Genomic DNA, 115,343 nt, shown 5'->3' with positions numbered 1-115,343 from the left:
CGGAAGGCTGTGAAGCTGAGGCCCGGAGATTCTTCAATGGGTTGTTAGGCTGGATGGAGATACCCAAACCAGAATTGCTGCAAAAGCGTGGCGGGGTTTGGTTCCAATGCGGGACGCATCAAGTACATATCGGGGTGCAGCGAGATTTTGTTCCTGCGATCAAAGCTCACCCGGCATTTCATGTACAACACTTGATTGAATTACGTGAGCATCTGTTGCAGAATGACATTCAAGTAATGGATGATGAAGCGAGGGCGGATGAAGGCGTTAAGCGCTTCTATGTAAATGACCCTTTTGGTAATCGTCTTGAGTTCTTGGAATATCACTAAAAATAAAGCCAGACTGCTTATCAGCGGTCTGGCTTTATTTTGTGCTCCCTGTACTGGGTGGGCGTCTGGCCCAACTGCTGCTTGAACTGGCGCATGAAGTGGATCTCGCTGGCGTAGCCGCTCATTTCTGCGATTTTTTTGACGGAGATGTCTGTGGTGGTGAGCAGGTATTTGGCATGTTCGATCCGGCTGGCAATAACGTCGGCCATCGGGCTTACGCCGAAGTAATCTTTATACAGGTGCTGGAAGCAGGAGCGGCTCATGGTCAACTCGTGGGACAGCCCATCGATGGTCCAGTTCAGGAAGGGCTGGTTGTAGATTTTGGTGCGGATAATGGACATCTTGTTGTAGTGGGTGTTGCCGACTTCCTTCTGGGACGAATGAATCCGGTTGCTGAGCTTAATGAAGAATAGCCGCAGATATAATTCAATCGTCTCGTCCTTATGCGGATTCTCGGAATACACCTCATAGCACAAATGGTTAATGATGATCGACAGCTCGTTCAGATCGCCAATCGGGATCACTTCATCCCTGGGGATCGCCAGCCGGTCCAGCAGCGCTTCATCGTCCGGGTTGTCCAGCCGGAAATGGAACCAGTCATTGGTGAACTGTGAACTGTAAGCCCGGTAGAGCTGAGGGGTGTGCTCGCTGTATAGAATGAAGGAGTCCGGCCCTGTCACCCGGCTCTCTCCCTCCAAAGTGAAGATGGCCGGGGTCTTCAGCAGCAATAGCATATTGTCGCCCGAGCCCTGGGGCCGGTTAATGATGAAGTCCGCGTCATGGCTGTGGTTGTAGCCGATATTGTGTATGTTCATATGAACCTCCTGCGCAGCAGATAGGTCTATTGTAGAAGCTAAGGGTGCCTTTTGTAAATGAGGATTGCACAATATGTTAGTACTTACGCACGATGTGTAATTGTTCTGCGGCCAGGGTTTATCTATGCTTAAGACAGGTAGAAGTAAGAGCTTACAATGAAGGCTGAGGCCGGAGAGGATGATCGTGATGAAAGAATGGACGGGTTATACCAGAGGTGTGAATCTAGGAGGCTGGCTGTCCCAGTGTCCTTATCAGCATGCCCATTATGATAGCTTCATTACGGAGAAGGATATCGAGACGATTGCTTCGTGGGGCCTGGACCATGTCCGGCTGCCGGTGGATTATGAAGTGATAGAGGATACGGGGAATGCAGAGACTTACGCCGGGTTCAAGCATATCGACAACTGTATCCGCTGGTGTGCTGCCCATGGGCTGAATCTCATTATTGATCTGCATAAAACGCCCGGGTTCTCCTTCAACAGCGTGGCCGAGAATTCCCTGTTCGATGACCCGGCGCTCCAGGAGCGGTTCCTGAATCTGTGGAAGGCGATTGCCAGCCGGTATGCCAGCTATAAGGATACTGTGGCTTTTGAATTATTGAATGAGATTGTGGAGCAGGACAGCAGCCGCTGGAATGCACTGGCTCACCGGACGATTGCCGAGATCCGCAAGCACGCCCCGGAGACCAAAATCGTTATCGGCGGCATCCAGTGGAACAGCGTGCATACGCTGGAGCTGCTGGATCAGCCTTTTGATGAGAATATCGTCTACACCTTCCACTTCTATGAGCCGTTCCTGTTCACACACCAGCGTGCGGCTTGGGTAGAGCAGATGCCTAAGAGCAGCATGGACTATCCGGGTGACCTGGAGAACTACCGCAGCACTTCGGCGGCTATCGGCGCTTTTGGCTCGGGGCTGCATTCAGAAGGTATCCACGAGATGGGTCCGGCGTACATGACCAGTCTGATTCAGAACGCGATTGATGTTGCAGCAGAGCGAAACGTATATCTGTACTGCGGCGAATATGGAGTCATTGAGCAAGCCCCATCGCAGAGCGTGGTGAACTGGTACAAGGATGTGCATGGCGTGTTCGAACAATACAAGATCGGCCGGGCCGCCTGGACGTATAAAAAGATGGACTTCGGCATCTCTGACCGCTACGACAGCAGCATTACGTCTGAGATAATTACTTATTTATGAGCTGGTAAATAGAGAACTGGAAAATATACAGACAAGGAAAAGTGGCGGAGGGGAAATAAATGAAACTACAAATTACAGATAAGCCTGGAGTATCGATATCCAAGGGGATGATTGGGCTCTTCTTCGAGGATATCAATTACGGTCTGGACGGCGGGCTGCATGCTGAGATGATTGAGAACCGGTCCTTCGAGTTCATGAAAGCGCAGGGCGACCGGGGAAGCTATAGTGAGAGCTATGATGGTCTCTATGGCTGGACGGCATATCCTGCAGAGGCCAGCGGGGCCACGCTGAAGATTGAGACGGAGCATCCGCAGAATGAGGTCAATCCCCATTACCTGGCGTTTACCGTCGGGGAGATGCAGAACGCTTTTACCAATAAGGCCTATGATGGAGTCTCTCTGAAGCAGGGACTATCGTATGAGGTATCCTTCTATGCCAGAGCGGAGGGTTATGCAGGCGGCATTGAAGTTTCGGTTGAGCAAAATAGTACGGTTATGGCGCAGGCTGTCATCGCGACAGCGGTAGGGGAAGAGTGGACACGCTATACAGCGCAGCTTAGCTGCAATGAGCCTGTGTCGTATGGGGATTTCGTCATCCGGCTGGATGCTCCGGGTACGGTCTGCTTCGACTTCGTCTCCATGATTCCCTCCGACGCGGTGCTGGGTCTGTTCCGCCGGGATCTGGTCGGGCTGCTGGAGGAGATGAAGCCAGGCTTCCTGCGGTTCCCCGGAGGGTGTATTGTTGAGGGCTATACCCTGGAGAACCGCTACCAATGGAAGCGGAGTGTGGGCGCTGCCGAGCAGCGCAAGAATAACAGCAGCCGCTGGGCGCTGCACGGCAATCATGAAGAGAATCAGTACACGAGCGAGTACAGCCACTATAATCAGAGTCTGGGGATCGGGTTTTATGAGTATTTTCTGCTGTGTGAATATCTGGGAGCGCGGCCGATTCCGGTGCTGAATGTCGGGCTGGCTTGCCAGTTCCAGTCTACTGAGCATGTGGGCGTACACGATGAAGATTTCCAGGAGTATATCCAGGATGCGCTGGACCTGCTGGAATTCGCCAACGGACCGGTGGATTCACCGTGGGGCCACTTGCGGAGTGAGATGGGTCACCCAGAGCCGTTCGGTCTGGAGATGATTGGAATCGGCAATGAGCAGTGGGAGACGGAGCATGCAGACTTTTTCACCCGGTACGATCTGTTCGAGCAGGCGATTCATGCCAAGTATCCATCTGTGCAGCTAATCGGGTCTGCGGGGCCGGATGTCAGCTCGGACAACTATACCCGGGCGTGGGAGTATTACCGTAAGCGGGCTGCGGGTAATCCGAACTTCGTCTACGCTATCGATGAGCATTATTATGTGAAGCCGGAATGGCTGTGCGAGAATGTGCATTTCTATGATGAGTATCCGAGGGAGATCAAGGTGTTCGCTGGAGAATATGCGGGTCACTATGGCAACGGGATGAATTCGCCGCACTTCAACAGCTGGGGCGCTGCGCTGGCAGAAGCCGCATTCCTGACAGGACTTGAGCGCAATGCCGACATCGTCGTGCTGGCCTCTTATGCTCCGTTGTTCGCCAGACTTGGCTACGCCCAGTGGTCGCCGGATATGATCTGGTTCGATGGCGAGAACAGCTACGGTACACCAAGCTACTATGTCCAGCAGATGTACAGTACGCTGATGGGAACAAAGGTGCTGCAGACCGTACATGACCAGGAGGAGATTCCTTACACTGTTTCTTATGATGAGGGGCAGCAAGTCCTGTACGTGAAGCTGGTGAACACGCAGGACCGTACCGTTCAGGTGGAGCTGGAGACAGCATTGTCCTTGACCGGAAGCGGAGTGGCTTATGTCATGCAGGGACAGGAAGCGGAAGTGAACTCTATTGAGGCTCCGCGCAACATCGCTCCTTCTAGTGTGCCGCTTGAGACCGCGAACTCGATGGTGTATGAGCTTGAGCCCAAGTCGTTCCATGTGCTGCGGATGGAGTGCCAAGAGAAGTAACCTGTGTGGTACAATCAAACCTCTTAAGAAGATTAATGAGCTTTTTAAGGGGTTTTTAAATATGATTAAGGCTTATATTCATCCATTGACACGTGCTTTCATACGTATTATCCTTGATGAAGGAGGATGGTTATACTATGAAGGGTTATTCTTCAAGAGAAATGATAAAAATGATCGAAGCAGACGGGTGGTATTATATCCGGGCGACTGGCGACCACTATCAATACAAACATCCAGTCAAGTCGGGCAAGGTTACCATTCCACATCCCAACAAAGATCTGCCGAAGAAAACCATCATAAGTATCCTCAAGCAGGCAGGACTTCAATAGTTCCAGCGAAAGGAGATCATTCAAATGAAGGATAAAGTAAAATTTTACCGTTATTTTGCGACCTTTGAACAAGACGAAGATGGAATTACTGTAGAATTCCCTGATCTTCCTGGTGCAATTACTTGCGGTCAAAATATAGACGAAGCGTTCCAAATGGCCAAAGATTGTCTCGCGCTGCACCTATTTGGGATGGAGGAAGACGGCGACTTGATTCCTGCTCCCTCTGGTATTGATGCGCTCAATAAACTCACAGCAGGAACGGGGAAAATGGCTGCTCTAATCGAGGTGTTCATGCCACCTTACCGGAGTTCCATATCAGAACGTTCCGTGAAAAAGACACTAACTATTCCCAAATGGCTGGATGACCTCGCAGCAACAAATAACGTGAATTACTCACGGATTCTGCAGGATGCATTGAAGGAACAGCTCGGTGTGAATGAAAGAAGATAATCCATAGATAACAAACCTCCCCTGTGGAGGAAAAAGTCACCTCCTTACGAAGCGTTCAGCTTTTCTTGAGGGGGTTTTTACTTTGGCCTTGAACAATTTGACACCACCCACCTCCCGGTATAAAATAAACTTAAATGATAGATAAACATCTCATTATAATAATTAAAGTATCATTATGTTAACTGAAATATCACTCATCCTACAGCAGAGGCAGGCCTATATTCATGAAAACCAGTGTTAAAGATACCAAACGGAAGGCCATTCTGGATGCATCGACGGAGCTGCTGGCGATGAAGCCGACGGCTACGCTGCAGGAGATCGCGGATCACGCAGGGATCGGTATTGCGACGCTGCACCGGTATTTCTCTACCAGGGAGCTGCTGCTGGATGCGCTGGCGCTGAATGCGATCGGGCTGGTGGAAGAAGCGCTCGGGGGAGTTACCGCAGAGGAGCATGATATGCTCCCGTTCCTGACGGAAGTGTTCGAGGTGCTGATTCCTTTGGGCGGCAAGGTGTCTTTTCTCAGCTCTGCAGCCTCAGTGGACGAGAATCCGCATATTGTAGCCGAGGAAGCACGGATCAAGCAGCCGCTGCGTGAAGCGGTGGAGGGCTGGCAGGCACGCGGTCTGCTGAATACCGGAATGCCCGCCCACTGGATCATCACGGTCATGTATAATCTGTTGTTCGTTGCCTGGCAGGAGATCCAGAAGGGGAATCTGGCGAAGAATGACGCTCCGAAGCTTCTGGTAAATACAGTCCTCCAAGGCTTTGGCAGAACAGGGCAAGGGGACAGCAGGTAACCGTGAAGCGGGCTGGTTCCCTAAGGTGGATAGAATCTGGAGTGGAACAATAAGGAGGAACCTGTATGTCAACACTGCAAGTAGAGATCGTAGACCGCTTGGATGAAGAACAGAAACGTGAGGTCGCCAGGCTATACTATCAGGCTTTCACCTTGAAATTCAGTGGAATATGGATCTTCTCCCGTGAAGAGCAGGATATTGTGGAGGTGCTGAGCCGCTGCCTGCGTTATGACAACGCCCTGTACGCGGTGTATGAGGGAAGGGTCGTAGGCTTTGCCGGTCTGGAGACAGGCGATGGCTTCTTCATGATGCTGAGCTACCGTTCGCTCAGACAGACCTTCGGTGTGCTCGGCGGCGCTTGGCGTTACGCAGCTTATGGCTTCTACCGCCTGCTCAATGGCAATACCCCCTCTAATGCAGTGCATATCGATCCGCTTGTAGTGTCCGAGCAGGCCAGAGGGCTGGGCGTCGGAACCCGGCTGCTGGAGGCCGTCTTCGCGTGGTCCCGGGAGGCGGACCGCAGTAAGGTGATGCTGGAGGTTGTCGATACGAATCCGCTGGCGAAGAAGCTGTATGAGCGGGTGGGCTTCCGGACCTTCAAGGTACAGAATACCCGCTTGTTCTCCGCTCAGGCCGGCTTCCACAAAGTGCTGCATATGGAGAAAATGCTGAATTAGCCCGGCACTCATTCCCGATCCGCAGGAGGATCGGGAATTTTCGTGTTTTGGGAGAGGGGGAGATGAGGAAAGAGGGGCTGGATAAATCGCCCGAAAGACTGTATATTAGACTATACATTAAGTTAGTAAACTTAATTAACTATATATAGAACGGAGTATGAATCGTGAGAATTCAAACGGCCGGGACCCCCAAGGTCATGCGCAATCTGAATGAATTTCTGATTCTGGACCGGATCATCGGTGGCGGACCGCAATCCAGAGCGGATCTTAGCCGGTATACCGGCTTAAGCAAGCCTACGGTATCCTCGGCCATTGCTCATCTTATAGAACGGGGACTGGTCAGAGAGACCGGCAGAGCGGAGAACACCCAGGGCCGCAAAGCGACTCTGGTGGAATTCAACCCGAAATGCTTCTATACCCTAGGGGCAGAGGTGGGGGGGAGCAGCCTGCGGATAGCACTTGCGGATATGAGTGGAGAGATCTGCTATTACAAGCAGCTGTCTATGCCGGATAGCGGGCTGACAGTGGCGGTGTGTCAAGACTTCCTGGTTCAGAGTATAGAGGGACTGCTTGCGGATTCCGGGATCTCCCGGGAGAAGCTGCGGGCGGCGGCCTTCGGCATTCCAGGCGTGGTGGACCCGGCAGATGGTAGCGTGTCTGACCTGGTTGCCCCGCTGCACGGGTGTGAAGCGGTGCTCGCGAGGGCTAATCTGGCCCGGCTGATCCCCGTGCCTGTCGTGACGGAGAATGATGTCAACCTCGCCGCTCTGGCAGAGTATACCTCTTCGGGGATGGCGGCAAGCGGCTCTCTGCTGTACTTCTCCATCGGCGCAGGAACCGGGGGCGGCCTCATTATTCATGGGGAGATCTACCGGGGGCTTGGCGGCGGTGCAGGCGAACTAGCCAATCTGATGCTGAGCGCAGGCAGGCTGGAGGATGTGTTGTCTACAGACGGATTAAGGCAACTGGCCAACCAGATGGCAAAAGAATATACAGGCGCAGGTGATACAGCGTATCTGCTGTCTACACCTGGAGGAACGGCAGCACAGATATGGGATGCAGTGCGCAGAGGCGACCCTCTTGCACTGGCTATTATCGAGGCCTACTGCAATCTGCTTGCAGAGGCGGTGGGCAGTATTTGTACCGTGATGGCTCCAACGACTGTGGTCCTTGGAGGCGAACTGGGCAGCCATGGGGATATCCTGCTGGAGAGACTGGAATCCCGGCTCGGGGGGCTTCACCGGAAGCCCGGGCTGGCTGCTTCCAGCCACGGGGACAAGGATGTGGTACTTGGAGCGGTCCAGACCGCGGTCCAATTGGCTTTTCGTGAGATGCGGGCATAAGGAGCATAAGCTTATATTTTATAGAATGACGGGGGAATCCTAGATGAATATGTTAACTGCCGGAATTGATGTTGGCGGCACCAAGACACTGCTATGCCTCACAGATGAAGTAGGAACGGTGCTTGAACAGTACAAGGTGGAAACGCAGCTGAGCCGGGAGCCGGAGGTGTTCTTCCGCTGGTTATTCGCCGAACTGGAGCAGCTCTGCAAGCGTAACGGAACTACGCTCGCTTCTCTGAAGGGAGTGGGCATCGGGTTCCCTGGAGTCATGAATGAGCGTACCGGAACACTGACCAGCGCACCGGCGCTCAATTGGCCTGCAACCATGGATATTCGTCCGGTAATTGCCGCTTATTATCCCGGACTGGTGGTGCTGGACAATGATGTGAATATGGCAGCTATGGGCGAGTATGCAGCGGGCTCGGCTGCTGGGTCCGAGCATTTCATTATGATCACGGTCGGTACTGGTGTGGGCAGCGCCTTGTTCCTGAACGGCCAGCTCTACCGGGGAGCCAGCTTCGCTGCGGGTGAGATTGGCTATCTCATCGTTGAGCCGGGAGCGGTTCATGCTGCTGCCGATCCGGAGTATAGTGAGTTCGGCCCGTTTGAGATGGAGGTATCCGGCACGGGAATCGGGGCGAAGGCGGCGGCCAGGCTGCACGGGAATAACAGCAGTTCATTGATACGGGAGCTGGCGCAGGGCGATGCGGTCCGGGCGGAGCATGTATTTGCAGCCGCGCAGCAGCAGGATGAGACGGCACTGGCGCTGCTGGATCATGCGTATGAACAGATGGCGGCGGCGGTCAAGAATATAGCGATTACGCTGGATCTGGAGCTGGTCATTCTCGGCGGCGGTGTCGTGGAGAAGAACCCGGGCTATGTGCAGGAGGTTGCAGCGCGGGTCAGCCGGTATACTCCTGAGCAATCCTTAACCATCCGGCAGGCGGTGCTCGGCAATCAGGCGGGAGCGATAGGTGCTGCTGCGGCGGCCCGAAGCAGGCTGAGCGCAGGAACCGGGCAGAATTGAGGGTATGAAAATGAGACGCGGAACAAGTATAATGAGATTCTCTGTAGGCAGCAAGGAGAGCGAGGTCCTGCTGAAGATGCGCGGTCTGTATCTGTTCACAGGTCTGGCCGGGGGCAGCTTCAACCCGTATGTCACCTCTCTTCTGGTTCATCAGGGCATGACGAGCCAGAGGATTGGAATTATGATGGCATTCGGCACCTTGCTGGCGATTCTGTTTCAGCCGTTATGGGGAATTCTGGTGGACCGCTATCAACGAACAAGACTGGTACTAATGCTTACCCTGATTGTTCCCGGCACCATAGTCTATCTCTACAATGTAAAATGGCTTGTCATCATTGTGCTGGTATACAGCTTGTATACGATTTTTCAGAGCACCCAGACGCCGATTGCCGATGCTTATGCAGTGAATGCAGCTTCAGCCGCAGGCACCTCGTTCGGGACCATCCGGCTGTTCGGCAGTATCGGCACGGCGCTGGGAGGGTACTTCGGCGGACTGTATCTGAACTGGATGGGGGTCACCGAGCTGTGGATTCCCTTCCTGCTATTCAACCTGCTTGCTCTTATCCTCGTGATGACCATTCCCGTGAATGTGCAGCGGCGGGCGCAGCATGTAACGTTCACCAGCGGAATCAGGCAACTGCTGGGTAACCGGGTCTTCCTGCTATTTCTCGCCGGTTGTTTTCTGGTGAACCAGACGCTTACGGCCTTCAACTCCTTCTTTGTGCTGACCTTTCAGATGGCGGGCGGGAGCTTCGCGTGGTCAGGCATCGCCCTGATGATTGCTTCCATTACCAGTGTTCCGGCAATGCTCGTGGCCGCAAGAGTCCTGAAGAAGTACGGCTATGAGAAAACATTGATGCTGGCCTCCGTTGTCTACATGCTCCGCTGGGCGATCCAATGGCTCATTCCTGTTCCCGGTGTTATGATAGGTGTCCAGACGCTGCACGGCATGTCTTTTGGTTTCTTCTACATTGCAGCCGTAGAATATGTGGCCTCCATTACGGGTAAAGAGCTGCAAGCCACAGGACAAAGTCTGTTCAATATGGTGTTTGTCGGTCTTGGTGGCATTGCCGGGAATCTGCTGAACGGGTATCTGCTGGAGACCGGCGGACCGGGACTGATGTATTTCTCCTGTACGGTCAGCGCCGCGCTCGGCGCATTGCTGCTGTACAAGGTAAGCTCAATTTCACGTAAGCAGCAGTCTGAATAAGAAGAAGGGGGAAGCTCTATGAAGCGCAGTTGGTATAGTCGGATGCTATTCTCATACTTCCCTGTCTTCCTGCTTGTAGTCACTGTTCTAATCTTCCTGGCCTTCATGGTCATTACAGAGCTGTCCCGCAGCGAGACGGAGAAGGCTAACTACGTATCCACCAGCTATGTGGCGGATACGGTGGAGCGGACCTTGAATGATATAGAGCTGGGGGTGCTGCAGGAGATCGGAAATAACTATTCCTATAATGACTTCCTGGATGCGCCCTCCGGCACGGACTCACCGGCAGGCAGCTCGTATGAAATTGTGCAAAGTATGAACCGTCTATCCGAACGCTTCAGCATGATTGATTCAATCTATGTCTACCGTAACAAGGACAAGCTGATGCTGGGCCAGAGCGGATACGTGAATCCGGGGCAGGGCCAAGGGCTGGAGGCAGAATATTTGCAGCAGCTCTCTGCGAATAAGAATAAGCAGCAACAGGGGTGGAGCGCTGTACGGATGGTTCAGCCCAGGAACTCTAAGGACTTGCGGCCGGTGATCAGCCTGGCCAGCAGGCTGCCGATTCCTTGGGGCTCCGACGGTTATATTGTTATTAATGTCAGTGTGTACCGCGTAGAGCGTCTAGTGGACAGCTTGACGAGTGGAGAACTGTCCTTCCTGCGGATCAAGGATGTCTCGGGGACACCGATCTATGATTCTGCTCCGGCCGCAGACGGCGAGAATAACAGAACGCTCTCGAAGGTCGAGGCGAAGAATCTGGGCTGGACCTTCGAGAGCGGACTCCGGGCCGGGCGCTTATTCGATTGGATCTCGGTGATCTCCTACGTCTGGTTCATTCTCGGGCTGCTGACGATTGCGCTGGGCGTAGTGTATATCATCTACATCACCCGGCGGAATTACCGGCCCATCCATCAGCTGATGGTGCGGATTCAAGGACTTCAGCCTGCGGCCCAGAATGCCGCACCTGGCGTAGCTTCCGATGAGCTGGCCCTGATGCATAATGCGCTGGACCGGCTGGTGCAGATCACTACCGACTATGAGCGGGAACGTTATGAGAATCTGGTCATTCAGCGACGGGAGCTGTTCCAGGATTTCCTCAGCGGGCAGCGGCTGGAGGATGTGGTAGAGCGGCTGGAGACGCTGGACCCCTTCGAGGGCACCAGGGAGTTCGAAGCGTTCGTTGTATTCACAGCCGAGCTGAACCGGGAGAAGGACTGGCATGCGCTGCCTGCTCAGGATCAGAACCTGCTGAAATTCGCCTTAACCAATGTACTGGGTGACCTGATGGCAGATAAGCAGCTTCAGGCCTGGGCCGAATGGATCAGCGGGGAGCGGCTGGGGATGATTATTGGTTTCCGGTTCCAGCCGGTGAAGGATGACAGTGATACGATGCTGGAGCTGGCAAGAGACTGCCACCGCTGGATTATGGATAATCTGCGGGTATCCCTGACCTTCGGAGTGGGTACGGTCGTCCGGGACTGGCGGGAGATCCGGGATTCTTACGCGGCAGCGGCTGAGGTGCTCAGTCACAGGCTGGCCTTGGGAACAGATATTGCGGCAGTCCAAATGGATCAGCAAGACGATTCCGGATTGCAGAGCTATAAATACTTCGGAAGCTTCACCCAGCTGGTCCGTGAATTCCGCCTGTCGGGCGAGAACTGGCGAATCCGGCTGGACGAAATCTTCAATTCCTTCCGCACGGACCGCCTGAAGGACGAAGAGATCTATATGCTGCTGGAAGTGCTGCTCCAGGCGCTGGAGCAGGAGCTTAAGGGGATAGCGGAGACGCTGGACCGTCAGCTCGCGGCAGCATGGAGCGGCGGTCTGCGGGAACGCATCCGGGGCAGCACCAATCTTGAAGAGATCCGGGAGCTGCTGACCGGCTGGCTGAATGAAACCTACCATGTCTATGTGTCGGTCAATGAACTGAAGAGCCACCGGGTGATGATTACCGAGGTTAAGCATTATATAGAAGAGCATTATGCGAATCCTGATCTGTCCTTGAATCATCTGAGCGAGCGGTTCCAGATCTCTGCGAAATACGCCAGCTACCTGTTCAAGGAAGAATTCAATATGAAGTTCGTGGACTTTCTCGCAGAGCTGCGGCTGATGAAGGCCAAGGAACTGCTGGAGACGACTTCAGAGAGCATACAGGATATTGCCCTGCAGATTGGATATGCTAATTCCATTACCTTCGGACGGGTCTTCAAGCGTATTACGGGCATGACCCCGGGGGATTACCGCAAATTGAAGCTCCATAAAGATGAATAAGCAATGCGTAAATCCGGCTTCAGCTGATTCCGGGTTTGCGCTTTTTTTGATTATTGTGGGAGGTCTGGTGCAATGGGTAGTAAATACATAACATGACTAGTTATATATGAGTTAGATATTTAGGTTTATGGATACGATTTTCGTGAAGCATTCCTGCGATAATTGTATATTCAGAATGAAAAATGCTGTAATTTCATTGGGTTTTTCATGAAAATTCAATAAGAAACATGTATATTGTCGAATTCCGCAAACGATGTAATAATTCATCACATGGTCAAGCCGTAAGCATCATACAGAGACAACAGGCTGATTGAAATCAGAAATCGAAAGGGATAGGTGATAGGAAATATGACAAATGATAACGGTAAAAGAAAGTTGGCTCTCGGTCTCTCAGCGGTTCTTATGTCATCCATGGTATTGTCTGCATGCTCGTCTAAAGATTCCAGTGAAGCAAGCGGCAACGGTGCAGCGCCAGCCGGCAGCTTGAAGATCGAAATTTTTGACCGTGGCAATGCGCCGGCCGGTGTTACGGCATCCGATAATTTCCTCACCAATTATGTTAAAGAGAATTTCGGAAAGGCTAACAATATTAATGTGGAATTCGTTCCTATCCCCCGCTCGGAAGAAGTGACTAAGCTTAATGTCCTGATGGCCAGCGGAACCGATGTTCCTGATATCGTCTTCACCTATGATTCCGGGACCTTCAACAAATATGCCGAGCAAGGCGGGCTGACGGATCTGACTCCGCTGCTGCAAGAACACGGACAGAACCTGACCAAGTTCCTTGGCGAGGATACTTTGCGCTACGGTCAATACGATGGCGTCCAGTATAGCATTCCCGCCAAACGCTCTACGATAGGTAAATATGCTTCCTTCATCCGTCAGGATTGGCTGGATAAGCTGGGGCTTCCCGTTCCGGCTACCTCAGAGGAGCTATATAATACACTGACCGCCTTCAAGACCAAAGATCCGGGTGAAACCGGCGGCAAAGTGATTCCTCTGGGCATGACGATTGCAGCGGCGCAGTATGATTCGCTGGTCTGGTCCTTCATCAAGCCGGTTACTGAGCAGGAGCGCTTCGAGCTTACGCAGAATCTCAGCTCCCGGGACTACCCGATTCTGCTGCCCGGATTCAAGGATGCCATTCAATATATGAACAAGCTGTATAACGAAGGGCTGATCAGCAAGGACTTTGCCCTGGATGAGAATAAAGAGACCCTTACGCAGAATATCGGGAACGGGCTTGTGGGCGCATTCAGCGATGATAACGATGCGATCTTCTACCCTGACGGTACTTATGATGTTCTGACGAAGAATAACCCGAAGGCTGTGCTGAGCGCCATTGATCCGTTCACGAACAGCGAGGGGAAGACGGCCAAGCCGGTATCTGCTCCGAACGGGATGTACATTATGATTCCGAAGTCCAGCAAGCATGCGGTGGAAGCTATCAAGTATCTGGACTGGATGTCTACAGATGGTCATCTGCAATATATCCAGAACGGGATTGAAGGCGAGCATTATACGCTGGAAGACGGCGTGCCGGTCTCCATTCCGGATCTGTCTGTCGAATCCTCGAACAAGCTGTCTGGCGGCGGGGATATTGGGATTATTGCGAACGGACGGATTTTTGAGAGCCAGGAGAAGAATAATGAGGCCTTCGTGAAGAGCTTCCGCACCCAGTATCAGGACATCATCGCGAAATCACTGACGATTTCCACCACTAACCCGATTGAGCCGGTATTCACCAGCCGTCCGATTGAGGCCGAGAGCAAATACGGCACGACACTTAGCGATAAAATCAAGCAGCTAATGGTGAAAGCTACAATGGTCTCCCCTGGTGAATTCGAAGTCACCTATGAGAGTATGCTGAAGGACTACATGTCGAGCGGCGGACAGGCCATTCTGGATGAACGCAAGGCTGCCTACAGCGAGCAGAAATAATTGAATTCGAGGTCCGTGAGGGAGGGGAGCGGCAGGGCTGCCGGTCTTGGCTGCTTCCCCTTACAGCCTCAGGGGCACAGTGGAGGAGGAATCGTTGTGGGATACACCCGTTATTTCCGCAGAAATTGGCAGATGTACGCATTGCTGGTCTTACCCATGCTGTTCTTTATTATTTTCAAATACGGTCCAATGTATGGTGTACAGATTGCGTTCAAGGACTTCAACTTCTTCAAAGGCATTGGTGGCAGTGAATGGATTGGTCTTGACGGATTCCGCGAGGTATTTGCGAATCAGGACTTTTATATAACCTTACGCAACACGTTGATGCTGAACTTTCTGGATCTGATCGTTTCTTTTCCCGCCCCCTTGATTATTGCCATTATGCTATTTGAGCTGAAGGTGGTCTGGTTCAAGAAGCTGTCTCAGACGATTCTGTATATTCCGCATTTTATTTCCTGGGTAATCATCGGCGGGATTGTGTACCAGCTCTTTGGCCAGCAGTCCGGGATGATTAACAACCTGTTAACGAGCCTGGGGCTGGATGCCATTCCTTTTCTCTCTGACAAAAATTATTGGCTGATCACGTACCTGCTGACTGGTGTCTGGCAGAGCGCAGGCTGGGGGACGATTCTCTATCTGGCGGCACTCGCGGGCATTAATAAAGAGCTGTTCGAAGCGGCGGAGGTCGATGGGGCCGGAAGAATCAAGCGCATTCTGCATATTACGATTCCGGGGATCAAGCCGACGATTGTTACGCTGCTGATCATTAATCTGGGCAACATGATCTCGATTGGCTTCGAGCGGCCGTTCGTGATCGGTAACCTTGCGGTTATGGAATACTCGGATGTGCTGAGTACCTTTGTCTACCGGATCGGTCTGGAATCGGGGCAGTATACGCTGGCTACGGTGGTAGGATTGTTCCAGGCGGTGGTCGGACTTCTGTTCCTGCTGGTGGCGAACTATATTTCCAAGAAGCTTACAGACGAGAGCATCCTCTAATCAACCTTTGGATCGGGAGTGTACATTATGAATGAAAGAGCAGCTAACAAGGCGTTTGATACATGGATTGTGATCTGCTTAACCTTATCGGTGCTGGCATGTCTGATTCCGTTCGTGCATATTCTCGCGGTCTCCTTCAGCGGAACCGTCCCGATTGCTTCGGGCAGAGTCACTCTGTTCCCTATGGACTTCAATATTGAGGCGTATAAAAAAGTGTTCAGTGATGCCGCGATGATCCGCTCGCTGGGCTTCACGATATTCCTGACGGTGCTGTTCACAGCGCTGTGCATGATGATGACGGTTGCGGCGGGCTATGCCCTGTCGAAGAAGGATCTGAAAGGCCGTAAAATCTTCATGTTCCTCATTGTCGTCACCATGTTCTTCAGCGGCGGTATTATTCCAGAGTATATTCTGACACGGGAGCTGCATTTGCTCAATACGATCTGGGCGCTGGTTCTCCCTGGACTTATTAGCCCCTTCTACATGATTATCCTGATTTCTTTTCTGGCAGGTATTCCTGACGCGCTCAAGGAATCTGCTGAGATTGACGGCAGCAGCCAGTTCGGGACGCTGATCCGTATCATTCTGCCGTTATCCATGCCGGTGCTTGCTACCCTAAGCCTGTTCTATGCCGTCGGCAGATGGAACGGATTTCAGGATACGCTGATGTATATCACGAAGCCGGAGCTGTATCCGCTCCAGCTTAAGCTCTATCATATGATCCAGAACAGCCAGGTATCCGATCTGATGAGAATGGAGGGGAACGCGGTCAGCACGGTTGTGCCGGAGAGTCTGAAGGCGGCTACTGTAATGTTCGCCACAGTGCCTATTCTGCTCGTCTATCCATGGCTGCAAAGATACTTCGTCTCAGGTGTGATGACCGGAGCTGTGAAGGGTTGAGGCTATTGACTGGTACTGTATTGGCTGGTGCAAGTGCAGGTTCAGTATAAATCATGCCCTAACAGGGCTGGCAGATAGGGGAGTCGAGCAGATGTTCAAGAAGATAACGGACATTAATGACAAATGGACAGAGGAATCTATGGAGCTGCAGATCCGTGACCGGGAGAGCCGGTACTTCGGGGGCGTGCGTGATCCGCTGAGCGGTGTAGCCTGGCCGAATCATACCGGCACGGCCCAGTATCTGGCGGCATGGGCGGCAGCCCTGGTGAATCCGCAGTCCCGGTATTACCGGGATCTGGAGCTGCTGGAGCAGCTGCATGAGGGGATGGCATTCATGCTGCGCTTCCAGCATGAGGACGGCACGATCTCGCCGGGCTGGACGAATTATCATTCCCCGCCGGATACGGCGTTCGTCGTGGTCGGATTAGCCAATATCCTCACGCTGCTGGAGCGGCAGAGCTGGCCGCCGCTGCAGCCGGTGACGGATCAGATTCGAGCCTTCCTTGTGCGGACGATTCCGGCGATGCTGACCGGGGGTGTACATACCCCCAATCACCGCTGGGTGCTGACTGCCGCGCTGGGGTCTTTGTACCGGATATTTGCCCTGGAGGAGTTACAGGCAAGAGCCGGGGAATGGCTTCAGGAGGGGATGGACATTACGCCGGACGGCGAATGGACGGAGCGGAGTAACGGAATTTACAATACGGTCAGCGACATCATGCTCTATTACGCCGCGCAGGATCTGAACCGTCCAGAGCTGCTGGAGCCGGTCCGCCAGAATCTGCGGATGATGAAATACCTGGTTCACCCGGATGGTGAGGTGGTCACCGATTACTCAGGGCGGCAGGATTTCGGCAGCGTCTACTCGCTGGCTGACTATTATTTGTGCTACCAGCTGATGGCTGAGCATGACCGAGACCCGGAATTCGCTGCTCTTGCGGAGCTGGCAGGCCGCTCGGTTATCCATCCGGGTTCGCTGCCCAATCAGATTATGCTGGGGTTCCTGCTCTATCCGCAGATGCAGGCGGCTTCAGTCTCGCCGGGAGAATTGCCGGACAGCTACCGCAAGGTGATCAATGGCACGTTTAATCGTCAGGAGCTGATGGGCCGAATCGGTCAGGACGGCTACGGCGGGCCTGTCCGCCACAGCAAGCAGCATACGGAATTCGGTGCTCCGGTTGCCCGTGTGCGCAGCAGAGAGACCAGTGTAAGCGTGATGACCGAAGCTTCCTCACTGTTCTCGCTGCGGCATGGCCGGGCAAGGCTGCTGGGGGTTCAGCTGGCTTCAAGCTTCGAGCCTGGACTGATTACGATGGATACGCTGACGGAGATTTCGGGCGGCTATCGTCTGGAGTCTGTAGCTGGGAAGGGGTATTACGGCACTATTCCCGCAGATAAGCTGCCTCCGCGCACCGGCTTGCCTACCAGCCCGTGGTATCTGCTGCCTCATGGAGAGCGGCCGCTTACTCATAACCAGACGAGCAGTGTCTGCGTGAAGATAAGCGAGTGGGAAGCAGGCTGGGAGTTGCATTTCTCAGCGCCGTCTCCGGCAGATGTGCTGACCCAGATCGTCCTGCTCTTCGGCAGCGAGGGCAGACTTGAAGGCTCCGCGCTGACGCCGGTGCCGGGGATGAGCGAGGCTTCCTTCTGGACCGCCGGAACACTCCGCTATAGCGCAGGGGAGGACTGGATGGAGCTTGAGCAGGGCTGTCATGAGCATCACCTGGCCGATATCCGCGGGATGAGCTATCCCGAAGGCTGCCAGAAAGTCATCGTAACACTCATCACTCCTCTGGAATATAGCCTGCGGATTCGTCTTTCCTGACTGATGCCTATATAATGAAAGGGTTATCAGGATTTATCAGGACTTAAGGGTTCAGCCAGATTAGAAATTACGGTGTATGGAGGTAAGCTGCGCAATGAATATTTCATTTAATACCCCCGCCACTTATTGGGTGGAGGCGCTTCCAGTCGGGAACGGACGGCTGGGGGCTATGATTTTTGGCGGCATCGAGAAGGAACGTCTGGCGCTGAATGAGGACACGCTGTGGTCCGGGTACAAGACAGACTGGAATAATCCGGGAGCCCGTGAGGTTCTTCCTAGGGTTAGGGCGCTGATTGCAGAAGGCAGGAACGAAGAAGCGGATGAACTATGCAAAAAAATGATGGGCCCCTACGCCCAATCCTATCTGCCGTTCGGGGATCTGCTGCTTACGATGGAGCACGGGCAGACCATAGACGGGGAATATAGCCGGAAGCTGGACTTGTCCACGGGTGTTGGTACCGTCTCCTATGTAATCGGCGGTGTCCGGTATACCCGGGAGGTCTTCGCCTCTCACCCGGACCAGGCGATCATTGTCCGCTTAACGGCCAGCGAGGAGCACCGGCTCAGCTTCCGGGCGAAGCTGGACAGTCTGCTTCGTCACCGTTCGGAAGCAGACGGAGAGCAATACACGATTACCGGACATGCTCCTGAATATGTGGCGCCGAATTATTACGAAGTCGATCAGCCGGTCCGTTACGGTGGAGAGTCTCCGCAGAGTCTGAAGTTCCACGGCCGTCTGGCTGCGGTCCAGACTGGAGGCCGCCTGGAAGCTAGTGCAGACGGCATAGAGGTTACTGGCGCAACGGAAGCGGTTTTATACTTCAGTGCGGCAACCTCCTTCGATGCGGAATCCGGCACAGTGAAGGCGGATTATGATGTAAGGCAGCAGACTGCGCAAGCGGTACAGCGGATCATCAATGAGCCTTATGCCGAGCTGCTGGGCCGTCATGTTGACGACCACCGGGAGCTGTTTGACCGGGTAGAGCTGCATCTGGGAGAGAGTCTGGCCCCAGAGGGAATGCCGACGGATCAGAGAATTGCCGCCTACGGCAGCAATGATCCGGGGCTGGTAGAGCTGCTGTTCCATTACGGCCGTTATCTGCTGATTGCCAGCTCCCGTCCGGGTACACAGCCGGCGAACCTCCAGGGCATCTGGAATCAGGATACCCGGGCACCGTGGAGCAGCAATTACACGCTGAATATCAATGCGGAAATGAATTATTGGCCGGCAGAGGTCTGCAATCTGTCCGAGCTGCACCAGCCGCTGATTGACTATACCCGGAGGCTGGCGGCCAACGGCAGTGAGACGGCCCGGATTAACTATGGCGCACGCGGCTGGGTAGCCCATCATAACGCCGATCTCTGGGCGCAGTCGGCTCCCGTTGGCGGCTACGGCGACGGAGATCCGGTCTGGGCATCCTGGGCGATGGGCGGGGTATGGCTTACCCAGCATCTGTGGGAGCACTATGCCTTCAGCGGTGATCTGTCCTATCTGCGGGAGACCGCCTATCCGGTAATGAAGGAAGCGGCCTTGTTCTGCCTGGATTGGCTGATTGAGAACCCGGAAGGGTACCTGATTACCTCACCATCCACTTCTCCTGAGCACAAAATCGTAGACGGCGGCAAGAAGTATGCCGTCAGCGAAGCGGCAACCATGGATCTGTCGCTGATCGCGGAGCTGTTCACGAACTGCAGCCTTGCTGCCGGATTGCTTGGGCTGGACGGCGAGTTCGCGGCCGAGCTGGAGGCCGCCCGCGCGCGGCTGCTGCCATTGCAGATTGGTGCAGGCGGCCGGCTTCAGGAATGGTCGGCAGATGTGGAGGATGAGGATGTGCATCACCGCCATGTCTCCCATCTGGTCGGGGTCTACCCGGGCAGATCGATCACGGAGAAGTTAGTTCCCGAGCTGTATGAAGCAGCCAGAACCTCGCTTGAGATTCGCGGAGACGGCGGAACCGGCTGGAGCCTGGGCTGGAAAATCGGACTATGGGCCAGATTCAGACAGGGTGACCGCGCCAAGCAGCTGATCACTAACCTGCTGACGCTGGTTCAGCCGGAGGCTGTTAACAATGAACGCGGCGGTGTCTATCCGAACCTGTTCGATGCGCATCCGCCGTTCCAGATTGACGGGAACTTCGCAGCTACAGCCGGAATTGCCGAGATGCTGCTGCAATCCCACCAGGGTTATTTGGAGCTTCTGCCCGCCCTGCCTTCAAGCTGGAGCGAAGGAAGAGTGAAGGGGCTGCGGGCACGCGGCGGCTATGAGGTGAACCTGACCTGGAGCGCTGGCGTTCTCGGACAAGCGGAGGTTACCGCTCATCTTGGTGGAGTCTGCCGGGTTCTGGCAGAAAGTCCTCTGGAGATTACGCGCGGAGAAGACCGCCTATTGGTGAAGCCGGATTCGGACGGTCTGGTGAGTATTGAGCTGCAGGCGGGGGAACGTGTCGTGGTGAGGTATGCGGAGTGAAGTGGGTAGAGTAAATAAAGAATCGTAGATAGGTAAATAAGCAGTAGTAATAAGATAGAGTAAATAGATAAGAGTATACAAAGTAAAAGTAAATGATAGACTGTATAATTTGCAGCGCACTTCGGAGGGATGGAGTGTGCTGCTTTTTTGCGTAGAAATAGGAAATCGGCCGGGTTCCGCCGGGGCATAGACCAGGCGAGGTGCGCATGTAATCGAAAAACCGATTACATTCGGCTGGGTGGTAGTGTGCGGGCCGAATGTAATCGAAAAACCGATTACATTGCGCCGGATGGTGATGTGCGGACCGAATGTAATCGGAAAACCGACCACATTGCGCTGGGTGGTAGTGTGCGGGCCAAATGTAATCGAAAAATCGATTACATTGCGCTGGGTGGTAGTGTGCGGGCCGAATGTAATCGAAAAACTGACCACATTGCGCTGGGTGGTAGTGTGCGGGCCAAATGTAATCGAAAAACCGACCACATTGCGCTGGGGGGTAGTGTGCGGGGCAAATATAATCGAAAAATCGATTACATTGCGCTGGGTGGTAGTGTGCGGGCCAAATATAATCGAAAAATCGATTACATTGCGCTGGGTGGTAGTGTGCGGGCCGAATGTAATCGAAAAACCGATTACATTGCGCCGGATGGTGCCGTGCGGGCCGAATGTAATCGAAAAACCGATTACATTGCGCTGGGTGGTAGTGTGCGGGCCAAATGTAATCAAAAAACCGATTACATTGTGCTGGCGCGAGGGGGGGCCGGGTGTATGCGGAAAACCGCTAATTTCCCCAGCCCCGCTTATCATTTTGTTATCAATCCTATCAAATTGTTATTTGTAAACGATTTCCAATCGGCTATAATCCATTATGTAAACGCTTTATTATGATGAATCTAAGGAGGGTACAGATGCTCAAGCCTAAACGAATAATGAGCCTCACGCTGGCGCTGGTCGTCCTGGCAGCTTCGGTGCTGCCTATGCGCACACCGGCTCATGCGGCGGCCGAGGGAGGCCCGGCGGTTGTTCTCGCTTCGGACTATGAGGACGGCACCGCGCAGGGCTGGACCAAGAAAGGCGACGAACAGCTTACGGTAACGAAGGAAGTCTATCATGGAGGCTCCTACAGTCTGTATGTGGATGGACGGACCAAGGATTGGGAAGGGCCCAATCAGTTGCTAACGGACCAGATGACTCCGAATACAGCCTACACCGTGGGAGCATGGGTGAAATCTCCGGCGCCGGTCAAATTCACGGTACATACCAAAATCGGCGAAGCCGAGGATTGGAAGCCTGTAGCAGAATTTAACGGAACGCAGTGGTCGGATGAATGGACTTATCTGGAAGGTACTTTTATTACAGGCGATAAGGTAGGCTTCACAGAGATTTATGCAGAAGCCGCAGCAGGAACCGCATTCTACGTGGACGATATCAAGATCACTGCCGCTGCGGTTGACGTCCCGGAGGGGGAGGAAGGGCTGCGTACGGATTTTGAAGACGGAACGCTTCAGGGCTGGAAGAACCGGATTGGCCCGGAATCGTTGTCGGTGAGTCAGGATACGGCTAATACCGGAACTCACAGTATGCTGGTAGAGGGAAGGGAGCGCAGCTTCTACGGGCCAAGCCTGAGTGTGAAGGAGCATCTGCGGCCGGGTAAGAGCTACCAGTTCTCGCTGTATGTCCGCCTGAAGGAGAAGCCGGAGGCCGACAAAAGCCTGCAGATGACCGTGTATAAGAAGGCCGGCTCCGAGAGCTGGAATGCGATCGATAAGGTTAGCATTAAGGCTGATGAGTGGGATCAATGGCATCTGCTGAAGGGGAATTTCCAGTACAGCGACCAGCCGTCCGAGCTGAACCTGTTCGTGGAGACGCCTTATATTACAGAGGATACCGTCGATACCTTATCCTTCTATGTGGATGATGTAACCGCCCAGCCTGCTACAGAGCTGAGCATTGAACAGGATATTCCGTCGTTAAAAGACATCTACGCTGGTAGCTTCGCCATCGGAGCCGCAGCGTATTCCTGGCAAATGGAAGGGGTCTACGGGGAGCTGCTGAAGAAGCATTTCAACAGCGTCACAGCCACCTATGAAATGAAGCCCAAGTTCCTTGCGCCTTCCGAGGGCACTTATGTGTTCGACGGTGCGGATAAATATGTGAATTTTGCCCAGGCAAACGGGATGGGACTTCGCGGACACGCACTGCTCTGGCACGTCGATGCTGCGGAGTGGATGTTCACGGGTCCTGACGGCCAGCCGGCCAGCAGAGAACTGCTGCTTACGCGCCTACAGAGTTATATCGAGACGGTTATGCACCGCTATAAGGGAAAAATCTATGCCTGGGATGTAGTGAACGAAGCGATTGCCGACAATGGGGGCGGTCCGGACGGCATGAGACTGTCCCCCTGGTATACCCTGATCGGCCCGGATTATATCGAGAAGGCGTTCGAATTCGCACGTGCCGCCGATCCGGAAGCGAAGCTCTATTACAATGACTATTACACCGAGGTTCCCGAAAAGCGTGAGCATATCTACAAGCTGCTGAAGACGCTCAAGGCGAAGAATCTGATTGACGGCGTGGGCCTCCAGTCTCACCATGGCCTGTACTCACCGTCCATTCCGGAGATCGAGAAGACCATTCAGCAGTTCTCCCAGCTGGGGCTGGATATTCAGATCACCGAGCTGGATGTCGATTCGGGCATTAGCCCGTCCTCCCCGCTGCCAGCGGATATCGCTGCACGGCAGGGCAAGCGCTATAATGATCTGTTCGAGCTATACAAGAGATACAAGGACACGATCTCCTCAGTCTCCATCTGGGGCGTGCAGGATGAGAAAAGCTACAATAACCATGCCATGTTATTCGATGAGCAGCTGAAGGCGAAGCCTGCTTTCTGGGGAGCGGCTGATCCCTCCAAGCTGCCGGACATCCATAATGTAGCTGTATCGCTTGAGGGTACGCCTCAGACAGGCGCAGCCGGGAAAGCCCTGTGGAGCAAAACAGCAGGGATTCCGCTGGAACAGGGCAGTACAGTAACTGCCAAGGTTCATACGCTGTGGGATACGAACAATCTGTATGTGAAGGCAGACGTTACCGATGCTAGTCGGAACGCGGAAGACAAGGTTGAGCTTTTCCTGGATGAGAACAATGGGAAGACTACGGCTTATCAGCCGGATGACCGCAAGATCAGCTTACCGCGTTCGGGCTCCGGGACCGAAGGAGTCAGCTTCACCAGTACAGAACGTGAGGGCGGTTATATCATTGAAGCGAAAATTCCGCTTATAACCGTCAAAGGTTCCGCAGGCGCGGAGTTGGGTCTTGATATCCGTGTCAGTGACGCCAGTGTTCCGGGTTCTGTTCCTGCCTACTGGAATGATAGAAGCCAATCCCAGGATACGGATACCAGCCGTTACGGAGTCCTCCAGCTCTCTGCAATGCCTAATTCAGCGGAGTCAGTGAAGGGTCAGGTGCAGATTGACGGGCAGATGGATGCGGTATGGGAGCTGGCGAAGCCTTTTGAAGTTAAATTGGCTTCCTCGCCTTACAGCACCACCGCAGAAGCCAGATCAATGTGGTCGGAGGACAGCCTCTACCTGATCGTAGACGTGAAGGATGCCGTTCTGAAGGCAGATGCTGTAAATCCATGGGATCAGGACTCCGTGGAAATCTTCATCGATGAGAATTTCAACAGAACCCCTTATTACGAGGGGGATGATGGCCAATACCGGATTAATATTAATAATGTGGCTTCCTTCGGCGGAGGCGCCTCGGATAGCAGATTGACCAGCGCGGTAGTCCATACGGACACCGGGTACCGCGTGGAAGCGCAGATCGACTTCGGCACGATTAAGGCAAAGGCGGGAAGCTCCATCGGGCTTGATCTGCAGATCAATGATGATCGGGGCGACGGCACCCGCAGTACGAGTAAGTGGAATGACAGGGGAGAGGATACGTGGCGGGATACCTCGAATTTCGGGATCTTGACCTTTGTGGCACCAGCAGAGGTACCGCAAGCGGGAACTGACGGTACATCCCCGTCCCCATCGTCTGGCTCTGCTCCATCGTCCCAGGCACCTGCTCCGGCAGCGGTCTTCGCAGACGGTAAGCTGACCGTTCAGGCTTCCCCGGATAAGGAAGGAATCCTGCATGTGAATCTCACGCCTGAGTCCGTCCGCCAGGCCGTGCTTCAGTCGCTGGACAGCGGCATTCTGAAGATCGCCGTCAAGCCTGCCTCTGGAGCCGAAGCGCTGCGGCTGGGGCTTCCGCTTCAGAGTCTCGCCGCACAGCCGAAGATTAAGGAGATTCAGATTGAAAGCGGCTTCGGTGCGGTTCTAAGCCTGAATACAGAGCTGCTGAAATTGCAGGATACACAGGCAGGAGATGTTCTACAGCTTCAAGTGAAGCGTGTGGCCCAGGACGGATGGCCGGCAGCGGTGAAGGCCCGCCTGGATGGGGCCGCTGTACTGGACTTCTCGCTTGCGATAAATGGAGCCAAGATTACAGCGGTTGACGCAACGGCGCTTACCTTGCTGCTGCCTTATGAACTTAAGTCAGGCGAGAGGGCGCACCAGCTTGCGGTATATGGGGTGCTGGAGAATGGCAAGCTTACAGTTGTGAAGGATTGTCAATATGATCCGGCTACAGGCTATGTTTCCTTCAAGACCAAGGAGCTTGGACAATATGCGGTTGCCACGGTGAAGCTAACCGATCACAAGGGCAGCAAATGGGCTGCCGAGAGTGTTGAAGCTCTGGCTGCAAAAGGAATACTTCCTCTGGGAGCAGAGGCTTCCTATGAGATCGGGGTATTGATAAACCGGGCGGAGTTTGCCCAGCTGCTGGTCGATGCTTTTGACCTTCAGGCTGAAGCAGCCGCTCCAGGCTTCAAGGATGTCAGTACGGATTCCCCATATGCCGAGGCTATTAACATTGCAGGAGCCTTAGGTATTGTAAAAGGTAGAGCAGATGGGCTCTACAGTCCTAACGCTACACTCAGCCGTCAGGAAATGGCGGTCATGCTGAACCGGCTCGTCCAGCTAGAGCAAATCATACTGAAGGGCGATTCTGCCGCTGTTCATAGCTTCAAGGATCTGAACCAGTTGAGCGCGGAAGCTTCAGGCGCAATAGAGAAGATGCGGGCTGCCGGAGTCATCCAAGGCGCACAGAACGGCAACTTCCTGCCGAAGGCCCAGATGACCAAGGAGCAGGCTGCCGTGGTAGTCTACCGGATAATCAGTCTCAATTAGTAGAGTAGTGTCCGCAAGTCTATAGCATTGATTCGAGCAGCGGTTCTCCCGATAAGGGGAACCGCTGCTTTTTGTGATGGGAGTAACATGTCTGCAATGTCTGCATTGGGCGACTGTTTTATCTGCATTGCCCGCGTAGTCCGGCTTTCACGTCAGGAAATAGTTGGATTTTGGGCACTTGTTCGCGCGCGGAAGAGACCCGGCCAGACAATAGGTGGAAAAAAGGCACTTGTTACGCCGGGATCAGAACAAAAAGAAGATTTTCTAGAAAATAAATAGCATAAATCCACCTAATTTCCTCAAATGCTCCAAATCGGCTAAATTAAGATATATTTGTCCAACTAATTCTGTAGTAGGCTGTGCAACCATCGTTTGGACGGCGGCACAACTGGAAGGTACTCGATGTTGCCGGGGTACCTCAGAGTTGCCGAAGTTTCTCATTGCTGTTTGAAGTTGTTTGAACCTATTCTAAGCTACAATCCACGATGTCATGTCCGTAACGGATTGTCCTTTTGTAGTAACCTTGCCCCCGCTTAAACAGCGGAGAGGATGGAACGATAGTGGAAAAGCGGCAGCGGTCGCCTTGGTCTCCGGATTTTCACCGCTAAGGGAAATAAATAAAATCTGGAGACCACAGCGATTGTAACAACGGTCCGTTCGCGGAGCGTCCACCCAAGTGCTACCGTAATGCTACGTCCAAAACTGTTGTGGTTATCATTTTGTTATCAATGCTTTGTATTTATCATGTATCTGTCATGTCCGGCTAGGTATGATTAATTTATAAACAAAGTAAACGGATACACGTTGACCAGCAAAGGGGAGCAGAAGCATGAAAAACATGGTTACGCCAGCCAGCGTAAAAGGCGAGAAACTGGATGTCAATGCGGGGAGTCCCCGAAAAAAATCGAAATGGACCAAGAACCTTAGTCTCGATCTGATGGTTCTGCCGGCTTTGATCCTAACCGTGATCTTCGCCTATATTCCAATGACGGGCCTTGCGATTGCCTTCAAGAATTACAAGCCGGGCTTAGGCTTTAGCGCCTCCAAGTGGGTGGGGCTGGAGCATTTTGAATATCTGTTCAGTATTCCCGAGAACGTTCAGATCATCTGGAACACACTGATTATTGCCGGTCTGAAAATGATCGCCAACCTGATCGTTCCTTTCTTGTTCGCACTGCTGCTGAATGAGATCCGCAAGATGGCATTCAAAAAAATGGTACAAACCATTGTCTATATGCCCCACTTCCTGTCATGGGTGATCCTGGGCGGTATTCTCTCCGACCTGCTGGCCAGAGACGGCGGCCTGATCAACCAGGTACTGGTCAGTGTATTCGGCATCCAGCCGATTTTCTTCCTGGGTGACGGGAATTGGTTCCGGTTTGTCGTAGTAGTGAGTGATGTCTGGAAAGAGTTCGGCTTCAACACCATCGTCTTCCTGGCCTCCCTGGCGGGAATTAACCCGGCACTCTATGAAGCGGCTGAGGTAGACGGAGCAGGACGCTGGCAGCAGACCTGGTCGATTACGATGCCGGCCATGCTGCCGATTACCATCGTGGTAGGAACACTGGCGCTGGGTAACGTGCTTAACGGAGGCTTTGACCAGATCTTTAACCTGTATAACGCGCTTGTCTTCGATAAAGGGGACATCATCGATACATTTGTCTACAGACTAGGAATTGTTGACGGTAAGTTCAGCTTCTCCACAGCGGTCGGATTGTTCAAATCCGTTGTCAGCTTTGTCTTGATCGTAACAGCTTACCGCCTTTCGTATAAATTTGCTAACTACCGTATTTTCTAGAATGGAGGCTAATAGGGCATGTATCATAAAACAAAACCTTACCGCATTTTCACCGTGTTCAACTATATCCTGATGATCGCAGTTTCAATTATGTGTGTTGTCCCTCTGATTCACGTTCTTGCTGTATCATTCAGCGGGAAATCGGCAGCCAATGCCAATCTGGTGGGTCTGTGGCCGGTAGATTTCACGGTGGACGCCTACACCAAGACCGTAGCCAATGAGAATTTCACCCGGTCCATCTGGGTGACGCTGCAGCGCACGGTGCTGGGAACACTGTTCAGCATGGGGGTAGTCATTCTGGCTGCCTATGCGCTGTCCAAAGAGAACGCCCGGTTCAGACGCCGGAACATGTATATCTGGCTGCTGGTCTTCACCATGCTGTTCAGCGGCGGTCTGGTGCCGATGTACATTCTGATTCAGAAGCTGCACCTGATGAACTCCTTATGGGTGCTGATTCTGCCGGGAGCCGTCTCGGTATGGAATATCATTCTGCTGCTTAACTTCTTCCGGGCCGTACCCAAAGAAATGGAAGAAGCCGCCTTCATCGACGGCGCAGGTCATTTCAGAACACTGTTCAGCGTGTATCTCCCGGTATCCATGCCGGCTATTGCTACACTGTCGCTGTTCACGATTGTCGGTCACTGGAACTCCTGGTTCGACGGACTGCTGTATATGACGGATCACCGCAACTATCCGCTGGCGACCTTCCTGCAGTCGGTCATTGTCCAGCAGGACTTCAGTAAGGTGACTGTACGGCCGGAGGATCTGGAGAATATCTCGCAAAGAACGGTCAAAGCCGCTCAGATCTTCATCGGGATGGCACCGATCCTCATCGTGTACCCATTCCTGCAGCGTTTCTTCGTGAAGGGAATTGTCCTCGGGGCGGTTAAGGAATAGCCGTCCTTCCTATTAAAGGGGGTGATGCACGCGCTGAAAGCTGAAAAAGATTGACTCATATAATTAATATGATTAAATTTTAATTAAAGGGGTGCAAGATTAAATGATAAAGAAAATGAAATTCTCTGCGGCGGCAGTGTTATCCACAGTCATGCTGGGCAGCTTGCTGGCCGGATGCGGCGGAAATGCTGACAACAAGAAGGCGGAAGGGGACAACAAGCCGGCGGCAAGCGAAGACGCTATGTATTCGGCTCCCTTTGAGAATGGCAAATATATAGAACCGGTAACCATCTCAACCGTATTTCCCATCGCAAGCAGCCTGAAATTCAAGAATGGCGAAAATATTGAAAATAACGTGCACACCAAATGGGCCAAGGATACGCTGGGTATTGACATCAAGTATCTCTGGACCGTAAGTGACCAGAACAACGCCTATGAAACCAAGCTGCGCCTGATGCTGACCTCAGGTGAAAAAATGCCGGACATCATCTCGTTCCGTGGAAGCCCTTCCCTGATCTCTGATCTGATTGACAGCGGCCAGTTCACCGATGCAGGCGAATTGTTCGACAAATATGCTTCCGATATCTACAAAAAAGCGATGGCCGAAGAGCCAACCGTATGGAATCCCTACATGAGAGACGGCAAGCGGATGGGGATCCCGATTCTGGAAAACGCTTATAATAATGACCCGGTTATGTATATCCGTGAGGATTGGCTGAAGAAGCTGAACCTTAAGGCTCCGACGAATCTGGCTGAGCTGGAAACCGTGCTCGATGCGTTCACGAACCAGGACCCTGACGGCAACGGCAAGAAGGATACAACGGGACTGGCTGTGGGCTTCAAAAACAACCTGAACACATGGATGTCGGAAGCCGGATGGGTCTTCGGGATGTTCGGCGCCATGCCTAACCAGTGGAACAAGACGGCGGACAACCAGCTCGCTTACGGCTCTGTCCAGCCGGAGATGAAGGAAGGCCTGGCAACGATGCAGAAATGGATGAAAGAAGGCTATATCTCCTCCGAATCCGGTCTGTATGATGAGAACAAAGCAACAGAAGCTTTTACAGCAGGCAAAGCCGGTATCATTGTCGGCCCTTACTGGATGACAGGCTGGCCGCTGCCGGATCTGCAGAAGAACGTTCCAGGTGCAGTGCATAAGGCTTATCCGCTTCCGGCAGGCCCGGATGGCAAGGTAGGCAGACACGGCACGAAGATCGCCTCAGGTGCTGTATTGATCAACAAGGATATGGAGCATAAAGACGCATTCTTCGTCTACCAGAACTATCTGTTTGATAACTGGGCTAACCCGGACAGTACAACCTTCGTGAACGGCTTCGCCAAAGGCTACGATTATGATATCGCTGAAGACGGAACCGTCCTGAAAGAACAGGATACGGATAAGATTCCAGGCGGCTGGGTGGATGCGATCCGTTATACCCTGACTTACGATGGAGCCATCATTCCTAACCTGATGATGAATACACTGGCCAAGCTGGCTGGCGGCGCTGAGCCTGCTAACCAGTATGAGAAGAATCTGTCCGAGCGTATCCCTGAGCAGATCTTAGCAGCCAAAATCATCGTCGATCAGAAGGACAGTGTAATGCCTGAGATGTTCACAGGTACGCCTACTGAAACTCAGCTCTCCCGTGGAGATATGCTGGAGAAGCTGGAGAAGGAAATTCTGAACAAAATTATTTATGACAAAGCGCCGGTAGACGAATTCGATACCTTTGTAGAGAAATGGAAAACTACAGGCGGTGATAAAGTGACCACAGAGGTCAATGAATGGTATCAATCTCTATCGAAGTAAAGATACGGAGAATCAGGGCGGCCCCCAGGCCGTCCTTTCATTTGGAGGAGGGCAATGTGAAATATCGTCTGTCTATCTTTCAGTGGCTGTCGTTTGTTCTGATGCTGATGCTGCTGATTATCGTAGGTGCGTTTTGGCTCATCTACCGGCTGAACGTGAAGGACATTCAGAATGAGCTGAGAAAAAATAAAATGTACGAGGTTGAATTCATGACCTCCCAGCTATCCACGCAATTTGAACAGGTGCTGACAAATACCATTACTTTGTCACAGGACCAGTCTGTGCGTGGATATCCTTATATTCTGAAGTTCGGGGATCAATATTCCAAATATGAGATGAAGCTGACCATCATCGATAAGCTCGCCCTGAACACCGCCTCTACCTCCTGGAAGAATACGGTTATTCTGTACTATGAGGATGAGAAAGAGACGGTATCCTCTGATTCCTCCTTCTCCTTCAGCACCTTCAGCCCCCCGGAGCAGGCGCGGAACCGCTGGGTGCTGCACATGGATAAGGAAGGCAAGGGATATTACTCCAATATCATGCGCAGTCATATCAGCTCGCTGTTAATTGAAGTCAGGATTTCGCTGGATAATCTGGTGAAAATGATGGATCAGTATGTCTCCGGTATGCCGCTGCTGTACGATGCCTCTGAGCGGGCCTTTATTCAGCCGGGGGCAGCATTTCCGCAGGAGCTGTTACAGTCGATCAGTCCTGGGATTAACGGGAACCGGGGAACCATCTCCGCTACAGAGAATCGTGCAGAGTATCTGATTAACTATATGAAGTCGGACATGCTGGATTTGTATTTCATAGACGCCTATCCCAAGCGCCAGTATATCGAACCGATTAACCGCAATAACCGGCTGTTCCTCTATGCGGTACTGGTGGTGCTGGTGGGTATTATGTTCTACACGCTGCTTCTTCGCCGTCAGGTGCAGAAGCCGGTGATTATGCTGCGCAAGGCGATCGACCGGTTCGACCGGGGCGACTTTTCCAGCCGTGCCGTCGATCTGCAGGTCAATGAGTTCAAGGTGCTGGGCAATTCCTTTAACCGGATGGCGGAGAATACCCAGACACTGATCGAGCAGGTTCTGCTGGGCGAGCTTGAAGTGAAGGAAGCGAAGCTGAAGCAGTATCAGGCGCAGATTAATCCGCATTTTCTCTATAACTGCCTGAATTTCATTCAGAGCAAAGCAAGCATCGAAGATTATCATGCGGTCACCGCGATGACGCTGCATCTGGCTTCCTACTGCCGGTACATTCATAAGATTGAACAGCTGGATTCTACGCTCCAGGATGAACTGGATTTCGTCGAGCATTATCTGCACATGGTCCACCTGCGCAAAAGAGAGATAACCTTCGAATTCGGTGTCACAGCGGAGGCGGGCAGATACCGGTTGCCAAGGATGATTCTGCAGCCGCTCGTGGAGAACTGCATTAAGCATGGCATTGAACCGGGCCTGAGGCCCGGCATCATCTCGGTTGCCGCCGAGGAAGATGATTCGTATCTTCTGATTACCGTGAAGGATAACGGAATCGGCATGACGGAAGAACGGCTCGGCGCGGTCCGCCGCCATATCGAGGATAATATTATCAGCAATGAACAGCTCGGAACGGGGCTAAGGAATGTAAATCAGCGGCTGCGATTGTATTTTGGCAAGGACTCCGGGTTATCCGTAGACTCCGTGCTGTCCGAAGGCACCTGTTACCGGATTCGGATTGAAAAGGAGGGAGAAGCTCATTCTGCAAATTCTGCTGGTAGATGATGAACAATATGTCGTAGATGATCTGGAGCTTGCTTTTCCATGGCAGGACTTCGGGATTGAAAAAGTATATAAAGCCTACTCCGGCGCCCAGGCCATACAGATGATCGGGCAATACCCGGTTGATATAGTCATTACGGATATCGCCATGCCCGGGATGAGCGGGCTGGAGCTGGTGAAGCAGGTGCGGAAGACCCACCGGAGGATCAAGTGTATTCTGCTAACCGGCTACGCCGAGTTCGAATATGCCAGGGAAGCCCTTCAGTATGGGGTGGCAGAGTATCTTGTTAAGCCGCTGGATCACCAGAAGCTGCGTGCTGCTCTGGAGAGCACGATTAAGACGATTAAGAAAGAAATCGACCGGACGGCATCTTATGAGCAGGCGATGCTGGCCTTCCGGGAGCATCTCCCGGCGCTGAAGGATAAGCTGCTGGCCGAGCTGATTCAGGGCAAATCCTATCCGCAGGAACGGCTGAAGGACAAGCTTAGCGGATATCAGATTGATTTTCAGCTGAACGACCGGGTCTTCCTGATTCTGATCCGTCTGGAGGAGCATTTCACGAACTTCGGGCCGGACAGCCAATTGCTCTTTGAATACGCGGTGACGAACATTGCCTGCGAGCTGCTGGGCCCGGGCTTCGAGCTGTGGCATGGCCGGGATGCTTACGAGAACCTGGTGTTTATTGTGAAGAGCAGTGAAACGGGGGCGGTTGACCCGGACAAGATTCTCAAGCAGCTAACCCATAATACCCATCAGCTGCACAGCAGTGTGAATGAATATCTGAATGGCGGAATCTCGGTTATTCTGTCCTACCCGGGGGAATTCCCGCTGGATATCCGCGCCATGTATGAGGATTCCCAGTCGGCGTTAAGACAGCAAGTGGGCAATGACCAGGGCTATTTCATCTCCTTGACGGACAAGCAGAAGAGCTCGCCGGTCCAGCCGCTCAAGGACTTATATGCTTCCCCGACACTGATGCATCTGCTGGAGACCGGCCAGTGGCAGGGGTATAAGGAACGGTTGCAGCAGTTGAGAGAATTCAGCAACAACCTGCCGTCGTATAACGAAGAATATATTGAGGAGATCCGTACTATGATTCTCGGCTCCTTTCACTATATTGCCCATAAGAATCATAGCCTGCTCTCCGATCTGGTCGGGCGGGAGCTGCTGGATAAGACCCTCTTCCGTTCCGTGTCCCAACTGGTCAGCTGGGGTGAGGCGCTGGTGGATACCCTGCAGGGCAAGCTCGAACGGGATACACAGAATAACCGGATGGGCATCGTCAAGGAGATGCAGAGCTGTATCGCGTCTAATCTGGCAGAGGCCAGCCAGCAGTTCGTTGCGGACGCGGTCTCACTTCATCCGGCATATGTCTCCAGACTGTTCAAGCAGGTCAGCGGGATCAGCATCAGCGAGTATATCCTGAATAGGAAGATGGAGCAGGCCGTAGCCAGCCTCCGCAACTCCGAGCTGAAGATCTATGAGATCTCTGAGCAGCTAGGCTACGCCAACAGCCAATATTTCATCAAAGTGTTCAAGGAGCAGTTCGGCATGACGCCCCAGGATTACCGGGGGAAATTGTAGGGGGAAAGGCTTCGGCTCATTTGGGCTGGGGCCTTTTTTGCTGCTGGCCTGCTAGAACCAAACACAATAGGCAGCGGCGAGCGCTGGGGGGGCGGAATGTAATCGAAAAACCGATTACAAATGGAGCGGGGGAGGTGCGTGGGCCGGATGTGGTCGAAAAACCGACCACATTGGGCGCGGCGGAGGTGCGTGGGCGGAATGTGGTCGAAAAACCGATTACATTGGGCGCGGCGGAGACGCGTGGGCGGAATGTGGTCGAAAAACCGATTACAATTGGACTGGAAGCGGCGTGGGGACTAAATGTAATCGAAAAACCGACCACAATTGGACCGGAAGCGGTGCGCGGGCCGGATGTATACCAAAAACCGAATACAATCGGCGGCTGCGGGGGCTGAGGGCGAAATGTATGCGAAAAACCGAATACAATCAGCAGCCATGTGGGCGTATAGGCCCGATGCTTTTTTCCCGCTGCAAGAGCCATATTGACTCCTCTTGATTAGCTAAAATTTAAATATGATAACCGATTGACATAAATATGTTAACCGGTTATCATAAAATTGCATCCGAAATGTATGCGCATTCAAAACAATTATAAGTATGGGGGGAATTCAGTTGAAATTGAGAAAAGCTGCAAGCTTCGCTATCGCTCTGACGGTGGTCACCGGGTTACTGGCAGGCTGCTCCAAAGGGAATTCAGCAACCAATGCTGGCAAGGAAGACAAGGGGAATGAGGGAAAACAAACAGAGCAAGCCTCCAAGGACGTTAAGCTCACGTTCTTCAATACCTCCGCAGAAGTGAACACAGTGTTCGAGGAGCTGTTCAAGAAGTATCATGAGCAGAATCCGCAGGTGACGATTGAACTGATTCCTACACCGATCGGCGGCGCGCAGCTTGAGAAGTTCCAATCCCTGCTGGCCTCCGGCAATCCGGCGACAATCGTGAACTTGGATGCAGGCACCATACTTCAATATAAGGATGATTTTCTGGATTTAGAGCCGGAGAAGGCGAAGTATGAAGCGCTGACCAATCCGGGAGCCATCGATGGCGCATTGCTGGACGGACAATTCCTGGGTATTCCTTGGACTGCCCAAGGCTACGGTCTGCTGTACAACAAGCGTGCGGTAGAAGAGGGTATCGGCGGTGCTTTTGATCCTGCATCGGTGAAGACCCGTGATGATCTCGAAGCGATTTTCAAGAAGATCGAAGCCTCCGGCAAAGCACCGGTCATGCTTCACGGAGCAGACTGGTCGCTTGGCGCCCACTATCTGGGACTGACGTATTCCCTGCGGTCGCAGAAGGTGGAGGACAACCGGAAGTTCGTGGAGGAGCTGAAGAACGGGCAGGTTCAACTGACGGAGAATCCGCAGTTCACCGGACTGATGGATACCTTCGATCTGCTGAAAAAATACAACGCGCGTAAGAGTGACCCGCTCGTTGCCGATTATAACCGCGACAGCGCGGATTTCGCCAAGGGAGCTGCCGCCTTCTACTTCATGGGAGACTGGAGCTGGGCGGTCATCGGAACACTGGAAGGCCGCGATGCCGACTTCGGTATCCTGCCGCTGCCTATTAGCAATAATCCAGAGGATTTCGGCAACGCGCAAGTCGCCTACAGCGAGCCTAAGCTGTTCGCCATCGATGATTCGAAGTCAACGCCTGAGCAGCAGGAAGCCGCTAAAGCGTTCATCGAATGGATGGTCAGCAGCGAGGACGGGCAAAAGGCCATTATTACCGATATGGGGCTGTCCATGCCGTACAAGGATCTTAAGGCGAAGAGCACGAACGTCATGTCTAACGCTGTCAGCGAATACGTGAAGCAAGGGAAGATTATCAACATCGGTGTCATCAATTACCTGCCGCAGGATTATTGGGCCAAGACCGGCGCTGCGATGCAGAAGTATCTGGTAGGCAATATCGACCGCCAGGGGCTGGCGCAGGAGGTTCAGGATTACTGGAAATCGTATGCAGGGAAATAGAGAATCTCTATTTATTGAACTTGAAGACTTAAGTTAAGGGAAAAGTGGCGGAGGGGAATTTTGGAACTGAAGGAGCGATAGCGACCGCCTGAAAGCTTTCCGTAGGAAAGCTCGCATCGGAAGCATATGCTTGGTGCGGATTTCAACCATTAACAACGGTTTAAAATCAAGAAATCTGCAGAAGGGCAGCGGCCGGAAGTCCAAAACTTCTCTGGAGTCGCGGCTAATCCCAAAACATAAAAAATTCTCCAGTTCAGCCTGTTAAGAGGAAAGGGGGCAGCACTATGAACAAAAAGCTATCACTGAAGAATGCGGGGACGTTTCTGGTCTTCGGAGGTCCCTCTATCTTCGCTTTTGCCGCCGTTGTGATTATACCGTTCATCGTCGGCTTATATTTGACCTTCACGAACTGGGATGTCCGGACAGGCGACAGCAGCCTGATCGGCTTCACGAATTATCTGGAGGTGTTCCGGGATAAGGTGTTCCTTCAGCAGCTGTGGTTCACACTGAAGTATGTCTTCTTCACCGTGGTGATTGCCAATGTGTTCGCTTTCTTCATCGCACTCGCCCTGACGAGAGGCGGGAGAGGGGAACAATGGCTGCGGACAGGGTTCTTCACACCCAATCTGGTCGGCGGGATCGTACTCGGCTACCTGTGGCAGACGCTTTTCTCACAGGTGCTGCCTTACCTTGGCGCTAAATACGGCTGGGAGCTGTTTCAGACCTCATGGCTGACGAATACGGGGACGGCATTCTGGGCGCTGATCATTGCGACCGCCTGGCAGCTGGTCGGGTATCTGATGATCATTTATATCGCGGGCTTCACAGGCGTTCCGAATGATGTACTGGAGGCGGCGAGCATTGACGGAGCGGGGCGGACTTCAGTGATCCGTAGAATCATCCTGCCGCTGACGGTTCCTGCGATCGTCATCTGTATTTTCATCTCCCTGTCCCGATCCTTCTTAACGTATGACATCAACCTGGCGTTAACCAAGGGCGGACCGTTCAATTCAACGGAGCTGGCCACCTACCATATCGTGCAAAAAGCCTTCCTGTCCAATCAATACGGTGTCGGCCAGGCAGAGGCAGTCGTTCTGTTCGCTGTCGTCGCGATTATCGCCCTGACGCAATCCTATCTGCTGAAGAAGCTGGAGGTGGAATCTTAATGAATGCTAACCGGCGTATCCTCCCGGGCCTGCGGACAGGATTCCTGTACCTGCTGCTGTTGGCCTTTTTAACACCGTTCCTGCTGATTATTATGAACTCCTTCAAGACCACCCAGCAATTCTTCGAGAGCCCGCTGTCGCTGCCGACAACGATTAATTTCAAGAACTATGCCAGCGCTTTTGACAATATGGACTTTATGCAGGGGTTCATGAACTCGCTGATCATTACGGGGATTTCCGTTACTATCATTATTATTTTCTCGGCGATGACCGGGTACTTATTCGTCCGTTACAAATGGAAGGTGAATTCCATCCTCTTCTTCCTCATGCTGGCCTCCATGGCTCTGCCCTTCCAGGTGCTGATGATTCCAATGGTCATGCTGTACGGAAATATGGGGCTGCTGAATACCAAGCTAACGCTTTTGTTCATGTATCTCGGCTTCGGAGTGCCGTTTGGCGTCTTCACGTTCCACGGCTTTATCAAAGGGATTCCTTATGAGCTGGAAGAATCGGCGTTTATCGAAGGGAGCAGTACGCTGCGGACGTTTTTCAGTATTGTGCTGCCCTTGCTGAAGCCGGTGTTCGTCACCCTGCTGGTACTCGATGTGCTCTGGATCTGGAATGACTATCTTCTGCCCAGCCTGGTGCTGCTGTCACCGGATCAGAAGACACTGCCGCTGTCCACGTATACCTTCTTCTCCTCCTATTCTGTGGACTATGCGCCGCTGATGGCCGGGCTGATTATGACGATCATTCCCGTGCTGATCATCTACCTGTTCCTGCAAAAACAGATCATCAAAGGGATCACAGAAGGGGCGCTGAAGTAAGGGGGAGCGGGGAAGTCCCAATGTACACCGCAGTGACGATTACGCTTCAATAGCTGAAATCCATGCGAAATTCATCTATAATTGGAACTAAAAAGCAAGGTGGTTTCTATGGCGAATCTGAAGGATGTTGCGAAGCAGGCAGGACTTTCTGTGAATACAGTGTCCAGAGTCCTTAACAATAGAGGGTATATCAGTGACAAGACGAAGGAGAAGGTCTACCGGGTGATGAAGGAAATGAACTATCAGCCGAATGAAATGGCCCGGGCCCTGTTCCGCAAAAAATCCAATATGATCGGGCTGATCATCCCGGCGATTTCCCATCCTTTTTTTGCCGAGCTGACCGCCTATCTCGAATATTACGCAGACCTTAAGGGCTACAAGCTGCTGCTCTGCAATTCCAACCGCAACGTCTCCAAGGAAGTGGATTATATCGAGATGCTCAAAAAAAATCAGGTTGACGCCATCATCATGGGCAGTGCCGTGCTGGATGTGCAGCATTATCTTCACCTGGACCTGCCGATCGTCTCCTTCGACCGTGTAATCTCGGAGGATATCCCCGTGGTCACCTCGGATAATCTGGAGGGCGGCCGGCTGGCTGCCCGGTTATTAACCGGCCAGGGCTGCCGGCACACGGTCTATATCCAGCGGGGGATCGACGGTCCCCAGCATCACTTCATGCTGGCCGGCCTGAGAAGGCAGGGGTACGAAGAAGAGCTGAAGAGCGCCGGGCTTGCGCCGCTGTACTTGCAGCTGGAGGTCAATGAGGGGAGCTATACCGGAGGGGACACCGCCATTGCCGCCTACCTCCAGGAGCATCCTGAGATCGACGGCGTATTTGCCAGCAGTGATGTGATTGCCGCCGAGGTCATTCATGCCTGCAACCTGCTCGGCAAGGAGATTCCTTCAGCGATGCGCATTGTGGGCTATGATGATGTGCAGCTGGCTTCTATGATCTCACCGCGTCTAAGCACTGTACGGCAGCCGATTCAAGAGATGAGCGAAGCCATTATGGAGCTGGCGGTCCGGCAGATCGAGGGCCAGGCGGTGGCGATGGTGAACACGTTCCCGGTAACGGCTGTGGAGCGTGGCACGACCTGATACTCAGGACTGGCAGTTTCTCTGCCAGTGTCTGCCTTAGTAGAGCGTCAGGTTTAATATTGTGAATATTCCCACAGCAGTCTTTCGAATGCTGCAGGTGCTGGAACGATAGCAACTGCATTTTGTACATTAGAATGCTGTAAAAAAGCCTTCAAAATAGAATCTATTGTATTCAGTACATTTGAATGTTGACAAAAGGCCAATTTTCTCCCAAAACACGATATTCCACTGTATGAAATACAATAGAATCTCATTTTACGGTCAGCTATGCGTTTTCTATTGCAGGAAATACAATTACCTACATGAATCTAAGAGTAGAAGTCGGCAACGGGTAGCGGTATCAGCCTAATGTTAGCCCGATGTTCTTGCTTACAGTTTTAAAGCTGCTGCTGCCCTATTATATCAACCGGTTAACATAGAACCTTGCCCTATTCCGCTGAACAGAGGAAGAAGGCTGACCCGGGTCAGGAGGTACGGATGGCTGTAACCATCAAAGATGTTGCCGAGAAGGTCGGCGTCTCCGTCACTACCGTCTCCCGTGTGCTGAATAACCGGGGATACCTCAGTGAGAGTCTGAAGCAAAAGGTGAACGATGCCATGGAGGAGCTGAATTACCATCCGAGTGAGGTGGCACGCTCCTTGCTGCGCAAGAAGTCCAATATGATCGGCCTGATTCTGCCGGATATCTCCCATCCGTTCTTCGGAGAGGTAACCAAGCATATTGAGGCCTATGCCTATGAACAAGGCTATAAGCTTATGCTGTGCAATTCCCTCCATCATAAGAAAAAAGAGAAAGAATACATCGATCTGCTGCGGGCCAGCCGGGTTGACGGCATCATTATGGGCAGCCATACGATGAGCGTGAGCGATTATAAGACAATCAACCTGCCGCTGGTGTCGCTGGACCGGCAGATCTCGAAGACGATCCCGTTTATTGCCTCGGATAACTATCAGGGGGGAGTGCTGGCCACCCGGCTGCTGCTGCGCAAAAAATGCCGGAGCATCGCCTATCTCAGCGGGAATCTGCGCCTCAATCTGCTGGCCAAGCAAAGGCATGACGCCTTCCTGGAGCAGGTCAAGAGGCAAGATGTGGAATATACCGTCCTGCAAACCGATCTGAACGGATTTAAGTATAAGGATTACGAGAAGCTGGTCAGCAGTCTTTTTGAGGAACGCCCTGAGCTGGACGGCGTATTCGCGAGCAGCGATATGCTGGCGCTACAGGTGCTGAAGCAGTGCAGAAGGCTGGGCAGAGCCGTGCCCGGTCAAGTCAAGGTCGTAGGCTATGACGGAATTGCTGCCTTGGAGGCGGAGGATCTGACTACTATCGTCCAGCCGATCAAGAAGATGGGTGAGCTGGCTGTTCAATATCTGCTTCAGCAGATTGCCGGCGAGCCGGTTCCGCTGGAGACGATTCTTCCCGTCCGGTTATCGGAGAAGGGGACCACTTGAAGCACGCAGGATTCATTCACATTCGAACGATATGGAGGAAATATATATGGATTTCATTTACCGCGTAGCCCCGGAATTACGGGAAGGGATCGCTGGCCTGCCGCCGCTGCATTTGCCGGAGGATCTGGCCGCAGCCCGGAATAATATCCCGTTGCCTACAGAACAGTCAGACTGCGTCCGCATTACGGAACGGGTTCTGATTGCCGGTTCCGGGCCGGTTCGGATCAGAATTTATGAACCGGCTCAGCGAAGTGAACATAAGCTGCCTGCCCTGCTCTGGACCCATGGCGGCGGCTATATTCTGGGCCAGCCGAGCGGTGACGATGCGTTATGCGAGAGCTTCGTCCTCGCGGCCAACTGTGTGGTCGTGTCGCCCGATTACCGCCTTGCCCCGGAGCATCCGTACCCGGCAGCCATTGAGGACTCTTATGCAGCGCTTGTGTGGCTGGCCGATATCAACAATGGGCTGAGCATCGATTTGGCCCGGATTGCCGTGGGCGGAGCGAGTGCAGGGGGCGGTCTGGCAGCGGCTCTGGCCCTGATGGCGAGAGACAAGGGCGGTCCTGCCCTCTGCTTCCAGCTTCCGCTGTATCCGATGCTGGATGACCGCAACATTACACCTTCGAGTTATGAGGTCACGCACCCGGCGGTGTGGAACCGGGCGAACAACCTGGTGGCGTGGGAGATGTATCTGGGCGGCCCTGCCGGGGGCGCAGACACCTCCCAGTATGCGGCACCCGGCCGTGCGGATCAACTGGCGGGACTTCCGCCCGCGTATATCTGCGTCGGACAGCTCGACCCGTTCCGAGATGAGACGATTGATTACGTGGCCCGGCTGGCACAGGCCGGTGTAGAAGTGGAATTTCATCTCTACCCGGGGGGCTATCATGGCTTCGAGCATGTTGTCCCTGCAGCCGAAGTCAGCCGCAGAGCCAGAGAGGGATACATCCATGCCCTGGCAAGAGCCTTGAACTCTTAAATTGTAAAAAGAGGACGGGTTTTTGAAAGTATTGTGTACACAGAGACCATAGAATGGATATGACACAAGGATACTGGAGTACCAAGGGGGAGTGCGGGTGTTTAAACTCGGAGATACAATACCATTTGAAGATAAGGCGAACGATGTGTTAACAGTGGGCGAGCTGCTCGTGGATATGATCTCCAATGAGTACGGCGAGGACACGGTAGGTAATGGATATACCCGTTATTTTGGCGGATCGCCTTCAAATATTGCCATTAATGCGGGGAAGCTGGGCATCCGGTCGCATGTGGCTTCGGCGGTGGGCAGGGATAGCCTGGGCAACTATCTGATCAACCGGCTGCAGAGCGCCGGAATGGCGACAAGCGGCATCCAGCAGGTCGATGATTCTACCAGTATGGTGGTGATTACCAAGAGTCAGGCTACGCCGGTTCCAATCTTTTACCGTGCGGCGGATTACCAGCTGGAGTACAATGAGGCGCTGGAGCAAGCCTTGATTCATTCCAGAATTGTCCACTTCTCCTGCTGGCCGATCTCCAGGACCCCATCCCGTAGGGCGGTGGAGCGGGTGATCCAGACGGCGCGGAAGCATAAGGTGCTGATCGGCTTCGATCCCAACTATCATCCCTCGATCTGGCAGAAGGGGGAGGACGGGGTAGCCTATGTCAAAAGCATCATCCCGAAGGTGGATATCATCAAGCCTTCCGAGGATGACGCTGAGCGTCTGTTCGGTCCCGGCACGCCGGAGGAGCAGATCGCCAGATTCCTTGCGCTTGGCGCGAAGCTGGTCATTCTGACGCTGGGCAAGGACGGGGCACTCGTCTCCACCGGCAGCGAAACGATGTCGTTTGCGACCAAGGCGACGCAGATTGAAGATACGACGGGAGCAGGAGATGCCTTCTGGTCCGGATTCTATACAGCTATTATCAAAGGGTATACGCTCACAGAAGCGCTGGAGCTTGGATCTGCTGTCAGCGCGTACAAACTGAAATTCACCGGTGCGGTAGTCGATCTGCCTGCGCTTGCGGTCATTAAGCAACAATTCAACCTGTAGGAGGCTTCTTAAGATGACACTGAAGAATCAAGTACAGTTAATTACCTATCCCGATTCCCTGGGCGGAGACCTGAAGCAGCTCCATCAGGTGCTGCGCGGTCCCTTCGCAGGGCTGTTTGCCGGGGGGATTCACGTCCTTCCGCCCTTTCCTTCTTCGGGGGACCGCGGCTTTGCGCCACTGACTTATCTGGAGATCGAGCCGGAATTCGGCAGCTGGGAGGACATCCGCAGCATCGGGGAAGAATTCGATGTGCTGGTGGATCTGATGGTCAATCATATCTCCAGGCAATCGCCGTATTTCCAGGACTTCCTGGAGCATGGCCGGGCTTCGGAATATGCGGATCTGTTCATCACCCTGGACAAGATCTGGGAGAATGGCGAGCCTGTGCGTACGGATATCGAGAAGATGTTCCTGCGGCGGCCGCTGCCTTATTCTACGTTCACTACCTCCGGAGGAATGGAAGAGAAGGTCTGGACCACTTTTGGCAAAACCGATCCTTCCGAGCAGATTGATCTGGATGTCCATTCTCCGCTCACCCGCGACCTGCTGCGGCAGTTCTTCGAGAATTTCAAAGAGCAGAATGTCAAGATCGTCCGGCTGGATGCGGTCGGGTACGTGATCAAGAAGCTGGGCACCAGTTGTTTCTATGTGGAGCCGGAGATCTATGAATTCCTGGACTGGATCAAAGAGATGGCCGACTCGCTGGATATAGAACTGCTGCCGGAGGTGCACGCGCATCACAGTATCCAGACTAAGCTATCGGAATACGGCTGCTGGATCTATGATTTCATTCTGCCTTACCGCGTGCTTGAGGCGCTTACCGGCAGAGCCAATACGGCGCTGTACGACTATCTGCGGACCCGTTCGCCTAAGCAGTTCACGATGCTGGACTGTCATGACGGTGTTCCGGTGAAGCCCGACCTGGATGATCTGATCGATACCAAGGAAGCCCGGGAGCTGGTGGATCTCTGCGTGGAGCGCGGGGCGAACCTGAGCCTGATTCTGTCCGAGGAGCATAAAGCGCCGGATGGCTTCGATGTCCATCAGATCCGCTGCACGTATTACAGTGCACTGAATGAAGATGACGACGCGTACCTGGCAGCCAGAGCGATTCAATTCTTCGCACCGGGTATTCCGCAGGTCTATTATGTAGGCTTGCTGGCTGGCCGAAATGATCTGGAGCAGGTCGCCCTGACGGGGGAAGGCCGGGAGATTAACCGCCATAACTATACGCTGGAGGAGATTGCAGCGGAGAGTGAGCGGGAGGTCGTGCAGCGGCTGATGAAGCTGATCCGCTTCCGGAATGAATATAGCGCCTTCCATGGAACCTTCCGGGTGCTTGAGGCAGAGGCGGATGAAATCAGGCTGATGTGGGAGCAAGGAGCAGCATATTGCCGGCTGCATATTAACCTGCAGAATTATAAGACTGTTATCGAATATATAGATCAGCAGGGACAAGAAGCGGTATACTGGGTCTGATTCTAATTCGTTAAGGGGGAATGATGATGGCTACAATGCAAATCAGCCTGTTCTCGGCAAGTCTGAAGCGGGAGGTCACGATCCAGGCCATATTGCCGGTGGATCTGCCGGAGGGCTGGGGATTGCCGGCCTGGTCGGGCCAGCCCTTGAGATCACTCTATCTGCTGCACGGCTTCTCCGGCAGCCAGAACGACTGGCTGAACTTCTCCAGGATCAGGGAGCTGGCAGACAGGCATCAGGTGGCAGTATTCATGCCGGCCGGGGAGAACCGCTTCTATGTCAATGATGAGCTAAGAGAAGAATACTACGGTGAGTATATCGGCAGGGAGCTGGTAGACTTCACCCGCAAGCTGTTCCCGCTATCAGCAGCCAGAGAGGATACCTGGATCGGCGGCTTATCCATGGGCGGCTACGGGGCAATCCGCAACGGCCTGAAATACGCGGAGCGCTTCGGCCGGATCATCGCCTTATCCTCGGCCTTAATTCCGTATAGAGTTGCCAATATTTCCCCAGACTATAAAGACGGAATTGCCAGTTATTCCTACTATGCCAGCGTCTTCGGCGATCTGAGTAGGCTGCTTGGCAGCGACAAAGACCCTGAGCAGCTGGTGCGTGATGTGAAGGCGCAGGGACTTGCCCTGCCGGAGCTGTATATGGCATGCGGAACCGAAGATATGCTGCTGGATGTGAACCGCCGGTTCCATCAGTTCCTGGAAGGCGAGCAGGCCGCCCATTACTATGAAGAAGGCCCAGGCGACCATAACTGGGCATACTGGGATAAGCATATTGAAGCTGCGCTGGATTGGGCGGCTAACTAACTTTATTGATTAACTTTATAAAAACAGACAGGGAAAAGTGGCGGAGGGGAATTTTGGAACTGTAGGAGCGGTAGCGTCCGCCTTTGTATACGGATTTCCACCTCGATCAGAGGTAATAATTAAGAAATCTGTATACAACAGCGGCCGGAAGTCCAAAACTTCTCTGGAGTCACGGCTATCCCAATACTAATAATTTTCACGTAATCAATCGCAAATTGCATACTTATACGCCCCTGGGTCCGGCCTAAGAAGGTATCGGCTCAGGGGCGTGCTGAATTCCGGGGAAAGGAAGAGGCGGGGATGATCCGAACCAACAGTATCGTGTTCAAATTTGCGTTGCAGATGACAGTGATTCTTGCGATCCTGCTGTCCATCCTTGTTCTGAGTAACATCTACTCCCTGGAGGTGGTGCGGAGCAATGCACTGACCAGCTCGCGTAATACACTGGCCCTCTATCAGGCCAATATTCATAATAACTTCAACAATTTCTCCAAGGACCTCATTGAGGTGTTCGACCATAACGTGGATACTGCGGTGAATTCGGCGGGGATGGATGAGAACAGCCGGTATTTCAAGGTCCAGCAGCTCAAGAATAGCCTGCAGGCAAAAATAGCAGGCGATAATTCGAGCGACGGCATGTTCATCAGGCTCTCGGATGAGCTGGTGCTGGAGCAGTTCAACCGCCGGATTCAATCGGAGGATAAGCTGGCTCTGGTGGATTTTATCAATATGCATAAATTCAGTACGGCTCCGGCAGAACATAGCGGGGTATGGAAGGTCTTCCAGATCCGCGGCGAGTCCTACTTGTTCAAATACATTACTTATTCAGGAGTCAGCTTCGGAACGCTGGTGAAAGCGGACACGCTGCTGGCTATGGTTGACAGGGGAGGCAATGATAAGAACCGTTATGTGCTGAGTGACTCGGAGGGAATGATCCTGGCAGCGAATAATATCTCTCTTAATGAAGGGGATACGACGCTTGAGAGCTTAAGCAGGCAGTATCAGCGGGATTACCTGATTGTATCTGAACCGATCGGCGAGTTCGGGCAGATGACTCAAATGGTTGCCAAGGGCAGTCTGTTCTCAGGCCTGAAGCTGATTCAGTGGGGGATCGCCCTGCTGGCGGTTCTCTCGGTCATCGTGGTACCGCTGGTGCTGAGATTCCTGACGAGAGATGTGCTGAGGCCGATTCTGGAGCTGGTGAAGGCGGCGAAGGCGGTCGAGCAGGGGCAGCTGGAATACCAGATTCCGCAGAATACCCCGTATTCCCTGGAATTCCTGAAGCTGTTCCATGCGCTGGAGTCCATGGTCAGTGAGATCAAGGATCTGAAGATTCAGTCCTATGAAGAACAGATCGAAATCAGCCGCGCCGAGATCAAGTATCTGCAGATGCAGATCCGGCCCCATTTTTTCCTGAATGCGATCTCTACGATCACCAGCCTAACCTATCAGAATAAAAACGAGGAGATCCGCCGCCTGATCCACTGCCTCTCCGAGCATCTCCGGTATATGTTCAGAGGAGGGCTGATGGAAGTGACGATGGAGGAGGAGATCCGGCACACTGAGAACTATATCCGGATGCAGGAGATCCGTTATCCTGAGCAGATTTTTTTCATGATCGAGATGCAGGAGGAAGCGCGGCAGGTGCCGGTTCCCCAATTCATGATTCAGACCTTTGTGGAGAATACGTTCAAGCATGCTATGTTCGTTCAGGAGCTGCTGTCTATTTTCATCAGGGTGCGGATGGAGCTGCGGGACGATAGTCCATTTGTCAGCATTGTCATTGAAGATAACGGGGCGGGCTTCGCTTCTGAATGGCTGGATCAGCCGGAGCGCGAAGAGGCAGGGGAGGACGGAGGCAGAGTGGGCATTGCCAATATCCGCAAGACCCTCAGACTGCTCTACAAACGGGAAGATCTGCTTAAGCTGTCGAATATCGAGACTACAGGTGCGAGGGTTGAGCTATGGATTCCTGTGAAGCCACTCGAATGGGGCCAGCCCGGCTTAGAGGGAGGATAATATGCGTTGTATGCTGATTGACGATGATATTCCTACAATTGAAGCGTTGCGCGGTATTGTGAACTGGGAGGAATTCGGAATTACGGAAGTGCTAACCGCTCATAATATACAGGATGCGAAGCAACTCTTCGAGCACGGCGAGCCGGATCTGATGATTTGCGATATTGAAATGCCGCGCGGCTCGGGCATTGAGTTGATCAAGTGGGCCAGAGAGCGTCAATATGAAGGCGGATTCATCTTCCTGACCTGTCATGAGAGCTTCACCTTCGCCTCCCAGGCGATCTCATATGACGCAGACTCGTATCTGGTCAAGCCGCTGGACAAGCAGGAGCTGGAAGCGGCGCTGCGCAAGTCTATGGATACGCTGAAGAACAAAATTATGTTAGGCGAATACAGCAAGCTGGGCCATGCGTGGCTGAAGAACCAGGATCTGATAGAACGCAGCTTCTGGAGCGATGTGCTGACGGCGACAATCTCTCCCCGGTCACAGCTGATCCAGAGTGAGGTGCAGAAGCGGGAGCTGTCCATCCCGGTGCATGCAGAATACAGGCTGCTGCTGGTAAGTGTTCCCCGCTCCCAGATTGAACGGGAATGGGATGAGAGCATCTTTCATTATGCCCTCTCGAACCTGGTCTCTGAAATTCTCAGCAGCCGGGTGGGCAGCGGCCGGATGATTGCTTATCAGGTCGATAAAGTATTCTACAATGCGATCATTGTGGAGAGTCCGGCGGATATGCAGGAGCTGGAGGTGAGCGCCGGAGAGATCATCCGGCTGTCCAGACAGTATCTGAAATGTACGGCTACCTGTTACTTCAGTGAGCCTGCGGCGATCTCCCGCCTGGCGCAGCTTAAGACGGAGCTGGAGCAGGCGGACGAGGCGAACATTATTTTCCGGGGGAAGCTGCATTTACCGAATAAGCCCTTCCAGGTAGATCTGACCGAGCGCTTCACCCTGGATACGGAGCTGTTCACCCTGCTGTTCGTCCAGAAGGAGAAGGCGCAGATTGTGAACCGGCTTAAGAAAGAACTGGAGCTGCTGACGAGTCTGAACAAGCTGGATGCGGCAACACTCCATTCGATCCGCGAGGACCTGCTTCAGGTGGTCTATTCGCTGCTCGCGCGGCACCACATTCAAGCCCACCGCCTCTTCGAGGGCGAGCTCAGCCAGCAATTGGCCCAGGATGCCGAGAGCAGCGTGTTCGACTTCATGAAATGGGCGCAGGCGCTGACGGATAAGACGCTGGATTCCATTAAGGAGGTGCTGCAGTCCGAAGGGGTGGTCGAGCGGGCCAAACGGTTCATTCAGGAGCACTATACCCAGGACCTCAGCCGGGAGGATGTTGCCGCAAGCGTATATCTGACCGCGGATTATCTGGCCAAGGTGTTCAAGCACGGGACCGGCCAGAGCGTGAAGGAGTACCTGAACGACTGCCGGATCAGAGCGGCGAAGCAGAGGCTGGTGGAGAGCACGGCGAGCATCGGGGAGATTGCCATGGATACCGGCTTCGATACCCTCTCCTATTTCTCCACTGTGTTCAAAAAATGGACAGGCGAAACCCCGGCAGCCTACCGCTTGAGGCACAAATCCGCCTTATAGTGACAATGATGACCATTAGGAAGCTCCGCATCTCCTACCGGAGGCGGGGCTTCTTGCTGCGTAGGCAGGAATCGTATTTATGGTGCGCGGCATCCGGCTGGTTGACTGGCTGAGGGTGCTGGAAACTGAGTTAAGGGATCTAGGAGGCTTAAGGTTACTCCTGCGTAGAATTTAGTTGGATTTTATACATCTGTTGCTGAAGGGGTGAACGCTGGCGGAGGAATAGCTGGATAAACAACACTTAATTAGACACAATTCCGGCAAAGTAGAGAAAATGCTAATATTAGATGCCGTTTTTCCATTTGTTGGGGTGGCGTTGGGGAAAATAGAGAAATTAAAATACGTTTTTCCACCTGTTTGTTTGCCAAGGCCCAGCGTTCTGCCGTCGTCCCCCAGGGGGCTAATTAGCTATGCAGAGCCGAGAATCCTCGCCACCCGTCCAGTGCGGTTTTTTATAAAAACAGCCCGTATTATTGAAAGCCCGCCCCCTCCAGGACCGGTACAATGAGAATGTAAATATAGAACAGGAGGCATGATCATGAAGAATAAAAAGGGGTTAGGTTCACTGCTGTTGTCCATGGTAATCTGCGGTTCGCTGCTCTCCGCCTGCGGCGGCAATTCCAATACATCGTCCAAGAATTCCGGGGATACGGAAGCGAAGGCCAAGGTGGCTGAGATTGTATTCGCACTGCCCTCCTTCAACCGGATTCCCGATGATCTGAGCAAGGTGACGAATGCGATCAACGCCATCACAACGGAGAAAATCGGGGTGAAGGTGGACTTCCGACTCTTCGGCCCGGCAGATTATGCCCAGAAGGTCAATCTTGCGCTCCAGAGCGGGGAGAAGATGGATATCTTCACCACCCTCGGACAATTCTCCAACTATGTATCCAAGAGCCAGGTGGCTCCGCTCGAAGAGCTGCTTACCGAACACGGCAAAGAGCTGACAGCCATTCTGGACAAGGATTTCGGGCCGGATATTCTCAAAACCACCACGATGGACGGGCATATCTACGGCATTCCTGTGAATAAAGGGATGGCGCTGCCGACCAATATCATCTACAACGCGGATATGCTCGCAGAGGCGGGCGTAGCAGCAGACTCCATCCAATCGGTAGAGGATCTGCCTGCGGTGTTCGGCGCAGTGAAGCAGAAGCTGCCGGATGTAGTTCCGTTTGGCCCGATTAATGTGAATCCGACAGATACCGGACTTGTGAACTGGATGAAGGGTGCGAGCAAGGTGGATTACCTGACCGATACCACCGGAGTCGGTGTCGTGATCGGTGACAACGGCAAGGTCGTTAACTTCTATGAATCGGATGTCTTCAAGAACGGAATTCAGATGATGAGAGACTGGTTCGAGGCCGGGTATCTGCAGAAGGATACTGCAACCACTACGATTACAGCGATGGAGATGGTATCCTCGGGGCGTGGCTTCTCCTTCCTAGGCGGCTACAGCGGCATGGAGGTTGGCAAGCAGCTGAGTGCACAGGTCGGCAAAAACATTGAGACCAAGCGCATCGCCCCGTTCTATTTCGATACAAGTGCCGTGAACTCGGTGACCTGGATGGTCTCTAGTACTTCGAAGGAGACGGAAGCCGCTGTGAAGTTCCTGAACCTGCTCTACACCGACAAAGAGCTGATCAACACCATTCTGTTCGGAATTGAAGGGGAGGATTACATCAAGGTAGATGAGCATCATGTGAAATTCCCTGAGGGCATGGACGCAAATACGGTACCTTATACCTCCATGCTCAGCTCCGGGATCGTCGGCTCCGAATCGCTTCAGTATCAGATGGAGGGAATCAACTGGTCGGATGTGGAACTGAAGCTGAAGGAGAATAAGGATACCGAAAGATCGCCGTATTTCGGCTTTATCTTCGACCAGGGTCAAGTGAAGACGCAGATGAGTGCTGTGAACAACGTAGTGAATCAATTCCTGCCGGCACTGGTCAGCGGATCGGTAGATCCTGAGAGCATTATTGCGAAATTCAACAGTGCGCTGAAGGATGCGGGTGCACAGGACATTATAGACAGCAAGCAGCAACAACTGGATCAATGGCTTGCCGCGCAAAAACAATAATTTGAATAAGCCTGCTGAGGGTAGAGCCGCTAATGGAGGCTCTGCCCCCCGGCAATGGAGGTGAATCCGGCATGACTGCCAAACCTAAATCCAAGCCACTCAAAAAAACACTTCCTTTATTAATTCTCGCGGGTCCGGGACTGCTGTATTTTCTCATTAACAGCTACTTCCCCATGTTCGGGGTGTTCATCGCGTTCAAGGATGTCAATTATGCCAAAGGCATCTTCGGCAGCGACTGGATCGGCTTCAAGAACTTCACCTTTCTGTTCCAGACCAGTGATGCCTGGATTATGACCCGCAACACCCTGCTGTACAATCTGACGTTTATCGCGCTGGGAACCGTAGTTTCGATCATCATTGCCATTCTGATGTCGGAGCTGCTGAACAAGCTGTACTCGAAGCTGTTCATGACCGGACTGATTCTGCCGAACCTGATCTCGATGATCGTGCTTTCGCTGCTCGTCTTCGCCTTTCTGAACGCCGACAGCGGGTTCGTCAATCATTCGATTTTGCGGCCGCTGGGGATACCGGAGATCAACTGGTATTCGGAGGCGAAATATTGGCCGTACCTGCTGGTCCTCATTCAGATCTGGAAGACGGCAGGCTACGGCTCAATTGTCTATTTTGCCTCGATTGCCGGCATTGACAAGAGCATCTATGAGTCGGCCAAAATCGACGGTGCCGGGAAGCTCAAGCAGATCCGCATGATTACTCTGCCGCTGCTGAAGCCGACCATTATTGTGCTGGTGCTGATGTCGATGGGCCGGATTTTCAACTCTGACTTCGGCCTGTTCTATCAGGTTCCAATGAACTCTGGTGCACTATACAGCACTACCCAGACGATTGATACGTATGTCTACCGCGCCTTGATGCAGCTCAATGATATTGGAATGTCGGCAGCCGCCGGTCTGTATCAGTCGCTGGTCGGCTTTGCCCTTGTGCTTACGGTCAATGCCATCGTCAAGAAGGTCAATCCAGAAAACGCTTTGTTCTAGGAGGAAATTCGGATGATCCAAACAAGAGGAGAACGAACGTTTACGGTGTTTTCTGCGGTCGTGATGATCCTGCTGACGGTTTTTGCTTTTTTGCCCTTCCTGCTGATTGTGATCGCTTCGTTCACCAATGAGACGACCCTGATCCGCAACGGGTACAGCTTTTTCCCGGAGCATCTAAGTCTAGACGCGTACCGGTATATTAAGTCCTCGGCGTACATTTTCATTAGAGCCTATGGCGTGTCCTTTCTGGTGACGATCCTGGGAACCGCGATTGGACTGCTGATAACAAGCATGCTTGCTTATCCGATGTCCCGGTCTGATTTCAAGTATCATAATACGCTGGCGTTTGTCGTCTTCTTCACCATGCTGTTCAGCGGGGGGATTGTGCCTTCATACATCATGTGGACCCAGTACTTCCATATCAAAAACACGCTGTGGGCGCTAATCCTGCCCAACCTGCTGGCGAACGGGTTCAACGTCCTGCTGGTCCGTAACTACTTCAAGAATAATGTGCCGCTGGAGATTATAGAAGCCGCTCAGATCGACGGTGCCTCGGAGCTGCGGACCTTCTTCCGCATCATGCTTCCGCTGTCCATGCCGGTCATGGCAACGGTCGGGATGTTTATGGGCCTGGCCTATTGGAATGACTGGATCAATGCGTTATATTTTGTATCTAAGCCGCAATTGTACGGTATTCAGAATCTGCTGATGCAGCTTATGAGCAACATCCAGTTCCTTAATTCCGGCCAAGCCGGGAATGTACTCGGAGCCGACACGGTATCGCTGCCAAGTACAGCGGTGCGGATGGCGATGGCGGTGCTGGGCATTGTGCCGGTGCTGTTCGTCCTGCCGTTCATGCAGAAGTACCTGACCCGCGGCGTGGTTATCGGAGCTGTCAAAGGCTAAATATGATAGGAGATGAGCGTATGAAAGTGCAAGAGGTGATTGACCGGATTCTGCTCGATTGCTGCGGGGGACGGAGGCTGGAGCAGACCTGTGATGTGCTGGCGAGCGGCAGTGAAGAGATGGAGGTCACAGGGATTGTCACAACGTTTATGGCGACGGTGGAGGTCATCAAGGAAGCCGTTGCGGCTGGGGCCAACCTGATCATTACCCATGAGCCGACTTATTTTACCGGAAGAGATTCGCTGGATTGGCTGCAGCAGGACCCGGTATATCTGGCGAAAAAAAAGCTGATCGAGGAGCACGGCATTACGATCTGGCGCTTCCATGACCATATGCATCTGGCGGATACGGACCGGATCTATGACGGACTGCTGAAGGAGCTGGATTGGGCAGATAAAAAGCTGGACGACAAGGACGCCTGGGGATATCTGATCGAGGAGACTACCGTGGGTGAGCTGGCCGGCTTCCTGAAGCAGCGTCTGGGGATGAAGGTGATTCAGATCGTCGGCAACCCGGAAGCGCCCTGCTCCCGTATCGGCATCCTTGTCGGCGGCGGCAGTCTGGGCCTCGGCCGGGAGCAGATGCCGATGGAGCTGATGCAGGAGAAGGGTCTGGATGTGATGGTCTGCGGCGACATTACCGAGTGGACCTTATGTGCTTACATCAATGACGCCGCCATGCTGGGCATGAACAAGGCGATGATCGTGATCGGTCACGAGCGCTCCGAGGAATGGGGCATGAAGTATATGGCTGAGTGGCTGTCGCCGCTGGTGGACGGGGTTCCGGTTACATTCGTGGATGCGAGGGAGCCGTTTGTGTATTTGTGAGGTGAGGATGGAGCGAGTTACAATCGTTCCGTGAAATGATTCTGACCTCGGGTGGCCCCCGGACCCCTCCGGCCTGCTTCTAACGGACTGGAGAGCCCTTATTTTGAGGAAAAACCTACTTTTACACCGCTTATCGGACTGAGATGCGCTTATTCGTCCACTAAGTGATGTTAATCGGTGGTATTACCACCAATAAGGGCCATGGAGTCCGTAACCTGCGTAAAAAGCGGCTTTTGGGCAGAATAAGCGCCTCTCAGTCCGCTGGGCAGATCCCGCAGAGTCAAATGCAAATGATGCTCGGCCTAGCCCAGACCAGTTATGCCGCAAGCCTGGCATAAATCAAAGGCAGCCATCTCCGCTACCGGGAGTATGGCTGCCTTTTATACTACTGCAAGACGTAATTGCCCGTAGCTCTGTACTTCCCTGCCTTGGCATCCCAGGTGAAGATCCCCTCGGCCAGGTCCCAGCCGCCGCCCTCGTCTTTGAAGTCCTTCCAGTATTGATGCAGGCGTCCCTTCTTATCGATCTCGGCTCCTTGATCCCCCATGAACTGAAGCTTCTTGGTCAGAGTGCCATAGTTCAGGCGGTAGACCGAGACCTGGGTGTTCGAGGGCAGATAATCCACGGTAACTGCCAGATGCTTCTCCGTAGGGGAGACAGCGAAGATTTGCATATCCGCTTCATCCTCTTCGAACTCCATAATCTGCTTATCAATTAGTACTGCTACACCCTTGGAGTTCACTAGATACAAATTGCCCGACTCCGTGAGCAGGAAGCTCTCCGGCTTCTGATCGTTATTCAGGTCTGCGGTCTTCAGCAACCGTACCGTTTCTCCCGGGAACTTCTGCTTGAGCAGTGCCTTGGCATCCGGCGCTTTAGCATAAGCCGAAGGGGCGGAAGCTATCAGCAGCAGGGAGGTAAGCAATACCGTAAGCCTGCCCATATCTATTTTCATCCGAGTTCTCCTCTCTTCCGGTTCTCCAGTAAATGATCTACCGCCGCCTGCTCGATGGGCAGCCCCCTGGTGTAACGCTCCATATAGAGGGCAAAGCCGTCCACATCAGTAGGGTCAGGCGTTACCTCCTGTCCTTCCATGTCACAGAACACCTTAGAGGTCAAGTAATCCGCCAGGCTCTCGTTCGGCTCCTTATGCATCATATAAGAGGCCAATATGGCTATGCCCCATGCGCCGCCTTCTCCGGCCGTAGACAGAACAGAGACCGGAACATTCAGTGCAGCCGCACAGATCCGCTGGCCGACCTGCGGGGTGCGGAACAATCCGCCGTGCGCTGAAATACGGTCAATCGTTACCCGTTCCTGCCCGGTCAGAATCTCCATTCCGAGTCTTAACGCAGCGAAAGCGCTATACAGATGAACTCTCATGAAGTTAGCCAGCGTGAAGCGGCTCTGCGGCGAACGGACGAACAGCGGACGCCCTTGGGCAAAGCCGGTGATATTCTCGCCTGAATAGTAGCCGTAGCTCAACAAGCCGCCGCCATCCGCATCCGCTTCCAGCGCCTGGCTCAGCAGGACGCTGAATAACTGGTTCATGTCGGGCTTCAGCCCCATGGCTTCATGAAATTCACGGAACAAGCCGATCCAGGCATTCAGATCGCTGGAGCAGTTGTTGGCAAGAACCATCGCGACAGGGCTGCCTTCCGGCGTAGCCACGATGTCGATCTCGGGGTAGACGGCGGAAACATTCTTTTCCAGTACAAACATGGCAAAAATGGAGGTGCCCACAGATAGATTACCGGTGCGTCTCCTGACACTGTTCGTCGCCACCATGCCGGTCCCGGCATCGCCTTCGGGCGGACATAGCGGAATGCCTGCCTGTAAGCTGCCTGACGGGTCCAACAGCCGGGCGCCCGCCTCATGGAGATTCCCGGCGTGTTCCCCGGCCGTGTACACCTTGGGCAGAATCTCTTGCAGCGTCCACGGGTAGCCTCTACCTTCCAGCAAGCGGTCAAACTGCTGAATCATATCCTCGTTGTACTGCTTCGCCGTTTCATCCACAGGGAACATCCCGGAGGCGTCACCGATGCCCAGCGCCTTATTCCCGGTCAGCAGCCAGTGAACATAGCCCGACAGGGTGGTTATATACCGGATGCCGGCCACATGCGGCTCATTGTTCAGAATTGCCTGATACAGGTGGGCGATGCTCCAACGTTCAGGGATTTTGAATTGAAAAGCGCTAGTCAGCTCCGCTGCGGCTTCAGCCGTTGTGGCATTGCGCCAGGTACGGAAAGGAACCAGCAGTTCGCCGTACTGGTCCAGCACAATATACCCCTGCATCATGGCCGAGCAGCCGATGGAGCCGATTTTTTGCAGCGTTACGTTATAACGCTCCTGAACCTCCAGCTTCAACTGCTCATAGGCTGCCTGCACGCCCTGAAGCATTTCCTTCAGATCGTAAGTCCAGTATCCTCCGATCAATTGATTCTCCCATTCATAGGTACCGGATGCTATAACCTGGTAATGCCGGTCGATCAGCACCGCCTTGATCCGGGTGGACCCCAGTTCAATGCCCAGCGAAGTGTCTCCCCGCTCAATCGTTTCTTTCCTAGAAGAATTCCCCATGATAACGCTACCTCTCTCTCCCATATGTAGTTGAACCGAATATAGCATAGGAGGTTGAATTTATACAACTCTTCCAATCCCACCCAGCGAACGTTGTCCCAAGATAGGCTGATTTGGCCCTAATATACTGTTGCAAATCTGCGAATTCCGCCTGCTGAGAAATAAAATAAAATTTTTTTCTGCCAGATTCCCGGGTCTGCACTATGTTCTTCACGGGTTTGCACTATTTGCAGCTTGGTGAAGTGTGCCTGCGGGTTGTCTGGATAACGCCCAAGCCGGGCGCAAGCAAATAGTGTGGATATTTTGCAACGCGTGACCGGCTTCCGATTCAGGGGAAATTCGGTGTAGAGCAGGGGGCGATGCGGGCAAGCTTGTGAATTTTTGACGAACATTACGGCAGGTATTTCAGACGGTCCAGCGGAGCCAGTCGCAAATTTACAACACAAAAAAACCTTGATTTTAAGCCATTTCCGCCCTATTGACCGGTGCTTTTTTCTGTATTACGATGACCTTGAGAAAACTTTCACAAGGAAAACGAGACGCATAGAGCAGCAATTAGGAGACACACAGAAGGGCCATTATTTTTTTTAACAAGTGTAGTGAAATAATTCACATAAAGAGGAGCAGATGAAATGAGCAAAGTAATTTCAGCCGCCAAAGCAGCGGAACTCATCAAGGACGGAGACACGGTAGCGGCAAGCGGATTTGGATTATCCTGCTGGGCAGAAGAGATGGGGATCGCCATTGAAGAGCGCTTCGTACAGACCGGACACCCGAAGAATCTGACCGTGATGCACGCCAGTGCCGTCGGCAACCGCCGCGACAAGGGCATGAGCCACCTAGGCCATGAAGGCCTCATCAAACGCTGGATTGGCGGTATCGCGATCGCTTCCCCGGGATTGGCCAAGCTGATTGAAGAGGATAAATGCGAAGCCTACAACCTGCCTCAGGGTGTGATTACCCAGCTCTACCGCGAGATTGCCGCCAAGCGCCCGGGTGTGATTACCAAGGTGGGTATGGAGACCTTCGTCGATCCCCGCGTGGAGGGCGGCAAGATGTCCCCGTCTACCAAGGAGGACATTGTGAAGGTGATTGAACTTGAAGGTGAAGAGTGGCTGTTCTACAAGACCTTCCCGATTCAGATTGCCCTGATCCGTGGCACCGTGGCAGACGAGAACGGTAACCTCACCCTGGAAAAAGAAGGCCTGCACATGGAGGTTCTGCCAATCGCCCAGGCGGTCCGCAACTCCGGCGGCATCGTAATCGCCCAGGTAGAGACCGTGGCCAAGAACGGCACCTTGAATCCGAAGGATGTGAAGGTTCCGGGCATTCTGGTAGATTACCTCGTCGTGTCCACCCCGGAGAATCATTACCAGACCGAGAATACGCAGTATAATCCGGCGTTCTCGGGTCATGTCAAAGTGCCGGTCGAGTCGATTGAAATCCTGCCGCTGGATGAGCGCAAAATCATCTCCCGCCGCACAGCCGTAGAGCTTCAGCCGAATACCATTCTAAATCTTGGAGTCGGCATCCCGGTGAATGTAGCGAACATTGCCGCTGAAGAGGGCGTGGACGACCAGCTGATTCTGACGACAGAGGCAGGCTCGATCGGCGGGGTTCCTGCAGGACTGAAGGACTTCGGCCATGCGTACAACTCCGAGGCGATTGTAGATCATGATGCACAGTTTGACTTCTATGACGGCGGCGGTATTGACCTGTCCGTACTTGGCCTGGCCCAGACAGATGAGTCGGGGAATGTGAATGTCAGCAAATTCGGCACACGGGTAGCGGGCTGCGGCGGATTCATCAATATCTCTCAGGCGGCGAAGAAGCTGGTGTTCGCGGGTACTTTTACAGCGGGCGGGCTGCAGATTAAGGTAGAGAACGGCAAGCTGCACATCATTCAAGAGGGCAAAGCCAAGAAATTCATCTCAAAGGTACAGCAGATCACCTTCAGCGGATCCTATGCCGCCAAGGTAAAGCAGCCGGTTGTGTATGTTACGGAACGCGCCGTCTTTGAACTGCTGAACGGTAAAATGACCTTAACCGAAATCGCACCAGGCATCGACCTGCAGACAGAGATTCTGGATCAGATGGACTTCAAGCCGGTCATTTCACCGGACCTGAAGGAGATGGATGCGGCCATGTTCCAGGAGAACTGGGGCATGCTGAAGTCGATTATCGCCGATAAGAACCGGGTGCTGCAGGAAGTGTAGTTAATGTAAGTACCGTAAGCTGAACTTATAAACCAACTAAAAGAGGGATGATACCATGAACGTACAGTTGAACCGCTGGAGGATCTTGATTGCATCAACGATCATTAATATCTGTGTAGGCGCCATTTATGCTTTCAGTATTTTTGCACTGCCATTAACGAAGGTTTTCAGCGTGAGCATGCCGGATATTATGATTGCTTTTACCATTAATGCAGCGATTTCCCCGATTCCGATGATTCTAGGCGGTAAGCTGGTGGATAAAGGGGGAGCCAAGAAGGCAGTCTTTATCGGCGGTGCGATGTTCGGGATTGGGTTCATTCTCTCGGGCCTGGCTACTGCACCTTGGATGCTGTATATCACTTATGGCGTCATTACCGGGATTGGCCAGGGAATCGTGTATTCCTCGACCATTGGCAACAGCGTGAAGCTCTTTCCGGATAAAAGAGGTCTGGCAGCGGGCATTGTTACAGCCGGATATGGCGGCGGCACCATCGCTATCGCTCCTATCGCTAATGCGCTGATCACCAGCAATGGTGTACAGTCTGCCTTAATTACACTCGGTGTTGCTTTCCTGGTGATTATTCTCGGGCTTGGCTTGCTCGTCAAACCTGCCCCGGCCGGTTATGCTCCTGAAGGCTGGACCCCTCCGGTAACCGGAGCAGCTAAGGCTGCAGTGAATGTACCATGGAACGAAATGATCAAGAAGCCGTTATTCTATGTGATTGCCTGCCTGTTCCTGATCGGTGCCCTGTCTGGTATGATGGTAACCGCGAATGCATCGGTAATCGGTCAAAAAATGTTCGGCTTAACCGCAGCCGCCGCAGCGCTCTATGTCAGCTTGTACTCACTGAGCAATTGTCTGGGCCGTGTATTCTGGGGCGCAGTGTCCGATAGAATCGGCCGCGTGAAATGCCTGCTCATGATTTATCTCGTCATTTCGGCGATGATGCTTACGATTGCTCTATCATCTTCTGTAGCCGGATTTGCTGTCGCCATTGCCGGAATCGGCCTGTGCTTCGGCGGAACGATGGGCATCTTCCCGTCCATTGTCGGTGAGAAATTCGGCATGAAATATTACGGCGTGAACTACGGGGTCACCTTCATCGGCTACTCGGGAGCCGCCTTCTTCGGACCGAGAATTGCCGGTAGTGTAGCAGCAGCCAATGACGGCAACTTCACGAATGCTTTTTACATCGCGCTGGTCATCTCCCTGGTCGGCTTCGCCTTAACCTTCGTCTACAAAGCGATGGAGAACAAGCAGAAGCCCGGGCCGGAAGTGGCTAAGGCGGCTTAAGAAAGTCCGGAAGTTCAAATAAACAACATTAATTAATATATGGAGGTAATTATAATGTCGATTACACAACTGTTAGGAATTAAATATCCGATTTTCCAGGGTGGTATGGCTCAGATTGCTGTGTCTCCACTGGTAGGCGCTGTGTCCAATGCGGGCGGGCTGGGCATTATCGGCTCCGGCGGCTTCACCGCCGACCGGCTCCGTGACGAGATCCGCAAGGCCAAAGCAAGCACTGACAAGCCGTTTGCCGTCAACCTGATGCTGATGATGAACAATATCCCTGAGCTGATCCAGGTTATTATTGAAGAAGGCGTGAAGATTGTAACTACAGGTGCAGGCACGCCCGCTCCTTATATGCCAATTCTGAAGGAGAACGGCATTATCGTCATTCCGGTCGTCCCTTCGGTCAAAATCGCCAAGAAAATGGAAGCGCTCGGTGTGGATGCGATTGTAGCCGAGGGAACCGAAGCGGGCGGACATGTGGGTGAGACTACAACCATGGCTCTGCTGCCACAAGTCGCCAGTGCGGTATCGATTCCGGTAATCGGGGCCGGCGGGATTGCCGATGGACGCGGAATTGCCGCTGCTTTTGCCCTCGGAGCACAGGGTGTTCAGGTGGGAACCCGGTTCCTCGCGACTGTGGAGTGCCCAACACACGAGAACTTCAAGCTGGCGGTCATCAACGCCGATGATACCAGCACAACCGTCACTGGCCGCAGCCTTGGCGGTCCGGTAAGAAGCATTAAGAACAGCATGATTGCCGAATTCCTCAGAATGGAGAATGAGAAGGCATCGCGTGAGGAGCTGGAGAGCTTAAGCCTGGGCTCCCTGCGCAGAGCCGTATTTGAAGGAGATACCGATACCGGCTCCGTCATGGCCGGACAGATCTGCGGGATGGTCAACAAGATTACCACCGTGGAAGAGATGATTACCACCATGTTCGCTGAGGCGCAGGAAGTCATGGACAAGATGGGCAAAGTAACCTTTGAAACCGTAGTTCATGCTTAATTAAAGTTTGATCTACATTAGCCAAGTGGTATCATTTAAATAATGATGCTGTTTGGCTTTTTGTCTAGCCGGAATGTAAGCGTTCATATTATGGTATAGGACTGATGAATGTGACCAAAAAAAACAAAAATACAGGGAAACCCGCACTCGACGAATTCGTGGAAGAATATCCGTCAACGTTATTTGTTACCGATCAGAACGGGAATATCTTAATCTCCAATGAATTTACCGCTCTAACCATCGGCATCCATCTGGAGGAGCTGCTCAAGGCGAACGTCCAGGATCTGGTGAAGGCGGGCTATTACAGTCATTCCATCACGATGGAGGCTATTGCGACGAAGCAAAAGGTAACCAATACCGTCAATACCTCCAGAGGCTTCCATGTGTTCTCGTCGGCGATTCCCATTCTGGATAAGGACGGGGAGGTACAGCTGGTAGTTACCACCTCCAATGAATTCAGCCAGGAGCATAACTATTATGAAGCGAATGTGCCAGTGGCCCAGCAGATCCATAAGCAGTTAGGCGGTGCTGCCACAGAGAAGAAGAAGGGAATCGTGGCCGAGAGTCTGGCGATGAAGCAGATTATCAAGGTCTGCAACCAGATTGCTTCTTACGACAGCAAGGTGCTGATCTACGGCGAATCCGGGACGGGCAAAGAGGTGATCGCCAAGTATATCCATCTGAAGAGCGAGAAGTGGAAGGGGCCGTTCATTCCGATTAACTGCGCTGCGATTGCTCCGGCTCTATTCGAATACGAATTGTTCGGGTACGAGAAGGGCGTCCTTGAAGGTCAGACCGAGGTCAAGGCGGGCATGATTGAGATCGCGAACGGCGGGGTGCTTTTCCTCGATGAGATTGCCGATTTGCCGCTGGAGATGCAGGCCAAGCTGCTGCGGGTGCTGGAGAACAATGAAGTGCGGCGGGTGGGCGGCCTGACGAATATCCCGGTCAATTGCCGGGTGATCTCTGCGACGAATCGTGATTTGTGGAGTCTGGTCAAAAAGGGGCTGTTCCGCGAAGATCTGTATTACCGGATTAATGTGATTCCGATTCATATTCCGCCGCTGCGCAACCGGAAGCTGGACCTGGTAGGGTTAATCTCCAGCTTCATCACCAGCTTCAATGAGATGTACGGCAAGAAATATGTGCTGAGTGCTGAAGAATTCGATAAGATGCTGAACCAGCCCTGGCATGGGAATGTTAGAGAATTAAGGAATTACATCGAGCGGCTGGTGGTGACCGAGCATGTGGGCCAGAGCATACAGGAAGAGGAGCAGATTGGCGACTGGTTCTCTCTCGACCACTTCATTGAGAAGAATAAGCATCGGCTCGCAAGTCTGAAGGATTTCACTGCTGTGGCGGAGGGCCATTATATCAAAAAAGTGCTGCAGGATTGTGCCGGGAACGGGACGGAGGCGGCCAAGCGCTTGAACGTTGACCGGTCGGTAATCTACAGAAAGCTGAAGAAGATGGAAGAGGTGCTGCGATTTAAATGAACCTATTTCCAGGATAAGACGTATTATCACTGTGCGTGTTATTCTATGGAAATGGAGTGAATTGAATGAAACTATCATTGTTGCGCCGCCGCTCTGCCTTTTGGACGAGGACCGTGCTTTCGGCTGCACTGGTTCTGACACTTACGGCTCCGGCTGTTCAGGCCGCCGCCGTTCCCCCTGCTTCTACCGCTCCGGCAGCTGCCACTGCAGCGGCCAAGCCGCTGACAACAGAGAATGCTGCGGCCTTCCTCAAGCAATTCTTCAGTTCGGATGCGGTGAAAGCGCAGCTATCCGGTGCGGTTGTTGTGGTAGTGAAGGATGGTAAGACGGTTATCGAAGAAGGCTTCGGATTCGCGGATAAGGATGCCAAAAGTAAGGTAGACCCTGACAAAACAGTCTTCCGTCTGGCCTCGGTATCCAAAACCTTCACTGCGACTGCCGCCATGCAGCTCGTTGAGCAAGGCAAGCTGGATTTGAAAGCGGATTTCCAGACTTATACCGGTCCGATGGCCTTCGACAACCCCTTCGGGGTTCCGGTAACTGTGGGGGATCTGCTGACCCACACCACCGGCTTCCGCATTCAAGACCCGCTGCCGGAAGATATCAACCAGGATTTCACCACCAAGGTGTCGATTGAGGATTACGTGGTGAAGCATATGCCGCCTGTGGTGCGTAAGCCGGGCACCTCTTACATGTATGATAACTTCGCTTCGTTGCTGCTCGGTTTGGTGGTGGAAAAAGCCAGCGGGATGCCTTATGAGCAGTATATGGAGAAGCATGTCTTCGCCCCGCTGAAGATGGATTCAAGCGGCTTCCTGCTGGAAGGCAAGCTGAAGGACAATCTTGCTACAGCCTATGACGCCACGGGCAAAGAGGTTGATCTCTACAACGTGACGCCAACCGTGATGCCGCATGGCGGCATGTTGTCCACCGGCGATGATGTCGGGAGGTTCATGACGGCTTTTCTGAACGGGGGAGCAGCGGGTACGAACCGCATCCTTAAGGCAGATACCGTACAATCGATGGAGGAATACCGTTCTGCTATCCATCCCTTGCTGCCGAATACTACCTATGGTTTCGAGGCGCCTATACAGCTTCCCGGAGCCGGCAGCAGCCCCAAGATTATCACCAAGGCCGGTGATTTGATTGGATTCAGCTCTTATATGTTTCTTATTCCCGAGCAGAATACCGGGGTGTTCATTGGCTATAATCAGCAAAGTACACTGCGTGAGCTGTTCTACCCGGCCTTTATCCAGACGTTCTTCCCGCAATATGCCGCACCGGTGAAGCTGGATGCTTACAAGCCGATGAGCGCTGATGCGCTGAAGGCATTCACTGGCTACTATGCGGATCTCCGTATGAAGAGTCTGGTGTCTACAGTCTCCGTGCAGAATGGTGCGCTAATGATGAATGATGCTTTTCTGGGTCCTCGTAAGTTGATTCAGGTAGACGATAATCTGTTCAAGGATGAGCTGACCGGCAAATTTACGGGCTTCACCATGAAGGATGACGGAGGAAGCGCTTATCTGAAGGAGCCTTACCTCAATCCGTTCAGCTACGGGCAAAAGGGGCCGGATGGCCTCGGTTATGCCGATGTTCCCGCGAGCCATCCTTATGCAACTCCGGTTCAGATGCTCCAGTCCCTGGGGTATCTGGCGAATGATGCCACGCTGAGCTTCCAGCCTGAGGCAGGCGTTACGCGCGCCCAGTATGTGCGACTGATGATGGAGAGCAGCGGGCTCAAAGGAAGCACTACTGAGAAGCTGGCCTTCCCGGATCTGCAGGGCCATCCCGATGCCGCTTACATCCAGCAGGCTGTTGAGCTGGGAATGATTGAAGGAACGGCTAGCGGAGAGTTCCAGCCGGACCGGGTCATCTCCCGCCAGGAAGCGGCAGTCATGATCTGGAGAATGTACAATAAGCAATATCCGGATAAAGCGTTCCAGAACGTGAAGCTATCCGGCAATACAGACAAATGGGCCGTTCCGGCCGTGAAGATGGCGGTCGCTCTGGGCCTGTATGGACCAGACTTCAAGCCGGATGCCAAGGGCGCTATGGATTACAAGTCCAGAGCCGCGCTGAGCAAGAAGGAGAATGCGGCCATCTTGTATGCGTTGTTCACGAACCCGATCGATCAGATCGTCGCCGGACTAAAGGAGAAGCCTGCGGAGGGTGGGAAATAAGAACCTGCGGTTTGCAGCAGGTATGAATAGTGTGCCGGAGCTTTGGGATGATGATTTATGAAGCAGTCTAGTCGAAGCTTCCGGCGAATATGAATACAGGACCGGCCTTGGGCTGGTCCTGTATCGTTGTGGGCTGCCATGCCGTATAAGGGCGGGCATGGGCTAGATGAGTAGATGAGAGGGATAAATCCCTTTGGTTAAGCTGAAAGTGGGTCGGGTGAGCAAATGAGGAGCACTAGTGCCAATGTCATTAAGTTAAGATATAGAGCCAAAAACAAGAAAAAAAGGCAGGTTATCGAAAAGATAGCCTGCTCTTTTTTTGCACAAAAAAAATCTTGACAATCCGTAGAAAACGTGTGGCGAAGCCCCTTGAAAAAACGAGGAGGTTACGCCAATGAATGCTTATGCAAATTCGCTGAAAGACAGACTGACATCTCTCATCCGTGAGATGGCGGCTGCCCCCGCGCCTTACGTCAGAAACCCGGGAAAGGATTTTACCCGAACGAAAAAACTACCGTTTGAAACGGTTATGCAAACCCTGATCTTTATGGGCGGCAACAGCCTCTATAAGGAACTGTTGGAATCGCAGGGCTATGACGTTAACACCGCAACTTCTTCTGCTTTTGTTCAGCAAAGAAATAAAATTTTGCCGTCTGCGGTCGAATCTTTGTTTCACACCTTTACCGCGTCCCATACAGAATTCAAGGATTATCGAGGCTATCGATTATTGGCCATTGACGGTTCCGATCTGCATATTGCAACAGATCCTGCGGACCCGTTGACCTATTCTCAAAGTCAGCCACATTCGAAAGGCTTTAACCTTCTGCACTTGAACGCAGCCTATGACCTCTGTAACCGGCTTTATGTGGATGCCATTGTTCAACCTCGAAAGTTCCGCAACGAAGGAAGGGCACTGGCCACAATGGTGGATCGCTCCCCCATTCAGGGTAACGTCCTTGTGACGGGGGATCGAGGATTTGAAAGCTATAATACGTTCGCACATCTGGAACGGAAAGGATGGAATTACGTCATACGCGTCAAGGATTTGCATTCGAATGGTATTCTTTCGGGTTTGCACTTGACCTTGGACGGAGCGTTTGATCAGGAGATTCACCTGACGCTGACTAAAAAACAAACAAAAGAGTTCAGGAATCGCCCCGAAATCTATAAAGTTCTTCCGGCTACCTCTAGCTTTGATTTTCTGGACATGCAAGAGAACTTGTTTTACCCCATTTCCTTTCGGGTGGTTCGTTTCCTCCTGCCCAGTGGCGATTATGAAACCGTCATTACCAATCTGTCTACTGCTGAATTCTCACCGGATGAACTCCGGGATCTGTATCATCTGCGATGGGGCATTGAGACCTCTTTCCGGGCTTTGAAATACACCATTGGTTTGACCCATTTTCACGCAAAAAAGCAAGAGTCCATTACCCAAGAGATATTCGCAAGAATGATCCTCTACAACTTCGCTGAAATGATTACCTCGCACGTAGTCATTTCCCAAAAGGATAAACGGCACCTCTACCAAGTCAACTTCACGGTAGCCGTTCACGTCTGTAGACATTTCCTGCGCTCCAAGGGTGATGGACCCCCGCCTGATGTGGAAGCTTTGATTCGCAAAAATATTTTGCCGATTCGTCTCACCCGTCCTGGGCAAAGGAATACACGCAGAATACGTAGCAAATCCGCCATTAGCTTCGTCTACAGAGTAGCATAATTCGGTTCGCATGAACATTTTTTTAAGTGGATCTTCCATCCGCTTTGTTTGCTATGCGCTTTTTTCCTTCCTTACACCAAAAACAAACGGCATAGGACGTTTCCCCATACCGTTTTGGATTCTCTTTATTAATTCCAAACTTATCTTTGAACTTATCTTAATGACATTGGCACTAGTGCACCTGATTTTGCTGAAAGTGGGCTAGGAGAGTAGATGAGGAGCATTAGTGCACTTGATTCTGCCGAAAGCAGACGAGATGAGTAAATGAGGAGCACTAGTGCACCTGATTCCGCCGAAAGCGGGCGATATGCTGAAATGAAGAGCACTAGTGCACCTGATTGCGCTGAAAGCGGGCGATATGCTGAAATGAAGAGCACTAGTGCACCTGATTGCGCCCAGCATAACTTACAGATGGGCGGACTGGGCACCCAGGCTCTCAAGCCATGATGCCAGTTCAGTGGCATGGCTTCGGTTGGCGGCGTCCAGGGGAGTGAGGCCGTCCCATGGGGAAGGCCAGTTCAACTCGGCGCCCCGGGCGAACAGGCATTCGGCGGCGGCGCGTTGTCCGCCGTGGCAGGCGCACCAGAACGCTACGTTTATCTCGTCCGGTGCTGCTGAAGCGGAGCTTGCACCCCAGGGGTAGCGGCGCGGAAGCGGATGTCCGGCGAAGTGTGCCTCCATCGCATCTAGCAGACCGAGTGCCGCCGCGTGCCAGAGTGCAGGCTGCGCACCGCGTTCCACCAGCCGCTGCGCCGCCCGCCATTGTGCGAACGCCACGGCATCGTCCAGCGGGGTCCCGCCAGCGATAACCGCACCCGATGCCTCGATGTCGGCCCCGGCATCGAGCAGCAGGTCCAGTACCTCGACGTCATCGCAGCTCGCTGCCCAGTGCAGCGGCGTCTCGCTGTGCGGACCGCTGAACTGCGCATTTACCTCCGCGCCTGCCTCAATCAGCGCGGTAACAACCGCTGCATTGTTGGGATAATGCCCCGGCCAGTCGGTAGCAATATGCAGGAGCGTGCGGGACATCCCGCGATCAGTGCCGCCGCCAGTGTTCTTACCGTTTGCCCCAGCGTCTCCGCGAGTAGTACCGTCGCCAGAGTTGTGGCCGTTTGCCTCAGAGTCTCCGCGATTAGTACCGCCGTCAGTGTTATCGCCGTTTGTCCCAGCGTCCCCGCAATCGTTGCCTCCGCCAGTATTCTCGCCGTTTGTCCCAGCGTCTCCACTATCAGCAACACCAAGGCTCACGCTACTAGTTCCAGCCTCGCTAGTTTTCCCGCCGCCAGCCCCAGTGTTACTAACGTCCTCACCGCCTGTCTCAGCGTTACCCAAGCCCCTGTTACTATTCCCAGTATCACTAGTCTCCCCGCTGCCGGTCCCTTCATTACTTGCACGTCCCTCTTCAGTCCCGGCAATTCGGGCTGTAGCCAGCCCCGGTTTTCCGGCAAGTAATTGAGTCAACCCCGGCACATCGCCTGTACGAATTGCCTGCACAACAGACTTCGCCAGCGGATCATCAACAGTCAGCCACATGATATCTTTATCGCCCATAGTAGAACTCCCTCCGTTCATCCGCTATCGTCCCAATCTCCGACATCCTGCCAACAGTCTGCGGGTTATAGCTGTGATAGCCCCGATGTTACAGCGATGCACCCTGGTAACTTCGCTGTCAGACTGCACCGCTGTACATGAATATAGTATATCCTTTCTCTATTCTGCCTTCAAACTCGCATATTTTCTCCCGCTGAAGCGTGGGATATCCTTACGGCTCTTCGCTAAATCTGTACTCATCGCTAATCCTACAGCTCTCCGCTAATTCCGCGGAACCCCGCAACTCCTACTGTCCTTCACTAACCTCAGGACCACTCTGCACCCCGGTGCTTACTGCATCGGTGAAGGTGTCGGTGGTGTGGAAATAATAGGAATGCTGGCCCGGGGACAGCTTGGTAGTATATTGATAGATTCGGCCGTCCACATAATTATTGTCACTTGGATTGGCAGGCTGCATGGTGCGGACGACGCCGTCCAGAATCAACTCCATAGCGAACGGGGCCTGATTGTCGGCATCCGTATAAGTGACAGTGAAGGTATAGTCCGTCTGTGTGGTGCCGGTAGTGTGATTTACGCCGCCTGCGGTCAGGGTGGGTGCGCTTCCGCTGATTTTGTTGGTCGCTTTAATCTCGTCAACCAGCATTTGGCCTGGAGTGACGGTGTTTTGTTTCAGCCAGATGGACATCTTGAGCGTCCGTTTATCGATGGCAGGTGTCAGGGCATTGAGATCGAATTGCAGATCACTCCAAGTGGATGGAACCTCGAACCAGCCGCCGGTCAGATTGTAGGTTCGTTTGCCGTCACTGAGCTCAATCCGGGTCCTGAGATCAGGAGAGGCAGGATTCTTCAGCGTAATATTCAGATATTGATAGCCGCTCAGATCGACCACATCGTTCCAAGGCTGGAACTTGGCCGCAGAATTCACACTGGCCGGCGTCTGGGCGAATTGGCCCGCAGAGCGTCCGTCGGCAGTAAGCTTGGTGAACGTTCCCGTGCCGCCATTTTGATTATACCAGTTGACCCAGGTGGTGTTGGCCGCTGAACCGCCCCAGAAGCCGCCGCCTCCGAAATCATCATAGAGCAGCGGAGTGGAAGGGTCCGGCAGCGCCGGAGCTACAGTGTAATGTGTGGAGCTGTAGGTGTACCCGCCGGATGGGTCTTTGGCGCGGACATCGACTCTTTTATTCGTGTAAGGCAAGGATTGGCTCTCATCAATGACCGCAGCGTAGACCGCGCCACTCACTGTGGAATACACGTTACCGGAGACCGTCATCGGCTGATAGGGCAAGCCGGTAGCCGCATATTCGACCTGACTCAGCTCCTCGCCCGCACGCGCGAATACCGTTACATTGCCGCGCACCCATTCTCCAATCACAGGCGAGAGGACCGGCAGGGCCGGCGGCACAGAGGCAACATCCGCACCTGTTCCCGGAGTAGCGCTCAAGCCCATAACAGTGTAGAGTAATCCGGCCTGAATGCTGATGCTGAACTCGTTATACCGCCACTGGTTCGTATCATCCAGGTAGAGGGAGCGGTCCTGATACCACGGGCTTATGCTGCTCTTGTTCTTGGGGTCCTTCATATTAGGCCCGCTGACCATCGCTCCCGGAAGAATAATCCCGGTGTCTCCCGGCGTATTGGATTCCTCATTGTAGCGGGTATGCGGGAACATCACATGATGGGTGCCGATGCCGGAGACCCAGCTGATATTCCACGGATTCTCTCCGAACACCCAGTACATCCCCTTCAGCACCCCTTGCAGCGCTGCCGGATCACCGAATAATTCATAGTACCGCAGCAGATCGCCCAGGTAAGAGGCATGAGGCTCGTTCACCCCGAAGTTTTTGAACTGGTTCAGCACCCCGTACGGGGTATCATCGGTCATGGAGAGGAAGTAATCCGCTTGCCCCTTCAGCAGGCTATGAATATGAGATTGTGTGGCGGCATCGGCAACCGGATAGAACTCAGCCATGGACATCGGACTCATATCCCAGTAGTTAGTGGAGGAGATGTCGCCCAGGGTCAGTGCGCTAATTGTAGCGGTGGCAGCATTCTTGTATTTGGCTTCGCCGGTCAGCAGGTAGAGCTCAACATCCGCCAGCAGCTTGGAATTGGGAATCCCGCCTCTCGTGGAATAAGAGCCGATAGGTCCGTCAGGATGGGCAACCACATATTCATAAAAGATTACCGCCGCGCTCTCACATTGTTCAGCGAATTCCGTTAGCTCTGCAAGTTGAGCGGATGCGATATCTCCTTCGTCAATCGCTGTACGGATCGCGCGTGCGGTGGCGGCAAGCGTACCTGCTGACTTGGCCGAGCCGCCGACACTCAGGTCCGTCAGCTTGCGGTCATCGGCGGTGCCGGAGACATTGTCGGTGGATTTCTCAGGATGGACGAATGAGGCGTTATTCCTGAGATTGTACATCTCTCCGCCGAGCTGATCCGCGAACTTGATCAGATATTCACTGCCGAAGACGGCTTCGTCCACCAGGTCAGGAATCCCGTTGCTGTCGTTATCATACTTTACACTGTTATGGTCAGCATAACGGATATAGGCCAGGGCGATCTCCGCGCCGACCCACTGGTTGCCGCCGTATTTGCCGTAATCTCCAGCGTCATACCAGCTGCCGGTCAGATCATAATGAGTCAGGCCGTCCGCAGACTGCGCATCATCCAGATGGCCTGCCCCGTGGTAGAGCTTGGCTGAAGGCGCTACACTGCTGTACCCCGCAGGATAAGCATCGCTGGTCGCGACCGAGGCGCGCAGCAGCCGGTAGAAGGCGGTCATCTCATCCTTATATTGATCCCACAGGTTCGGAGCGATCTCAAAAGGATAAGAATACACCTGATTGCTCCGTACTCTATAATTGTTCCCGGAAGCTGTGAGCGGGGTGAAGCCGATAGCGTAGACATGCTTGTTCCAGTGCAGACCCTCATAGGTCATCGTGCCGGAGTAGACTACGTTAGTTCCATCCAGTATTTCATAAGTGGCATCTGTGACCGTGGTGTCCGAGATGAATTTCGCGTTCTTGATATCACCTGCGCTATATCCGGCCTGACTCACAGCAATATCAATTACGGAGGAGACCTGGACAACACTCAGCGCCTGGACACTGGTAGCGACTTCATCGGAGGTTGTATCGGTGGTGCGAAAATAGTAGGTATGAGCGCCTGCCGGCAGCTTCGTTAGGAAGCTATATTTTTTGCCGTCCGTATAGGTTACATCTGCTGGGTCGGATTCACGCATTACATAGGCGGTATCATCGATAATGACCTGAACAGCGAAGGGGGCTTCATTATCTGCATCGGTATAGACGGCTTCAAAGGTAAAATCCGTATTCTGGTTGTAGCTGCCGTCCGTATTGGCTGTCATCCCTGCCGGGCTTAGCTGGGGAGCGGACCCGCTGGATGCTGTAGTGAACACAATATCATCGACCAGCATCTCGCCGTAAGTCCCGCCGCCTTGTCGCAGCCAGATTTCCAGCTTCACCTTCTTCTTCTGAATCTTGGGCGACAAGGCATCGAGATCGAACTGCAGATCGGTCCAGGCAGCCGTGGCGGGAACATAACCCCCGGTCAGATTGTAATTGGTAATCCCGTCGCTGATCACGACACGAATGAGGGACTGGGCATACCCTGCATTGTTCAGCGACAGATTCATATAACGGTAGCCTGAGAGGTCGAAGGTCTCGTTCATTGGCTGAAACTTGGCCCAGGAGGAGGAGGAGCTTGGGGTTTGTGTGAATTTTCCAATGGTGCGGGTGCCTTGGGTGGTCTTGGTGAAGGTTCCGCTGCCGCCGCTCTGATTGAACCAGTTGGTCCAGTTCTGCTTGAACACGCCTCCGCCGGCGAAATTATCGTACAAGAGAGGGTGAGCGGGACCCGGCAAGGGAGCGACAGCAGCGGCGGCAGGCCGGGGGGACAGAGCAACACTGCATAGAATTAACAACAGACTGAGGCTTACAGATACGAACTTGTTAAACCTCTGGGGGAATGGACTTCGGATGAACATCGTAGAACCTCCTCATAATGAAATATCGTTAACCCGGCTCTCCTTTCTTTTATATGAAAACGCTTGCAAAGGTAGCATAAAAGAGTTACTATCACTTATCCATGATGAATTACAGGAAATATGTGATCTATACTAGGGGTGTAGAGGGGCTATATCTATGAAACGGGGGACGAATAGAAGCTGGCAGCACAACATGCGGAAATAGATCACAGAAAAGCGGAAATAGATCATCTACGCTTATTTATTGCAAGTGTACTGTGGTACACAGAAGAACCTGAAGCTGCCTGGCGATGAATTGGCAATCGAAAGAGGGGGACATCATGTATAAAATTCTCGTTGTGGATGATGAGCCGAGAGTGAGTGCAGGGATCCGAAACTTCCTGCTCACTTCGGAGTTGAACATCACGGAGGTGGAGACGGCCATCAATGGCTTTGAAGCGATTGACTACTTGCGGATGGACCATTTCGATCTGGTGCTGACCGATATCCAGATGGGCCGGATGAGTGGCATTGAATTAATGGAGAATATCTATATGGAGCAGTGGAATGTTCCGGTGATTGTCATTTCGGCCCATGAGAAGTTTGATTTCGCCAAAAAATCGCTCCGGCTGGGAGCCAAGGATTATCTGGTGAAGCCGGTGGAGCGGACGGAACTGCTGCGGGTAGTCCGCAAAGCATTAACCCAGAAGGAGCTTCCGGGGAAAAGCGCGCAGGGGGAGCACAAGCACATCCAGGAGCATTCCCGGCGCGAGGAGTGGCTGATGGAGCTGGTCACCGAGCGGAATCTGTCGCCGCAGGATATTGAAGAGATCACCGGCGAATTGGGCGGCCTGCTGCAAGGGCCCTATTTCGGAGTGATCTCCATCCGTATAGATTACAGCCAGGCCGGATTCAGCCGCCAGCAGGTTACGCTGCATGACCGCAAGCTGCTGAAATATGCGGCTCTCAATATTATGAACGAAACGTTAGCCGAATGGGATGGCATCACCTTCAACGGCTTCGGCCATTCGATCATCAGCATCATCCAGTTGTCCGCTGAAGATATGGGAGATCCCCAGATTAGAGTGCACTCCCAGATCCAGATGATCGGGCAGATGATCGCCATGAACCTGAAGCAGCATTTGAATGCGGAGGCGATTATCGGACTCAGCACTCTTGGCGGGGGGGTCTCCACACTTCCCGGCCTGCTGGAAGAAGCGGATACGGCTGCCGGGCGGAGCAGCGTTCATCCCGGGCAAAAGGTGTTCTATTATGGCGATATCGCCATGCAGGAGCATCTCAGCAGAGGGCAGCAGCTGCCGGATTCCGCGCAACAGCCGCCGCCGCAGGACCCGGCCGGAGACCCGAGTGTAATCTCACGGATTACAAGCTACATCCAGAACCATTACCGGAATCCGGCGCTGAAGATCCAGGATATTTCCGAGGAGGTGCATTTCAGCGCCGCCCATCTGGGTTATATTTTCAAGCGTGATATGAAAACCAACCTCTGGGACTATGTGACCGCATTGCGGATGGAAGAGGCCAAGCGCCTTATGATTGCTACCGACAAGAAACGGTATGAGGTTGCCTATGCGGTAGGGTACGAATCACCGGAGCACTTCAGCCGGATGTTCAAGCGGGTGCTGGGCCTCACTCCGGCAGAATTCCGCAAACAGGCCAGAGGAGGGGACCGGGCTGAAGCCTAAACTCAAACTTAAACTCAAGCTCAAACATAAAGTCATCCTCGCCTTCCTGCTCTGCATCGTGCTCCCGTTCCTGGTGGTGGGCTGGATTTCAGCGTATGTGGCGCTTCACACGATCAAGGAAGAGGTCGGCAGTACCACCCTGCAGCTGGTGAAGCAGAATCATGTCACGCTGGACAAAACGATATCGGCGATCAATGACCGGACGATCACGCTGCTGGATAATCATTTTTTTAGCAATCCGGCAGGGTACAGCTTCTGGACGGGAATTGATACCCTGAATGAAATCCAGCAGGCTGACAATATTCTGGAGAGCTGGTCTACCGGCGGCACGGAATATGCGATATATATGAAGAACATTGAGCGCAGGGATACACCGTTCGATCTGTCCCACAAGACCAAAGGATTCAAATATCTGGACCAGGTGAACAGCGGATTGCCGGACGTGATGGTCAAGCAGATGGATGTCAGCGGCGCAGGGGCGCTGCGCGTCATTCCTTCAGCGACGGGCGAGCGGACGGTCTCCTTCATGCGCAGTATTCTGAACCCCCGGAATTATAACGAGGTGATCGGGCTGCTGGTCGTCCATAAGGTTGAGGTGATGCTGACCCGGGATATGGTCTCGGTGGAGCTGCCTGCTGCGGCCGGCGCCTTCTTATTCAATGATAACGGGGAGCTGCTGATGTCCACCGGGTCAGGCAGCATTTCTGCGGCCGAGATCGGCAAGAACACCGAACCGGACGCCGCTTACGGCTATACCTTCGCCCAGGAAGGCGGGGAGGAGTGGCTCTATGCGTATTCGGACAGCTCCAGATTCCACACCCGGTTACTGTACAAAATCCCGCTGGCATCCATTACCGGCAAGCAAGTCTGGTTTCAAAAGCTGCTGGTGCTCATCTCCTTTGTTTTTCTGGCTTTTGTCCTGATGTTTGTTCTCTATCTGGTAAGACTTGTCGTCAAGCCGGTCGTGAAGCTCGTCTCTGTGATGAAAATTTATGAGCCCGGCATCAAGCTGCCGTTATCCGAGGAGTCGCTCCGGCATGATGAATTCGGCATTCTGCAGGGATCATTCGTGAAAATGACCCGCAGGCTGGATCATTCGATTGAAGAAAATTACGGGATGAAGCTGAAGCAGAAGGAATATGAGCTGCTGATGCTCCAATCCCAGATTACCCCCCATTATCTGTACAATACCCTGGACTCGATTTACTGGTATGCGCTGGATAGCGGAAACGGCGAGGTGGGAGAGATGGTCAGGGACTTGTCCATGCTGCTGCGCATCGGACTTAGCCGGGGCCGGACCATGATTACGGCCGGGGAAGAACTGGAGCATGCCCAGGCGTACACCCGGCTGCAAACCAAACGTTATCCGGGTACCTTTGAGGTCTGTTGGCAGATTGATGATACCTTGAGGGACTATGAGACGCCCAAGGTCATTATCCAGCCGCTGATCGAGAATGCCATTCTTCACGGCGTACGCGGGATGGACGGAGAAGGAGAAATCCGGGTATCTGCTGTTCAAGCGGAAGGAACACTCCGCTTCATCGTCGAGGACAACGGGCATCTGCCGGTAGATCTGGAGGAGCTTGCCGCCATCCTGCGGGAAGAGCATAGTGCAAGAGGCTACGGCATCCGCAACGTGCACCAGCGTATCCAGCTCCATTACGGCGAGGCCTACGGATTAACCTATGAGCGAACCGGGGTGGGGTGGACACGGGCGATCATTACCTTGCCGCTGCGCCGGACGAAGACCGAACCTGCCGGCAACTGAGTGATAAAAGATCACATTTTTACGGGAATCCATCATCGAAGCGGTGGCAGGATGGTTCTATAATTAGTCCATGAAAGGAGTAATGGACATGAACAGAACCACCGGATTCTCAAGATTCATCCATGCCATGTGGAAGTACAAGGCACTGACACTGATGCTGCTGCCAGCGGTGCTTGTCCTGCTGGCGCACAGCTATCTGCCGATGTTCGGCATCTTTATTGCCTTCAAGAATGTGAATTATCTGGACGGAATTTGGGGCAGCCCCTGGGTAGGCTTCGATAATTTCCAGTTCCTGTTCTCCTCGGGGGATATGTGGAGAATTGTAAGAAACACGCTTTTGTACAGCTTGACCTTCATGATTATGAACCTGGTGCTGTCGGTATCCATTGCGGTAGCCATCAATGAGATCCGGCGGCGGCTGCTGGCGAAGGTGTACCAGAGCTTCATCATCCTGCCGCACTTCCTGTCCATGGTGGTGGTGAGTTATCTCGTATACGCTTTCCTGCAGCCGGATCACGGCTTCATCAATGCCACAGTGCTTAAGGCCTTCGGGCAAGACCCTGTCTTCTGGTACTCGGAGAAGGAATATTGGCCTTACATTCTGGTGTTTGTCAACGCCTGGAAGCATGCGGGGTTCGGCGCAGTGATCTATATCGCGGCGATTGCCGGAATCGATCCGGAATATTACGAGGCGGCGCTGATTGACGGGGCTTCCAAGTGGAAGCAGATTACGCATATCACGCTCCCTTTTATCCGGCCGGTCATCATTATTATGACGATTCTGTCCATGGGCAGCATCTTCAGCTCTGACTTCGGACTGTTCTTCCAGGTGCCCATGAATTCGGGAGCGCTGTATCCGGTAACAGATACCGTGGATACGTATGTCTACCGCGCCCTGATGCAATTGAATGATATCGGAATGTCCTCGGCAACGGCGCTGGTCCAATCGGTGGTGGGCTTCATTATGGTCATAGCCACCAACAGTATGGTCAGACGGATTGACCGGGAACAGGCACTATTCTAATCAAAGGAGAATCATCATGGCGAATGACACCAGCAGCTCGATCGGCGGAAACTCCGCATTGTCAAATGTACTTTTAAATCTGGCCTTTGTGATCCTCTCACTCCTTTGCTTTTTGCCTGTTCTGCTTGTGATCATTGTCTCCTTCACAGACGGGCAGTCCATTCTGACTCAGGGATACAGCTTCATTCCGAATAAGTGGTCCTTCATTGCCTATGAGTCGATCTTCAAGGACTGGATGACGATTGTGTCGGGATATCGCGTGAGTATCACCATCACTATTGTAGGAACAGCGCTTAGCGTGCTGCTCATGGCAATGTATGCTTATCCCATCTCGCGTGCGGATTATCCGTTCCGTAATGTGTTTACCTTCTTCCTGTTCTTCACGATGCTGTTCAATGGAGGAATGGTCAGCAGATATCTGATCTATACACAAGCGCTGCATATCAAGGATTCGTATATGGCGCTGATTCTGCCCATGCTGATTGTGCCGTTCAACGTCATTATTATGCGGACCTTCTTCCAGACGACCATTCATCCTGCGGTGATCGAATCGGCCAGAATTGACGGTGCGGGGGAGCTGAGAATCTTCCTGCGGATCGTTTTGCCACTCTCGTTGCCGGTCCTGGCGACCATGGCCCTGTTCAGTACCATCGGCTATTGGAACGACTGGTTCAATGCGCTGCTGTATATCACCAGCGAGGATAAGTATCCGCTGCAGTATCTGATGATGCGTGTCCTCAACGATGTGCAGTACCTGCGCAATAATGTGGAGCTGGCTGCCCAGAATCCCAATATGATGAAGAATCTTCCGAACGAATCCCTGCAGATGGCGATGGCGGTGATCGGGATGGGACCCATTCTAATTGCGTATCCGTTCTTTCAGAAGTATTTTGTCAAAGGCCTGACGGTCGGGGCAGTAAAAGGCTAAAGCGTGGTGGAACCGGCATCAGCACAGGCTGCCTGCCGTTCTATATAGAAGCATAATCATCTAGGGGAGGGTTAATATGACAAAGTTAAAAGGGCGCAGACCGCTATTCACGGCGATTCTTCTGGTTCTGGCGTTATCCTTGCAAGCGTGCTCAGGCGGTAACAACGGGGGTTCTGCCGAACCTTCAGCTTCAAGCGGCGCGGCCGCTACGAATAGCACGAGCAGTGCGGAGCCTGCCGGTGGTGCGGAAGCACTGAAGCCATACGAGGTATCCATCATCTACTTTGGGGCGCCGCAGCGGGATGACGCACTGGTCGAAGCTAAGCTGAGTGAATATTTCAAAGAGAAATTCAATGCCACCGTGGATCTTCAGCCGATTGCCTCCAGCGAATACAAGCAGAAGACCGAGCTGATGCTCAATGCCGGAGAACCGATGGACCTTGTATTTACCGCTTCCTGGCTTAATTTCTTCGGCAATGTGGCCAAGGGCGCATTCCTCGATCTGGATGATCTGCTGGCCAAATACGGGCAGGGCATCTCGGAGAACCTGAATCCGATCTATCTGGAGGCTCCGCGCTACAAAGGAAAGCTGTACGGCATTCCAACCAACAAAGAGATTACCCAAGGCAAGGCTTACACGTACCGCAAGGATATCATCGACAAATATAATATTCCGATTGAGGATATTAAGACAATGTCAGACTTTGAACCCTGGTTCAAGCTGCTGAAGGAGAAGGAGCCGGGGCTGATCCTGGATTTCATTAAGGAGTCGGGCGAAGGGATGATGTATGAGACCCGTTCGAACTTCCGCGCCATCGGACCGACGCCCAACAAGATTCCTTTATTCCTCTATGACTACACAAATACAGATAACATCCAGATTAAGTCAGTCATTGATCCGGAGATTTCCTCCATTGCCCAAGCGGAGTATGAGCTGAACCGCAGTTATTACGAGAAGGGTTACATCAACAGCGATGCGGCGACTACAACGACGGAGATCGGTGACTTAAGAAAGCAGGGGAAGATCTGGATGCAACAGGCTGTCTGGAAGCCGGGAGCTGACATTGAACTGAAGATAGCTTCAGACAATAAATATGATTTCGTGTCCAAGGTAATTGAGGAGCCTATCGTCACTACGGATCTTGCGGCCGGATCCATGTTCTCCATCTCCCGCACCTCCAAGGACCCTGAGCGGGCTATGATGGTCTTGAATGCGCTGCATACTGATCCGTATGCTGTGAACCTGTTCGTTAACGGCATCGAAGGCACCCATTACAAGAAGATCAGCGAGAACCGGATCGAGCCGATTGCCGATTCCGGGTATGGCAGCTCTGCCCTGTTCTGGGTGGTCGGCAATCAGCTGATCAATTATCTGAAGCCGGGCCAGCCGGATGATCTGTATACAAGCTGGAAGCAATTCAATGATGAGGCCAAACGCTCTCCATTGTTAGGCTTCGTCTTCGACGAATCGCCGGTGAAGAACGAGATTACCCAGCTTACCTCGGTCATCGGTGAATACCGGGCCGCAAGCACGGGTGCTATTCCTGACCCTGCCAAAATGCTTGCGGAACGCAATGAGAAGTTGAAGAAGGCTGGCATTGAGAAGGTCAAGACCGAACTGCAGACCCAGATTGATGCCTGGAAAGCAGCGCAATAACTGACAGTGCGAGGATGGCAGGAGGTCCGTTATTTCCGGACGTCCTGCCCTCTAATTTGTAGACGAGAAAGGAAGACCTAGAAGTTATGGAGACTTGGATCAACGAAGCCTGGGACTATGCCCAGCACAAATTAAGCCGTACACGGAGCCGGATCGGAGCCACCTTCCCCAATGCCACCTACGGAGGACAATATGATGCGCGTGACCCGGATTGCTGGACCAACGGATTCTGGCCGGGCATTCTGTGGCTGGCTTACCGGGCCACAGGCGATGAGGAATACCGGCGCATTGCCGAGAGCTGTGAGGAGCAGCTGGATGTGCCGCTTCAGGAGTATGAACAGCTCCACCACGATAACGGCTTCCTCTGGAGTCTGTCAGCGGTTGCTGATTACAAGCTCACCGGTAACAGGCTGTCCCGGAGAAGAGGACTGATCGCTGCCAGTCATCTGGCCAGCCGGTTCAATCTCAAGGGGAATTTCATCCGTGCCTGGCTGCATGAAGGCAGTGAAGGTCTGGCGATCATCGACTGCATGATGAACCTTGGACTGCTGTACTGGGCCAGCGGGGAACTACAGGACCCGCGGTATCGTCACATCGCTGTCGCCCATTCGGAGATGGCGCTGCGGGAATTCATCCGGGAGGACGGCTCGGTGCATCATATCGTCCGCTTCGATCCCGAGACGGGAGAGCGGATTGAGGCGCTGGGCGGACAAGGGTATAGTCCGGATTCCGCCTGGTCGCGCGGATCGGCCTGGGCGATCTACGGATTCGCGATCGGGTACCGGTATACAGGTGATATCCGGTTCATGAATGCCGCTAGAGCGGCAGCGGATTACTTCGTTGCTGCGCTGCCGGAGGATCTGGTGCCTCCCTGGGATTTCCGCGCGCCTGCCGATCAGCTATGGGCCAAGGATTCAACGGCTGCTGCCTGCGCGGCCAGCGGAATGCTGGAGATAGCTTACCTGCTGGAGGGCGAAGAAGCCGACCGGTACCTGAAGCTCGGAAGTGCCATTACAGAATCGCTGTTCCGCCACTACGCGCCGGAAGATCCGGCGGAAGAGGCGCTCATTACCAAGGGAACCGGCAGCTTCCCGGCTGGTGCCGAAGTCGAGGTGCCGATCATTTACGGCGACTATTTCTTCCTGGAGGCCTTGCTGAAGCTCAAGGGAGAGACTGAAATCTTTTGGTAGAGGGAGCGGATTCATGGTAAGGAAGGAGGGCTTAATTTGAGCAAAAGAAGAGTGGATCATGTCGATCCGTTCATCGGGGTGGACGGGGAGAATAACTGCCTGTGCGGGCCTTATCTGCCGAACAGTATCGTAAGGCTTGGACCGGATACCCTGCCGCCGCACCTATCCCACGGCTACGACAGCTCGCGGCCGATTATCCGGTTCAGTCATACGCATGTCAGCGGAACCGGTGGCGGCGGGCGTTATGGCAATGTCGGCTTCACCCCCTATACCGGAATGCCGAGGTTTCAGTTGGACCCTTATGAGAAGGGGGATGAACATGCCGAAGCCGGATATTACAGCGTGAAGCTGCTGCCTGCCGCCATCCAGGCTGAATTGACCAGCACGATGCGGACCGGAGTCCACCGTTACAGCTATCCGGTGGATGAATCGGCAGGCCTGCTGATTGATGCCGGGGCGGTGATTCAGGTTGGCGGGGATGAACCCGGCAAGACCACCGGAGTCTCGACCGGGGGTTATATTGAAGTTCTGTCCGAATATGAGCTGGCAGGCCGCTGCGACCTGCGCGGGGGCTGGGGACACGAATTCCCTTATTCCGTGTACTTCTATATCCGCTTCGATCAGCCAATACAGAGCCATATGCTGATGGATGCGGGCGGAGTACGCCAAGGGCCGTCTGTAGATGGCGCGAACTGCAAGGCTTCCCTTAGCTTCGGCGATTGCGGAGTCCTGGTGGCGAAGACTGGCATCTCATATGTTAGTGTCGGCAAGGCCAGGGCCAGTGTAGAACGGGAGGCAGCTTCCGGATTTGATGACATCCGCCAGGCGGCCAGTGACATCTGGGAGGATAAGCTCAGCAGAGTCACAGTGGAAGGGGGAAGCGGGGAGCATACCCGGCTGTTCTATACCCTGATGACCCGTCTGTTCTGTATGCCGAGTGACCTCGGAGTAGATGATGAGAATTTCGCCTGGGAATCAGGGGTACGGCATTACACCGACCTGTATGCGCTCTGGGACAGTGTGCGGAATGCCAATTCGTTGATTACACTGCTCGACCCGCAGCTTGAAGTAGATATCCTGAATTGTCTGCTGGACATCGCGGACCATACCGGCTGGCTGCCGGACGCCTGGATCATGGGGCATAGCGCCATGATCCAAGGCGGAAGCTCTGCCGATATTCTGTTCTGTGAAGCGGCGCTGAAGAAGCTGGAGGGCATCGACTACGCGAAGGCCCTCAAGCAGATGCGCAAGAATAATGAGGTGCAGTCCCCGGACACCTGGCTCTATGGCCGTCATCTGCAGGATTACCATTCCTTAGGCTACTTGTCCACGGATGTGAAGAAGAACTCTGTGTCCCGCCATATGGAATATGCCTATCAGGACTGGTGCATCGGCCGTCTGGCCGAGGAGCTTGGGCAGGAGAAGACGGCAGAGGACTATTATACAAGCTCGGAGAAGCTATGGAATCTGTGGCGCGAGGATCTGAAGTGTTTTGCGCCCCGGCTGTCCGGCGGGGAATGGGTAACGTCATTTGACCCGGAATCCTGTCTGCCGGATTCATGGAATGATCCGTATTTCTACGAGGGCACCAGTCTGCAATGGTCGTTCAGCACCCATCATGATTTTTATGGACTTGTTGAACGGCATGGGGGAGCGGAGGCCTTTGTCCGGCATTTAGATTATTTTTTTGACGGGGGCTTCTATAACTCCAAGGAAACGATGCTGCATATTCCTTATCTATATATCTATGCGGGCAGGCCGGACCGGGCGGCTGACCGGGTACGGGAATGCCTGGATCAATACTTCCGGGCTGAACGTGACGGATTGGGGGATAACGAGGATATGGGCTGCCAGAGTGCCTTCTTCATTTGTTCTGCTATGGGTTTGTACCCTTTGATGGGTCAAGATATTTATTTTCTTGTTCCTCCATTGTTCAATAGGACGACCCTGCTATTGGGAGCGAAGGAGAACCCGGTTCCTCTGACGATTGAGACTATAGGAGAAGGCAGCGGTTCCGGCAAAAGGTATATTCTGTCTGCTTCGCTGAACGGACAGGAGCTGAACCGCGCCTGGGTCCGCCATGAAGAAATCGCCGGAGGAGGCACGCTTCTTCTGGAGCTGGGCGCTAAACCCGGGCAGTGGGGAAGCCTTATTCCACCTTCTCCGCTCGCGGAGCGGGAGCAAGGCAAACAACTGTCAAGGTAGGGCAGTAGGCTCAAGGAGAGAATGTCCATGCAGAGCTTAAAAAACAAATGGTTGCAATATCTCGTGGGAGATACGCTTCGTCCGGAATCGCTGAAGCGGGTCCGCGATGCCCGGGATAAGATGCTTTATCATCAGGAGCTGCTGTGGGCGGATATCCCGTTTCAGGAGAATGCGGCGGATGTATTTCAGATCATCCTCCGTTTGAAGGAGATGGCCATCGCGCTGAAGTCTCCCAAATGTACCTATTATATGGACTATTCATTAAGGCTAAGGATCATTTATGGATTAGAATGGCTGTCTGAGCATAGATACAACGAAACCTGTCAGCCCTATGGCAACTGGTGGTATTGGGAGATTGGCGTGCCGATTGCGTTACTGGAGACGCTGCTGCTCATGGAGAATCTGCTGGATACAGAGCTTATAGAGCGTCTGCTCCACCCCGTAGACAAATACGTGGGTGATCCGGCCTTTCATGCTCAGTGGTTCGCAGCGAAGGCTCCGCCTGCAACGGGAGCGAATCTGGTCTGGAAATCTACGGCGGCTGCCCTAGCTGCCGTTATCCGGGGCGACGGGCAGAAGCTGTCCGCCGCCCGGAATGCATTGCTTCCGCTGTTCAGGTATGCGAAGGAAGGGGACGGCTTCTATGAAGACGGCTCCTTTATTCAGCATGACAAGTATGCCTACACCGGGGGATATGGGGTTTCACTGCTGCATGATGTGGTCCGCCTGATGGTATGGCTTCACGGTACCCCCTGGGAATTGCCTGATGAAGCTCGGGGTTTGACGGCCGGGTGGATTAAGGATTCATTCGTGCCTCTTATGTTCAGGGGATCTATGCTGGATATGGTGAGCGGCAGAGAAGTCTCACGGGAGGATTCGCAGAATCATGAGAGTGGACATTCCGTGATCACGGCCTGCCTGCGTTTCTCGCGCATACTGGGTGAGGCGGATCAGGCACGGCTGCTCTCCAGGGTGAAGGGGTGGGTGTTGGCAGATACGTATAAATCGTATATCGCCGAAGCTCCGCCGGATACCGCAGCCTGGGCCGGAGCACTGCTGGACGATGAACTTATGCCGCCAGCCCCGGAGGAATCCTGCTGCAAGCTGTTTGCCCATATGGACCGGGCGGTGCTGCAAGGTCCGGGTTTTGCCTACTCGATCAGTATGTTCTCCAGCCGGATCTACAGCTATGAATCTATCAACAGGGAGCATCTGAAGGGCTGGTATACATCGTATGGCATGAGCCATCTGTACAATAGTGACTTGGGGCAATATGCGGATGCCTACTGGCCGACCGTTGATCCATACCGCCTGCCTGGAACCACGGTAACGAAGACATTGCAGGAGGATGGAGCCGGGCAAGGCCGCTTAAGCCATAGAGCTTACGTTGGCGGTGCTGTGCTTCATAACCAATACGGCGCCATTGCGATGGAGCTTCAGGATGTTGTTAACGAAGCCGATGGACTGGCTGCGCTCAGAAGCTGGTTGTTATTAGGTAACCGCATCGTGGCCTTAGGTTCGGGTATTCAGAGCCGGAATTCCGCTAAAGTGGAAACGATCATAGAAAACCGGAAATTGAACCCGGCAGGCGACCATACGATTACAGCAGACGGAACAGAGATTTGCCGGACGCTGGGACTCACAGATACCATTCAGCCTAAGTGGATTCATATGGCGGGAAGTACCGGGGGCGCGGATGTGGGGATTTATTTGCCTGAACGCTGCTGCGTCCATGCCTTGCGCGAGGCCCGGCAAGGGAGCTGGAGGGCAATCAACGATGCCGGTTCCTCTGAGAGAGAAGAACGGTTATACCAGACGTTGTGGTTCGATCATGGAGCAGCGCCGCAGGGGGATACCTATGCCTATGTGCTGCTGCCTGGCTGGAGTGAAGAAGCAACGGCCGGGTTCGCAGGGGCGTCAAGTATACGAATTGTGGAATTGAATGAACGGGTGCATGCGGTGGAAGATACCGGATTGGGGCTATTCGCTGTGCATTTCTGGCAGCCGGGCTGGTATAGAAGCGGGAGGATTGCTTGCAGCGGTCAAGCCTCTATTGTGCTGCGTAGTAATCCGGCAGGCTGGAGTCTAGCTATAGCTGATCCGACACAACTGCAGCGCCGTCCAATCGAAGTGGAGCTTGAACTCGATCGGCCTGTTACTAGGGTGATCCACAAGTCTGAGCGTATCACGGTTGACCTCGGTGGATCTGGTGACACAGGTGACTTAGGTGAACCCGGTGATAATGGAGACACCGGGACCCCTGGAAACCCCGGAAACTCAGGGAAGGTAAGACTGTTGTTCGACCCTGATGGTGCCGGGGGCGCCTCGTTCCAGGTGGAGCTTGGAACCTAAGGCGAATCTATGAAAATGCGCTTCAAGTGAATGACTCTGCGGAGTATGGTAGAATAATCCCAATGATTTTAGAGGGGGAGTACCATGCAGATTTCAATTACCGATGATTTCGCAGATGAACGTTTCCTGCAGTTCGTAAGGGATCACTTCTGCGGTGGCCGTGAAACCGTCTTCAGGAGCGATCTTGACACGGTGACTACGCTGAAGCTTGAGGGCTGCAAGCTCTCAAGTCTACAGGGGATCGAACAATTTACGGCGCTTCAGGAGCTGGATTGTTCGTATAATGAGTTAACCGTGCTTGACCTTAGCCAGAATGCGGAACTCGTTACTGTGAACTGCCGGAGCAACCGGCTGATTGAGCTGAATACTCAGCCTAATCGGCTGTTGAAGGAACTGGATTGTAGCAGGAATCATATCCGTACTCTGGACCTCAGCCAGAATCCTGCGCTGGAGAAGCTGGAGTGTCATGAGAATATGTTGTCCAACTTGGAGTTAAGCAGCAATCCCCGGCTCAAGGTACTGAATTGCAGTTATAACTCGCTGCATGAATTGAAGCTTAGTGACAATACGGCGCTGGAGCGGGTCGATTGCGGCGGCAACTATATCATTGAGCTGGATATGGCAAGCTGTACAGAGCTGACGGAAATCCGCTGTAACCATAATCACTTAACCCGCTTGGACACCAGCGCTCTTCCGGATCTTACGAGTCTGCGATGCTTCAATAATCATCTCATGAGTCTGGACCTCAGTCACAATCTGCAGTTGACCGAACTGTATTGCTCTGAGAACAAACTTACGGTACTGGATACGAGTCTTCATTCGCAGCTTGTACAACTGGATTATGCCAATAACCTCATTACGCAGCCGGATCATAGGGTAGAGGGAGTAGGGATTTTTCAATATGATACTACCTTTACCTGTTATAAGGCGCAGCTTCAAATCAGGGGGAGTGAGCTTGCTGTTACAGCGGAAGTTCCCACCAAGGCTGCAATGAGCGGCTTGACTCCACAGATTCAGAAAGTGTGGGCCAGGCTGGAGGGGCTGCTTGACCGGGTATTGCAGCTAATTGCGGACGCTCATCCTGATGAAGATGTGAATGAGCTGGTGCTGGCCGACTTGACGTTTGCCGAAGACCACTCCTTCCGTATCGGCTACGATGCCGGGGATACACCGGCTGGTCAGCTCTGCATCTATGCAGCATTTGACCATGAAGGTGAGCTGGCCGACCAGCTTAGTTATGAAATGTACTAAGCTGGTAAGCTGTGGGTGGTAAGCCGCAGGCTGTAACCCGCGGGCTGCAAAGCGCAAGGAGTAACCCGTAACCCCAAGCTGTAGGAGGTATGTCGCAAGCTGCACGCCGCAGGCCGCAAGGTTTTGCGGCTTTTTTCGGAGATTCAGAGGGATAATCCCTTTGAGTAGACCTAAAGTGTGCGGCAGGCGTGAGTGAGGAGCAAAAGTATACCTCAATCCGTCAAAAGTGGGCGGCGGGCGTGCATGTGGAGCATTTTTGCCGGAATGCTCGAAATGTCATACCTTTTCTCGAATACACGTAGTTTCTTTCACTACCGGGCTCTATCTATACTATTAAATGAAAGCGCTTCACAAGGGACGGATTTATGAGTGGGGAATGCTGGGACATTGGTGCAGAGAAGCAAGCTTGTATGAAGGGAAGCCGCAACATGAGCGCAGCAACAGCAAGCTTGTGTGTGATGGAAAGCCAAACTATCCATGCGTGAAAATGTTTAATACGGCGACAAGGGGGATTATGGATGAGAAGGTTGCTAATGAGAGGAACGTTAACGAGAGGGTTACTCATGAAAAGCGGTTTGATGGTGTTAGTGCTACTGCTGCTGGTCAGCGGCTTGGGAGGAGTAGCGAAACGTGCCCGTGCTGCGGATGAATTCGACGGGATGCGGGAGAACCGGAAGGTGATGCTGACCGGAGGGGCCTCTCTGAATACGGCGGATGCTGATCTTGCCGCAGCCCTTACCAAGCTAGGGAATGAAGCGAACGGCTACTGGCAGACGATGAACACCGCAGCTGGCCGGACCTATCTATGGAGCGATAATCCCGGGACCGGGAATTCCATTCATATCCGGGTGACTTATGAACGGCTGAAGACAATGGCGCTTGCCTACGCTACTTCCGGTACCTCTCTCTATGGAGACAGCCTGCTCGGGAGCGATATCGTGGCTGCCCTCGATTATATGTACGCCACCAGATACCATGAGGGGGTAACGCCGGTAGCCAGCGGAACGAGTAACTGGTGGGATTGGCAAATCGGTATTCCTTTGCAGCTTAATGATATAACGGTGCTGATGTATGACTCTTTAAGTCCGGCTCAGGTTACGAATTATATGACAGCTGTGGAGCGCTTCTCGCCCGCCGTTACTTTGACAGGAGCTAACCGCACCTGGAAGGCGATGGTGGTGGGCGAGCGGGGCATCCTGGTCAAAGACGGGAGCAAGATCGCCGCAGCCCGCGACGGACTATCCTCTGTTTTCAATTATACGCTCAGCGGAGACGGCTTCTACCGGGATGGTTCATTCATTCAGCATAACAACATCCCCTACACCGGAGGTTATGGCATTGACCTGCTGCTGGCTGTCAGTGATCTGATGGTGATGCTTCACGGCTCCACCTGGCAGGTTACCGATCCCAAGCTGTCCAATGTATGGGAGTGGGTGTACAACTCGTATCAGCCGGTAATGTATAAGGGCGCCATGATGGATATGGTGCGCGGCCGGGAAATCTCCCGGAATTATAGTCAGGATCATGAGGCGGGACATCGGGCGATGCAGGGCATTCTGCTGCTGTCCGAGATCGCACCGCCTGCGCAAGCGGCCGACTTCAAGCGGATGCTCAAGGGCTGGATGGTGTCGGATATCTATAAATCCTTCTATGAAGACGCTCCTGTTCCATCCATCGTGCTGGCCAAGACTATTGACGGGGCCCCGCTCATTGAGCCGGCGGCTGAGCTTCTGAGTTATCAGCAGTTCGCGGCGATGGACCGGGCCGTGCAGCACCGGCCGGGCTACAGCTTCGGACTTGCGATGTATTCCAGCCGCATCGGCAGCTATGAAGCGATTAACAGCGAGAACGCCAAAGCCTGGTATACCTCAGCCGGTATGACCAGCTTATATAACAGTGATCTTGGACAATACAGCGATGACTACTGGCCTACTGTGGATAGCTACCGAATGCCGGGAACAACGGTGCTGTCCCAGACCTCTTCAAGCAGCCACACCAGCACCAAGCAGTGGACTGGCGGAACCGATATCCAGAATCTATATGGAAGCTCGGGTATGGATTTGCAGTACGCAGGCCGAACGCTTGGAGCCAAGAAATCCTGGTTTATGTTCGATGACGAAGTGGTTGCTCTCGGTGCGGGAATCATCAGCACAGATAATATAGCTGTGGAGACTAACGTCGAGAACCGGAAGCTGAACACGGCGGGCAGCAATACGCTTACTGTAAATGGTGAAGTGAAGCCATCCACGCTGGCTTGGTCAGATACCATGGACCAGGTAGAATGGGCTCATCTGTCCGGCAGCACCGCCGGTGCGGATACGGGATATTATTTTCCGCAGACGGTATCGCTTGCTGCTAAGAGAGAAGCCAGAACAGGCAACTGGAAGCAGATCAACCCCCGTCCGGTCACACCTTCCACGCCGATCACCCGCAATTATATGACCTTATGGCTGGATCATGGTGTGAATCCAGAGAGCGGGGAGTACCAGTATGTGCTGCTTCCGGGCAAGTCTGCTGCTCAAGTAGCCGCTTATGCTGCTGCTCCAGACATTGAAGTGCTTGCGAATTCATCCAGTGTTCAGGCGGTAAAAGAAACGAAACTCGGCATCACCGGAGCGAATTTCTGGGAGGATGGGGTAAGCTCCGCCGATCTGATCACCGTTAACAAGAAAGCGGCGGTTATGACCCGGGAAGCCGGAGATACATTGGAGCTGTCTGTCAGTGATCCAACCCAAGCGGGCACCGGCGTGATTGAGGTGGAGCTGGACCGTTCAACAAGCGGGTACACAGCAGATTCCGGGGTTATTGTGACGCAGCTCAGCCCGACCATTAAATTAACAGTGAATGTCAGCGCATCCAAGGGCAGGACGTTCAAAGCATCCTTTGACCTGGGCAGCGGCACGCCGCCGACCTTGCCTGGTGAAGAGGTGATTGTGGACAATAATGACACCACCGGAGTGCTGAAGACCGGAGGCTGGAAGACCGCTGCGGTGCAGACTGACCGGTACGGCGCCAACTATCTGCATGATGACAACAGCGGCAAAGGCAGCAAGAGCGTTACCTTCACACCAGACTTGCCCGCCACCGCCACCTACAGCGTCTATATGATGTGGCCGCAGCATATCAACCGCTCCACTGCGATTCCCTTAGATATCGTTCATGCCGCAGGGACGGCTACGCACAGTATAGACCAGACCTCAAACGGCGGGGTATGGAATTTCATCGGCACATATACCTTCACAGCTGGCACCTCGGGCAGCGTGACCATCCGTAACGACGGAACAAGCGGGTATGTAGCCGCCGATGCTGTCAAATTTGTGCGGAATCCGTAAGTAAGGGAGGCTTTCCGTGTTCCGGCTCAGGAGAGGGTAAAGAGCCGTATCTGCTGACCTGTCTGTATGAAACTGTAAAAGGCCCATGCAACCAGTGCATGGGCCTTTGCTGAGGTATTATCGTTCTTATTAAGGAGTGGCAAAGATATTGTCAATTACCAGCCTGGTCCAGGTTTACAGCTCAACCTTCCAGTTGCCCAGCCGCTTGGCGATTTCCGGGTCCTGGTGGGAGAAGAAGAGGCTCTCGCCTGTATCCAGCGCGGCAATCTGATCGAGGTCCGCCGGACTCAGCTCAAAATCAAAAATATCGAAGTTCTCCACGATCCGCTCTCTACGCACGGACTTCGGAATCACCACAATATCGCGCTGAACCAGCCAGCGCAGCACAACTTGCGCAACGGATTTATTGTACTTACCGGCAATTTCGGACAGCACTCCGTTGCTGAACAAGTTGTTGCGTCCTTCTGCGAACGGTCCCCAGGACTGAATCTGGACACCTTGTTCCTTCATAAAAGCAGCGTTATCCGTCTGCTGAAGGAACGGATGTGTCTCCACCTGATTGACAGCAGGAACGACCTTGTTATGGACGATGAGGTCCATCAGGCGGTCCGGGAGGAAGTTGCTGACCCCGATCGCTCTGATTTTGCCTTCGTGGTACAGCTCTTCCATTGCACGCCAGGCTCCATAGTAGTCGCCGAACGGCTGGTGAATGAGGTACAGATCTAAGTAGTCCAGCCCCAGCTTCTTCAGGGACTTGGCGAAGGAGAGCTTGGCGCTCTCGTATCCGGCATCCTGAATCCAGAGCTTGGTGGTGATGAACAGCTCTTCGCGCGGTATGCCGCTGCGCTTGATGGCGCGGCCTACCGCCTCTTCATTCAAGTAACCGGAGGCGGTATCGATCAGGCGATAGCCTGCGCTCAGTGCTTCATACACCGCATTCTCACATTCTTCAGCATCTGGAATCTGATAGACACCAAAGCCGAGGATCGGCATTTTTACTCCATTATTCAAGGTTACAGTCTGCATGGTCTTGTCCTCCTAAGGATGATTTAGTGATATGATGAGCCTAACGCCTTCGTGTAACACGAAGTCAAGCAGGGGTTATTATATTTTTCAGGGAGCAGTAACATCATCAAATAAATACAAAAACAAATACAGGACCAGCCCCAGTGGCCGGTCCTGTATTTGTGCCCATCTTTAATCTGTCTATTCTAAGGAAACGGGGCGTTTTTTTCTGCACACGACCACCACATACAAAGGATTCATATCCTTAACTCTTCCGAGATCCATTAGCTCGTATCCGTTAATGACGGGATTGTCATAAGGCGTGGTTGTAGGAGGCATTGCTCTCGCATTTCTGACAACTTGGGCTTGGAAGGCTGAATAATCGGAGACGAAGGTTTGACCGTACAACTCCAGGATATCATATTCTTTCAGTAACTCCCCCACAAGCTCAGTAATCGTATATTCATATTTGTGATAATGATTTCTTGGCTGTTCCACGAAGTAGCCAGCAGGGTTCGCTATGCTGCGGTTAGGTGTAGAGACAATAAAGATTCCGTCATCCTTGAGAAGTCTGGCGGATTCTTTAATCCATACACTGCCATCATCGATGTGCTCAATGGTCTCAAAGGAAACAACGACATCAAAGCTATTGTCTTCAAGTTCAAGCTTGTTGACATTTCCGTAAGCATAATCAATCTGATCATGACCATATGTTTTGCGCGCATTAGATAAGCTGGCTTCATCGATATCTACGCCAAGGACATGACTTGCACCGGCCACCTGCAGCATTTTACTCCCATACCCTGCCCCACAGGCAGCATCCAGCACCCTTTTATCTTTGACGAACTTTTGGGCTAATTTGTATCTGTTCAAATGTTCTTCCAGCACATCTCCGTGATTCTTTTTGACGGCATCGTTAATGACAACCCGTTCTCCTGTGAAAATTACATCGTTTTGTTCAGTATTCAGTATTTCGGAGTTGATATCTATGGAATTTGTGTCGTGTCCCCCCAATACTTCAGCCTCGGGGTGAGCCTTCGAAGAGGGAGCTTCGATTCTGCGGAACAAAGATTCAAAATACTTTTGATTGTATACTATACTTGGATGATCGGGATTATATTTTTGGGCTATTTTATGATGGTGAAAGGCCTTCTCGTGTTCGCCTGATGATTCATAACAGACACATAATTGTAAATGGGGGAGCCAGTTGGCAAAAGAGGCATCATAGTTTATGTGTTCATGTGCAATGGTTTCTTGGGTAGCCATATCAAACCAGAAAATAGCCATATTCAATTGGCTTTTCTGCATGAATGCAGTGCCGATTTTGTAACAGATCACGGGATGGGGAATTCCATAAGCAAAGGATTGGAATGCTGCTAACAAGGCTTTATTTACATCCCCAGCAGCAATGTAACAATCCGAGAGTCTCCCATAGGCCTCATAGGTTTCTTCATTCAACGTCTTTGCTTCCAAAAGAAACTTTTCATAGAACACAGCGGCGTTCTCATAATTTTTCTGGTTATATAGAAAGTTGGCATAATTCATTAAATTGGACATCTGAGATTCCTGTGAATCTGGCTGATGGTTTGCCTGAAGTGTGTCCGGTTTATGCATACTAAATCCCTCCTTAGCTTTGTGCCAGAGCTTTTATACTTGCAATTCGCAGCAGGACATCTTCGAAATAGGACTCTTCTCCATAAAATTCTCTAAAGAGGTCCTCAAAGTCATCGGTAAAAACAGGGGCGTGATCACGCATGATTCCTGTGTACCAAGGGAGAATGTAATTGTAGAGAGCAGCTAGTTTCTCTTGCTGCACATCTACCTCGCTTAATCCTTTACCAATGAAATGATGCAAAATAGTCTGATAACTACGGAAGACGACTTCCCCGAGATTGTATCCTGAAGGAGGATTTCCGGAAAAATTAAACATTCTCCGGTTCACCACGCAAAAGCTAGGGTTTCTGGTTAAAATTTCGTACTGCATATAAGCTTGATTTAGCGATAAATCGATATAACGGAAGGGCTTTTCAATTTGTTCAAAATCTTCCCTTCGTAGAATGATGCCGGAAATAAAGGTACACATAATACCTGAGGTTCGAAGATAGGCGGGTGCACCTTCTGCAGTATAAACCTGGCCATCATGGTTATGCACATTCAAATATATAATTCCGCACTGCATATGATCATGGATGACATCAAGTAGAGAAGGGATTGAATCCTCCACAAAATAATCATCATCACCCTGCCATTTTATAAACTTGCCCCTTGCCAGTTGGGCTACAAGATATATATTGCGGTCGCCCCCTATGTTCGTGCTGTTTCTGAAGGATTTGAGGCTAGGATAACGGCTGGCATAACGTGCAATCACTTGTGGAGTAGCGTCGGTGGAGGCATTGTCACAGACAATTACTTCTACCCGGCTATCGTTCTGTAATTGACTGAATATGCAAGAAAGACAGAGATCAAGGTAGATTGCGCGGTTATAAGTCGGAATGCAAATGGAGAGAAGCGGAGTAGATTCCGGTGTGCCGGAACTCAAGCCCGCAGTTCGCGGTTGGAGCTTAGCCGTCTCCTGCTGCAGAATTTGTGCCGGGGATCCGCCTGCCACACAGTAATCCGGAAGATCTTGCTCAACAACACTTCCAGGCTGGATTACACAGTGCTTGCCTATTCGGATATTACCTGCAATAACAGTTCCATCACCTATTTGTGTGCCTTCTCCGATGATAACTTCTCCAGTGCTGTCCATCCATCCTTGTGCTAACACCGGCAATCCTACCTGACGATACTCATGCCTTGCGTCTGATATACTAACTTTACTGCCAATAGTGACACGAGGCTTGATTTCAATACGGTTTAGGGCTTGAAGAGTGAGTCCTTGCTCACATCTGCAATCATCTCCTATAATAATTTTGGGTACAGGCAAAGAATCTTGTAATGTGGACTGTATGCAGTAATCATCTTTGATTGTTACCCTGTCGCCAATGAGAACGAACTCGGGATGATGAAATTGTCCGATGGGAGAGATATCTGTGCTTTTGCCACAGTAAAAGAAACTAGAAACTGGTTTAGGCTCTAAAGAGTGCGACATAACCCATTAACTTCCTTCCTAAATTAGGATTGGCGTATTGCTTTCATGATGGCAAGGCCATCCTCATAATAGGGTTCATCTTGATAGTATTTTTTGTAGATCTCTTCAAACTCATCAGTAGTCACAGTTGCCTTATTATTCCGAAACCATGGAATGGTATAGTGATAAAATGTTTGTTTTTTCTCTCTGGAAATTTCTTCAGCAGTCAAACCAGTGCCCAAGAAATGGCTAAGGATAGACGGATACCCGTTAAAAAAAACTTCAGCAAAACTGTATTTAGGATTGTAAGCACCACCATAACCGAAGATACTATCGTACATGATGCAGAAGTTCGGGTTATCCTTTAATATAGAATATTGAAGATATAACTGATTGAATTTAGAGGTCATGAATAGCGCCGGGTTCTCGATCTTCTCCAAATCCTCACGTCTTAGAACAACAGAACTGATAAAAGCCGCATAAAGGGTGGTTGCGGCCAGGAAATTACTCATGCCGGATTCCAGGCGGGGAGGCCTATTTCCGTTAATTAGACTAATATGGAAGACTCCACATTCCGGATGGCTGTGCAGTACATGAAGCAGGGGCATAAGCTTGCCGGGCAGAAAATAATCATCATCGCCTTGCATTTTTACAAATTTCCCTCTCCCCAGCTGTAATACATGAAGAATATTAGGATCTCCGCCAATGTTCGTGTCATTGCGTACTGACTTCATATTGGAGTACAGGGCCATATACTTGTCTATGATCGCTGGCGTGGCATCTGTGGAGGCGTTATCGGATACTACCACTTCGATCAGCTCATTATTTCCGATCTGAGCATAAATCGACTGGAGGCAAGCGTCAAGATAAGGCGCGCGGTTGTAAGTTGGGATACAGATTGATAACAGGGGAAGGCGGCTTCGGGCAGTAAGAATAGCCTGGGCCTGATCATGAGCAGACACATCCACCCAGCTCCCGGAGGAAGTCTCATAAATCTGCACAATTGATGCGGGATTACCTGAAACCACGCAATAGTCGGGAACATTGTCCAAAACCATGCTGTTTGCCTTAACTACGCTCCCAGCTCCAATACGTATATTCCCGGATAGGCGGCAGTTTGCTCCGATCCAGGAGCCTTCTCCAATGGTAATATCCCCTTCCATTAGAACGTTGGAATGGATCAGAACATTTGGCTCTAAGATAATCCTGGGGTGAGCTGTGATCTGGACACTTCTGTTGATTTGACAACCGTCTCCTATAGAGATAACTGGACTATCGCCAGAAATTCCGTGATTCACATCATTCGGCTGGATAGCATATGGAGCTTGAATAGAGACGTTGTTTCCTATAGAAATTAGCTCTGGAGACTCAAATATGCCTCCCTGCTGAACAAAGGTGTTGCTTCCGAAATGCGCAAATCGCTCAGAGAATTCAAGCGGAATGTATAAGGCCAAGGCTGATTCTCCTTCCATACTTCAAATCTGGATTCGTACCCGCTGCTCTGTCTTCTAATTCATATGGGGCCGGTTCCTAAAGTATGATGAGTATACTGAAAAATACCGGATTTGCTGGACATTGTGGATTTTCCAGATAGTCAGTTGTTTCCGTGAAGATATCGGAGCTAAATTATCTTTTTTTAAGGAGGATTAACATGTATACAGTCAAAGAAGCGGCTTCCATGACGGGACTAACTGAACATGCTGTGCGTTATTATACGGATAAAGGGCTGGTGCCGAGCATTCAGCGTGATAAGAACAACATCCGACTGTTCGACGATGAATCGATCAACTGGCTGTACGGGATTAGGTGCCTCAAGCAGACCGGCCTCCCCATTGAAAGCATCAAAACCTACGTCGATCTCTGCCTCGAAGGGGATTCGACGATTGAACAGCGCTTTGCTATGATGATGGAATACAGGGAAGCGGCGCTCCTTCAGCTGGAAGAGGCCAAGCAGCGTGTTGCCCATCTGGAAGAGAAGGCCCTTCAATATCAGGCTATTCTGGAGCAGCGTATCCCGGACCTGACCAATCCCGGCAACTGGAGCAAGCTTCAGAAGGAGGGCGTCAAGGTTCCGGCGCGCCGGAAGAGAGTGGTGCGGTCTTCTTAGCAGTCACAGCCACACGGTTGACTATCCTAACAGAAAGAGGCGATCCGCATGACGACTTGTTTCATTTGTGAGAAGCATCTGGGGAATACTCCCCAGCCGCCTGGGGGATACATATATGAGGATGAACATTGGATGGTGTGTCATTTCCCTGCGGAGCAATCCGTTCCAGGGCAACTGGTACTGGAGTCGAAGCGGCATTTGCTCGATTTCTCTGAGATGACTGAGGAAGAAGCAGGCTCTTACGGGATTCTGGTGAAAAAATTAGGTTCGGCGCTTAAGGAGGCAACGGGGGCGGAACGGGTCTATTCCGTAATCATGGTCGATGGGGTTCCCCATTTCCATGCCCATTTCATTCCGCGATTGAGCCATAGCGCCAAAGGGGTTGCACTGATTGCGCAGCAGAACTCGTGTACGGCGGCAGAGGCTGAGGAGGTAGCCGGAAGACTGCGTATTTTGATGAAATAGATTAAAGCACACCTCCAGCCCCAATCGACTTTTTTCGCCAACATTCGTCAATCCTTTACCCGTTTACCTTGACACACTGTATACCCCATGACATAATAATTCCAGACTAAATGACTATGATAAGTTGGACATCATAGGACAACGAGAGAGAGCTTTTACTAGATGAGGGGGAAGTTATAATGAAGAAGAAATTTGTGCCAGGCGTTCTGATTGTGTTGCTCGGGTTGGTCCTTGCAGGCTGCGGTAATGGAAATAAGAATAACGCAGGCTCAGCTGAGACAAATGGTGCTGGAGCAGGTACGAAGACCATTATTGCTGCTACGAGCGGGGTCAGTAACCCTTTTAGCTACGAGAAGGACGGGCAGTTGACAGGTTACGATGTGGAAGTAATGAAGGCGATCTTCAAAGACCTTCCGGAATATAAGCTAGAGGTTCAAGCGATTGAATTCGAAGGGATTCTGACCGGTCTGGACAATGGACGTTTCCAGCTGGGGGCGAACAATTTCAGCTCCAACCCCGAGAGACGCGGCAAGTACAATTTCTCACTCCCGATTATTGAGAATGCGAATGTATTCGTAGTCCGCAAGGACGATAATACCCTTAAGGCGGTAGAAGACCTGAAGGGCTATAAAGCCGTAACAGAAGTAGGCAACTCCGGTGCCACACTGCTGGAGAATTATAATGAAGCGAACCCGGATGCCAAAGCAGATATTATCTATACCGACGAGAATTTCGTGAAGCAGTTCGAAGGTATTGAAGCCGGCAAGTACGATGTGCGCATCATTTCCCGTGTCTCTGCCGAGAAGGCCATCAAGGAGCATGGTTTCACCAACCTGAAGGTGGTTGCTTTCTCTACAGAGAATAGCGATCCAGGATCTTATATCCTGCTCTCCAAGTCTGCGGACAGCACCTTGCTAGATACGGTTAACAAGAGAATCAAGGAAATGTATGCAGACGGCACCCTGCTGAAGATTAGCCAAGAGCAGCTTGGCGGAGACTATTTGCCTAAGAAAGAGCTAATGGAGTAACTGAGGGAAGGTGATCGCATGAAATTTCTAGTCTCGGGAGATGCGTTATTCTCCAGCAGTAATTTATATAAGACGATGGACCCGGAGCTGCTGGCTTTGCTGCAAGGGGCCGATGAAGCTTTTACCAATGCAGAGTTTGTAACTCCGCGTCTCAATACCGCTCCGGCGGCAGGCCGCGGCTACCAGACCAGTGTGCGCCCCAAGGCGCTGGACGAATTCGGGAAGCTTAATATCCGTTATGTGAGCTTTGCGAATAATCATACGGGGGACTACGGGACCCAGGGTCTTGTAGATACGATCGAAGAGGCAGAAGCCCGTGGTCTGACCCCGCTTGGAGTGGGGATGAGCCTGCATGAAGCGCGCAAGCCGGTGTTCGTGGATACGCCGGACGGCCGGATAGCGATCATCACTATCGATGTGACGAGAAGCGAGGTGTTCGCTGCCTCGAATCCGGGGAATGGAGTTCCGGCCCGTCCGGGGGTCAACCCGCTGCGCTGGTCTCGTACGTATGTCGTGAACGATCAGGACTTCAGCACCTTGAAGGAGATCAGTGAACGCATCGGCATCGCTTCCAGCATGGAGGAAGGCAAGCGGATTGAGACCTTCAAGAGCAAATCGGAGAATTACTATGAATTCGGTTCATTTTTTGAAGGCTATTTAATCTTCGAGAAGGGTGAACAGTCCCGCGTCAAGACAGCAGCGCATGAGCAGGATCAGCAGGAAATCTACCGCAGCATCCAGGATGCCGCGGAGCGCAGTGACTATGTTTTTGTCAGTCTGCACACGCATGAAGGGGAGAATGAGAACTGGTACTCCGATTATCCCGCAGAGTTCATCGAGACCTTCGCGCGGGGGGCGGTGGATGCCGGGGCGAGCTGTGTCTTCGGACATGGCGCCCACTTCACCAGAGGGGTGGAGCTGTACAAGGGCCAACCTATTTTTTATAACATAGGCAGTCTGTTTATGGAGTTCGAGGCAGGGGAGTCAATTGTATCTCCAGAGATGTTCACCGCCTACGGATATGCAGAGAATGAAGCTCCTTCTACCCTGCACAAGAACAGAACCAAGGACAGCGCAGGGAACTGGCAGGGCTTCTACAGCGACCGCAAGTTCTCGGAGAACTTCCTGGTCATGTTTGATCTGAGTGTGGAGGACAAGCGGTTCAGCTATGAGCTGATTCCGATTGATCTCAGGCTTACCCATGAGACAGTGACCAAGCGTGGCTTGCCTGTACTGGCATCCGATGAAGCGGCGGCCTCCCTGGTGGAGCGGCTGAACGCGGTAAGCAACGAACGGTATCATACTGAAATTATCTATGAGGGCAGACGGTTAATCGTGAGACCGTGTTAGGCTGTCGCCCTGTAAATTGAACGTGGAAGGAAGTCAATCGGTATGGGAGAGATTTTTGATATCAACGCGGTGTTCTCAGCGATTCCTCGCCTGTTAGAGGTCCTTCCTGTGAGTCTGCAGATTACGGTCATCTCAATGATCGTCGGCCTTGTGTTTGCTCTGTTATTTGCCATTATCCGTATGCGCCGAATTCCCGTGCTAAGCCAGTTAGTCACACTCTTCATCTCGTTCATCCGTGGAACGCCGATCATTGTGCAGCTATACCTGACTTATAACGGAATTCCGTTGTTACTCAAATTCATTAATCAGCAGTATGGGACGGATTATAATATCAATGCCATTCCGGCGATGATCTTCGTGCTGGTCACCTTCGCATTCAATGAGGCGGCGTACAACTCGGAGACGATCCGCGCTGCGTTGCAATCGGTGAACAAGGGCCAGATCGAGGCCGCTGAATCCCTGGGGATGACGTATCTTCAGGTGCTCAGAAGAGTCATCGTTCCGCAGGCGCTGGTGGTGGCGATTCCGCCGCTGGGCAATGCATTGATCGGATTGCTCAAGGGAACCTCCCTAGCCTTCGTAGCAGGTGTAATCGAAATGACGGCTAAGGGGAAAATTATCTCCGGCAGCAACTTCCGGTTCTTCGAGGTGTATCTCGCATTGGCGATCATCTACTGGATCATGACAATTCTGATTGAGCAGATTCTGAGATTCCTGGAGAAAAGATTCTCCATTCCGGACTCCGCTGCCGGGGCCATGAACCGCGGCTGGTTCTCTTGGGGAAGGAGAGAGATCTGATGATAAAGGTAAGCAATTTATCCAAGTCATTTCACGGTAATCTGATTCTGGACGATCTCTCCGTCGAGATTAACAAGGGAGATGTTGTAGCCATCATCGGTTCGTCCGGTGCGGGTAAGTCCACCTTCCTGCGTTCGCTCAACTGCCTGGAGCAGGCAGATCAGGGAATGCTGGATCTCGAAGGCTTCAAGGTCGATTTCAGCACGATCACGAACAAGCAGCGGCTGGAGCTGCGGAAGCAGACAGCGATGGTCTTCCAGCAGTTCAATCTGTTCCAGCATCGGACGGCACTGGATAATGTCAAGGAAGGCCTGAAGATTGTGAAGCGGATGAACGACCGCGAGGCCGCGCAGATTGCACAGAAACAGCTAGAGCAGGTAGGTCTTGCTGAGCGTGCTCATTATTATCCGAAGCATCTGTCTGGCGGCCAGCAGCAGCGGGTAGGCATTGCCCGCGCGCTGGCGATGAATCCGAAGCTGCTGCTGCTGGACGAGCCTACCTCAGCGCTTGACCCTGAGCTGGTGGGCGAGGTGCTGCAGACGATCAAGAAGACCGCGTCTACCGGTCAGACGATGATTCTCGTGTCCCATGAGATGAGCTTTGTGTATGAGGTGGCCAACAAGGTGCTGTTCTTGGACAAAGGTAAAATCGTCGAGGAGGGGACGCCGGACGAGGTGTTCAATCATCCGAAGTCCGAGCGCGCCAAGGAATTCCTGCAGAATTATTTCCGTAATAAATCGAGTATTTAAGAGCACTATAGTAGAACCCCCGGAGAGGGCGCAGGTTTGCGCTTTTCCGGGGGTTTTTGTGTGAGTGGAATGTAGTCGAAAAACCGATCACATCTCTGATTACCCGGGTGCCGCATAAAGGACGCACCAGCGTGACTCACTTATCAGGATGAATTAGTAACTATCCAGCCGAATCCGCGAGAATCGCAGCAAAATGCAGAAAGCTTGAACAAAGCTGAATTAGTTGCGACTTTTTTGATTTATTCACGTATATAAACCTTTAATACGACTAAAATACGCCAAAAGGAGCGATGCATCTTGAATTTCATGAACCAGAATGGCGATAATATCCCAGGGTTCAAGCTGCCGAAGTTGAAGCCGGGCATGTACAAAAGGATAGGGGTGGGGGTAGCCGCTGCGGCTGTATTGCTGTATATCGGCTCCACCTCATTTTATACGGTGCAGGAGCAGGAACGTGCAGCAATTCTGACCTTCGGCAAGTATACGAATGAGAGCTCGGCCGGACTCCATTTCAAATGGCCTTATCCCATCCAGGATGTCATTACTGTGCCTGCCGAGCTGACCCAGCGGATTCATATCGGATACCGCCAGGAGGCTGACGGAGCTGTCCCGGTAGATGATGAAGCGATGATGATTACGGGCGACGAGAACATTGTCTCTGCCGATGCTGTAGTCCAGTGGAAAATCAGCAATATCCGTGATTACCTGTATAACATTGATGACCCGGACAAATTCCTGCGTAACTCGGCCAGCTCCTCGATCCGTGCGGTCATTGGTTCCGAGAAGCTGGATTATGCGATTACCGACGGGAAGACGGTCATTCAGGATAAGGTCCGCGTGCTGTTGGTGGATCTGCAGAAGAAATACAACACCGGCATTCAGATCATCGATATCAAGTTCCAGGATATTGAGCCGCCAAGCGGTCAGGTGGAGGAAGCCTTCCGCGAGGTGACGAACGCCCGTGAAGAGAAGAATACGAAGATCAACAACGCCAAGAAGTATGAGAACGATATCATTCCTAAGGCGCGCGGTGAAGCTCAGGCGCTCTTAGAGCGGGCCGAAGGTGAGAAGAAGTCACGTATCCTGAATGCGCAGGGGGATGTGGCGCGGTTCAATGCGATTTTTGCCGAATATGCCAATAATCAGAGCGTCACCGAGAGCCGGCTGGTCCTGGAGACACTGGAGACGATCCTGCCTAACGCCAAAATATTCATTACGAACTCTAACAGTGACACTGTGAACTATCTGCCGCTGAATGAGCTGATGCGCAGCACCAAGGATAGCCCCTCTGCTCCTGCCGCTGTGAATCCGGCACCTTCAGCTGCACCGCAAGGAGGAGATGCCAAGTGAAAAGAAACCCGATCATCCTATTGATATCATCTATCGTCCTGATTATTTTGCTGGCCGGCTCTATGTATATTGTGAAGGAAGGGGAATATAAGGTCGTTCTCCGTTTCGGTGAAGCGATGCGTGCGGTGGAGGAGCCGGGGCTGAAGTTCAAGCTTCCTTTTGTCGAGAATGTCTCGGAGCTTCCCAAGTATCAGATGACGTACGAGAGCTCGCCGACCAGCATTCTGACCAAGGACCAGAAGCCGATTGTGGTCGATAACTATACCGTCTGGAGAATTACCAACGCCTCACAGTTTCTGAGAACCGTTCAATCGGTAAGCGGCGGGGTGCAGCGTATTGATGAAGCGGTATATAACTCGGTACGCCGCAAGCTGTCGGAGGTCAATTATGAGAATATTATTAGTGAGGACACCGGACGGGGCAATATTAATGATGAGATTACTAAGGACGTAGTAGCTGCGTTGACCCGTGATAACTACGGCATAGAAGTCATTGACGTACGGATCAAGCGTACCGACCTGCCGGAAGAGAACAAGCAGAGTGTGTACAACCGGATGATCTCGGACCGCCAGTCCATTGCTGCGCGTTATCTGTCCGAAGGGGATGAGGAGTCCAGGAAGATCACCTCCAAGGCGGACCGCGCCTCCAGAGAGCTGATGGCCCAGGCCGAAGCCGACTCCAAGAAGATCATCGCCGAAGGTGAAGGAGAAGCCGCCAAGATCTATAACTTGGCCTATGGAAAATCTCCCCAGTTCTATAGCTTTTACCGCACGCTGCAGAGTTATGTGACCACGCTGAAGAATGAGCCGGTCATCATGATCCCGATCGATTCGCCTTATGCGAAGATACTGATGGGACAACAATAGATCCCCACTAGCAAACACCCCTTAGAACAAATTCGTTCTAAGGGGTGTTTGTCGATTTACCCGGCTGGTCCTAAGATTGTTATTTCAGGAAAATAGGCTTATCTGGATACTACTCTTAATATACTATGCTATATCACTTTTGTTCAAATCTAAGGAGTGTTGTATTAATGATGACTTTACTCTGGAGTGGGCTCATATGAATCAGAAGATAAAACGAGTGCTGCTTGGCAGCCCGATCCATCAGAAACCTGAGATTCTGGAGCATTTTCTGAAGTCGCTGCAGCGGCTCAACCTTAACAATATTGAGCTGCATTACTATCTGATTGATGATAATGGGGATACAGCTTCCAGTGAACTTCTGCAGCAGTTCGCCCAAAGCGGGAGAACAGTCTTCCTGGAATCCTCTGGCTACCATGATGACTATATACGCGATGACAATGCTCATGCCTGGCGTATCAGCCTTGTCTGGAAGGTGGCCGAGTTCAAAAATCAGATGATCCGGCGTGCGGAAGCTTTCGGCTATGATTATCTGTTTCTGGTTGATTCTGATCTTATTCTTCATCCAAGTACGCTGGAACAGCTGATCAGTTCAGCCAAGGACATTATCGCTGAAGTGTTCTGGACCCAGTGGCAGCCGGGCAAGCTGGAACAGCCGCAGGTGTGGATGCATGACGAGTATAACCAATGGGAAGCACTACCGGGAGAAAAACTCTCACCTGAAGAGATCAAGCGCCGCCTGCATGCATTTCTGCTTAAAATGCGGGAACCGGGGATCTATGAAGTCGGAGGACTTGGCGCCTGCACTCTGATCAGCATCAAGGCCATCAAGTCCGGTGTCAGTTACAAGAAGGTCCGAAATCTCTCCTATTGGGGAGAGGATCGTCATTTCTGTATCCGTGCAGCGGCACTTGATATTCCTCTCTTTGTAGATACCCATTATCCAGCGTTGCATATATACAGAGACAGTGATCTTGATAAAGTAGAGGAGTTCGTACGGGAGTCATTAGCAACGTCTGAGACAGAGTCAAGGAAGCATGGCGGGAAACGGAATGATGAAGAGTTAGAGCGGAGCGAAGAAGCTAATCTGATTAAGCTGCAAGCTGCTGATGCGGCGCATGCCACCACCCTGGCAGCGGCACAACGCCGACCCAAGCTGACTCTCACGATGATCGTCAAGAATGAAGCCTCAAGGTTCCTGCGGCAGATTCTGGAAGAGCAACGCAAATATATCGACGAGGCCGTTATTATCGATGATGGCAGCACAGATGAGACAGCTGAATTAGTTAAGGAGGTTCTGGGGGGAATTCCGCTTAAGTTGATTCATAATCCGGTCTCCCGCTTCAACAATGAATCCGAGCTGCGCAAGCAGCAGTGGGAAGCGGTGGTTGAGACCGGACCGGAATGGATTCTTAATCTGGATGGGGATGAGATGTTTGAATCCGGTTTTGCCGAAGAAGTGGACTCCCTGCTGAGAACGGAAGACTGCGACTTATTCTGCTTCCGCCTCTACGATTTCTGGGATGACAACCATTACCGCGAGGATAAGTACTGGCGGGCCCACCTGAGATACCGGCCGTTCCTGGTCCGCTACCGCCAAGACTTTACCTATCTCTGGAATGATCTCCCGCAACACTCCGGGCGGTTGCCAGAGAATATTTGGGAATTGCCTCATCAATTGAGCAACCTGCGGATTAAGCATCTCGGTTGGTCGAAGCAGGAATTTCGGCTGGAGAAGTATATACGTTATATGCAACTGGACCCGGATGGCAAGTACGGCTGGAAGGAGCAATATCAATCCATCCTTGACGAGCATCCCCGTCTGTTGCCTTGGAGTGAATAGTAAGGATAGCAGTTAAGTGAGAACGGGGAGAGGAAGGAGCAGAAAGGAGGTACCTTTCCAGCTCCTTCCTCTCCCCGACCTGTTTCTGTTACAGGAAGATCAGCAGCAGCGTGCCCACTACGAAGCAGTAGTACGAGAAGTAAATCAGATTCCCCTTAGCCATAATGCCGATGAACCAGCGCATGGCATAGTAGGTGGCGACCAGCGTGGTGAGGAAGGCGATCAGGTAAGGCATCGCCAGCGCGGCGCGGTTAGGGTCATGCACGATATCGGATGCGCCCATGATTAGCCCCCCGATGCTGATCGGGATGTAGAGCATGAACGAGAACTTCAAGGCGGTCTCCTGCTTCATGCCGACGGCAATGGAGGCAATCACAGTAGAACCGGAACGGCTGATGCCGGGAATCAGTGCTACCGCCTGAGCCAGCCCAACGATGATCGCGTCTCTTACGGTGAGGTTGCCGTCTCTTTTCTGGCCGCGCAGGTTGCGGATCAGCCAGAGGGCTACCCCGGTAATAAGTAGGCTGATGGATACGGTATGTACAGAGGTGAAGACGCGTTCGATCGTATCCTTGAAGAACACGGCAGCAACGGCTGCGGGAATCGTCCCGATCACAATGTAGATGCAGAACATGAACTCTGACCGGTACTTGGGTTCACGCGTTTGCAGGTAACGGAAGAACCCTATGATCAAGTCTTTGATATCTTTACGGAAAATAAAGCAGATAGCGATCAATGAGGCCGTATTCGTCAAAATTTCAAAAGAGAGTCCATTCTGCTTCATACCGAGCAGACGTTGTACGATGATCAAGTGCCCGCTGGAAGAGACAGGGATTGGCTCCGTCACTCCCTGTACAAGGCCTAGCAGCAGGTATTTCAGCCAATCGAACACAGATTCCATAATTTCCTCCTAAAGTTGAAGCGCTATATTAAAATGTACTTAAGTTTTAGACTGGAAGCGTAATCGTCACTGCGGTGAACATTTGGACTTCCGGCCGCTGTTGTCAGCAGATTTCTTGATTTAATCCGCTCTTCGGCGGTTGAAATCCGCTGACAAAGGCGGACGCTACCGCTCCTACAGTTCCAAATTTCCCCTCCGCTTCTTCGCTTGCCGTTAATGTCATAAGTACATCTTAATTATCCAATTAAGCCTGCCGTCTCCGGTACCGCTTGGAAAAGACGTACAGCCCGAAGCCGAGCAGGAACAGGGTTGCCGCCGGAAGAATGTAAGGCTTGACGATTTCGTCCACATGCTCCCATTGTGAGCCCAGCTTGTAGCCCAGATAGACATAGATCGAAGTGATCGGAAGCATGGCAAGGAAAGTGTACAGACTGAATTTGAACACATTCATCTTGGCAATCCCGCAAGGGATGGAGATCAGTGTTCTCACACCGGGGATGAAGCGCCCGTAGAAGGCTACACCGCTGCCGTATTTATCAAAGAAACGGTCGGAGGCCTCCAGATGATGCGGACGGATGAAAAAATACTTCCCGTACTTAGCAATCGCAGGTCTGCCCCCGAACCGGCCCAGCGCGTACAATGTCAGCGGACCGAAGGTGCCTCCAACAGTCCCGGCCAGAATCGTAAGAATGAGCTTCATGTCCCCCAGATACACCCAATAGCCGGCAAGCGGCAGCACGATTTCGGCAGGTACGAATTCAAACGACAAGGCGATAACGATGCCTGCATACGACAAATCTTTGAAAAAGAGTATAAATTCCGTGATCCATTCTGTCATGCATTTCTCTCCCTTCTCAAACAAAAAGCCCCCTAATTAAAGGGGGCAGTCTCATCAACTGTCAGCACCCTCTCATCTTTGCAAGGCATCCGGGATGCCTCTAGTGCTGTGCCCGTTCTGCTTATAGCATGCCGGTCACAGCGGTATCATCGGGCGAAGCCCTCCACCGAACTCTGGATAAGAGTATTATTCAATTTGATAACATTAAAACACACCTATATACCATTAAGCAAGTTTGGGAGAAGGGAGAAATTTTGGATGAAAATATGAAAGCGTTATTTCAGCTCAATCTTAAACACATCGCCCGCCTGCCCGCCGAAGACGGCCATTCCGCCCTGCGGCAACCGGACTGAAGGGTCTTTGCTCACTCTGGAGTGGCTTACGATCATCCCGTCGGCATCATATACAACGAATCCGCCGCTTGGAGGAGCTGTCACGGTCATGGTTTTGCCGGCAGCTTTCTTGTCAATCTTGAACCATACGCTCTGGCCGCCCGCAGGAACGGTGCTGGTTGAGGCCGGGCCTCCGTAGATCGGCTTCACCGCATCGCCGCTGATATACGCATTGCCGTCGATGGTTAGATATTCTGCACCGTTCTGCTTGGAGAAGGTCAGATCGAAGGCGTCTCTGCCGTTCATGACCGGGATTTCAGCCGCATTGACGGCGGTGTTCTCGTCCACAATCTGCGTCCCGGTGGCGTAGCCTTGTTCAACTTCAATAGTCTTCGTCAAGATGGAAGGGGAGAGGTAGAAGAAGGAATTGATTTTCTCATCTACAGCGTAGTAATGCTTCCCGTCCCTCTGCGCCCAGGCCTGCTTCGTAGAAGCATTCAGCGGATTTGCGTCCAGCTTCTGATACTCGTAAGTAACCATCAGCATTTGACCGACACCGGGGATAGTCAAGTGGGTGTTTAGCTTCAGATAAGTCTTGCCGTTCTTCTGCTGATCGAAGCTCACGGCTGCACTGCCGTCCGGGCTTGTGAACTGTCCCTTGCCGGTATAAATATACTTCTGCGCTGGAATGAGTCCGCCCTCCAGCTCAGGCAGGTTGAGTGCTCCGTCCTTAATGGCTATGGCAGTGGTTGCGCCGACAGTCCCGTATAATCCAGAATAGGCTTCCAACTCGGCAGGCATAGCCGCTTTGACTGGAGGAGTGAAGGTGGCGTCCGGCAGGATCTTCTTAATCTTCCCGGTGTCCTTCAGGTAGGCCAACAGCACATTCGAGGCGAAAATGGTGTTATAGATTGAGCTTCCGCCTGACGAGAGCACCGCGATGGATATATCGGATTCCGGCAGGGTAATCAGGTCAGCGTGATACATGATGGTATCTCCGCCTTTGGATAAGGCCTTGATACCGTAATCACCGAACGGTGCCAGATCTACGGCATCCCAGCCCAGGCCATAATTGAAGCTGTTTCTCTCTTCAGGCACCCAGAGCCCGTTCTTGTATTCGGGCTGCTGCATCGCTGTAGCGGAGGCTTTCGACAGAACATCCGGGTGCTTGCCGTTCAGCATCTCGGCGAATGTGGTCAGATCTTCGGCTGTGGAATAGAGGCCGCCTGCTCCGAGGATATTGGCGTTCTCGCTGGGCAATGCCTGCGTTAGTCCAGGGAAGTAGGTTTTGGCAAGCTGCTGCCGGTTAAAGGTATCCAGCGGCGTTTTGGTAGAGCTTAACTTCAGCGGGCTGCTCATATGCTGGTCCAGGAACTCTGTATAGCTGCTGCCGGTTACCTGCTCAATCATCAGCTCCAGCAGTTGAAAGCCGTCATTGCAGTATACGGAATAGGCTCCCGGATCGGATTTTAGCCGTTCGGACTGAAGACTGGTCAGCAGGCCATCATGATTCTGTGTATCGCTATCGTCCATCAGAATGCTGTTCCCGTAGTGGCTGCCGTACAGGCCTGAGGAATGGTTCATTAACATGCGCGGCGTGATCTTCTTGTAGCGCTCATCGGCCATCTTGAACTGCGGCAGATACGTAGTCAGCGGCTGATCGATGTCAATCACCTTATCTTCGGCAAGCATCATTGTGGCTGCGGAGACATGCATTTTGCTGACAGAGCCGATGCCGAACATGGTATCCTTCGTGACGGGAGTCCCGGCTGCCTTATCGGACAGACCGAAGCCGCCGGACACCGTAATTTTACCTTGATCCCTGATAGCATACTGCATGCCGCTTACCCCGTAGTCGGATACGATCTTCGAGCCCAGCAGGCGGGCCGTTTCCTGCACTGGGCTCTCCTTCTCCTGCGCAGACGCCTGGGCTGCGGGGATCACCAGCATGGCCGTCAGTACGACTGAAGTTAACTTGTTCATCTTGAACTCCTCCTCTTGTGTCTCTTAGATAATCTTCCTGAAGTTATCATACAGGCAGAAGAGAGGAGCGTGGCCCGAATAACCCTGAAACGTTAATAACGATCCCTTAACGTAGAAATTTAGATTAAAAGGCACAAAAAACGGTAACAAAAAGTGAAAGAAGCGGAGGGGAAATTTGGAACTGAAGGAGCGGTAGCGACCGCCTTTGTATTTGGATTTCTACCGCTAAGAGCGGTCCAATCAGGAAATCAAAATACAACAGCGGCCGGAAGTCCAAATGTTCACCGCAGTGACGGCGAAACTTAATGTTTAGTGCATTTTATAAAGAAGCTTCGCGCGTGAAGGGGAGGACCACCATATTGTTGAATTCCCGATGCCCGGCTTCAATTGTCATATTCCCGCCGTACTTCTCGCAGATTCTGGAGATATTGGTCAGGCCGATGCCGTGGTATTCAGGGTCCGGCTTCCGGCTCTGCAAGGGGGCAGTCTCCGGGACGGTATGATTCATAATGCGGATGAACAGCGCGGATTCACTGGAGTGCATCTGGATCAGAATGTAGCGGTCCTCGGCGAGCCGTACTTTTTTGGAGGCTTCAATGGCATTGTCCAGCATGTTGCCCAGCACGACGCACAGGTCATAACGGTCGATGTGAAGCTCACCGGGCAGCAGCTTAAGCCGGGTATCAATGCGGATGCCGTTCGCTTGTCCGATATTCAGCGTGTTCGTGACCAGCGCATCCACCGCCAGATGGCCGGTGTTGACCCGCTGGTAGGCATCCTCCACTTTATTCAGCGTAAGCTTGATATGTTCGAGAGCCGCAGCCGGATCATCCCGCCGGATACACTCTTCAATGTAGAGGAACTGCTGATGGGTGTCGTGGATAATTCTTTTGATCGACTTGAAGCTGTGGACCGTCTTCTCATAGTTGGCGTCCTGATAGTTCATCTGGTGCTGGAGCTGGGCGTTCTCATGCATGAACTGGAACTTGTCGGTAATGGTATCGAAGATATAGACGATCATCACATTCAGGAACAGGAAGCCGAGAATCGCAATGAAATAATAGATATCCTTCTTCGAGTCTTCGGTGAGGACATTGATCTGATAGGTGCTGATGAGCGGGACGAGCAGGAACATCACATAATACCGGTAGGGCAGGGAGACGCTTCGCCGCTTGGAGATCAGCCGGATGATCTGAATCACCGGGAACATAATAATGCAGCTAAGGATCAGCCCCTTGATGAAGGCCGGCCGGTCAATCCCCGCACCCGAGTTCATGCTGGTATAGTCCACCGAATCTATCATTGAGAAAATATACAGCGAGATAAAGCTGACCACTGTCATCAGCACAGCGTAGAGCAGGGAAAAGATCGCCTGGGTCTTCACCTCCACCTTATAGGCTTGCGCCATACTGAAGATCATCAGCAAAGCTACGCCGGAGGAGAATAGAGGGGACAGCGGGGTGACCAGGTAGAGGAAGCAGAGTACCCCGTAGATCAGGAAGTATATGATCCGGTTGGGCTTCCTGGCAGCTTTGTCAAATACCGAGGCGAAGAAGAACTGGGTCTGAAAACACATCACCAGCAGCACACAGACGATAAGGGTCAGATTATAGTGAGTCATACGAGCTACCCTTCATGATCATGAATTTGGTGTAGAAGTCCTTAACCTCTTTGATTTTGGACCGGCCGATGGGGAACTCCTGCCCGCCCGACATCAGCACGGAGCCGCCCGCGAACTTGTGGACATGCAGCAGGTTGATAATAATCGAACGGTGGATATGCAGAAAATGGCTGTCCCGTAAGGCTGAAGCGTATTCAGCAATAATTCCTCTAGTCTCATAGATTCCCGTGGTGGTAATCACATGCAGTTTGCTCTTGACCGTTAGACTCTTGGCCGCCTCAATCCCGATAATATCATCATGCCGCAAGACGACTTCCTCATAACCGGACTTGATGACCATGAATTTCTTATCCTGGGCCTGGAAGTAATCACACAGCTTAAGGATCTTCTCCTCCAGGAGCTGCGGGGCGACCGGCTTGATCAGATACTGGAAGGTAATCACGTCGAAGCTCTCCACCATATATTCTGGATAGCTGGTCAGAAATATGATCTGTTCGTCAAAATGCTTCTGGCTTCTCAAGCGGCGCGCCGCCATAATCCCGTTCATGCCGCCCATCTCCACATCCAGAATCAGGATATGGAAGGGGGCTCCGCCCCGTTCATAGTGGGAGATTAGGTCTTCTCCCGAAGAAAACAGCTCGATTTCAAATTCGGTATCCGTCTTGACGGATAACCCGACCAGAATCTTCTTCACCCGCTCCCGCTGCTGTTCTTCATCCTCACATATCGCTACCCGATACATCCAAAGGCCCCCTTTCACTTCCGGCTCAATGCCTAAGCAGATATTTGTACACAACATTATATAGTATTGTCCAGGGAATGAGCAGATCAGGGGGCCAAACGCATAAGTTAATCCCTGGACTGCAAAAGCGAATCCTTGGTTTGGAGAAGGATGAACGTGTTTGCTTGGATGGACGTTACGCAAATGGAACGTTGTTCCAATCACTGTGAACGCTTCGCTTTTACGCGGGTTGTTCCGCCCGCTTCGCTGTTTAAGCGTATGCCCCAGGAACGGTTGTCACTTCCACAGCCGCAGCAGCGGCCCCGCCTCGCCATAGACAGGATCACGCTCCGGCAGCGGGACTTCGCGGATCTCGGGGAGCGCTGCAGCGAAGTCATCCGGGCCCGCCTGGCGGGTGTTATAGTCCATGCCCCCGGGATATGCGCCTGCAATACGGAAGTCCGGCGTGGCCGTGAGCTTCTTGTGTGCCGTCCCGGCAGGCAGCACCACAACGTCACCGGCTTCCACGTTGGCTGTGTATCCGGCATCTCCGCCAAGCTGGAGCTTGGCACTGCCGGAGATCACCCCCAGCACCTCATGCGCGTTGCTGTGATAGTGGTGGTAGGGGAAGACGCCATTCACCCAGCTATTCAGCCAGCCGTTGTTATTGAAGACCTGTTCGGTGTCTTCCGGGTGGTCCCGGAGAACCCCTTTATACAGCACAGCAGGAAGCTGAGGATTATTAGGCAGCAGTCCATCCGGCTCGAAGCTGAGCTTAATTATAGATTCGTCCTGCTCCCGGCCTGTAGAGTTATGTTCTGGCATAGCGGATCATCTCCTACGTGAATTTTGGTATATGTATATAGAATTACCCTAAGGTTGGTAGTGTATCTCGTGAAAATACATTTCGTTAAAAGGTGAGAACCCCAGGTATTGCTGGCAGTTTAATTGTAACGTAATACAGCTAGTTGAACATTTGGCGGCACTAGTAGACCTGCATTTGTAGCGAAAAAACAGGGATAAATGTATTCTGTGCAACTAAAAACGGTGAAACGGAAGGCCTCCCTCTTCTAATTGTAGTCTATACAACTAAATTTGCCCGAAAGGGCGAAAATCCAGGTATAGAGGCCTTTTAGTTGTACGAAATACAGCTAAACGGAGATTTGGCGGCATATCAGACGATTTAGTTGTATGAATTACAATTAAGCGTACCTATACTGCTTGCACCATAATTTGGGTATGGCATATCCTCAGCCTGCGATTGGTGAAATTATAATTGCAATTAATATAGCGGGGCTATTTTCTACCTGCTTGTAAAAGGGTAATTGATGGCATACAGTGTAACATAGCTGTTATAGATGGTTGCGAAAGGGAGGGGTTATAGTGAGAATTACCCGTAAAATAAGTACCCTGCTGGTTGCCGCGTTGCTGCTGCCTGCCATCCTGTTGCTGCCGGGGGCAGAGGCTGCTCCGGCACAGGCGAAGGCTGCGCCCGCCGGGACGGTTGCCGCTGCCGCTTCAGTCGCCCAGAGTCCGGCTACGAACGGGCTGGTGCCGCTGACCGGCGCGATCAACGGAAATCTGCCGATTCATATGTCCATTAAGGTGGAGAGCGGCGGCAAGCTGACCGGCAGTTATTATTATGACAAATATAAACAGACGATCAGGCTCACCGGCAATGTCAACGGCAAAATCGCCCATATGTATGAGTATGACGCCAAAGGCAAGGAGACCGGCCATTTCCAGGGCTGGTGGATTCCCGGCACCGGCTTCGCCGGGGTATGGAGTAGCCCCGACGGAACCCGCCAGCTGCCGGTAGAGGCGCTCTCGGCCACAGCCACAACCAGTCTCAAGGCTCCTGCAGCTGCTGATTGGAGCGGAGAATGGTATATGGCAAGTAATTCGCCCTTCTACGGCTCTTATGTGGAATTCAGCAATGTGAAGAGCGATAAGCTGGTTTTCTCTATGGATGCCTACGAAGGTGCCCATTCCGGTCAACTGGAGAACGAAACGGCAGTGGTCCGCAAACGGATGGCCGTCTATAAGGAAGAGGACGGTTCGGTGGTCTTCTTCTATCTGCTGAACGGCAAGCTGTACGTAACCAGTCCTTCGCCGGTGTATTCTGCCGGGGCTAATGTGACCTACACCGGCGAATATACAAGAGATCCGAACGAGAAGGTCTACACGCTGAAGGACACCGGCGTCTTCAAGACGGCAGCGGAGGACAAAGCCTTCCGTAAGCTGGTAGGGGAAGATTATGATCTGTTCCTGTACAGTATGCAACTGCTGGATGAGCCGAAGGATCTGGATGGTAAGGGGTCAAGAGTGGTGCAGGGCGGCGTGAGAGGGCTGTTCACCCTTACGGAAGCCATCATCATGTATGACAAGCAGGGCCATTACTGGGCAGCCGTACTCGACTCGGATGAAGGCGACGAACTGGAAGACATCGCTGACCCCTATGTCCGGTTCTATACGAATGTTCCCGGCACCAGCAAGCTGCCGAAGACGATTGTGAAATGGATGGAGCCTTTTTCTGATTACGAGGTGGTATACATGAATTTCTAAACCTCGCGCAGGGGCGTTTTAAGATCTCCCTAACGGGTACAATGAAAGAGTGAGGGTCCGCCTGACATGGGTAGCTACTGCACGAGAACCTGTGTACACCGGTTATGTCAGCGGATTCACATGTCCCGCCTCTTTTCACTGAAAGGATAGGACAGCGCGCATGCGCAGGTCCTGCCGCTATAATGGAAGCTGCGGGTGCAACAAGAAACGGTATGCCTAACCCCTGACCGGGGGGCGGCATACCGTTTTTATATGGAATCTGTAATTCATTGCCGGGCTCAGGATCAGGTATATAGCCGCTTCCAGTTCGCATACCAGCGCTCGACCTTGGCGGACGGAGTGAGCTTCAGGTCCCGCCAGAGAAAGCTGCGGAGCTTCTCATACTGTTCCTGTACGAAGCTTAGCTCGCCCAGCCGGTTGTAGAAGTCCATGAGCGCCAGATAGCCTGGTTCATGGTAGGGATGCATCTCGACAATCCGCTGATAGGTGCTGACGGCCTTGGTGATATTATCCTTAGCGGTATAATAGTCGCCCAGCTCGGTGGCGTGCTGCAGGGAGAGGTTGCGCAGCCGCTGGCGCTCGCTCTCGGCCCACAGATAATCATAATCCCCCAGGTAATCGCCGGTATAGAGTTTCAGTAGCTCCTCATGCTCAGCGGCGTTATAATCATCCACCGGGTCCAGGGAGACGACACCTTCCTCCCACAGCACCGCATCAATCTGCGCGTCGCCGCTCTCCAGCATATACCCCTCGCCTACGCTCGCATTGCTGATCACAAGGCCGATGTCGGCCCGTTTCAGCGATTGCCTGATCTGGTAGATGGCCGTATACAGATGAGTGGAGGCACGTTTGAATGATGCCTCGGGCCAGAGCAGCTCGACCAGCTTGTCCTTGACGACAATCCGGTCATGATGATACAGCAGGAAGGCGAACAGTTCCTGGGCTTTGGAGGTCCGCCAGCGGAAATCCCGGATAGGAACACCTCCCCGTTCGAACTGGATGGCATTGAAGCAGCGGATCAGCAGCGAGTCCGGCTTGTCCGTGTGAAGCTGGTTGATCTTCCGGCTCCTGATTCGCTGGAGGGTCCGGCTCAGCCGTTCCCTGGAGACCGGCTTGAGCAGATAATCCTGCGCGCTGACCTCGAAGGCTTCCAGCGCGAAGCTGTTATGGGCGGAGACGAATACAATGGCTGAGCCGGGACAGCTCTCCTCCAGCTGCTTCGCAGCCTCCATGCCGTTCAGCCCCGGCATATCAATATCAAGAAAGATAATATCTGCCTCCCAGCCGGCCGCTTCGCTCATAGCCAGCTGGGGGTTGGTATAGGTTGCCGTTACAATGGTCGATCCCAGCGCCCTGAGCGTCGATTCCAGCTGAATCAGGGCGAGTCGTTCATCATCGATCAGCACTACCCTAAGCATTGTAGCACCTCCTTGTACAGGATATAGCGGATGGAGAATGGTTCACTCGATACGCCGGAGCGGAATCATAAAGGAGACGGTGGTTCCAAAGCCGGGACGGCTCTGAATGGACAAGCCTTGCCCATAGCGTTCAATCAGCCTCCGGTTCGTATTCCATATCCCGATACCGGAGCTCTTGTCTTTATGCTTCATCAGCAGGCGGTTAATGTGCGCCTGCTCCATGCCTCTGCCATTGTCTTGCACCGCAAGCCGGACATGCTCCTCCTCCTCTTCAATGCGGATAGTAAGTAGGCCTCCCTCTATAAGACTGAGCAGCCCGTGACGGACAGCATTCTCTACCAGCGGTTGCAAGATCAGCGGGGGAACCCGCAGCAGTCCGGTATAATTCCGTTCCCACTTGACCTCCAGCCGTTCGCCGAACCGCACCTTCTCGATATATAAATAGGCCTCCACTAACGATAGCTCCTGCTTCAAATGAATCAGTGTACCGGTATTCATCAGGTCGAAGCTTGAGCGCAGGTAGGAGGAGAAGGCTTCAATCAGCTGCTGCATCTGGCAGAGATCAATGGTACTGAGCGTGGCGATGGAGTTCAGGGCATTGAAAAGGAAATGAGGGCGGATCTGCGCCTGGAGGTAAGCCATCTCCAGCCGCAGGCTGTGAGCGACGGTCTGCTTCAGCCGCGCCAGCCCGGTAACCCGGTATTTCAATTCCAGGCTGTCTACCGGCTTAGTCACATAATCATTAGCCCCCTGCTGAAATCCGTAGTAGATCTCCTCACGCATAGCACGTGCCGTCAGCAGCAGCACCGGTAACTCTGACACCGGATAACGCTCCCTTACCCGGCGGGTAAGCTCATAGCCGGACATGCCGGGCATCATCACATCGGTAATCAGCAGATCCCATGATTCCTCCTCCAGCCGAATCAGGGCTTCCTCCCCGCTTAACACAGAGGTCAACTGATAGATATCCTCATGCAAAATGGTCGCGAGCACCCGGAGATTAACCGGGTCATCGTCAACAGCCAGTATCTTCAGTTCGGCTCCCTCCGTATCCAAGCCGGAGGGGGACGGAGGCACTCCCGCAAGGAATGGCTCTTCGTCCTTATTGCGCACATGGACACTCCGGCCGGTGTATGCAGCGCCCGGCGCTTCCACTGCTTCCATCCTGCCGAACTGCTCATCCGTGAAAAAGGCTTCGTCAGCCAGCTGCAGGGTGAAGCGGAAGACCGAGCCTTCCCCAAGCCTGGACTCCACGGTCAGCCTTCCCCCGTGCAGCTCCACCAGCTGCCGGGTAATGCCGAGGCCCAGACCCAGGCCACCACGGTCCTGTCCGCCTGCCTGTTCATAAGGAAGGAAGATACGCGCGAGCGCTTCTTCCTCCATCCCCGCACCTGTGTCAGCCACGCTGATCAGCAGCTTCCCGTCCGCTTCTTCGGCAGTCACAAGGATACTTCCCTGCTCGGTCCATTTCACGGCATTATGTATCAGGTTGAAGAGAATCTGGATCAGCCGCTTCTCATCGGCCCATACACGCGGCAGCGATGCGGATACGCTTACATGAAGCGTCAGGTTCTTGCCGTCCGTTAAGTAACGGAGCATATCCGCAGCCCCGGCTGCGATGGTATGGACGGACAGCGGGGCAGGATGAAGGACCATCCGGTTCTCCCGCAACAGGGTGAGATCGAGCAGATCATCCAACAGCTGGGACATTTGCCGCCCGATGCGTACCAGTAGCTCCAGGTCTCCGGCTTCTTCATCCGGGGAGGCTGCCCGCTTCTTGTCGTATTCCGACTGGGCAATGCTCATCATGCCGTGCAGCGGTGTCCTCAGCTCATGCGAGGTATTCATCAGGAACCGGTCCTTCTGCTTGTCCGCTTGCAGCAGCTGTTCATAGAGCTGCCTGTTCTCATTGGACCGCCGGAT

At 52.7% G+C, this 115,343-nt stretch carries 83 protein-coding genes (2 of these 83 running past the window's edge); 65 read left to right on the top strand and 18 right to left on the bottom strand.

The annotated features are described in order from the left end of the window. On the top strand, window positions 1-329 hold the 3' portion of the coding sequence (locus MKY12_RS21995) for a glyoxalase (RefSeq protein WP_339310781.1). Its footprint begins 46 nt before the window's first position; only the last 329 of its 375 coding nucleotides appear in the window; its start codon lies beyond the left edge, outside the window; it ends in the stop codon at window positions 327-329. Between the two features lie 20 nt (window positions 330-349). Here the strand turns inward: MKY12_RS21995 and MKY12_RS21990 are convergent, their stop codons facing one another. After that, window positions 350-1,144: a helix-turn-helix transcriptional regulator gene (locus MKY12_RS21990; RefSeq protein ID WP_339310780.1), complete on the bottom strand. Its 795-nt coding sequence runs from the start codon at window positions 1,142-1,144 to the stop codon at window positions 350-352. A gap of 178 nt (window positions 1,145-1,322) precedes the next feature. Here MKY12_RS21990 and MKY12_RS21985 point away from each other — a divergent pair, with 178 nt between their 5' ends. The 38 genes from MKY12_RS21985 to MKY12_RS21800 all read left to right on the top strand — a co-directional run bounded on the left by MKY12_RS21985 (window position 1,323) and on the right by MKY12_RS21800 (window position 52,964). Beyond that, window positions 1,323-2,345: a cellulase family glycosylhydrolase gene (locus MKY12_RS21985; RefSeq protein ID WP_339310779.1), complete on the top strand. Its 1,023-nt coding sequence runs from the start codon at window positions 1,323-1,325 to the stop codon at window positions 2,343-2,345. A gap of 59 nt (window positions 2,346-2,404) precedes the next feature. Further along, the gene (locus MKY12_RS21980; RefSeq protein WP_339310777.1) at window positions 2,405-4,351 is read left to right on the top strand and encodes an alpha-L-arabinofuranosidase C-terminal domain-containing protein; all 1,947 of its coding nucleotides are present in this window, start codon (window positions 2,405-2,407) and stop codon (window positions 4,349-4,351) included. A gap of 137 nt (window positions 4,352-4,488) precedes the next feature. After that, complete coding sequence (locus tag MKY12_RS21975) at window positions 4,489-4,680, top strand: type II toxin-antitoxin system HicA family toxin (protein WP_339250066.1); 192 nt, start codon at window positions 4,489-4,491, stop codon at window positions 4,678-4,680. A 24-nt stretch (window positions 4,681-4,704) separates the two neighbouring features. Next, on the top strand, window positions 4,705-5,130 hold the full coding sequence (locus MKY12_RS21970) for a type II toxin-antitoxin system HicB family antitoxin (protein ID WP_209988406.1): 426 nt from the start codon (window positions 4,705-4,707) through the stop codon (window positions 5,128-5,130). 224 nt (window positions 5,131-5,354) lie between these two features. Beyond that, window positions 5,355-5,930 (top strand): TetR/AcrR family transcriptional regulator, encoded by a 576-nt coding sequence (locus MKY12_RS21965; protein ID WP_339250064.1) that lies wholly within the window; start codon window positions 5,355-5,357, stop codon window positions 5,928-5,930. Window positions 5,931-5,995: 65 nt separating this feature from the next. Next, on the top strand, window positions 5,996-6,607 hold the full coding sequence (locus tag MKY12_RS21960) for a GNAT family N-acetyltransferase (RefSeq protein WP_339250062.1): 612 nt from the start codon (window positions 5,996-5,998) through the stop codon (window positions 6,605-6,607). 164 nt (window positions 6,608-6,771) lie between these two features. Further along, window positions 6,772-7,950 (top strand): ROK family transcriptional regulator, encoded by a 1,179-nt coding sequence (locus tag MKY12_RS21955; RefSeq protein WP_339310775.1) that lies wholly within the window; start codon window positions 6,772-6,774, stop codon window positions 7,948-7,950. Between the two features lie 43 nt (window positions 7,951-7,993). After that, entirely contained in the window at window positions 7,994-8,977 is a 984-nt protein-coding gene (locus MKY12_RS21950; RefSeq protein WP_339250059.1) for an ROK family protein, read from the top strand. A gap of 4 nt (window positions 8,978-8,981) precedes the next feature. Beyond that, on the top strand, window positions 8,982-10,187 hold the full coding sequence (locus tag MKY12_RS21945; protein WP_339310773.1) for an MFS transporter: 1,206 nt from the start codon (window positions 8,982-8,984) through the stop codon (window positions 10,185-10,187). 18 nt (window positions 10,188-10,205) lie between these two features. Next, entirely contained in the window at window positions 10,206-12,461 is a 2,256-nt protein-coding gene (locus MKY12_RS21940; RefSeq protein ID WP_339310772.1) for a helix-turn-helix domain-containing protein, read from the top strand. Window positions 12,462-12,809: 348 nt separating this feature from the next. Continuing rightward, a complete protein-coding gene (locus tag MKY12_RS21935) occupies window positions 12,810-14,402 on the top strand; it encodes an extracellular solute-binding protein (protein WP_339310771.1) in 1,593 nt (530 codons plus the stop codon). Between the two features lie 132 nt (window positions 14,403-14,534). Continuing rightward, the gene (locus MKY12_RS21930) at window positions 14,535-15,401 is read left to right on the top strand and encodes an ABC transporter permease subunit (RefSeq protein WP_051477937.1); all 867 of its coding nucleotides are present in this window, start codon (window positions 14,535-14,537) and stop codon (window positions 15,399-15,401) included. 27 nt (window positions 15,402-15,428) lie between these two features. Next, window positions 15,429-16,301, top strand: coding sequence for a carbohydrate ABC transporter permease (locus tag MKY12_RS21925; protein WP_209877530.1), 873 nt, complete (start codon window positions 15,429-15,431; stop codon window positions 16,299-16,301). Between the two features lie 91 nt (window positions 16,302-16,392). Next, on the top strand, window positions 16,393-18,126 hold the full coding sequence (locus MKY12_RS21920; protein WP_339310770.1) for a hypothetical protein: 1,734 nt from the start codon (window positions 16,393-16,395) through the stop codon (window positions 18,124-18,126). Between the two features lie 94 nt (window positions 18,127-18,220). Continuing rightward, complete coding sequence (locus MKY12_RS21915) at window positions 18,221-20,593, top strand: glycoside hydrolase family 95 protein (RefSeq protein ID WP_339310768.1); 2,373 nt, start codon at window positions 18,221-18,223, stop codon at window positions 20,591-20,593. A gap of 238 nt (window positions 20,594-20,831) precedes the next feature. Then, entirely contained in the window at window positions 20,832-21,434 is a 603-nt protein-coding gene (locus tag MKY12_RS21910) for a hypothetical protein (protein ID WP_339310766.1), read from the top strand. 67 nt (window positions 21,435-21,501) lie between these two features. Beyond that, a complete protein-coding gene (locus tag MKY12_RS21905; RefSeq protein ID WP_339310764.1) occupies window positions 21,502-25,830 on the top strand; it encodes an endo-1,4-beta-xylanase in 4,329 nt (1,442 codons plus the stop codon). A 937-nt stretch (window positions 25,831-26,767) separates the two neighbouring features. Further along, window positions 26,768-27,628, top strand: a complete 861-nt coding sequence (locus MKY12_RS21900; RefSeq protein ID WP_235191831.1) for an ABC transporter permease subunit — start codon at window positions 26,768-26,770, stop codon at window positions 27,626-27,628. Between the two features lie 18 nt (window positions 27,629-27,646). After that, the gene (locus MKY12_RS21895; RefSeq protein WP_036724075.1) at window positions 27,647-28,525 is read left to right on the top strand and encodes a carbohydrate ABC transporter permease; all 879 of its coding nucleotides are present in this window, start codon (window positions 27,647-27,649) and stop codon (window positions 28,523-28,525) included. A 103-nt stretch (window positions 28,526-28,628) separates the two neighbouring features. After that, a complete protein-coding gene (locus tag MKY12_RS21890) occupies window positions 28,629-30,335 on the top strand; it encodes an extracellular solute-binding protein (RefSeq protein ID WP_339310762.1) in 1,707 nt (568 codons plus the stop codon). A gap of 56 nt (window positions 30,336-30,391) precedes the next feature. Next, on the top strand, window positions 30,392-32,104 hold the full coding sequence (locus MKY12_RS21885) for a histidine kinase (RefSeq protein ID WP_036724072.1): 1,713 nt from the start codon (window positions 30,392-30,394) through the stop codon (window positions 32,102-32,104). Beyond that, window positions 32,058-33,686 (top strand): response regulator, encoded by a 1,629-nt coding sequence (locus MKY12_RS21880; RefSeq protein ID WP_339310761.1) that lies wholly within the window; start codon window positions 32,058-32,060, stop codon window positions 33,684-33,686. The genes MKY12_RS21885 and MKY12_RS21880 overlap by 47 nt, the downstream gene beginning before the upstream one ends. A 134-nt stretch (window positions 33,687-33,820) precedes the next feature. Further along, window positions 33,821-34,081 carry a hypothetical protein gene (locus MKY12_RS21875; protein WP_339310760.1) on the top strand — a complete coding sequence of 87 codons (261 nt, stop codon included), beginning with the start codon at window positions 33,821-33,823 and terminating at the stop codon, window positions 34,079-34,081. Between the two features lie 217 nt (window positions 34,082-34,298). After that, window positions 34,299-35,663, top strand: coding sequence for an ABC transporter substrate-binding protein (locus MKY12_RS21870; protein ID WP_339250041.1), 1,365 nt, complete (start codon window positions 34,299-34,301; stop codon window positions 35,661-35,663). Between the two features lie 284 nt (window positions 35,664-35,947). After that, on the top strand, window positions 35,948-36,829 hold the full coding sequence (locus MKY12_RS21865; RefSeq protein ID WP_036699404.1) for a sugar ABC transporter permease: 882 nt from the start codon (window positions 35,948-35,950) through the stop codon (window positions 36,827-36,829). Continuing rightward, window positions 36,829-37,656, top strand: coding sequence for a carbohydrate ABC transporter permease (locus MKY12_RS21860; RefSeq protein ID WP_209877511.1), 828 nt, complete (start codon window positions 36,829-36,831; stop codon window positions 37,654-37,656). The genes MKY12_RS21865 and MKY12_RS21860 overlap by 1 nt, the downstream gene beginning before the upstream one ends. Before the next feature lie 108 nt (window positions 37,657-37,764). Then, complete coding sequence (locus MKY12_RS21855) at window positions 37,765-38,754, top strand: LacI family DNA-binding transcriptional regulator (protein ID WP_339250036.1); 990 nt, start codon at window positions 37,765-37,767, stop codon at window positions 38,752-38,754. Between the two features lie 477 nt (window positions 38,755-39,231). Continuing rightward, on the top strand, window positions 39,232-40,206 hold the full coding sequence (locus MKY12_RS21850) for a LacI family DNA-binding transcriptional regulator (protein ID WP_339310759.1): 975 nt from the start codon (window positions 39,232-39,234) through the stop codon (window positions 40,204-40,206). Between the two features lie 46 nt (window positions 40,207-40,252). Further along, a complete protein-coding gene (locus MKY12_RS21845) occupies window positions 40,253-41,185 on the top strand; it encodes an alpha/beta hydrolase (protein ID WP_339310758.1) in 933 nt (310 codons plus the stop codon). A gap of 97 nt (window positions 41,186-41,282) precedes the next feature. Next, window positions 41,283-42,239, top strand: coding sequence for a sugar kinase (locus MKY12_RS21840; protein WP_339310757.1), 957 nt, complete (start codon window positions 41,283-41,285; stop codon window positions 42,237-42,239). Window positions 42,240-42,252: 13 nt separating this feature from the next. Further along, entirely contained in the window at window positions 42,253-43,719 is a 1,467-nt protein-coding gene (gtfA, locus tag MKY12_RS21835; protein WP_339310755.1) for a sucrose phosphorylase, read from the top strand. Window positions 43,720-43,745: 26 nt separating this feature from the next. After that, window positions 43,746-44,537, top strand: a complete 792-nt coding sequence (locus MKY12_RS21830; protein WP_339310753.1) for an alpha/beta hydrolase-fold protein — start codon at window positions 43,746-43,748, stop codon at window positions 44,535-44,537. A gap of 300 nt (window positions 44,538-44,837) precedes the next feature. Beyond that, window positions 44,838-46,556: a histidine kinase gene (locus MKY12_RS21825; RefSeq protein ID WP_339310752.1), complete on the top strand. Its 1,719-nt coding sequence runs from the start codon at window positions 44,838-44,840 to the stop codon at window positions 46,554-46,556. 1 nt (window position 46,557) lies between these two features. Next, window positions 46,558-48,153, top strand: a complete 1,596-nt coding sequence (locus tag MKY12_RS21820; protein ID WP_339310751.1) for a helix-turn-helix domain-containing protein — start codon at window positions 46,558-46,560, stop codon at window positions 48,151-48,153. A gap of 538 nt (window positions 48,154-48,691) precedes the next feature. Next, complete coding sequence (locus tag MKY12_RS21815; protein ID WP_339250020.1) at window positions 48,692-50,236, top strand: ABC transporter substrate-binding protein; 1,545 nt, start codon at window positions 48,692-48,694, stop codon at window positions 50,234-50,236. A gap of 71 nt (window positions 50,237-50,307) precedes the next feature. Further along, window positions 50,308-51,231: an ABC transporter permease subunit gene (locus MKY12_RS21810; RefSeq protein ID WP_036724053.1), complete on the top strand. Its 924-nt coding sequence runs from the start codon at window positions 50,308-50,310 to the stop codon at window positions 51,229-51,231. A gap of 12 nt (window positions 51,232-51,243) precedes the next feature. Continuing rightward, window positions 51,244-52,137: a carbohydrate ABC transporter permease gene (locus MKY12_RS21805; RefSeq protein WP_339250017.1), complete on the top strand. Its 894-nt coding sequence runs from the start codon at window positions 51,244-51,246 to the stop codon at window positions 52,135-52,137. Between the two features lie 20 nt (window positions 52,138-52,157). Next, complete coding sequence (locus tag MKY12_RS21800) at window positions 52,158-52,964, top strand: Nif3-like dinuclear metal center hexameric protein (protein ID WP_339310750.1); 807 nt, start codon at window positions 52,158-52,160, stop codon at window positions 52,962-52,964. A gap of 385 nt (window positions 52,965-53,349) precedes the next feature. Here MKY12_RS21800 and MKY12_RS21795 read toward each other — a convergent pair whose 3' ends face one another. The 3 genes from MKY12_RS21795 to MKY12_RS21785 form a co-directional block, all read right to left on the bottom strand. Beyond that, complete coding sequence (locus MKY12_RS21795; RefSeq protein ID WP_339250013.1) at window positions 53,350-53,919, bottom strand: hypothetical protein; 570 nt, start codon at window positions 53,917-53,919, stop codon at window positions 53,350-53,352. Then, on the bottom strand, window positions 53,916-55,544 hold the full coding sequence (locus MKY12_RS21790) for an FGGY-family carbohydrate kinase (protein WP_339310748.1): 1,629 nt from the start codon (window positions 55,542-55,544) through the stop codon (window positions 53,916-53,918). The genes MKY12_RS21795 and MKY12_RS21790 overlap by 4 nt, the downstream gene beginning before the upstream one ends. Window positions 55,545-55,663: 119 nt before the next feature. Continuing rightward, a complete protein-coding gene (locus MKY12_RS21785; protein WP_339310747.1) occupies window positions 55,664-55,936 on the bottom strand; it encodes a hypothetical protein in 273 nt (90 codons plus the stop codon). Window positions 55,937-56,176: 240 nt separating this feature from the next. Here MKY12_RS21785 and MKY12_RS21780 point away from each other — a divergent pair, with 240 nt between their 5' ends. The 6 genes from MKY12_RS21780 to MKY12_RS21755 all read left to right on the top strand — a co-directional run bounded on the left by MKY12_RS21780 (window position 56,177) and on the right by MKY12_RS21755 (window position 65,458). Continuing rightward, window positions 56,177-57,760 carry an acyl CoA:acetate/3-ketoacid CoA transferase gene (locus MKY12_RS21780; RefSeq protein WP_339310746.1) on the top strand — a complete coding sequence of 528 codons (1,584 nt, stop codon included), beginning with the start codon at window positions 56,177-56,179 and terminating at the stop codon, window positions 57,758-57,760. Between the two features lie 55 nt (window positions 57,761-57,815). Then, window positions 57,816-59,054 carry an OFA family MFS transporter gene (locus MKY12_RS21775; RefSeq protein WP_339310745.1) on the top strand — a complete coding sequence of 413 codons (1,239 nt, stop codon included), beginning with the start codon at window positions 57,816-57,818 and terminating at the stop codon, window positions 59,052-59,054. 54 nt (window positions 59,055-59,108) lie between these two features. After that, window positions 59,109-60,062: a DUF561 domain-containing protein gene (locus MKY12_RS21770; RefSeq protein WP_339310744.1), complete on the top strand. Its 954-nt coding sequence runs from the start codon at window positions 59,109-59,111 to the stop codon at window positions 60,060-60,062. Window positions 60,063-60,166: 104 nt separating this feature from the next. After that, complete coding sequence (locus MKY12_RS21765) at window positions 60,167-61,558, top strand: sigma 54-interacting transcriptional regulator (protein ID WP_339310742.1); 1,392 nt, start codon at window positions 60,167-60,169, stop codon at window positions 61,556-61,558. A 65-nt stretch (window positions 61,559-61,623) separates the two neighbouring features. Then, window positions 61,624-63,741: a serine hydrolase gene (locus tag MKY12_RS21760; RefSeq protein ID WP_339310740.1), complete on the top strand. Its 2,118-nt coding sequence runs from the start codon at window positions 61,624-61,626 to the stop codon at window positions 63,739-63,741. Between the two features lie 394 nt (window positions 63,742-64,135). Beyond that, window positions 64,136-65,458 carry an IS4 family transposase gene (locus MKY12_RS21755; RefSeq protein WP_339249709.1) on the top strand — a complete coding sequence of 441 codons (1,323 nt, stop codon included), beginning with the start codon at window positions 64,136-64,138 and terminating at the stop codon, window positions 65,456-65,458. 405 nt (window positions 65,459-65,863) lie between these two features. On the opposite strand, the gene MKY12_RS21750 is transcribed toward MKY12_RS21755, so the two are convergent. Together MKY12_RS21750 and MKY12_RS21745 are read right to left on the bottom strand one after the other, a co-directional pair. After that, entirely contained in the window at window positions 65,864-67,009 is a 1,146-nt protein-coding gene (locus MKY12_RS21750; protein ID WP_339310738.1) for an ankyrin repeat domain-containing protein, read from the bottom strand. A 286-nt stretch (window positions 67,010-67,295) separates the two neighbouring features. Continuing rightward, on the bottom strand, window positions 67,296-71,021 hold the full coding sequence (locus tag MKY12_RS21745; protein WP_339249995.1) for a glycoside hydrolase family 9 protein: 3,726 nt from the start codon (window positions 71,019-71,021) through the stop codon (window positions 67,296-67,298). 320 nt (window positions 71,022-71,341) lie between these two features. Here MKY12_RS21745 and MKY12_RS21740 point away from each other — a divergent pair, with 320 nt between their 5' ends. The 10 genes from MKY12_RS21740 (at window position 71,342) to MKY12_RS21695 (ending at window position 88,413) form a co-directional block, all read left to right on the top strand. Next, the gene (locus tag MKY12_RS21740) at window positions 71,342-72,706 is read left to right on the top strand and encodes a response regulator (RefSeq protein ID WP_339310736.1); all 1,365 of its coding nucleotides are present in this window, start codon (window positions 71,342-71,344) and stop codon (window positions 72,704-72,706) included. A 76-nt stretch (window positions 72,707-72,782) separates the two neighbouring features. Then, the gene (locus MKY12_RS21735) at window positions 72,783-74,474 is read left to right on the top strand and encodes a sensor histidine kinase (protein ID WP_339310734.1); all 1,692 of its coding nucleotides are present in this window, start codon (window positions 72,783-72,785) and stop codon (window positions 74,472-74,474) included. An 88-nt stretch (window positions 74,475-74,562) separates the two neighbouring features. Then, a complete protein-coding gene (locus tag MKY12_RS21730; RefSeq protein WP_339310732.1) occupies window positions 74,563-75,498 on the top strand; it encodes an ABC transporter permease subunit in 936 nt (311 codons plus the stop codon). Window positions 75,499-75,514: 16 nt separating this feature from the next. Continuing rightward, the gene (locus tag MKY12_RS21725; RefSeq protein ID WP_339310731.1) at window positions 75,515-76,426 is read left to right on the top strand and encodes a carbohydrate ABC transporter permease; all 912 of its coding nucleotides are present in this window, start codon (window positions 75,515-75,517) and stop codon (window positions 76,424-76,426) included. 76 nt (window positions 76,427-76,502) lie between these two features. Further along, a complete protein-coding gene (locus MKY12_RS21720) occupies window positions 76,503-78,083 on the top strand; it encodes an ABC transporter substrate-binding protein (RefSeq protein WP_339310729.1) in 1,581 nt (526 codons plus the stop codon). A gap of 86 nt (window positions 78,084-78,169) precedes the next feature. Continuing rightward, the gene (locus tag MKY12_RS21715; protein ID WP_339310727.1) at window positions 78,170-79,273 is read left to right on the top strand and encodes a glycoside hydrolase family 88 protein; all 1,104 of its coding nucleotides are present in this window, start codon (window positions 78,170-78,172) and stop codon (window positions 79,271-79,273) included. A gap of 36 nt (window positions 79,274-79,309) precedes the next feature. Next, window positions 79,310-81,478 (top strand): GH92 family glycosyl hydrolase, encoded by a 2,169-nt coding sequence (locus MKY12_RS21710; RefSeq protein ID WP_339310726.1) that lies wholly within the window; start codon window positions 79,310-79,312, stop codon window positions 81,476-81,478. A 27-nt stretch (window positions 81,479-81,505) separates the two neighbouring features. Next, on the top strand, window positions 81,506-83,830 hold the full coding sequence (locus MKY12_RS21705) for a polysaccharide lyase family 8 super-sandwich domain-containing protein (RefSeq protein ID WP_339310724.1): 2,325 nt from the start codon (window positions 81,506-81,508) through the stop codon (window positions 83,828-83,830). A gap of 84 nt (window positions 83,831-83,914) precedes the next feature. Continuing rightward, on the top strand, window positions 83,915-85,081 hold the full coding sequence (locus MKY12_RS21700) for a leucine-rich repeat domain-containing protein (RefSeq protein ID WP_339310722.1): 1,167 nt from the start codon (window positions 83,915-83,917) through the stop codon (window positions 85,079-85,081). Window positions 85,082-85,644: 563 nt separating this feature from the next. Continuing rightward, window positions 85,645-88,413 carry a polysaccharide lyase family 8 super-sandwich domain-containing protein gene (locus MKY12_RS21695; protein ID WP_339310721.1) on the top strand — a complete coding sequence of 923 codons (2,769 nt, stop codon included), beginning with the start codon at window positions 85,645-85,647 and terminating at the stop codon, window positions 88,411-88,413. A 174-nt stretch (window positions 88,414-88,587) separates the two neighbouring features. Here the strand turns inward: MKY12_RS21695 and MKY12_RS21690 are convergent, their stop codons facing one another. The 4 genes from MKY12_RS21690 to MKY12_RS21675 all read right to left on the bottom strand — a co-directional run bounded on the left by MKY12_RS21690 (window position 88,588) and on the right by MKY12_RS21675 (window position 93,960). Continuing rightward, a complete protein-coding gene (locus MKY12_RS21690; RefSeq protein WP_339310720.1) occupies window positions 88,588-89,439 on the bottom strand; it encodes an aldo/keto reductase in 852 nt (283 codons plus the stop codon). Window positions 89,440-89,619: 180 nt separating this feature from the next. After that, window positions 89,620-91,032 (bottom strand): class I SAM-dependent methyltransferase, encoded by a 1,413-nt coding sequence (locus MKY12_RS21685; RefSeq protein ID WP_051477920.1) that lies wholly within the window; start codon window positions 91,030-91,032, stop codon window positions 89,620-89,622. Between the two features lie 13 nt (window positions 91,033-91,045). Further along, window positions 91,046-92,509: a glycosyltransferase gene (locus MKY12_RS21680; RefSeq protein ID WP_036724030.1), complete on the bottom strand. Its 1,464-nt coding sequence runs from the start codon at window positions 92,507-92,509 to the stop codon at window positions 91,046-91,048. Between the two features lie 23 nt (window positions 92,510-92,532). Continuing rightward, on the bottom strand, window positions 92,533-93,960 hold the full coding sequence (locus tag MKY12_RS21675) for a glycosyltransferase (RefSeq protein WP_081751085.1): 1,428 nt from the start codon (window positions 93,958-93,960) through the stop codon (window positions 92,533-92,535). Between the two features lie 179 nt (window positions 93,961-94,139). Here MKY12_RS21675 and MKY12_RS21670 point away from each other — a divergent pair, with 179 nt between their 5' ends. The 9 genes from MKY12_RS21670 to MKY12_RS21630 all read left to right on the top strand — a co-directional run bounded on the left by MKY12_RS21670 (window position 94,140) and on the right by MKY12_RS21630 (window position 103,041). Beyond that, window positions 94,140-94,595 (top strand): MerR family transcriptional regulator, encoded by a 456-nt coding sequence (locus MKY12_RS21670; RefSeq protein WP_051477919.1) that lies wholly within the window; start codon window positions 94,140-94,142, stop codon window positions 94,593-94,595. A gap of 48 nt (window positions 94,596-94,643) precedes the next feature. Next, window positions 94,644-95,060, top strand: a complete 417-nt coding sequence (locus MKY12_RS21665; RefSeq protein WP_339310716.1) for an HIT family protein — start codon at window positions 94,644-94,646, stop codon at window positions 95,058-95,060. A 179-nt stretch (window positions 95,061-95,239) separates the two neighbouring features. Continuing rightward, window positions 95,240-96,088 carry a transporter substrate-binding domain-containing protein gene (locus MKY12_RS21660; RefSeq protein WP_339310715.1) on the top strand — a complete coding sequence of 283 codons (849 nt, stop codon included), beginning with the start codon at window positions 95,240-95,242 and terminating at the stop codon, window positions 96,086-96,088. A gap of 18 nt (window positions 96,089-96,106) precedes the next feature. Further along, window positions 96,107-97,438 (top strand): CapA family protein, encoded by a 1,332-nt coding sequence (locus MKY12_RS21655; protein WP_339310713.1) that lies wholly within the window; start codon window positions 96,107-96,109, stop codon window positions 97,436-97,438. Window positions 97,439-97,480: 42 nt separating this feature from the next. Then, window positions 97,481-98,236 carry an amino acid ABC transporter permease gene (locus tag MKY12_RS21650; protein WP_339310712.1) on the top strand — a complete coding sequence of 252 codons (756 nt, stop codon included), beginning with the start codon at window positions 97,481-97,483 and terminating at the stop codon, window positions 98,234-98,236. Next, a complete protein-coding gene (locus tag MKY12_RS21645; RefSeq protein ID WP_339249971.1) occupies window positions 98,236-98,985 on the top strand; it encodes an amino acid ABC transporter ATP-binding protein in 750 nt (249 codons plus the stop codon). Before MKY12_RS21650 ends, MKY12_RS21645 begins: the two co-directional genes overlap by 1 nt. A 306-nt stretch (window positions 98,986-99,291) precedes the next feature. Further along, window positions 99,292-100,335, top strand: a complete 1,044-nt coding sequence (gene hflK / locus MKY12_RS21640) for an FtsH protease activity modulator HflK (RefSeq protein ID WP_339257574.1) — start codon at window positions 99,292-99,294, stop codon at window positions 100,333-100,335. Further along, window positions 100,332-101,201, top strand: a complete 870-nt coding sequence (locus MKY12_RS21635; protein ID WP_036699631.1) for a protease modulator HflC — start codon at window positions 100,332-100,334, stop codon at window positions 101,199-101,201. Before hflK ends, MKY12_RS21635 begins: the two co-directional genes overlap by 4 nt. A 196-nt stretch (window positions 101,202-101,397) precedes the next feature. Next, window positions 101,398-103,041, top strand: a complete 1,644-nt coding sequence (locus MKY12_RS21630; protein ID WP_339249967.1) for a glycosyltransferase family 2 protein — start codon at window positions 101,398-101,400, stop codon at window positions 103,039-103,041. Between the two features lie 88 nt (window positions 103,042-103,129). Here MKY12_RS21630 and MKY12_RS21625 read toward each other — a convergent pair whose 3' ends face one another. The 6 genes from MKY12_RS21625 to MKY12_RS21600 form a co-directional block, all read right to left on the bottom strand. After that, window positions 103,130-103,942: an undecaprenyl-diphosphate phosphatase gene (locus MKY12_RS21625; protein ID WP_339249965.1), complete on the bottom strand. Its 813-nt coding sequence runs from the start codon at window positions 103,940-103,942 to the stop codon at window positions 103,130-103,132. 244 nt (window positions 103,943-104,186) lie between these two features. Next, window positions 104,187-104,780, bottom strand: coding sequence for a DedA family protein (locus MKY12_RS21620; protein ID WP_339249963.1), 594 nt, complete (start codon window positions 104,778-104,780; stop codon window positions 104,187-104,189). A gap of 275 nt (window positions 104,781-105,055) precedes the next feature. Beyond that, window positions 105,056-107,095 (bottom strand): serine hydrolase domain-containing protein, encoded by a 2,040-nt coding sequence (locus tag MKY12_RS21615; protein WP_339310711.1) that lies wholly within the window; start codon window positions 107,093-107,095, stop codon window positions 105,056-105,058. 319 nt (window positions 107,096-107,414) lie between these two features. Beyond that, entirely contained in the window at window positions 107,415-108,716 is a 1,302-nt protein-coding gene (locus tag MKY12_RS21610; protein ID WP_339310710.1) for an ATP-binding protein, read from the bottom strand. After that, window positions 108,703-109,458, bottom strand: coding sequence for a LytTR family DNA-binding domain-containing protein (locus MKY12_RS21605; protein ID WP_339310708.1), 756 nt, complete (start codon window positions 109,456-109,458; stop codon window positions 108,703-108,705). Before MKY12_RS21605 ends, MKY12_RS21610 begins: the two co-directional genes overlap by 14 nt. A 276-nt stretch (window positions 109,459-109,734) precedes the next feature. Next, window positions 109,735-110,262, bottom strand: coding sequence for a cupin domain-containing protein (locus MKY12_RS21600; protein ID WP_339310706.1), 528 nt, complete (start codon window positions 110,260-110,262; stop codon window positions 109,735-109,737). A gap of 558 nt (window positions 110,263-110,820) precedes the next feature. Here MKY12_RS21600 and MKY12_RS21595 point away from each other — a divergent pair. Further along, window positions 110,821-112,002: a hypothetical protein gene (locus MKY12_RS21595; RefSeq protein WP_339249953.1), complete on the top strand. Its 1,182-nt coding sequence runs from the start codon at window positions 110,821-110,823 to the stop codon at window positions 112,000-112,002. Window positions 112,003-112,286: 284 nt separating this feature from the next. Here MKY12_RS21595 and MKY12_RS21590 read toward each other — a convergent pair whose 3' ends face one another. Both MKY12_RS21590 and MKY12_RS21585 read right to left on the bottom strand, forming a co-directional pair. Continuing rightward, on the bottom strand, window positions 112,287-113,420 hold the full coding sequence (locus MKY12_RS21590) for a response regulator (RefSeq protein WP_339249951.1): 1,134 nt from the start codon (window positions 113,418-113,420) through the stop codon (window positions 112,287-112,289). A gap of 42 nt (window positions 113,421-113,462) precedes the next feature. Next, window positions 113,463-115,343 carry the 3' portion of an ATP-binding protein gene (locus MKY12_RS21585; RefSeq protein WP_339310704.1) on the bottom strand. 1,242 nt of this gene lie beyond the right edge of the window, so 1,881 of the gene's 3,123 nt are visible here — the last part of the coding sequence; its start codon lies beyond the right edge, outside the window — the gene reads right to left on this strand; the stop codon is at window positions 113,463-113,465.

The sequence above is a fragment of the Paenibacillus sp. FSL M7-0896 genome (assembly GCF_037975415.1).
In the GTDB taxonomy this organism is placed as follows: domain Bacteria; phylum Bacillota; class Bacilli; order Paenibacillales; family Paenibacillaceae; genus Paenibacillus_AQ; species Paenibacillus_AQ silagei.
This window is presented reverse-complemented; position numbering and strand designations above follow the sequence as displayed.

Excerpts from the sequence above, each read along its gene's own strand:
- MKY12_RS21990 (WP_339310780.1), bottom strand. The coding sequence starts at position 1,144 with ATGAACATACACAATATCGGCTACAACCACAGCCATGACGCGGACTTC.
- MKY12_RS21985 (WP_339310779.1), top strand. The coding sequence starts at position 1,323 with ATGATCGTGATGAAAGAATGGACGGGTTATACCAGAGGTGTGAATCTA.
- MKY12_RS21980 (WP_339310777.1), top strand. The coding sequence starts at position 2,405 with ATGAAACTACAAATTACAGATAAGCCTGGAGTATCGATATCCAAGGGG.
- MKY12_RS21975 (WP_339250066.1), top strand. The coding sequence starts at position 4,489 with ATGAAGGGTTATTCTTCAAGAGAAATGATAAAAATGATCGAAGCAGAC.
- MKY12_RS21970 (WP_209988406.1), top strand. The coding sequence starts at position 4,705 with ATGAAGGATAAAGTAAAATTTTACCGTTATTTTGCGACCTTTGAACAA.
- MKY12_RS21965 (WP_339250064.1), top strand. The coding sequence starts at position 5,355 with ATGAAAACCAGTGTTAAAGATACCAAACGGAAGGCCATTCTGGATGCA.
- MKY12_RS21960 (WP_339250062.1), top strand. The coding sequence starts at position 5,996 with ATGTCAACACTGCAAGTAGAGATCGTAGACCGCTTGGATGAAGAACAG.
- MKY12_RS21950 (WP_339250059.1), top strand. The coding sequence starts at position 7,994 with ATGAATATGTTAACTGCCGGAATTGATGTTGGCGGCACCAAGACACTG.
- MKY12_RS21945 (WP_339310773.1), top strand. The coding sequence starts at position 8,982 with ATGAAAATGAGACGCGGAACAAGTATAATGAGATTCTCTGTAGGCAGC.
- MKY12_RS21940 (WP_339310772.1), top strand. The coding sequence starts at position 10,206 with ATGAAGCGCAGTTGGTATAGTCGGATGCTATTCTCATACTTCCCTGTC.
- MKY12_RS21935 (WP_339310771.1), top strand. The coding sequence starts at position 12,810 with ATGACAAATGATAACGGTAAAAGAAAGTTGGCTCTCGGTCTCTCAGCG.
- MKY12_RS21930 (WP_051477937.1), top strand. The coding sequence starts at position 14,535 with ATGTACGCATTGCTGGTCTTACCCATGCTGTTCTTTATTATTTTCAAA.
- MKY12_RS21925 (WP_209877530.1), top strand. The coding sequence starts at position 15,429 with ATGAATGAAAGAGCAGCTAACAAGGCGTTTGATACATGGATTGTGATC.
- MKY12_RS21920 (WP_339310770.1), top strand. The coding sequence starts at position 16,393 with ATGTTCAAGAAGATAACGGACATTAATGACAAATGGACAGAGGAATCT.
- MKY12_RS21915 (WP_339310768.1), top strand. The coding sequence starts at position 18,221 with ATGAATATTTCATTTAATACCCCCGCCACTTATTGGGTGGAGGCGCTT.
- MKY12_RS21905 (WP_339310764.1), top strand. The coding sequence starts at position 21,502 with ATGCTCAAGCCTAAACGAATAATGAGCCTCACGCTGGCGCTGGTCGTC.
- MKY12_RS21900 (WP_235191831.1), top strand. The coding sequence starts at position 26,768 with ATGGTTCTGCCGGCTTTGATCCTAACCGTGATCTTCGCCTATATTCCA.
- MKY12_RS21895 (WP_036724075.1), top strand. The coding sequence starts at position 27,647 with ATGTATCATAAAACAAAACCTTACCGCATTTTCACCGTGTTCAACTAT.
- MKY12_RS21890 (WP_339310762.1), top strand. The coding sequence starts at position 28,629 with ATGATAAAGAAAATGAAATTCTCTGCGGCGGCAGTGTTATCCACAGTC.
- MKY12_RS21865 (WP_036699404.1), top strand. The coding sequence starts at position 35,948 with ATGAACAAAAAGCTATCACTGAAGAATGCGGGGACGTTTCTGGTCTTC.
- MKY12_RS21860 (WP_209877511.1), top strand. The coding sequence starts at position 36,829 with ATGAATGCTAACCGGCGTATCCTCCCGGGCCTGCGGACAGGATTCCTG.
- MKY12_RS21855 (WP_339250036.1), top strand. The coding sequence starts at position 37,765 with ATGGCGAATCTGAAGGATGTTGCGAAGCAGGCAGGACTTTCTGTGAAT.
- MKY12_RS21850 (WP_339310759.1), top strand. The coding sequence starts at position 39,232 with ATGGCTGTAACCATCAAAGATGTTGCCGAGAAGGTCGGCGTCTCCGTC.
- MKY12_RS21845 (WP_339310758.1), top strand. The coding sequence starts at position 40,253 with ATGGATTTCATTTACCGCGTAGCCCCGGAATTACGGGAAGGGATCGCT.
- gtfA (WP_339310755.1), top strand. The coding sequence starts at position 42,253 with ATGACACTGAAGAATCAAGTACAGTTAATTACCTATCCCGATTCCCTG.
- MKY12_RS21830 (WP_339310753.1), top strand. The coding sequence starts at position 43,746 with ATGGCTACAATGCAAATCAGCCTGTTCTCGGCAAGTCTGAAGCGGGAG.
- MKY12_RS21825 (WP_339310752.1), top strand. The coding sequence starts at position 44,838 with ATGATCCGAACCAACAGTATCGTGTTCAAATTTGCGTTGCAGATGACA.
- MKY12_RS21820 (WP_339310751.1), top strand. The coding sequence starts at position 46,558 with ATGCGTTGTATGCTGATTGACGATGATATTCCTACAATTGAAGCGTTG.
- MKY12_RS21815 (WP_339250020.1), top strand. The coding sequence starts at position 48,692 with ATGAAGAATAAAAAGGGGTTAGGTTCACTGCTGTTGTCCATGGTAATC.
- MKY12_RS21810 (WP_036724053.1), top strand. The coding sequence starts at position 50,308 with ATGACTGCCAAACCTAAATCCAAGCCACTCAAAAAAACACTTCCTTTA.
- MKY12_RS21805 (WP_339250017.1), top strand. The coding sequence starts at position 51,244 with ATGATCCAAACAAGAGGAGAACGAACGTTTACGGTGTTTTCTGCGGTC.
- MKY12_RS21800 (WP_339310750.1), top strand. The coding sequence starts at position 52,158 with ATGAAAGTGCAAGAGGTGATTGACCGGATTCTGCTCGATTGCTGCGGG.
- MKY12_RS21795 (WP_339250013.1), bottom strand. The coding sequence starts at position 53,919 with ATGAAAATAGATATGGGCAGGCTTACGGTATTGCTTACCTCCCTGCTG.
- MKY12_RS21790 (WP_339310748.1), bottom strand. The coding sequence starts at position 55,544 with ATGGGGAATTCTTCTAGGAAAGAAACGATTGAGCGGGGAGACACTTCG.
- MKY12_RS21785 (WP_339310747.1), bottom strand. The coding sequence starts at position 55,936 with ATGTTCGTCAAAAATTCACAAGCTTGCCCGCATCGCCCCCTGCTCTAC.
- MKY12_RS21780 (WP_339310746.1), top strand. The coding sequence starts at position 56,177 with ATGAGCAAAGTAATTTCAGCCGCCAAAGCAGCGGAACTCATCAAGGAC.
- MKY12_RS21775 (WP_339310745.1), top strand. The coding sequence starts at position 57,816 with ATGAACGTACAGTTGAACCGCTGGAGGATCTTGATTGCATCAACGATC.
- MKY12_RS21770 (WP_339310744.1), top strand. The coding sequence starts at position 59,109 with ATGTCGATTACACAACTGTTAGGAATTAAATATCCGATTTTCCAGGGT.
- MKY12_RS21765 (WP_339310742.1), top strand. The coding sequence starts at position 60,167 with ATGAATGTGACCAAAAAAAACAAAAATACAGGGAAACCCGCACTCGAC.
- MKY12_RS21760 (WP_339310740.1), top strand. The coding sequence starts at position 61,624 with ATGAAACTATCATTGTTGCGCCGCCGCTCTGCCTTTTGGACGAGGACC.
- MKY12_RS21755 (WP_339249709.1), top strand. The coding sequence starts at position 64,136 with ATGAATGCTTATGCAAATTCGCTGAAAGACAGACTGACATCTCTCATC.
- MKY12_RS21750 (WP_339310738.1), bottom strand. The coding sequence starts at position 67,009 with ATGGGCGATAAAGATATCATGTGGCTGACTGTTGATGATCCGCTGGCG.
- MKY12_RS21745 (WP_339249995.1), bottom strand. The coding sequence starts at position 71,021 with ATGTTCATCCGAAGTCCATTCCCCCAGAGGTTTAACAAGTTCGTATCT.
- MKY12_RS21740 (WP_339310736.1), top strand. The coding sequence starts at position 71,342 with ATGTATAAAATTCTCGTTGTGGATGATGAGCCGAGAGTGAGTGCAGGG.
- MKY12_RS21730 (WP_339310732.1), top strand. The coding sequence starts at position 74,563 with ATGAACAGAACCACCGGATTCTCAAGATTCATCCATGCCATGTGGAAG.
- MKY12_RS21725 (WP_339310731.1), top strand. The coding sequence starts at position 75,515 with ATGGCGAATGACACCAGCAGCTCGATCGGCGGAAACTCCGCATTGTCA.
- MKY12_RS21720 (WP_339310729.1), top strand. The coding sequence starts at position 76,503 with ATGACAAAGTTAAAAGGGCGCAGACCGCTATTCACGGCGATTCTTCTG.
- MKY12_RS21715 (WP_339310727.1), top strand. The coding sequence starts at position 78,170 with ATGGAGACTTGGATCAACGAAGCCTGGGACTATGCCCAGCACAAATTA.
- MKY12_RS21705 (WP_339310724.1), top strand. The coding sequence starts at position 81,506 with ATGCAGAGCTTAAAAAACAAATGGTTGCAATATCTCGTGGGAGATACG.
- MKY12_RS21700 (WP_339310722.1), top strand. The coding sequence starts at position 83,915 with ATGCAGATTTCAATTACCGATGATTTCGCAGATGAACGTTTCCTGCAG.
- MKY12_RS21695 (WP_339310721.1), top strand. The coding sequence starts at position 85,645 with ATGAAAAGCGGTTTGATGGTGTTAGTGCTACTGCTGCTGGTCAGCGGC.
- MKY12_RS21690 (WP_339310720.1), bottom strand. The coding sequence starts at position 89,439 with ATGCAGACTGTAACCTTGAATAATGGAGTAAAAATGCCGATCCTCGGC.
- MKY12_RS21685 (WP_051477920.1), bottom strand. The coding sequence starts at position 91,032 with ATGCATAAACCGGACACACTTCAGGCAAACCATCAGCCAGATTCACAG.
- MKY12_RS21680 (WP_036724030.1), bottom strand. The coding sequence starts at position 92,509 with ATGTCGCACTCTTTAGAGCCTAAACCAGTTTCTAGTTTCTTTTACTGT.
- MKY12_RS21675 (WP_081751085.1), bottom strand. The coding sequence starts at position 93,960 with ATGGAAGGAGAATCAGCCTTGGCCTTATACATTCCGCTTGAATTCTCT.
- MKY12_RS21670 (WP_051477919.1), top strand. The coding sequence starts at position 94,140 with ATGTATACAGTCAAAGAAGCGGCTTCCATGACGGGACTAACTGAACAT.
- MKY12_RS21665 (WP_339310716.1), top strand. The coding sequence starts at position 94,644 with ATGACGACTTGTTTCATTTGTGAGAAGCATCTGGGGAATACTCCCCAG.
- MKY12_RS21660 (WP_339310715.1), top strand. The coding sequence starts at position 95,240 with ATGAAGAAGAAATTTGTGCCAGGCGTTCTGATTGTGTTGCTCGGGTTG.
- MKY12_RS21655 (WP_339310713.1), top strand. The coding sequence starts at position 96,107 with ATGAAATTTCTAGTCTCGGGAGATGCGTTATTCTCCAGCAGTAATTTA.
- MKY12_RS21650 (WP_339310712.1), top strand. The coding sequence starts at position 97,481 with ATGGGAGAGATTTTTGATATCAACGCGGTGTTCTCAGCGATTCCTCGC.
- MKY12_RS21645 (WP_339249971.1), top strand. The coding sequence starts at position 98,236 with ATGATAAAGGTAAGCAATTTATCCAAGTCATTTCACGGTAATCTGATT.
- hflK (WP_339257574.1), top strand. The coding sequence starts at position 99,292 with ATGAACCAGAATGGCGATAATATCCCAGGGTTCAAGCTGCCGAAGTTG.
- MKY12_RS21630 (WP_339249967.1), top strand. The coding sequence starts at position 101,398 with ATGAATCAGAAGATAAAACGAGTGCTGCTTGGCAGCCCGATCCATCAG.
- MKY12_RS21625 (WP_339249965.1), bottom strand. The coding sequence starts at position 103,942 with ATGGAATCTGTGTTCGATTGGCTGAAATACCTGCTGCTAGGCCTTGTA.
- MKY12_RS21620 (WP_339249963.1), bottom strand. The coding sequence starts at position 104,780 with ATGACAGAATGGATCACGGAATTTATACTCTTTTTCAAAGATTTGTCG.
- MKY12_RS21615 (WP_339310711.1), bottom strand. The coding sequence starts at position 107,095 with ATGAACAAGTTAACTTCAGTCGTACTGACGGCCATGCTGGTGATCCCC.
- MKY12_RS21610 (WP_339310710.1), bottom strand. The coding sequence starts at position 108,716 with ATGACTCACTATAATCTGACCCTTATCGTCTGTGTGCTGCTGGTGATG.
- MKY12_RS21605 (WP_339310708.1), bottom strand. The coding sequence starts at position 109,458 with ATGTATCGGGTAGCGATATGTGAGGATGAAGAACAGCAGCGGGAGCGG.
- MKY12_RS21600 (WP_339310706.1), bottom strand. The coding sequence starts at position 110,262 with ATGCCAGAACATAACTCTACAGGCCGGGAGCAGGACGAATCTATAATT.
- MKY12_RS21590 (WP_339249951.1), bottom strand. The coding sequence starts at position 113,420 with ATGCTTAGGGTAGTGCTGATCGATGATGAACGACTCGCCCTGATTCAG.